We start from the raw sequence: 113213 nt of genomic DNA, 5'->3' as shown, positions 1-113213 counted from the left end.
TCGAGCCGCTGCGTCTCCAGCGAGATCTCGACCCCGGCGTGATCGCTGCTGAAACGCGCGACCACCTGCGGCAGGAGCGATTCCGACAGTTCGGAGGTGGCGACGATCCGCATCCGCCCCTTGCGGCCGGCGCGCAGATGCGCGGCCGTCTGGCTGATCAGATCCTGCATCAGGAACAGCGGCTCGGCCTCCGCGAGCAGGATCTGCGCCTCCTGCGTCGGTACCATGCGCTTGTTGACGCGGTCGAACAGCAGGAAGCCGAGCGTGGTCTCCGCATGCTTGATGGCGTTGCTGACGGCGGGCTGCGACATGCCGAGATCCTTCGCCGCCGCGACCGTGGATCGCGTGCGCATCACGGCGCGCAGGATTTCAAGCTGTCTAAGATTCATCTCGCATGGTCCGGTCATGAGTGAGCGATGACAGTGTGCATCATAGATTTCGGTTATCAACCTTGCTCGGAAAATAATTGATGGCGATGTTGTCGGTCGTTCAGGTGTCAGCTTACGCTTCATGCGAAGACATCGCGCGATGGACGAAGCATTCTCAAATGCGAAAGCCTGAGCGCCAGCATGGTGTGAACGCATGAACCTGCTCGACGGCGTCAAGATCCTCAGTTTCAATCACTATCTCGCGGGTCCACTTGCCGCGCAGACGCTCGCCGATCTCGGCGCCGACGTCATCGCGATCGAGCCGATCGAGGGTGCGTTTCAGCGCAACTGGGCGGTCGCCAACCATTTTGTCGCAGGCGACAGCGTCAATCATCTGGCTACGGGGCGCAACAAGCGCAGCCTCGCCGTCGATCTCAAGCATCCCGACGGCGTCGCCGCGGTGAAGAGGCTGGTCGCGACCGCCGATGTCGTAATGGAGAATTTCCGGCCGGGCACCATGGCCAAGCTCGGTCTCGGCTACGACACGCTGAAGGCAGTCAACCCCGCCCTGATCTATGCGGCGGCGACCGGGTTCGGATCGGAGGGGCCGTACAAGGATCGCCCCGGCCAGGATCTGCTGCTCCAGGCGATGTCCGGCCTTGCGATGCGGACCGGGCGGGCGGACGGCGAGCCGACGGCGGTCGGCGCTGTCATCGTCGATCAGCACGCCGCCTCACTCTATGCCATGAGCATTCTGGCGGCATTGTTCGCACGAACGAAGAGCGGCAAGGGGCAGCTCGTCGAGGTCAATCTCTATCAGGCCGCGCTGGATCTCCAGGTCGAGCCGCTGACGGCATGGCTGAATGGCGCGCCATCGCCGACCTCGCGCGGTCCGGCCGGTATCGCGGCGTGGTTCAGCCCCGGGCCTTACGGCGTCCACGCCACGGCGGACGGTCATATGGCGATCTCCATGGCTACGCCGAGCGCGCTCGCGGTCGCGCTTGACAGCGAAGAGCTGCAGCAATTCGCCGACACCGACAGCTTCTCGAAGCGCGAGGAGATCACGCGGATCGTTGCTATCAGGCTGAAGCAGAAGTCGACGTCCGACTGGCTGCCTTCGCTTGAAGCCGCGCGGGTCTGGCATGCGCCGGTGCAGGATTATCGCGATCTCGAGTCCGATCCTCAGCTTAGGCATCTCGGCGTGTTCAAGAGCGCCGAAAGCGCAGGCGGCGCGCCAATCCGGATGGTCGCCCATCCCGCGCGCTATGACGGGCAGACGCCGGAGGTACGGCTGGTGCCGCAGCGGCTGGGTGCGCAGACGTGCGAGGTGCTCGGCGAGATCGGCTATGGCGCTGCCGACATTGACGCGATGATCGCCGGCAAGGCCGTGGGAGTGGCGCGATGATCGATTTTTCTCTCCCCGAGGAGACGCGCCTGCTGGTCGATACCGTTCGCCGTTTCGTCGAGACGGAGGTGCAGCCGCTCGAAGACGTCGTCGAGCAGACGGCTAAGGTGCCGGCCGATGCGCTGGCGGTCACCAAGGCCAAGGCGCAAAAGCTCGGCCTTTACGCCATGAACATGCCGGCGGATGTCGGCGGCGGCGGGTTAACTTGCGTCGAGCATTGCCTTGTCGAGGAGGAGTTCGGCAAGACCTCGGATGCGCTGATCCGCCGCGTGTTCGGCCAGGTCTATCCGATGCTGATGGCCTGCAAGGGCGACCAGGTCGAGCGTTACCTGCTGCCGACCGTGAAGGGGGACAAGATCTGCGCCATGGCGATCACCGAGCCCGGCGCCGGCTCCGACGCCGCGTCGATCAGCACGACCGCGCATCTCGACGGCGACGAATGGGTGCTCAACGGCACCAAACACTTCATCAGCGACGGCGACATCGCCGACTACATCATCCTGATGGCGCTGACCGATAAGGACAAGCGCGCCCGCGGCGGCATTACCCTGTTCCTGGTCGACCGAGCTACGGCCGGCTTCAAGGTCGCGCGTACCCAGCCGATGATGGGCCATCGCGGCTATGGCCACGCTGAGTTGAGCTTCGAGGACTGCCGCATCCCGAAGACGGCCGTGCTCGGCGAGGTCGGTGGCGGCTTCAAGCTGATCATGCAGAGCGTGCTTCAGATCCGGCTTGCCCATATCGGCGCGCGCGCCGTCGGCATGGCGCAGCGCGCGCTGGAGATGACGCGCAGGCACGCCGGCGAGCGGCGCCAGTTCGGCCAGCTGATCGGCGATTTCCAGATGGTGCAGAAGCTGATCGCCGATTCCGCCACCGAGATCTTCGGCGTGAAGATGATGGTGATGAACGCCGCCTGGGACATCGACCAGGGCAAGGATGCGCGCGACAAGGTCTCGATGATCAAGGTCGCGGCGTCCGAGATGCAGGGCCGCGTGGTCGACCGTGCCATCCAGGTGTTCGGCGGCATGGGCTTCAGCAAAGACCTGCCGCTGGAGCGGATGTATCGCGACGCCCGCGTCACCCGCATCTATGACGGCACCTCCGAAATCCACCGCATGCTGGTCGCGCGCAGCACCATCAAGAACGGCTTGCAGCTCTAGGAAGCGATCGATGTCCCATACACCTCTCAACCCCGGCGCCGCCTTCGCTTTCCGCAAGACCATGACTGTGGCCGAGCAGGCGATGTTCACCGGCATCAGCGGCAATCTCGGCGGCCTCTATGTCGATGCCGTGCGCGCCAAAAAGGCCGGCGCGTCGAACATGGTCGCCTTCGAGCTTGCCGTTGGCGGTCTCGCCACCACCTGCCTGAGCCAGCTCGGTGGTCCCACGCGGCGGATCGGTAGCATTGCGCTGAATTTTGCGGCGCCCGTGATCGTTGGCGAGTCCGTCGAGGCCAGGGCCGAGATCGTTTCGGTCACAGGTGACGACGCAGTCTGCCGGGTCACCTGCACGCTGTCGCCCTCAGGCGCCACCGTGGTGGACGGCACCGCGACGCTGGTTCCCTTCGCGAAGGCCTGAGCCATGTACGAGCCGAAATCGTTCGACGATCTCAAGGTCAATGACAGGGTCAGCCTGAGCAAGACCATCACCGAGGCTGATGGCGCGCTCTACATCGCCGCCACCGGCGATTTCGGCCCGGTCCATGTCGACGAGATCTATGCCGGCGCGACCCGCTTCGGCCGTAGGCTGGCGCCGGGGATCATGGTCGCCGGCCTCTGCACGAGCATCCTCACCTCTGAGCTCGTCGGCACGATCGGCGTCTCCGTGGAGGACCGGTTCTGGTTCACGGGTCCGGTTTTCTACGGCGACACGCTCACCTTCGATGTCTGGCTCGCCGAGCAGCACCATGAGACCCGCACCATCATCTGGGAGGCGAGCGCGCGCAACGAGGGCGGCCTCGAAGTGCTGAAGGCACGCGCAAGCCTGAAATTTCCACGGCGGAAACCGTCATGAGCAAGCCGATGAAGAAACTTGATCTGCGTGGCGTCACGGTGGCGACCGTGCTGCCCTTCAAGGACGACATCTCGATCGACTGGGACGGCTATGCCCGCGTGCTGGACTATTGCGCCTGCCCTGATGGCATCGCGGCGGTGTTCGTCAATGGTCACGCGGGCGAGGGCGGATCGCTTTCGGATGACGAGCGTCAGGCCGTGATCGAGCGGACGCGCCGGCAGATCGGCGCCAAGCCGCTGCTTTCAGGCATCATCGCGCATTCGACGGCGGAAGCGATCCACCAGGCCCAGCTCGCGGAAGCGGCCGGCGCCGATTGCGCCGTGTTGTTCCCGCCTGCGCCGCTAGGCGGCGGCGCCTCGACGACCTCACGCGCGCCACTGGCTTTCGTGCAGGCGGTCAGCTCCGCGATCGGAATTCCCGTGTCGATCTTCCAGTACCCGCTTGCGTCCGGGTTTGGCTATTCGTCGGAGACTCTCGCGAAAATCGCCGCGCTCGACAGCGTCATCGCCATCAAGGAGGGCAGCGACACCATGCTGGCCTATGACGAGAACCGGCGAGCGGTGAAGCAGGCCGATCGCTCTGTCGCGATCCTGCTGTCGAACTTCAACTGGTTCTTGCCGCAGCTCGCCGTCGGCGGTGACGGCATTCTCTCCGGCCTTGTCAGCCTCGCGCCGCATCTGTTCGCAGCGCTCTGGCAGGCCTCGCTCGCCGACGACCTCAAGACGATGCGCGCCGTCAACGAGCGACTCTATCCGATCGTCCGCGCCATCTACGGGCCTGCCCCGATCATGGACATGCACACCCGCATGAAGGTCGGGCTGAAGGCGCTCGGCCTGATCCGCAACGCCGATCCGCGGCCGCCGCTGCTGCCGGTTATGCCAGCGCTGTGCGATGCCATTGCAACCACCGTCGGCGCGGCGCGCGCGGCCGGCGACATCCGCACTTAGCATGAGGGGCGAGCCGATGCCGGACGACGCCTTCATCCACATCGTGCGGGTCGACATCGATCCCGAGCACGAGGCTGCGTTCAACGCCTGGTACGAGCAGAAGCATTTTCCTGATCTGCTCGCTTGTCCCGGCTGGCTCTCGGCAAAGCGCTTCGTCACCGTCGGCGACGGGCCGAAATACGCCGCCATGTACGAGGTCGCGGGCAGGTGGGCGTTCGAGACGCCGGAGTTCCTGAAGGTGAAGGGCTTTGGTCCGTTCGAATCCCTGGTGAAGAATTTCATGCGCATTCAGCTCAGGCCGATGTCGGGACCGGCTTGAGCAGATCGAAGCCGGTGCTGCCTGCCGTGTCGCGAGATCCGGCCGGCCGCATCCAAGAGATGTCGAGGGGAATCCCGGGCGAGGAACTGCATCGGTCATTGGCGTCTTACTGGAGGTATCCATGGTCTCGACACTGTTTCGCTTGAGTGCGGCCGCCGCACTCGTTCTTGCATCCACGGCGGTGCATGCCGCCTGTACGCCCGCAATCACCGATGACAAACTGATTGCGCCCGGCAAATTGCAGCTCTCCATCAACCCGACCAATCCGCCGCAGCAATTCGTCGACAAGGACGGCCAGTTGCAGGGCCTCAACGTCGAGCTCGCCGCCGAGCTCGGCAAACGGTTGTGTCTTCCGGTCGAACTCGTTCGGATGGATTTTCCAGCGATGATTCCTGCTTTGGGCGCAGCGCGCATCGATGGCGTGAATACCGGCATGTTCTGGACCGAGGAGCGCTCCAAGCTGATGTACATGGTGCCTTACGCTATTCAGGCCATTTCGGTCGTGGTGGCTCCCGACAGCGGCACAAAAATTGCTACCGAAAACGATCTGATCGGAAAATCATCCGCCGTCGAGGTCAGCAGCTACCAGATGAACTGGCTCAAGAAGCTCAGCGATGCCAGCGTAGCGAAAGGCGGAGCGGCCGTCGAGATGCGGACGTTCCCGACTGCGACCAACGTCATCAGCGCCCTGCTTGCGGGCCAGGTCGACAATGCGCTGCTGGTCGACAGCGTGGCACGCGATCTGGTCGGCCGTGGTCGTGTGAAGGAAGTCCTGAGCGGGCTCGGCACGGCCAGGACCACGCTTGGTTTCCGCAACAAGACGGTCGCCGATACCGTCGTCAAGGCGCTCAACGCGATGCGCGCCGACGGCAGCTACCAGGCCCTGTTCGACAAGTTCGGCCTGACCAGTATGCCGGCCGATCAGCCGCTTGCGATCGCCGGCCCCGGTCCGGCCTGATACCCACGGAGAAGAGCCGATGAGCCATTTCAGTCCGACGGCCGCCGTCAGCTACTTTTTCAATTACTTCCTGATGAAGGGAGTCCTCGTCACCATCGGCTTGACGGTGGCGGCGGTCGTCGGCGGATTGATCCTCGGCATGGGCATCGCGTTGCTGCGCATGTCGTCCAATCCGGTGCTCGCGGGAGCGGCGCGCTTTTACATCTGGTTCTTTCGCGGCACGCCGCTTCTGATCCAGCTGGTGGTGATCTACAGCGGCTTGCCGCAGCTGGGCATCAAGTTCAGCGTGATCATCTGCGCGCTCGTCGGCCTGATCCTCAACGAGGCGGCCTATCTCGCCGAGATCGTACGCAGCGGCTTCATGGCGGTGTCGGCGGGGCAGCGTGAGGCCGCCTGGGCGCTCAGCCTGTCGCCCTGGGTGACGTTCCGCCGCGTGACCCTGCCGCAGGCGTTTCGGCTGATGATCCCGCCGCTTGGCAATTCCATCAACTCGCTCTTGAAAGCGACCTCGCTCGCCTCCGTGATCTCGGTCGAGGAGCTCATGCGCCGCAGCGACATGCTGATGCAGGAGCATTTCCAGATCCTCGAGGTCTATGCGGCGGCAACGGCCTATTACCTGATCCTCACATCGGTCTGGGATGCGGTCCAGCGCCGCCTGGAAAAACATTTCGGTCGATCGAGCGTTGCGAAATCCAGGAAGGTCGCGACGAGGGCGCCGGTCGCACAGGCGAGCGTGGAGGCCCGGGCATGAGTGAAGCGTCGATGACGACGACGGAAGGTGCAACAGTGCAACCGCAGCTCCGCCAGGTGCCCGCGGTCCGGATGGAGGCGGTCTACAAGCACTATGGCGACTTCACCGCGTTGAACGAGGTCGATCTCAAGGTCGCCAAGGGCGAGAAGATCGTGGTCTGCGGTCCCTCCGGCTCGGGCAAGTCAACGCTCATTCGCTGTATCAACCACATCGAGAAGCATGATGAAGGGCTGATCTACGTCAACGGCGTCGAGCTCGACCATCAGCGCAAGAACATCGACGCGGTCAGGCGCGACACCGGCATGGTGTTCCAGAGTTTCAATCTGTTCCCGCACATGACGGTGCTGGAGAACTGCACTCTGGCACCGATGACCGCGAATGGCATGAGTGAGGCCGAGGCCAAGGATCTCGCCATGCATTTCCTCACAAAAGTTAGGATTCCGGACCAGGCGGAGAAATTTCCCGGGCAGCTCTCGGGTGGCCAGCAGCAGCGCGTTGCGATAGCGCGGGCGCTGTGCATGCGCCCCAAGATCATGCTGTTCGACGAGCCGACTTCGGCGCTTGACCCGGAAATGGTCAAGGAGGTGCTGGAGACCATGAAGAAGCTCGCCGAAGAGGGCATGACCATGCTGTGTGTGACCCACGAGATGGGCTTTGCCCGCGAGGTCGCCGACCGCATCGTGTTCATGAACGAGGGCAAGGTGGTCGAGCAGGCCGCGCCGGAGGAATTCTTCATGCATCCGAAGTCGGAGCGGGCGCGAACGTTCCTCGACCAGATCATTCGCTAGCTGGCGATGTCGGCCACGATGCGGACATTCAGCGATCGCCTGCGCGGCATTCACGCCGCCACCATCCTGCCGATGACACCCGATTTCGAGGTCGACGAGGCGCAACTCGCAGCCCATGTCATCTCGGTTTCGTCCACGCCAGGCATCAATGGGCTCCTCGTCAACGGCCACGCCGGCGAGAATTTCATGCTGTCGCTGTCGGAGAAGCGGCGCGTGGTGGAGCTGACGCGTCAGCACGCGAAGGAATGCCTGATCGTCTCCGGGGTCAATCATGAATCCAGCCTGGAGGCCGCGCGCGAGGCGGCCGCGCTGGAACAGGCCGGTGCGGACGGGCTGCTGGTGTTTCCTCCCAACAGCTGGGCGCTCGGCCATGCCGATGATTGCGTGATCGAACATCACCGCCACATCCGCGATGCCACGACGGTACCCTTGATGCTTTACGCCGCGCCCGTCGGCGCGGGCGCGATGGCCTATGCGCCGCCGCTGCTGACGCGGCTTGCCGCCGATCCTCGCTTCGTTGCGGTGAAGGAGGGCAGCTGGGAGGTCGCAGCCTACGAACAGAATCTCAGGCTGATCCGGAAACTGCGACCGGACTTCGTCGTGCTCGGCTCGGGCGATGAGCATCTGATGACGAGCTATATCGTGGGCTCGGCCGGCAGCCAGGTCAGTCTCGCCTGCGTCGTGCCGGAGCTTGTGGTCGGCCTCTGGACTGCCGCCGAGGCCGGCGATTGGGAGCGGGCGCGCGCCGCGCATGAGAAGCTGTATCCTCTGGCGGTCGCGATCTATCGTGAGGCGCCCGGGGGGCGGGCGACCGTGCGGCTCAAGGCGTGCCTGAAATTGCTCGGACGCCTGTCATGCGATGCGGCGCGGCCGCCGCAGCCGCCAGCGACACGCGGCGAGTTGCAGGCACTCGAGCAGGCACTGCGAACTGCCGGCGTGCTCTAAGCCGCGAAGAACGGATTGGCCGGCCGCGCGAGGCCGAGATGATTGCGCAATGTCGTTCCCTCGTAGTCCGCACGGAACAGCCCGCGCTCCTGCAGGATCGGCACGACGAGCTGGACGAAATCTTCGAACCCTTCGTGGAAATAGGGCGGCATGACGTTGAAGCCGTCGGCGGCATGCTCCTCGAACCAGAGCTGGAGCGTGTCCGCGATGCGCTCGGCCGAACCGCACAGCACCCAATGGCCGCGGGCGGCGGCGGTGAGATTGTAGAGGTCGCGCAGCGTCATGTTCTCGCGACGGCCCTTGGCGAGCATGACGCTGGCGAAGCTGTGATAGCTGTCCGACGGCGCGATATCGGGGATAGGTCCATCGAGATCGTAGGCCGACATGTCGCGGCCGAAGCGGTCGGACAGGATGGCGAGCGCATTGCTGCCGCTGACAAAGCTCTGGAGTGTATTGAGCTTCTCGAACGCCTCCTTGTCGGTGCGGCCGACCACGGGCATCACGCCCGGGAGCACGGTGACGTCCTCGGCCTTGCGGCCGAACGCAGGCAGTCGCATCTTCAGCGAGGTGTAACCGGCCTTGGCTTCGTCGATATCCTGCACCACCGAAAACACGATGTCCGCGGTGCGCGCGGCAAGTGCCTGTCCGGCCTCGGAGCCGCCGGCCTGGAGCACGACCGGGTGGCCCTGCGGGGTGCGGCCGATGTTGAGCGGGCCCTTCACTTTGAAGAACGCGCCGTTATGGTCGATCGGGCGAAGTCTTGCCGAATCGATGTAGACGCCACTGCTGCGGTCGGCGACGATGGCGTCATCCGCCCAGCCGTCCCACAGACCCTTGACGACGTCGAGGAACTCGCCGGCCATCTCGTAGCGGCGGGCGTGGTCGGGATGGGTGGTGCCGAAATTCGCAGCCGTGGCCGGATTGGCCGTCGTCACCGCGTTCCACGCCGCGCGCCCGTTCGAGATGTGATCGAGCGAGGCGAAGACGCGTGCGACCGAGAACGGGTCGCTGTAGGTGGTGGAGACGGTGGCGCCGAGCCCGATATGACTGGTCGAGGTCGCGAGCGCGGCGAGCATCGTCAATGGCTCGAGCCGCAGCGTGTAGGAGGGATGGGCGGCAGCGTCGGCATAGAGGTTGTCGCCCATGAAGATCAGGTCGAACTTGCCGCGCTCGGCGGTGCGGCCGATCTCCTGGATTGCCGCAAAATCCTGGAAGCTGTCGACCGCGCCGGGATAGCGCCAGCCCGCGACATGGCTGCCGGTGCCCAGGATGAACAGGCCGAGATGCATCTGTCGTTTCATGGTGTGTTTCCAGGCGTCACGTCCAGAACAGGATCTTGCGTTCGAGGAAACCGATCAGGCCGAAGAAGGCGAGGCTCGCCGCGGATGCGACGAAGATCGCCGCCCAGACCTGGACGAAGTCGATCTGGAGCACGGCCTGATAGATCACCCAGCCGAGTCCGCCATGCGCGCCGAGCATTTCGGTGACGATCGCCACGATCACGCTGCGCACCGTGGAGACGCGCATGCCGGCGAGCAGCAGCGGCAGGGCGGTCGGCAGGCGCAGGCGCCACAGCACGCCGAAACGGCTTGCCCCGAAGCTGCGCATGAGGTCGACGGCGCGACGATCGACACGGTCGAGCCCGGCCAGCATCGACAGCAGGATGGCGAAGCTCACCGCCATGGCCACCATGACGATCTTGGAGCTGACCCCGATGCCGAACCAGAGCAGGATCAGCGGGGAATAGCCGACCACGGGCACCGAATTGATCGCGGTGGCGAGCGGCAGGATCGCGCTGCGCAATGCCGGGACCAATGCGATGGCGACGGCGAGGCCGATCCCGATCAGGCAGCCGAGCCCATAGCCGACCAGCGCTTCGAGCAGGGTGTAGCCGGCAGCGTCAATGAGCGTCGCGCGCTTGGACCAGAGGCCTGCGAGGATGTCGCTGACGGCGGGCAGGACATAGGCCGGCAGATGCAGTCCGCGTGCCGCGCCCTCCCAGCATGCGACCAGGAGGACGGCGCCCAGGATGCCGCGCTGGACGGCGAGCGAAGGTGAGGTGAGCGCGCGGCTCATTGCTCGGCGGTCCAGAACACCAGCCGTCGTTCGACCGCGGCGACGACTGCGTAGAAGCCCGTGCCGAGCAGGGCTGCGGCGAGCAGGGCGCCCCAGATCGCGACGACATTCTCGGTGAACATGGCCTGGAGCAGCAGCACGCCGAGCCCGGTGGTGTCGCCGAACCATTCGCCGACGATGGCACCGACGAGGCTCAGCGATGCGGCGAGCCGCAGCGCGACGAAGATCTGCGGCAGCGCGGTTGGCAGCTGCAGGCGCAGTAGCAGCTGGCGATTGGAGGCGCCGAAGCTGCGCATCAGGGCGACCTGCTTGGGATCGACGGTCTCGAGACCGAGCAGCGTATTAACGGTCACTGGGAAGAAGGTCAGGTAGAATGCGATGATCGCCTTGGCGAGCAGCGTGTTGCCGAACCACAGCACCACCAGCGCGCCGAAGGCGATGACCGGAATGGTCTGCGACACCACGAAGATCGGAAAGATCATTTCGCGCAGCGCGCGGACGCGGAAGAACACGATGCCCATGAGCACGCCGAAGGCGCCGCCGGACGCAAAGCCGATCAGCGTCTCTGCCAACGTGCGCAGGAAACCGTCGACATAGGCCCGAGGCGTTGCCGCCATCGCCATCAGGATCGTGCTGAGGCGCGGCAGATAATAGGGTCGGATGCCGAACAGTATCACCGCGCCTTCCCAGATCACCGCCGCGATGGCGAGGCCGAGCAGGAGCCGGATCAGCTTGCGCAGGAAATCCGGCATTGCGATCCGCCGTGCGGTCGCGCGGCTGCTACTAGTCGATGACGCGGCAGGGCTGCTCACGGCAGGCGGTCCGCCGCCGGAACGCTCTGGATGAAGCTTGCGTCATAGGCGGCGGCAAGATCGAGCGGCTTGGAGATCACGCCATACTTCAGGAAGAAGTCGTGGGCGGTCTTGACCGCGTCGGCGTCAATCCAGAACATGCCGTTCTTGGCGGCCGCGCCTGCGGTCATCAGGCGCTTAACCTCGGTGAGCATGAACTCCTGCTGCGTCCGATCGAGCGTCGGGGCTGCAGCCATCACGGTGTCGACGGCGCCCTTGGGATCGGAGAAGGCGTCCTTCCAGCCCTTCAGCGAAGCGCGCAGGAACGCCTTGACCAGCTCCGGCTTCTCCTTGGCGGTCGCCTCGGCCACGATCAGCGTGTCGCGGGGGAAGGTGATACCGTAGTCCTCGGCGACGAAGGTCTTCAGGCTGTCCTTCGGCATGCGCGATTGGATGGTGTAGAACTCGTTGTAGTAGGTCGCCGTGATGACGTCGACGTTGCCATCGACGAACGGCGTCACCGAAACCTGCTGCGGCTGGATCTTCAGCTCGTCCGGCTTGATGCCTTCCTTGGCCAGCATGCCGTTGAGCACATGGTTGGCGCCGGTGAACCAGGTGGTGACGGTCTTGCCCTTGAAATCCTGGATCGTCTTCACCGGCCCGTCCTTGCGGGTGACGAAGATGAAGGGCGTGATCTGGTGCGACACGCCGATGCAGACGATCGGCAGTCCCTTGTCGCGGGAAGCGAACACGCTGTCGGTGCCGCCGGACAGGCCGAATGTGTCGGCGCCGGTCGCGACCAGGTTTTCGGTCAGCAGGTTGGGCCCGCCGGGATTGATGGTGAGGTCGATGCCCTCGGCCTTGTAGTAGCCCTTGGCGGCCGCGACGTAGAAGCCGGCGAATTGCGCCTGCGGCAGCCATTTCAGCCGCAGGCTTGCCTTCTGCAACTCTGCGGCGGGCGCAGCCGTGACAAGCGAGCCGGTCGCCAGTGCGATGGCGGAGAGGACGGAGAGGGCGTGGCGACGGCTCAACATGGTCATACTCCAGACGGTGAAAATCAATTGCGATAGGATGGATCGGTGCGGTCAAGCTGGCGCATCAGCGCCGGCCATTCGCGTTCGCCGGGCACGAGGATGTCGCCCTGCAACTCCCAGAACTGGCGGGCGGCCTTCTCGCAAACCTCGTGCGGCGGCATCACCAGCTTGGCGCCGGCTGCTGCGGCGGCCTGCATCTGGAGCTGGATCCGCGCGGCCCGCTCGAAATAATAGAGCAGCATGAAGGCCTCGCCCGGCGTGCGGCCGACGGTCAGGATGCCGTGGTTGCGCATCAGCATCACCTTGTGCGGACCGAGATCGCGAACCAGGCGGATCTGCTCGTCGAGGTCGATGGCGACGCCTTCGTAGTCGTGGAAGGCTTGGCGGTCGTAGAAGCGCATCGCGAACTGGCTGAGCGGCAGCAGGCCTTTCTCCTGTCCGGAGACCGCGACGCTCGCGTCGGAATGGGTGTGCAGCACGCAGGATGCATCGTGGTTCGAGGTGTGGATCGCAGCATGGATGACAAAGGCCGCGACGTTGACGGCCTGCGGCGTGTCGTCGAGCTTGTTTCCCTTGGTGTCGATCTTCACCAGGCTCGACGCCGTGATCTCGTCGAACAACAGGCCATAGGGATTGATCAGGAACTGATCGTCATGGCCAGGCACACGCATGGAGATGTGATTGTAGATCAAATCGTCCATGCCGAGCTTGGCGACCATGCGATAACAGGCCGCGAGCTTGATCCGGGCATCCCATTCGGCCGGATCGATCCCGCGCGGTGCGGCATGCGGTTCTTTCGCTGGCATCGCGTTCACTGCGACTTCTCCTGCGCGATGGAGGATTGAAACGACTTCATGCTTTCCTCCTCGATCGCATCGAGCAGCGTGCGCTTCAGGCGCACGAATTCGGGGGAGGTGACGATCTCGGGCCGGCGCGGGCGGGGCAGGTCGACGATTTGTTCGAGCTTCACCGAGCCGGGACGTGCCGTCATGACCAGCACGCGGTCGCCGAGGAAGATCGCCTCGTCGACGTCATGGGTGATGAAGAGGATGGTGCGGCGGTATTTCTGCCAGACATCGAGCAGCCAGCGCTGCATCATCGCCCGCGTCAGCGCATCGAGCGCGCCGAACGGCTCGTCGAGCAGCATAAGGTCACGCTCGAACAGGAAGGTGCGCATCAGGGCGACGCGCTGGCGCATGCCGCCGGACAGTTGATTGGGGTACTGCTTCTCGAAGCCGGCCAGCCCGAACTCGGGCAGCATCTTCAGCGCCTTGGCGCGCGCCTGGTCGCGCGGCATGCCCTCGACTTCGAGCGCGAGAATGGCGTTGTCCACCACGTTGCGCCAGGGAAACAGCAGGTCGCGCTGCGGCATGAAGGAGACGCGGCCGAGCAGATCGGCGGCATGGCAACTCTTGCCCTCGAAGCGCAGAATGCCGCCGGCATCGGGCTCCTCGAGACCGGCGACGATATTGAAAAGGGTGCTCTTGCCGCAGCCACTCGGTCCGACGACGGTGACGAACTCGCCGGGGACAACGCTTGCCTGAAGTCCCGAGAGTGCCGCGACGGAGCCGAAGGTCTTGTTGATTGCGCGCAGCTCGAGCAGCGGCTCGGGCTTCGGGTGAGCCGGCGGGGCTTCAATGATCGGTCCGGGATCGGGGAGGCGGGCGGCCTGCACCAGCATGTCCTTGTATATTGGCGGCGGTCATTCGCATACGAAATCGGACCGCGTCGAAATCTCTTAGCAACTCGTGTGCCAGTGCCATTTCCGAGCAAATCAGGCATAAGACTTGCGAGATCGACGGTGAAAAGGTCGGAGAGACGTGGGTCTCCGACCGAAAGTAGGTCGTTTCGTTCGGGTGAGAATGCTATTATGTATACGTTTTTTGGCGTCGGAGAAACATAATGGCGGATATTGGTGCACATGCCGGCGGCAGGCGCGTGAAAAATGGGCACGAAACCCTCGCCGCAAGCCCCGGTACGACGCTCGCCGAGAGCTTGCGCCACAAGCTCGAAGGGGCGATCGCGGCAGGCCACCTCGAACCGGGCAGCCGGCTCGACGAGCAGGAGATCGCCCAGCGTTTTGGCGTCTCGCGCACGCCGGTGCGGGAGGCGTTCCGCCTGATGGCTGCGAATAATCTGGTCGAGCTGCGCGGCCGGCAGGGGGCGACTGTCCGCAGCATCAAGGCGCAGGCGCTGATCGAGATGTTTCAGGTCATGGCGGAGCTCGAAGGGCTCTGCGCGCGGCTTGCCGCAAGGCGCGTGTCCCAGGCCTGGGGTTCTGAAATTGGCAAGCTACATCAGAGGCTTGTCGTCGCAGGCGAGACCGGCGACATCGACGTCTTCTACGACATCAACCAGGAATTCCACGAAGCGATCTACGAGGCTTCGCGCAATACCTTCCTCGCGGATCAAACCCGCAAGCTGCGCAATCAAGTCGCGGCCTATCGCCGCCGGGTGACGCGGATGCCGAACCGGATCGCCGATACCGTCCGCGAGCACGAGGCGATCATGCAGGCGATCCTGGCCCACGATCCCGAGCGGGCGCACAGCGCGATGCGCGACCACGTCAACCTGCTCGGCGACAACCTCCTGGACTTTCTGGCCGCCTTCGAGTGACCTTCCGGTCTCTTGGTATGCAAATTGCTAGACTTTGTATATCTAGCTTGCATCCTGGAGACCCGGAGTGGACCTGAAGCTGACGAACAAGACCGCCCTCATCACCGGCGCGTCGAAAGGGATTGGACTGGCGGTGGCCGAGCTTTTCGCCGCGGAGGGGTGTCATTTGCATCTCGCCGCCCGTAACGGCGAGGCGATGCTCAAGGCCAAGAAGCAGCTCGAAGCCAGTCATGGCGTGAAGATCACGATCCATGCACTCGACCTGTCGAGCACATCCGCGATGGAGAAGCTCGCTGCCGAGGTCGGCGATATCGACATCCTCATCAACAATGCCGGCGACATCCCGGCCGGCTCGCTTGAAATCCTCGACGATGCCGCCTGGCGGCGCGGCTTCGATCTCAAGGTGTTCGGCTACATCACGCTGTCGCGTCTCTATTACCCGCGCATGAAGGGCAAGGACGGCGTCATCATCAACATCATCGGCAATTCCGGTGAGAACTGGGACGCGAGCTATATCGCAGGCTCGACCGGCAATGCGGCGCTGATGTCCTTCACCAAGGCGCTCGGCGGCCGCAGCCTTGATCACGGCGTGCGCGTCGTCGCCATCAATCCGGGGCCGGTTGCCACCGACCGCATGCTCAAGATCATGAAGCGCAAGGCGATCGACATGCTCGGCGACGAAGGCCGCTGGGAGGAGCTGTTCGACAAATATCCGGGCAAACGGCCTGCGACCTCGGAAGAGGTCGCCGATCTCGTCGCCTTCCTGTCCTCGCCGCGGTCCGGCTATATCACCGGCACCGTTGTGACGATCGACGGCGGCATTGCCGCGCGCGGCTCGGTGATCTGAGGCATAGATGCCGAAGCCTCAATCCGCCGCGCTGGTCCGCAACCGTTATTTCGACGAGCTCTCGGCGACGCCGGGACTCTATTGGCTCGGCCAGAATACCAACCACATCGAGAGCCATCCCGCTGTGCGCGAGGCGATGCTGCGCTCGATCGAGGCGGGCGAGTTCAATGCCTATGCGCCGCCGCTCGGCTTCGAGGCGCTGCGCGCGGCGATCGTCGCCGATCTTGGCGCGCCCGGCGCAGAAGCGCTGGTGACCGAGGGCGGAGTCAACGCGCTGGCGATGATCTGCCGCGCTCGCTGCAAGCCCGGCACCACGCTGGTCACGACCGACCCGACCTGGAAATGGCCGTGCCTGTTCGCGCGCCAGCAAGGCGCCGAGGTGATCGAGATTCCGATCTACGATCCCGCTTGCAGCTACCGCCTGACGCCCGAGGCCTTGAAGGCGAATGTCGATGAGCGCACCGCGATCATCTACCTCGTCGATCCCAACAATCCGCTCGGCATCCGCTACACCCGCGAGGAGATCGAGAGCTTTGCAGCGATCGCGCGCGATTGCGGCGCGCTGCTGGTGCACGACTGCACTTATCGCGATTTTGCCGACGGCCATACCCCGGCACTGCATGTTGCCCCGAAAGGCTCGGTGGTCTCGACCAGCTTTTCGAAATGGCTAGGGCTCGCGGGCCTCCGCATCGGAGCCCTCGTCGCCGCGTCCGACCTGTTCGAGGAACTGGCGCAGACCTCCACCAGCGTGCTCGGCGCCAGCGTCATCGCCCAGCGCGCGGCGCAGGCGGGGTTGTCGGTCAAGGCCGAATGGATGAAGAAGGTCCGCAGCACCGACCGGGCCAACAAGGCCATGATCCAGGAGGCCGCCGCCGCGATCGACGGGCTTGGGCTGCCGATCATGCCCTCGCACGGTAACTTCCTCGTGCTCGAAACTATCGCGGCGGGCATCCGCCCGGAGGCGCTGGTCGAATGCTATCGCCGCCAGGGCATCATGATCCGGCAGGGCACCTATCACACCCAGCGCTTCGGCGACCGCTTCGTCAAGATCAGCACTTCGGTGCCGCAAGCCTGGGTCGAGAAGTTCTGTACGCTGCTGCCGGAGATGGTCGCGCAGGCGCGCACGCTCAACGACCTGCCGCCGCAATTCTAGGGACGATGCCGATGACGACGATCACAGCAAAAGATGGCGTGAAGCTGCACGTGGAAGAAGCGGGCGAGGGAACGCCGATCCTCTTCATCCACGAGTTCGGCGGCAATCACCAAAGCTGGGAGCCGCAGCTGCGTTATTTCAGCCGGCGCCACCGCTGCATCAGCTACGCCGCACGCGGCTATCCGCCGTCAGACGTGCCCGACAGCGTGGAGGCCTATTCGCAGGTGATCGCCGCCGACGATGCGGTCGCCGTGCTCGATGCACTCAAGATCGAGAAGGCGCACATCGTCGGCCTCTCCATGGGCGGGTTCTGCACGGTGCATTTCGGCTTGCGTACGCCGGAGCGCGCGTTGTCTCTCACGGTGGCCGGCGCCGGCTATGGCTGCGAGAAGGAGTTCGAGGAATATTTTCGCGGCGTTTCGCTCGAAGTCGCCGACAATTTCGAGAAGCAGGGCGCCAGGGAATTCTCGAAGATCTATGCACTCGGTGCGAGCCGGGTGCAGTTCCAGAACAAGGATCCGCGCGGCTGGCAGGAATTCGCCGATCGCCTCGCCACCCATTCCGATCGCGGCGCCGCCAACACCATGCGCGGCGTCCAGGCGCGGCGGCCGTCCTTCTACGATCTCGAAGACGGGCTGAAAAAGATGATGGTGCCGACGCTGGTCGTCGTCGGCGACGAGGACGATCACTGTCTCCAGCCCGGCATCTTCCTGAAGAAGACGATTCCGGCTTGCGGCCTCTCGGTCTTCCCCAAGACCGGCCACACGCTCAATCTAGAAGAGCCGGCGGCGTTCAACGCATTGCTCGCCGAGTTCATCGCCCAGGTCGAGGCCGGACACTGGCTGCCGCGCGATCCCCGCGCGCTGCCGGGCCAGATCATGCGCACGAAGTAGTCGATGACGAGCCAGCCCCTGATCAACGCCGACCGGCTCTGGAGCCGCCTGATGGCACTCGCCGAGATCGGCGCGACGCCGGCCGGCGGGGTCAACCGCCAGGCGTTGAGCGACGGCGAGATCGCCGCTTGGCGACGCGTCATCAGCTGGACCCGCGAGGCGGGATTGACGCCGTCGACCGATGCTGCCGGAAACCTGTTCCTGACGCTGGCCGGCTGCGATCGCTCGACGCCGCCGCTCCTGCTCGGCAGTCATCTCGACAGCCAACCGACCGGCGGTAAGTTCGACGGTGCGGCCGGTGTGATGGCGGCGTTGGAGGCGGTCGTCTCGCTGGCCGAGCAGGGTGGCAGGCCCGCACGCGATGTCATCGTCGTCGCCTGGATGAACGAGGAAGGCTCGCGCTTCGCCCCGGGCATGATGGGCTCGGAGGCCTTTACCGGCGAACGCGATATGGATGCGATCCGCGCCGCGCGCGATGCCGACGGCATCAGCGTTGGTGAGGCGCTCGATCGCCTCCACCAGGCGTTTCCTGATATGCCGCGCCGGCCGCTCGGCTTTGCCACCGGGGCCTATCTCGAACTGCACATCGAGCAGGGACCGCTGCTGGAAGCGGCCGCCTGCACGATCGGCGTCGTCACCGGCATCCAGGGCAAGAAGACGTTTCAGGTCGTGGTCGAGGGTGCCGAGGGCCATGCGGGCACGCTGGCGCAACAGGAGAGGCGAGACGCGCTCGCGGCTTTTGCGCGGATGGCGACCGCACTCCATGCCGAGATCGGCGGAATCGATGCCGACATCAAGTTCACCATCGGCCGGGTCGCCGTCGTGCCGAACGCACCGTCAGTGGTGCCTTCGCGCGTCAGCTTTAGCATCGATCTGCGCCATCCCGACAATGCGGTGCTGGATGCCGCGGGCGCGCACATCGGAGCTCTTTGCCAGGAGAAGGCACCGCCGTGCTCGGTTACGGTGACGCCGCTCGTCGACGCGCCGTCGAACGCATTCGATCCGCGCCTGCGCGCGCGCCTTGCGGCGGCCGCGCGTGAGCAGGGGTATTCCGCTATGGCGATCCTCTCCGCCGCCGGTCACGATGCCCGTCATCTCGCCAAGGTCTGCCCGACCGCGATGATCTTCATCCCGTGCCGCGACGGGGTGAGCCACGTCGAGCACGAATGGACCGAGCCCGATCATGTCGCCGCAGGAGCATCCGTGCTGGCACAGGTGCTGCGCGAACTCGCATTCGCGCCTGTTATCGAGGCATGAGGACGTCAATGCAAGATGTGACCCCTCGGGACTATCGTGACGCGATGGCCTGTCTCGGCGACTACGCGGCTGCGGCGAAGCGTTCCTCGGCCGGGAGCACGTTGACGCAGACGACTTTATTGCGCGTCACGCTGGCATAGGCGAAGGAGCCGCGGTTGATGCAAAGAGTTGGCGGATCGTCGGTGACGCTGCAGATCGCGGATGCGGTAAGTCCGGCGCGGCCGGCGACACCGTCGGTCGTAACGATGTTGACGGCAGCGACACTCGCAACCGGGGCGCCGGTGCTCGCTGACTGTTCCGTTGCGTTCGATTGCCGGATTGCCGACATGGTCAATGTCGGGACGCATGACGTGCTGTTTTGCCGCGTGGTAGCCGTGCAAAGATCCGGCTGCACGGACAATCTGATCAATTTCGGTCGAGCCTACCACACGGTCGGGGTGACCAGTCCGGCTGGGGCTGGAGCCGAAACCGCTCTTCGCCGATCCTAATGGGGAGCGCGTGTGTATCGCCAACCGTTTCAACAGCCTCTACGCCATGGGCAGAGATCATCGCCCGAGCAAGCCTATCCCTTGCGGGGGATGTCGGCGGTCGCAGCTGGCTATCGTCGCTTCAGAAATAGCCATCGACGTGCAAAGGTCGGCACATTATCTCGTGGGCCACACGGCGACTGTCTCTTGAAGCGTGCTCTATTTGGCGATCTTTGGCTGGAGGGCGGTTAGAAGGCGATGTGTGCACGACGTGTGCACCGGGGGATCAAGAAAAATCTTGCGGCAGCCAACGTGATTGCTGGCCAATAGCGAACCTGATGTGTTCAACGCGGATTATCGTCACTTGTGTTTTATCCGAAAGCCTCTCTTCGATCCCTTGATGGTGAAATCTACTGTGGCTCGATCCCCGCGGCCTTGATGATCCGTCCCCACTTGCCGATCTCGGCTTTCAGGAAAGATTCGAGAGCTTCCGGCGTTGCGCGCGCGGGCTCGACCGGCGCCATGCTGAGCTCGGCAAAGCGGCCGATCAAGGCCGGATCCTTGAGCGCGGTCTGGAGCGCGCCGACCAGATGGTCGACCACCGGCTTAGGCGTGCCGCGCGGCGCGTAGAGGCCGTACCAGGTCGTGACGTTGAACTCGGGAACGCCGGCCTCTGCCGAGGTTGGCACGTCAGGCAGCGTTGCGACACGTGTCTTGCTGGTGATGGCATACCCCTTGATCGTCTTCGACTGGATGTATGGCGTCGGCCCTGTCGCGGGATCGCAATAGACGTCGATATGGCCGGCGATGACGTCGTTCAGCGCCGGTCCGCCACCCTTGTAATAGATCTGCGAGAGCTTCGTGTCGGTGGCGCTCATGAACATCAGGCCGCATAGCTGTGAGGCCGAGCCGAGCCCGACATTGCCGAAAGTCATCTTGTCACCCTCGCTTCGGATCCGAGTGATCATCTCGCTCAAATCCTTGGCCGGAAAATCCGGCCGCGCCACCAGGATCATCGGCACGTCGGTGACGAGACCGATCGGGGCGAAGTCACCGACGGGATCAAACGGCAGTTTGGCGTAGAGGGCAGGGGCCGTGGCCTGGCCGACATGCATCAGCAGCAGCGTGTAGCCATCAGGAGCCGCCTTGGCGACGCGGTTGGTGCCGAGCGTGCCGCCGGCGCCGACGACATTCTCGATGACGATGGACTGTTTCAGCGTTGCGCTCATGGCGCTGCCGAGGATGCGCGCGATGACGTCGCCGGGACCGCCGGCGGAGAAGGGCACGATCATCGTGACCGGGCGATTGGGATAGTCATCCGCGATCGCGGCGCCACAGGGGTAGAGCAGGAAAAACAGGATCAGCGATCGCACGAGATACGTCATCGAACACTCCCTGGCGGCATTGTTCTAGTCGTCGGAAGGCGCCGCCTCCTTGGCCGCCGACGATTTTTCGATCATGTCGAGCGCGGCCACGGCGGCCGCATTGATGTGGTCGACGCAGCAGCGCTCGGCGAGATCCGGATCGCCGCTCTGGATCGCGCGCCAGATCGCGGTGACCTCGCGCAGGCTCTTGTTGATCCGTTTAGGCTGCGACATTGATGTAATCCGCAGCAGTTGAATTCGGTCGTGCAGCGGCTTGAGCATGCGCTCGATGAAGGCATTGCGGCAGCCGCCGATCAGCGCCGCGTAGAAATCGGTCTTGGCTTCGAGGCATCCGACGAGGTCTTGCTTGGCCGCCGCCGCCTTCAGCCGTGTCAGGGCATCCCCGATCCGGCGCGCGACGTCCGGGTCGTGAAGCCTGGCGCATTCGCGGCCGGCGAATCCTTCGAGCACCGCGCGTGCGGCGTAGAGCTGCCGCGCCTCTTCGAGGCTGATCGTGGACACCACGGGGCCGCGGTGCGGCACCATCCTGACCAGCCCGTCGGCTTCGAGCGCACGCAGCGCTTCGCGGATCGAGGGACGGCTGACGCCCATCATCTCGCAGAGCTCGCGCTCGACCAAGCGCTGGCCCGGCTTCAGCGTTCCCGACATGATCGCCGCACGCAGCTTCTGCGCCACCATCGCCCGGACGGTCGGGACGTCGTCAATGCGGAGTGTCGACTGCAATTCGCGGCGTCTTTCCATGTTCTGGTCCTGTTCGGGAAAAATCAGTACCGGTTTACAGGCAGAATCATCATTTCGGCAATTTGAACGTGGGCGGGCTGGTCGAGGGCGAACACGATCGAACGGGCGATATCGGCCGGATCGAGCGCCATCCTGAACTGGTCGAAATAGTCCCTTTCCTTCTGCTGATCGCCGCGGTAGCGGGTCAGGATGATGTTGGTCCGGGTCAGGCCGGGCTGAAGCTCGGTGACCCGGATCGCGGTTTCCGCGAGTTCGCCCCGGAGGGTCTCGGTGAACATGTGCACGCCCGCCTTGCTGGTGCTGTAGGCGGCCATGTCGGGCACGATCCGCACCGCGTTGATGGAGCTGATGTTGACGATATGGCCGGCGTTGCGCTGGACCATCTCAGGCAGGATCGCGCGGGTGACGCGCATCAGGCCGATCAGATTGGTCTGGATGATGTTGGACCAGTCGTCCGCGGAGCCGATGTCGAAGCGGGTCCGCCCGCCGATATCGTGGCCGGCATTGTTGATGAGGACGTCCAACGGTTTGAAATGATCGGGAATGGCGTCTGGCAGGCCATCCACAGCCTTCGCGTCGCTGATGTCGAGCTGGATCGGAAACACCGCGTCTCCGCCCGTCGCCGCCAGTTCCTGCAGCGCCTTGGCGTCACGATCGACCAGCACGACGCGGCGGCCGCTGTCCAGCAGCGCCCTGGTGATGGCGCGTCCCATGCCGCCGGCGGCGCCCGTCAGCACGACGGTCTGGCCCGATTGTTCAGTCATCGCAGCACTCCCATTCCAGTGTCCTCATGCGACCGACCAGCCGCCGTCGATCGGCAGGCTGGCGCCGGTGATGTCGTTTGCGGCGGGACCGCAGAGAAAGACGACCATGGCGGCGACGGCATCCATTTCGACGAAGCGCTGCGTCGGCTGGCGCTCGCCGAGATAGTCGCGGGTCACGTCCTCGACGGGACGGCCGTTGTTTGCAGCAATGCCGGCGATCTTGTTAATGATCGCAGGGGTCGGCAGCGTGCCCGGGCAGAGCGTGTTGCTGGTGACGCCGCTGCGCGCTGTCTCGATGGCGACGGCGCGGGTCATGCCCAGGATGGCCGTCTTGGTGGTGACGTAGTCGATGCGGTCCTCGACCGCGCGGCTCGAATAGATCGAGCCCAGATTGATGATCCGCCCAAAGCCACGCCGCTTCATCGCTGGCAGCGCCAGGCGGATCAGATGGAATGGCGCCGACAGGTTAACGGCCAGCGCTTGCTCCCACCTCTCGGGCGGAAACAGCTCGATGGCGGAGAAATGCCTGACAACGGCGTTGTTGACCAGAATATCGATAGCGCCGCAGCGATCGAGCAGATCGGCCATCATGGCCTCGATTGCCTCGCGTTGGGATAGATCGGCACCGGCCGCGATAACCTCCACGCCGAAGCGGGCGCGCAGGTCATCTGCGGCCTGTTTCGGCTGAGCGAGGTCGTGCAGGACAATGTTGGCGCCCGCTCCGGCAAGGCCTTCCGCGATGGCGAAGCCGAGGCCCGCGGTCGCGCCGGTCACGAGTGCCCATTTGCCCTTCATCGCGATCACGCTCGATTACTTCTTGTCGAGCTCGGCGAAGACTTCCTTCGCGTTGCGGAACGCATCCACACCGGCCGGCACGCCGCAATAGATCGCGACCTGCATGAAGACCTCGCGGATCTCCTCCTTGGTGGCGCCATTGGCGAGCGCGCCGCGGACATGCGTCTTCAGCTCGTGCGGACGGTTGAGCGCGCAGAGCATCGCCAGGTTGAGGAAACTGCGGGTCTTTCGCGTCAGGCCCTCGCGTCCCCAGACGTAGCCCCAGCAATACTCCGTGGTGAGGTCCTGCATCGGCCGGTTGAACTCGTCGGCGGATGCGATCGCCTTTTCGACGAACTCGTTGCCGAGCACGCTCTTGCGGATTTCGAGGCCGCGGTCGTACGTCGCCTTGTCCATTGTGGTCTCCGTTTCTCTTTCGGCGTTGTCAGCTGTTAGGTCAGCTCTTGGGCCAGAACGGCTTTGCCAGCGCGAGTTCCGGCGGGAACACAGTCACCGGCACCCCGGATTGCCACTGCACGATGGTCATGCCGGCGCCGACGCGGCGGCCCTTCTCGTCGAACTTGATCTCGCCGAGCGGGTAATATTTCGAGGGCCCGCCATCCATGGTGCGCAGCGCTTCGCCGACGGCGACGCGATCGGCCTTGCCGGCCTTTTCCAGCGCGTCCTTGATCACCCACATGTCGCCATAGGTGGAGATCGCGTTCTGCGTCATCCACGGCTCCTTGTAGCGGGTCTTCAGTTCGGCGATCAGCGCCTCGTGGCCCTTGGCGCCCCAGCTGGCGACGCAGGTCAGGACGCCCTGGAGCAGTTCGGGGCTGACGGTCTGCAGCATGTCCGGCTCGGCGATCGCGATGCCGAACGAGATCGTCGGCACCTTGCCCTGGCCGAGGCCGAATTCGTTCATCTTCTCGAGCAGCAGTTTTGCGTCCGAGATCACTGTCGGCAGGAAGAAAAGCAGGTCGGGCTTGGCCGAACGGATCTTCTGCACCAGCGAGGTTGCATCGGCCAGCGGCGGCGTAAACGTCTCGTCGACGATCAGCTGCAACTGGTTTTCCGCCAGCAGACCCTCGCGCATCGCCTTGGCGGAGGCGATCGAGGCCCCCGTGTTGTCGGTGAGGATCGCGACCGTCTTCGGTCGCTTGCCCGCGGCCGTTTCCGCCAGCTTGATGATCTGCGGCAATGCCTGCTTGGCCTGCGATCCCGCGGTGGCCGCGGTCTGGAACACGTATTTGAATCCGCGCTCGGTGATCAGGTCGGAGTAGGAGAGGGTGAGCATGGGCAGGTTGGCGCGCTCCGTCACCTCGGTCACCGCGAGCGTGAAAGAGGAGAGATAGGCGCCGCTGGCCGCGACCAGATCGGTCTCCTGCGCCACCATGCGCTGCGCCGCGTTCTTGGCCTTCTCGGTGGTGTCGCCGGAATCGAGCACCACGAGCTTCAGCTTGGCGCCGCCGAGCGCTTTGACGCCGCCTTGCGCGTTGATGTGGTCGATCGCCATCTCGGCGCCCTCGCGCATCACCGTTCCCGGGCGGGCGTAGAGCCCGGAGATCGGCACAAGCAGGCCGACCTTCACCTCGGCAGGCTGCTGCGCCCAGGCAACACGGGATGCGATCAGCGTGCCGGAGGCGCCGGCCAGCAGCATTCGGCGAGAGATCGTGGTCTTGCTCTTTGCAGTCATGACGTTTCCCCTCCCTGAAAAATCGCGCGACGCTTTAGGATTTCTTCGGCCAGAACGGCTGCGCCTGCGCGAGCTCGGGCGGATAAACGGTGACTGGCACGCCCGATTGCCATTGCACGATGACGACGCCGGCGCCGACGCGGCGACCCTTCTCATCGAACCTGAGCTGGCCGCCCGGGTAATATTTCGACGGGCCGGCATCCATGGTGCGGAAAGCCTGTGCGACCGCATTGCGATCGGCCTTGCCGGCCTTCTCCAGCGCCTCCTTCATCAACCACATGTCGCCATAGGTCGAGATGACGTTCTGCGTCATCCAGGGCTCCTTGTATTTGGCCTTGAGCTCGGCGATCAGCGCCTCGTGGCCCTTCGAGCCCCAATTGGCGACGATGGTCATGATGCCTTGCACCGTCTCCGGGCTGACGCTCTGCAGCATGTCGGGCTCGGCGATGGTGATGCTGAAGGACACGGTCGGGATCTTGCCCTGGCCGAGCCCAAACTCGCTGATCTTCTCCAGGCCGAGCTTGGCGTCCGACACCGCATTCGGCATGAATAGCAGCAGATCGGGCTTGGCCGAGCGCACCTTCTGGATCAGCGGCGTCGCATCCGACAAAGGCGGGGTCCAGACCTCCTCGACCACGAGCTGGAGGCCTTCCTGCGCGAACAGCTTCTCCTTGAGCGCCTTGGCGGTGGCGACCGAGGTCGCGGTATTGTCCATCAACATCGCAACTGTCTTCGGCTTCTTGCCGGAGGCATTCTCGGCGAGCTTCATCAAGGTCGGCAGGCCGAGCTCGGACTGGCGGCTCGCGGTCGCGGCGGTCTGGAAGATGTATTTGAAGCCGCGGTCGGTCAAAAGGTCCGAATAGGACAGCGTCAGCACCGGCAGCTCGGCGCGCTCGGTGACCTCGGTGACCGCCAGCGTGAACGAGGAGAGATAGGCGCCGGTTGCGGCGACCAGATCGGGCTCCTGAGCCACCATGCGCTGCGCCGCGTTCTTGGCCTTCTCGGTGGTGTCGCCGCAGTCGATCACGACCAGCTTCAGCTTGGCGCCGCCGAGCGCCTTGATGCCGCCTTGCGCGTTGATGTGCTCGATGCCCATCTCGGCGCCCATCTTCATCACCTGGCCGGGGCGGGTGTAGATGCCCGACAGCGGCACGATCAGGCCGACCTTGATCTCTACCGGTCCTTGCGCACGTGCCACGCCGGCGAGGCCGACGGCGGCGGCACCGGACAGCACGGTCCGGCGCGTCAGGCCCGTCGATTTGCTCTTCGATATCCTGTTCATGTTGTTTGCTCCCTGATCCCTGTTTTTATGGTTGTCACATGCCGAGATAGGCCTTGCGCACGCGATCGTCGGCGCGCAGCGTGGCGTTGTTGCCCTGGAGCACGACGTGGCCGGCTTCGAGGACATAGCCGTGATCGGCGGATTCCAGCGCCTCCGCGACGCGCTGCTCGACCAGCAGCATGGTCAGCCCGGACTGGCGCCGGATCTCGATCAGCCGCTCGAAGATGAAGTCCGCGGTCGAGGGAGCGAGCCCCATCGAGGGCTCGTCCAGCATCAACAGCTTCGGCGAGGAGGCGAGGCCGCGGCCGATCGCGAGCATCTGCTGCTGGCCGCCGGACATCGTGCCGGCGAACTGGTTGCGGCGTTCCTTCAGCACGGGCAGCCATTCGAAGATGCGCTCGATATTGGCCTGCCAGTCGCGCCGGCCGCTTTCGGTCATCGCGCCCATTTCCAGGTTTTCCATCACGGTCAGGGACGGAAAGACCTGGCGTCCCTCGGGGACATGGGCGATGCCGAGATGGGCGCGCTGCGGCGGCGGCACCGCGAGCAGGTCGACGCCGTCGAAAGTGATCGACCCGCCGCTGGGCTTGACGATGCCGGAGATGGTCTTGAACAGCGTGGTCTTGCCGGCGCCGTTGGGGCCGACGATGGCGACGAACTGGCCGGCACCGACGTCGATCGAGACGTCGTTCAGGACGGGCTTGGCCGAATAACCCGCGCTCAGTCCCTCAATTCGCAGCATGGCCCACCCATTTCTTGCCGAGATAGGCCTCGATCACCCGACTGTCGCGCGTCACCACCTCGGGCAGGCCCTCGGTGATGACGGCACCGTGGTCGAGCACGAGGAAGCTGTCGACCAGGCGGACCATGGCCTGCATGGTGTGCTCGATGATTGCGATGGTCATGCCGTCGCGCGCGAGCTGCTGGATCACGGCGACGACCTCGTCTGCCTCGCCATGGCCGAGGCCCGCGAGCGTCTCGTCGAGCAGCAGGATGCGCGGCTGACCGGCAATCGCGCGGGCCAGCTCCATCAGCCGCAACTCCTTGGTGGAGAGCTCGCCGGCGACACGGTCGGCGACGGCGGAGAGCCCGACGCGGGCGACCGCATCGGCGGCAAGCTTGCGGGCTTCGTCGTCGGTGCGTGCGCGGACATAGGCGCCGACCACGACATTGTCGAGGATCGACATGCGCAGGAACGGTCGCATCACCTGGAAGGTGCGGCCGATGCCGGCCTCGCAAATCACATGCGGCCGCTGGCCCGACATGTTGCGGCCGTCGATCAGCACCTCGCCCTGGCTCGGCTTCAGGAAGCCGTTGAGGAGATTGAACAGCGTGGTCTTGCCGGCGCCGTTCGGGCCGATGATGCCGAGGATCTCGTTCTTGTGCAGCTTGAAGCTAACGTCCTGCACGGCCTTGAGGCCGCCAAAGGAGCGCGACAGGTTCTTGACCTCGAGCATCACTTCACCCTTGGCGGCGCGCTGACGCGCAGCCGGCTTCAGCGTCGTGACGTTGGCGACAGCTTCCGCTGTATCGCTGACCGATGCCTTGGGTGCAGTGCGCTTGCGCAGGAGATCGCGCAGCTTCCAGAACAGGCCTTCCGGTGCCATCAGGATGACGCAGACGATGGCGAGGCCGAAGATCACGCCCTGGATGCCGGGGAAGCGCGCGCCGGCTTCGGCGTGCAGGATCTCGGCGAGCGGGATCAGAATCACCGAGCCGATCACCGGTCCCCAGACCGTGCCGACGCCGCCGAACATCGCAACCGTCAGCGCCTGCGCCGACACCAGCATGCCGAACACCGATTGCGGGGTCACGACCAAGAGCACCTGGGCGTAGAAGCCGCCGATGGCGGCCGCGATCGCGCCGCTCAGCGTGATCGCGCGCAGCTTCCAGGTCAGCGTGTCGATGCCGGCGGCCTCGGCCGCGGCCTCGTTTTGCTTGATCGCAAGCAGCGCCATCCCGAACCGGGAGCGCTCGATCAATTGCGTCAGCACAATGGTGCCGAGCATGATGGCGAGCCCCAGCAGCGTGTAGATGTGGGGATCGGTGAATTGCATGAAGGCGATCGGCGCGTCGCGCTTGATCGGGAGCGTCACCTCCTGGAAGCCGAGCCATTCGAACACGTAGAGAATGGCGAGCGGATAGGCGAGCATCGCCAGCGCGAAGTAGTGGCCCTGCAGGCGGAAGGTCGGAAAGCCGATCAGGAGCCCGGCGATGCCGCCGAGCATGGCGGCGACCGGAATCAGCAGCCAGGGCGAGATGCCAAAATAGATCTGGCCGAGCGCGGTCACATAGGCGCCGATGCCGAAGAAGGCGGCGTGGCCGAACGAGATCAGCCCGGTATAGCCGCTGAGCAGATTCCACGACAGGCCGAATACCGCCCACACCGGCACCAGCGTCAGGATCAGCTGATAGTAGGAGTTGGTGACGCCGAGCGACACGACCGCATAAGCGAGCGTGAAGAGCAGGGGAGGCAGAAAGGATCGCATCCGGAGCATGGTCACGTCCTCTCCACCATCCGCCCGAAGAAGCCTTGCGGACGGAAGAAGATGATGAGGAGGAAGACGGCGAAGATCGCGGCGTTCTGCAGCTGTGTCGGCAGGATCAGCGTCGACATCTGCTGGACGAGGCCGATGGTCATGCCGCCCCAGAAAGCGCCGATGATGCTGCCCATGCCGCCGAGCACGACGCCGGCATACATGACAATGACGTATTCGAGGCCGACGAAGGGATGGAACGGATAGTTGGTGGCGAGCAGACCGCCGGCAATCGCGGTGATGCCGCAGCCGAGCGCGAAGGCGGTGCGGTGCGCGCGGTCGACGTCGATGCCCATATAGGTCGCGGCCGTCGGATTGTCGGCGGCGGCGCGCAGCGATTTTCCGATCCGGGTGCGCGTGATCAGCAGCGAGAGCAGGATCATGATCGCCAGCGACACGATCATATCGATGCTGCGCGCCTTGTTGAGGAAGATGCTCATGTCGAAGAAAGGGCCGAGCTCCCAGGCCGAGCTCGACAGCGGCGTACGGATCGAGGCCAGAACCGAGCCGAACACAATGAGGCCGCCGTTCTGCAGGATCAGCGCGATGCCGAGGGTGAGGATGAGTTGGGCATAATGGCCTTCGCCTTCGAGCGAGGCGGTACGCGTCCCCGACACGTGCGAGATCAGCGTCCGGTGCACGAAATAGCCGAACACGGCGAGCACGGGCCCGGCCATGAGGATGGCGACGAACGGCCCCACGGTATTGCCGAACATCGCCTGAACGCCGGCGGCGGTGAAGAGATAGAAGGCAGTGTACATGCCGAGCATCATAAAATCGCCATGGGCGAAGTTGATGACGCGCATGACGCCGAAGATCAGGCCAAGCCCGACGCACATCAGGCCGTAGACGGCGCCGATCAGAAGGCCCGCCGCGAGCGCTTGAAAGAATCCTTCCATCAGCCCCGCCTCCGCGCAGGCGACGATCCTAGGCTGGTCTCCAGGCCGACCATGTCTCCCCCGTACTCTCCGGCATTTCTCATGATGCCGATCGTAAAGTCCGTTCCGTTGTGTTCAGGCGGCACTGCGCGGCGATGACGCCGGCATCGCCGAGCTGCTCGCAATCGTCGATGAGTTGCTCGAGCCGGTGCGCGCGGTCCTCGCCAAGCACACGGCTAGCGGCGGCGCGGAAGCGCGCGCGAATATCCGATGGCGTTGCAGCGACGACGTCGGGCAAACCGTGCCGGATGGTCCGGCCGTCGCGCAACTGCACGGTCACCTCCGCGCCCTGCTTGCCGGGGAAGGCGGCGGTGAAAACGGCGTCTGCCTTCAGCTCCGTGACCGCAACCAGGCGGACGATGTCGGCATCATCGAGCCCGGCGTAGTTCTCTTCCTCGATCTCGCCCCGCGCCAGCGTCGCCGCCACGCTGAACGGGATGCTCATCTTGGCCTGAAGCGCGTTGCGATAGGGTCCCATGGAATCACAGCCGGGATAGCGAACGGCGGCGTCCGGCGCGCGGATGACGATCCGGTCGATCTCCTCCGTGCTGGCGAGCTCGTGCGCAACGCGAAGCGCCGCCTGCGCAGCAGTCTGCGCGAAATTGCAGGCGGGGACCGGCTTGTTGTAGACCGCCATGATCTCGCACGCGCCGTTGGGGAACAGCACGATGCTGTCGGGCGCGGCCTGGCGGCGATAGGCGGCGAACAGACCGGCTTCACCCTCGATGATCGTTTCCGAGCCGAACGCGCCGGCCGCGGCAAGGCCGATCGCCCTGATCGCGTTGCCCGTGGCAAACCCCGGATGGAAATACATGTCCGAGCCGCCGGCGTGCGGCCATTCGTTGAGCCCGCCCGATGTGTTGGCCGCGATCGCAATGGCGCTGACTGCCTGATCCTCGGACAGGCCCAGCGCAAAGCTTCCCGCGAGCGCGGCGCCCAGAGGGGCCACGAGGCCGGTCGGGCGATAGAGACGCGCGAGGTCGGAGGTCAGCAGCGCGCGGCCGATCCGCGCGCCGGTCTCGTAGCCGATGATGGCAGCTGCGAGCAGCTTGGCGCCGTGCAGCGGCACCTGCTCGGACAGTGCAAGCAGGGTCGGCCAGATCACGACGCCGTGGTGTGCGATGCTGGCGGCATGCATGTCTTCGCGGACCAGGCCGTGCCCCATCACGGCATTGGCGAAGGCTGCGTCGGCCGGCGAGGAGAGCTGCGAGGTGCCGATGATGGTCGCGCCGCCGCAGCCATGCGCGATCGCAACGGCCTGACGGCTCCAGGGATGCTGGCCGGCTTCGAAGACACATGACAGGAAATCGAGCAGGCAGAGCTTTGCCTTGGCGACGACGTCCGATCCAAAATCACCGAGATCGATGGCAAGCGTGCTCCGCGCCATCTGGCGCGCGAGCGGTACTTTGCGTGATCCCGTCGGGCCGATCGTCATCGCGGGCTTCTCTCCCTGACAGCTTGCGCGATCAGCCGCGCATTTCTACCCCGGCCCACTCCTCGAGCACTTTTGCGATCGAGGTGAAATCGGATGACGCGCCGTATTTGGCATTGGTGATGGCGAGCATCTGCCGCACCACTGCGCCGCAGACCATCGGGACGCCCATTGCCTCGGCCTCGTCCACGCAGAGGCGGACGTCCTTGTAGGAGAGGCCGGTGGTGAAGCCGAAATCGAACGTGCCGGGCAGCACCGCGCGGGGGAATTTGTCTTCCGAGGCGCTGTTGCGGCCGCTGCTGGCGTTGATGATGTCGATCAGGACCTTGGCGTTGACGCCGCCCTTGACGCCCATCGCGACGGCTTCCGAGGTGATCACCAGCGCTGCGGCCGCCATCAGATTGTTGGCGAGCTTGGCGGTCTGCGCCACGCCCGGCTTGTCGCCGGTGTAGAACAGCTTGCCGAAGTTCTTCAGGATCGGCTGCACCGTCTCGTAGGTCGCCTGCGGGCAGGACACCATCACGGCCAGCGTGCCGTTGACGGCGCCCTTGATGCCGCCGCTCACGGGCGCATCGACCAGGGTCATGCCCTTGGCCTTCAGGCCTTCCGCGACCAGCTTGGCCGCGCCGGGGCCGGAGGTCGAGAGATCAATGACGATCTTGGCCCGGTTGCCGCTGCTGATGCCGTCCCGGCCGAGCGTCACCGCCTTGACGATGTCGGGCGTCGGCAGGCTGGCGAGCACGATATCGGCGCGTGAGGCGACGTCGGCCGGCGAACTGGCGAGCAGTGCGCCGCGCTTGATTAGTGGCTGGGTGGCCTCGGCCTGCGTGTCATAGACGACGAGCGAATAGCCCGCGTCCATCAATCGTCCCGCCATGGGACCACCCATGCGGCCCGTGCCGATCACGCCGAGCGTCTCTCCCGCCATCGTTCACTCCCTGTCGCGCGGTCCCGTGACGGGCGCGCCTTCTTGACTTTCTGGTCGATCGTGTTCGGCGGCTGGCCATGCCGACCGCCGTCGTTGCGGCGAGGGGATCCCGCGCCACCGATGAGGATTGTTATGATTGTCAGACAAGCTGTCAAGCATAACATTTGGGGTCGACAGTTTGCCGCGGATCGGCTTAAGGTCGAAAGAAAGCGAGGAAAGACGTCCCGCGTGCCGCAAGATCCGATTCCGAGTGTGAGCAAGACGCTCGCCGATTTCGTCGCCGCTTCGTCATGGGCGGACGTGGAGGCGCAGAGTCACGAGGCGCGACGGTCGATTCTCAATTTCTTCGCGACGGCGCTGGGCTCTGCCCGCGACCCGGTGGTCGAGGCCGCGATGCGGACGTTGTCCCCATTCAGCGGCGTGGCGACTTCGACGGTCATCGGCCATACCGAGCGAATGGATGCGTTGTGCGCGTCGTTTCTCAACGCCATCTCGGCGAATCTGCTCGACTTCGACGACACCCATCCCGACACGATCATTCATCCGGCAGCGCCGGTCGCGGCGCCGGTGCTGGCGCTGGCGGAGGCGCGCAGGATGTCCGGGCGCGAGGTGCTGACGGCCTTCATCCTCGGTGTCGACGTCGAGTGCCGAATCGGCAATGCGGTGTCGCCGCACCACTACGCGCGCGGCTGGCACATCACCTCGACCTGCGGGATTTTCGGTGCCGCCGCGGCATGCGCGAAGCTGCTGGGCCTTTCGGCGGAAGGAGTTGCGAACGCCATCGGAATTGCGGCGAGCCAGTCGGCCGGCAATGTCGAGAACCTGCCGAGTGCCGCCAAGAATGTCAGCGTCGGCAACGCCGCGCGGAACGGATTGTTTGCCGCGCTGCTGGTGCAGCAGGGCTTTGAGGCCGCGCCCCGCGCCATCGAGGGGCCGCTCGGTTGGGCGCGCACCATGGGGGATGAGCCCGATCTCGCGCGGCTTCTCGACGGTCTCGGCAAGACCTGGGAGATCGCCGAGAATACCTACAAGCCGTATCCGGCCGGCATCGTCTTTCACGCGGTAATCGACGCCTGTCTGCTATTGCGCGAGCGGATTGGTCGGCGCGCCGACCAGATCGAATCGGTGATCGTACAGGGCTCGGCGCTGCTGCTTGCCCGTGGCGACCGTCCCGTCAACAACGCGCGCGATGCGCGCGTCAGCATCCACCATTGCGTGGCGTGCGGCCTGTTGCTCGGCAGGGCCGGCGTCACCGAGTTCGAGCAGGAGACCGTGGTCCGGCCCGATATCGCGCAATTGCGGGGGAAGGTCAGGGCAGAGCTCGACCGCGAGATGCCGGATGGCGCCGCACGCGTCACCTTGCGCCTGTCGTCCGGCGATGTGCTCACGGAGGCCGTCATTTCGCCGCGCGGCAGCCAGGCTGCGCCGCTCTCGGACAGCGACATCGAAGAGAAGTTGCGCGACGGCGTGCGCACCGGTCGGAGCGACTGGGATGCGGACCGCGTCATCGACGCAATCTGGCGGCTCGATGCGGCCGATGACGTCGGGAATCTCATGCAATCGCTATGGCCGCCGGCGGCATTGCACCACAAAACCTCCAACTGAATTCTCTCAAGACCTGAAAGGACGATCATGAGCAAGACCGAACTGTTCGAAAAGGGCCTCAAGGTTCGTAAAGAGGTGCTCGGCGAGGACTACGTCAACAAGTCAATCGCGGGTGCCGATGAGTTCACACGCACCATGGCGGAGTGGTCGACCGAGTTCTGCTGGGGGGCCTTGTGGACGCGGCCCGGCGTCGACCGGCGCACGCGCTCGATCGTCAATCTCGCGATGCTCGGCGCGCTAAACCGCCCGCACGAATTGAAGCTGCACGTCAAGGGCGCCTTGAAGAACGGGCTCACCAAGGAGGAGATCAAGGAAATCCTGCTCCAGGTCGCGGTCTATTGCGGCGTGCCCGCCGGCATCGACGCCTTCCGCAACGCGCGCGAGGCCTTCAACGAGGTCGACGCGGCCGGCTCCTGAGTACCTGTCCGCTCGATTGGAAGTCTCATGGCCGACCCGGACTACGAGCTCTTCGCCATCCGCTACGCCACGCGCGAGGCGCAGCGCAGCGAGCACTTCATCGGCGGCGACCCGCATGACGGGCCGATGCCGATGGACTATTTCATGTGGCTGGCGCGGGGAGGCGGGCGCACCTTCGTCATCGACACCGGCTTCAACGCGGACGTCGCCAGGCAGCGCAGGCGGACTTACCTGCGCTGTCCGGTGGAGACGCTGCGCGCCTTCGAAATCGATCCTGCCGACGTCAAGGACGTGATTCTCACCCATCTTCATTACGACCATGCCGGCAATTTCGATCGTTTTCCGAACGCGCGGTTTCATCTCCAGGAGCGCGAGCTGGCCTACGCCACCGGGCGCTACATGCAATATCCGCGTCTGTCGCATTCCTTCGAGGTGGAGGACGTCTGTGGGATCGTACGGCTGAACTACGCGCGCCGGGTGTTGTTCTACGACGGCGATGCCGAGATTGCGCCGGGATTGACGGTCCATGCGGCCGGTGGACACTCCGCCGGCCTTCAGTTCGTGCGCGTCAACACGCGGCGCGGCCCCGTCGTGCTCGCCTCCGACGTCAGTCACTTCTACGAGAATATGACGAGCGAGCGTCCGTTCACGACGGCGTTTCATGTCGGAGACATGCTCGTGGGGTTTGACAAGCTGCGAGCCGCAGCGCCGGACGAAGATCACATCGTTCCCGGCCATGATCCGCTGGTGATGAAACGTTATCCGGCGCCAAGCCCGGACCTGGATGGCGTTGCCGTTCGCCTCGACTTGGCGCCGTTCGGCGCTGCTCATTCGTAGGACGCTGGTAAGGATGCGGCGTAGAGGCCGTCCGTGCAATCAAGCAGCTCGAGGGCAACAGCGTTCCGGAGGAACTAGCCGCTATATGGGGCAAGAAGGAAAGCCCGACACGCGCATCGCCATCCTTTACCAGAATGATGACGCCGGAAAGGACTATCTGAAAGCAACAAAAGAAGCGCTCGGGGCTGCCGCAGACAAAGTCATTGCAGGCGCGGTGTCATTCGAGGTGTTGGATCCTACGGTCGATTCCCAGATTCTTACGTTGCGAGCGACCGGCGCGGACGCACTCATAATCTACGGGGTAACTCCCAAAGCCTGTTCGCAGGCTCTGCGAAAGCTGCACAAAATCAGCTGGCAGCCGAGTTGTTCAACTGCATTGGCCAACTGTATCGGCGCAAGTCAGCATCCGACATGGCGTTCGCCTTTCAGCTATCGCCAATAGAGACCTTCCCAACTTGAACTTGTTGGCCAGTCAGATAGGCGACGATCGGACCATGAGACGCTGGTCCAGATGCGTACTGGCAACTCATGATCCGCACGATCTGGAGTAGACCCGCTTCAACCCACCGTACAACTTGATGCGGTCAGAACGCTTCAAGATCCTCTCCCGGACATCCCGAGCGGGCGCCCGAGATGCATCCGTTGAAGCGCGGGCGATCTACGGCTGCCACATCGACACGCGGCTTGTCGCCCGTTGAAACCGTCGTTTGCGCTGCAATAATAGATCCGCTGGCACGAAAAATGCTGAGGCGCCTCGGCGATGGCGAGCACGAAGTTCGCTGGGCAGACGGAGGACAACATGAGAGCCCAAGTATTGAGAGCGTATGACGAAGAGCTGTCCAACGACCAGTGGGTCAGCGAGGAGAAAGTGCCGGATCCCAAGCTGACCAAATCGACGGACGTCATCGTCCGTATCGGCGGCGCGGGCGTATGCAGGACCGATCTTCATATCATCGAAGGCGTCTGGAAGCCGCACATGGATCCGACCGGCGATAAACTGCTGCCCATCATCATGGGCCACGAAAATGCGGGCTGGATCGAAGAAGTTGGCAAGGAAGTTGATGGCCTGAAGAAAGGTGACCCGGTCATTGTTCACCCGAAGATCACCGGCGGCACGTGTCTCGCCTGTCGCCGTGGCTTCGACATGCACGGTCCCGGCACTTTTCCGGGTCTCGACTGCAACGGTGGCTACGCAGAATTCCTTTGCACCTCGGAACGCAACATCGTGCCGCTGCCGCGGACGCTTGCTCCGAAGGACGTGGCGCCCTACGCGGATGCGGGCCTTACGGCCTATCGCGCAATTAAGAAGGCCACGCGACACCTTCTGCCAGGCGAATCCTGCGTCGTTATCGGAGCGGGTGGGTTGGGCCACATCGGAATCCAGTGTCTCAAGGCGATGTGCGCGGCCGACGTTATCGTGGTCGACAAGTCCGAAGAGTCGCTGAAATTGGCCGAAAAGTCCGGCGCCGATCATCTTGTGAAAGCGGACGGCAACGAAGTGGCAGCAGTGCTGGCTCTGACTGCCGGAAACGGTGCGGAAGCGGTGATCGATTTCGTCGGGGAGAAGGGCACGACATCCAAAGGCCTAGCGATGACCCGTCCGATGGGCAGCTATTACGTTGTCGGCTATGGTGAGGACATCCGTGTTCCGACCGTCGATATGGTGATTACCGAGAAGAACATCATCGGAAATTTGGTCGGCACATGGGCCGAGCTAACGGAGTTGATGGCGCTCGCGGATCGAGGCTTGGTCGAACTCGCCACCGCCGAATATCGCCTCGCGGATGCAAACAAGGCGTTGCACGATCTCAACGCCGGCAAGATCCACGGACGTGCTGTTTTGATTCCTTGATTCAGAACCGGGTCATCCATCGCGAGAATGCGCTCCTCGCGATGGATTTGACGTCCTCTGTCTGTCCAAGCATTCGCGCAGACCGCTCATGTTGCGGCGCAAACGCTACGGGTCGGAACGAATACTCGCGCGGGTCGCACAGAGTCTCAGTTTGCGTCGTCGTCGCAATTTGCAACGCGACCGGTCTCAGGGCGATATCGCCATCCCCCAATGTTGCCCAGCTCCGTCTTCCGCTGCTCGGAAGACCATCCAAAAGAGGCCATCGAACGATCTGGCACGGCCGTTGCACACCTCCTGTGCAGGGACTCGCCGGCGAGGCGCACCGATACGGCCAAGAACGAGCCGCTTCGCCTTCAGGCGCACATCAGAGACAAACTCTTGCGCCTGGCGTCCGTATCCGCCGCGAGACATGGCAAGCCAGCACCATCGCCGACGCCGCACTTCGCGTGTGACCGCGGTGCTGTGTGAAAGCTCGGAGAACTATTCACGCGATATCAACAGGAGGCCGGAATGGGCAAGAGCTCCAAGAATCCACACCACGGTTCAGCGAGTTGCTGCGCCGTCTGCGGCGGAACGTGTGACCTTATCCGTTACTGCTGCTGGCCAACGGCCCTTTGCTCCGGCAAGTGCGTCGACCGGTTCAGAGTACGTAGGGAGGCCGACCATAGATGGCTCCGCTGTTTGCGAGTCGCCTAGGTGTTCAACGATGACATGGTGGCATCGTCATGCTTCGCATTGGGAGGCGCCACGTGAGGTTCATTCTGGTAAACGGCAGGGCGCCATGTCAAAAAACGTTTTGCATGTTTTGCTGTGAGCCAATTCACGCAAGCTATCTGAGAGAATTCAGCACCGGACTGCCCTTTTGCGATCATGATTGTTACGCCCTCTATTCCGGCCGCTGGATGTCTCGAGCTGGGCAATCAAGGAATTCAACCGTTGTGGAAGACTATCGCTAGTTCGAGCGGGCGAACAAGGAGCCAGCTCACAAGAACGCTGATCGCCAAGTGCGAAGCTGCACCGGTTGCCAGTCCCGACTAACGGCGAACAAAACAATTTCAGCATCCAAGAGAGCCGACAGATCGATATTGCGACGCAAACGTTGCGGTGCAAAATCGCTGGCTATGTGCGCGCTGAGAGTCTCATTCTGCAATTCGTGTCGCAAATTGCATCTCAGCCAGTTGCGACCCAAGCATGCGATGCCTCTGCCTTCGCCCATTCTTCCACTTACCCAATCAGAAATCACTTGGCCGGGCCCCAGGACGTGCTGGCACGCCCATTGCAAAGCTCCTGGGCACAACAACGCAGACTGCTCCGTCTGGGGCGAGCCGCGAAAAGAACGAGGGAAGGGGATGCTCAGCTGAAGGCGCGCTTCATGCGGGATGGGACAATTGCGGTCGGCGGGCCGCTGGGTCCGACGATCGTCCCTGATCATCCCCGGAGGGCTCCGCAGTCATCCTAGACCCTTGCCGATATCAAACGTCCGGTCGCGCGAGCGGCCGCGAGGTGGCCCGTAACGCACGGGTAAGCACTGCCCGGCTCGACGAGGTCCTCGGCAGGCGGAATATCGAAGTGGTCTCTGACCCAATCAGGAGGATAGGCTAGATGTCTGGAACTTTGACACTCAACAAGATCACCGCTCAGCGCGGCATTTCCGTCGGTGAGGCTGCAAAGAAGATTGCAGACCTCGGGTGGAATCCTTCCTACGTCCAGGAAGCGATGACCTTCCCCACGGACTACAAGATCGCGAAGGCGCCGAAGGATCCGATGAAGCAGGTCCTTCGCTCTTACTTCCCGATGCAGGAAGAAAAGGACAACCGCGTCTATGGCGCGCTCGATGCTGCCCTGCGCGGCGACATGTTCCGCAACGTCGAGCCTCGATGGGTCGAGTGGATGAAGCTGTTCCTGGCGATCATCCCGTTCCCGGAAATCTCCGCTGCCCGGTCGATGGCCATGGTCGGACGCCTTGCGCCCGGCGAAGATCTCCGCACCGGCTTCACCATGCAGATGGTCGACGAGTTTCGTCACTCGACGATCCAGATGAACCTGAAGAAATGGTATATGGAGAACTACATCGACCCGGCGGGGTTCGACATCACCGAAGAAGCGTTCGGCAAGTGCTACGCCACCACCATCGGCCGTCAGTTCGGTGAAGGCTTCATCACTGGTGACGCGATCACGTCCGCGAACGTTTACCTGACCGTGGTTGCCGAGACCGCGTTCACCAATACGCTGTTCGTCGCGATGCCGTCGGAAGCCGCCCGCAACGGCGACTATGCGCTGCCGACCGTCTTCCTCTCGGTTCAGTCGGACGAGAGCCGCCATATCGGCAACGGCCACTCGATGCTGATGTCGATGCTGAAGGAGCCGGAGAACCATCTGCTGCTCGAGCGCGACATGCGCTATGCGTTCTGGCAGAATCACGCCATCGTCGATGCCGCGATCGGAACCTTCATCGAGTATGGGACCACCAACCGCGACAAGACCAAAGAGTCTTACGCGGAGATGTGGCACCGCTGGATCTTCGAGGATTATTATCGGACCTACATGCTGCCGCTCGAAAAGTACGGCATCAAGATCCATCATGACGACGTGCAGACCGCCTGGAAACGGCTGACCGAGAAGCACTACGTCCACAAAGTCGCGCAGTTCTTCGCGGTCGGCTGGTCGGCGAACTTCTGGCGCATCGAGGCTCAGACCGACAAGGACTTCGAATGGTTCGAGCACAAGTACCCGGGCTGGTATGCTCAGTTCGGCGAATTCTGGAAGTGGTACGATAAGCTGTCGTACCGCGGCCAGACCAACATTCTGTTCAACAGCGATGTCGGCTATGTCTATCCGCATCGTTGCTGGTCGTGCCTGGTGCCTTGTCTGATCCGAGAGGACATCGTCACAGATGAGATCGACGGCCAGCTCTACACCTTCGCCCATGAGATCGATCGCTGGACGGCGGTGGAAGCTTTCGCCGGCGAGTATCAGGGGCGTCCGACCCCGGCGATGGGACGGTTTAGCGGCCGTCGCGAGTGGGAAAGCGTCTATCACAATGTGGACATCGCCGATGCCATCAAGGATCTCGGCTTCGTGCGTACGGACGGCAAGACCCTGGTCGCCCAGCCGCACCTGCGCTTCGACGAGAAGGAGATGTGGACGCTCGACGATGTCCGCGGCCACATTCTCAAGAGCCCGCTGCTCACCCTGCGGGAGATGAGCCCGGCCGACCGAGAGGCGCACCTCGCCGACTATCGCAAGGGATTCACGATCAATCCTTGCAACTAAGCGAAGCGGAAGGAGCCGGCTCTGGCTGGCTCCTTCCCGCCCCCCCTGAGCAAATCTGCTAGCCTTGGTTTGAGGAGGCCCCTATGGGCGCGCCTGCTAATGTCGTTCGCCTGCAACCGGTAGGAATAGAGTTCGAGGTCGAGGAGAACGAAACCGTTCTCGACGCCGCGTTTCGCCAGGGCATCGCGCTGCCGCACGGTTGCAAGGAGGGACAATGCTCGGCGTGCAAATGCGTGCTCACCGGCGGTGATGTAGAGCTGAAGAAATACTCGACCTTTGCCCTTAACGAAATTGAGCGCGGTCAGGATTATATCCTGTTGTGCCGAACATTGGCCTACTCGGATCTTGAGGTGGAACTCCTCAACTACGACGAGGAGGTGCTGTCCAAATCAATTCCGGTAAAGGATTTCACCGGCACGGTGACGGGCGTCTCCGCGCTGACCCACGATATCAGGTACCTCGAGATATCGCTGGAGCAATCTCTGAAGTTCTGGGCGGGTCAATATGTCGACATCACGCTCTCGGGGACAGAGACGATTACGCGCTCGTTTTCCATGGCAAATTCGCCGGGCGAAAGCCAAAAACTCTCATTTATCATCAAGAAGTACCCGAACGGACGCTTCTCCTCCCGGCTCGACGGAAACCTCGCCGTCGGAACCAAGGTCGGAATCAAGGGACCGTACGGCACCTGCTTCAGACGAGAAAACAAAACCGGAGCCATGATCCTGGTTGGCGGCGGCTCCGGAATGTCGCCGCTGTGGTCGATCCTGCATGATCACCTCAACTCCGGTGAGGTGCGTCCCGTACATTTCTTCTACGGGGCTCGCACGCAAAACGACTTATTCTATCTCGATCGTTTCGCCGGACTGTCCGAGAAGCATCCGGAGTTCAAGTTCGTGCCGATACTTTCTCATTCGGCCGACGACGCGACTTGGCACGGCGAAAGAGGCTTCGTGCATGAGGCCGTCGGGGCACACCTGCGCAGCTCAGGCTATGGCGAAGACGTCGACGTCTATGCTTGCGGGCCATCGCCGATGATCGAGGCGCTGACGCCAGTGTTGCAGATGAATGATGTCGAATCGGAGCGTGTCTTCTTCGACAAGTTCACACCGGCCACCAACTGAGACGTTCTGCGTGTCGACCTAACGAATGTAGAGCCACCAATGGGAGGAGAGAGACTATGACTGCCGTTCCAAGTGTTTCAGTCGGATCCGGCGCAGCCGGCGCTGCAATATTTCCTGACTCCGACAGCCGCAAGTACCGCTATTTCGAGCCACGCAGCAAGCGGGCCACGCACTACGAGGACGTGACCGTTGACGTGCAGCCTGATCCGGAGCGCTATCTGCTGCAGGACTGGATCATATCTTTCCCGAACGGAAAGGGCGCCTATACCAAGGACAACACGGCGGCGCTGAGCTCAAACTGGCATGCCTTCCGTGCTCCGGACCAGGAATGGGAGCGCACGCACTATCAGCGGCAGTCCAAGATCGAGGCGATGGTTCAAGCGGTGATCGCCAACGGCCGGAAGTCAGGTGCGCCGAAGTCGTTCGACAAGGCATGGATCAAGATCCTGCAGCATCACCTCGGCGCGTGGAAGCACGTCGAGTTCGGGCTCGGCACTTCGCTGATGCAGGCTCAGCGCTACGGCTACACCCAGATGATCAACAACGCGACGCTGACCAATTCGTCCTACAAGCTCCGCCTTGCCCAAGATATCACGCTCTACTTGGCCGAGATCGGAATGGATATTCCGGGCTTCGACGACGCAGCTGGCAAGCGCGCCTGGCTCGAAGACAAGGGCTGGCAGGGTACCCGGGAAGCGATCGAGTCGATCATGGGCTCGGCCGATTATCTTGAGCAGTACTTTGCCACCAACATCGTGTTCGAGCCGCTCGTCGGCGAGCTGTTCCGCAGCGGCTTCCTCATGCAGGCGGCCTCGTCGAACGGTGACTTCATCACGCCGCCCGTCATCTCGGTGGCGGAGGCTGACTATGAGCGCAATCTCGCGAATACGATCGACTTGATGCATCTGCTGGTCACCGATAATCAGCACGCAGCTCACAACAAGAAGCTGTTCCAGGGCTGGGTGAACAAGCATGTGGCGCTTGCGAACAAGGCGGCAGCAGGTCTGCAGCCGATCTGGTCGCAGCCGCATTCGAAGCCGGTGCAGTACGCCGATGCCCGCGCGCAGTCGGTCGAGCGCATCAAGAAGATTCTCGGCGAACTCGGCCTCACCCTTCCCAAGGAGTAAATTGCAATGTCCGTTGCTTCCAGATCTGCCACCAACCAGAACATCTTCCAGAAGATGGGAGACCTTCGTTTCGAACAGACGATCTCCCATCAGTGCGGGGTCACCATGAACGACAGCGTTGAGGCGCGCGCCATCGCCGAATTCATGGGGAAGAAGCCGAACGTAACCGTGACCTATCAGCCGGCCCTGATCCGCATCGACGGCGAGGGCAAGCTGATCTTCAAGATGGATGAAATCAGCGAAATTCTCGGCAAGGATATGACGGCCGAGATATTCGAAGTGAACACCTCTACCCACTACGGCCGAATGGTGCGCATCGACGACAACACGGTGACGCTGTTCGGCAACATGGACGAGGTCTTCGAATACATCGAGTGAACCTGTCTCCCGAGACTAGGTGGGCTGCGTCTGTCCGGATTGCAGCTCCACCATCTTCTCGCGCGGACGGTCGTTCCCCGACATCGATGGAAAAGCACCTATAAACGTTGGAGACTTTCATGTTCATAACTCCCACTGGCGAGGAAGTGTTCGTCATCGACGGTCACACCCATTTTTGGGACGGTAGCCCGGCGAATCAGCTCAACATCCACGGCAAGCAGTTCATTGATTGCTTTTACGCCTACCACACGTCGCTCAGTCCGAAGGACAAGCTTTGGCCCAAGGAGCAGTTCGAAAAGTACAGCGCCGAGCAGATGTATCGCGATCTGTTCGTCGATGGCCCGGACGACATGGCCATCGTGCAGTCGACCTACCTGACGGATTTCTACAAGAACGGCTTCAACACGATCGATCGCAACGCTGAGATGGCGAAGAAGTACAAGGATCGCTTCATCGTCAATGGCGCGTTCGATCCGCGCGATGGCGAGCGGGCGCTTGAATACATCCACTACATGAAGGAGACGTTCGGTATCAAGGGCGTCAAGCTCTATACGGCGGAGTGGAAGGGTGATTCGCGCGGCTGGAAGCTAACGGATCCCAACGCCTATCGCTGCTTAGAGCTCTGCGAGAAGCTCGGAATCAGGAACATTCATGTCCACAAGGGACCGACCATTATTCCGCTCGACAAGGATGCATTCGATGTTCACGACGTGGATCATGCGGCGACCGACTTCCAGGGCCTCAATTTCATCATCGAGCATTGTGGGCTGCCTCGACTGGATGACTTCTGCTGGATCGCAGTGCAGGAGACCAACGTCTATGGCGGCCTGGCGGTAGCGCTGCCGTTCATCCATGGGCGGCCCCGTTATTTCGCCGAAGTGATCAGCGAGCTCCTGTTCTGGGTTGGCGAAGACAAGCTTCTTTTCGGCAGCGACTACGCGATCTGGACGCCCCGCTGGCTGGTCGAAAAGTTCTGGAATTTCGAGCTGCCGGAGGATCTGAAGCAGGAGCATGGTGTCGATCTCACTCCGCAGGCGAAAAAGAAGATCCTCGGACTCAACGCCGCGCGCCTCTATGGCGTCGACGTCGAGGCGCAGAAGGCGAAGCTCGGGAATACAGCTCACGCGATCGCGGCGGAATGACGGGGATGGACGAGGTCATCCCACATCGCGACCGAAGAACCGGCGAGGTGTGGACGCGCCTCGCAACGGTCACGGATCCTGAATTAGACGAGTCCGTGACCGACCTCGGGTTCGTCGAGCTCGTCACTGTCCATGACGATGGCGGGGTCGATATCGTCTTTCGCCTGCCGACCTACTGGTGTTCGGCGAGCTTCGCCTTCCTCATGGCCGACGACATGCGTCAGTCTGTGTCAGCGCTACCGTGGGTGCGGGAAGCGCGACCGGAACTCCGGGATCACATGGTCGCCCACGAGATCAATCGTGGCGTCAGCGAGGGGAAGTCATTCGCTGAGGCACTCAAGGACTTCGCGCCTGGAGGATCTCTTGACGACCTCCGCGAGAAATTCCGCCGGAAGGCGTTCGAGCGGCGCCAGGAGTGCATGATGCTGGCGTTGCGCGGACTGGGTTATGAGGATTCGGCTATCTGCCGAATGACTCTAGGCGCTTACGACGAAGTCGACTTTGGACCGGGAGAAGTCGCGCGCCAGAAGCTGCGCTACCGCGAGCTCCTGGTTGAACGGCATCTGGCCCAACTCCCCGACGATCGCGCCTTCGTCACTTGCGAGGGCTTCGCGATCATTCCTCAGGAGCTCGTTTCGTATCTGCAGCGGCTGCGAGGAGTGCGGATAAACATGGAGTTCAACAGCTCGCTGTGCAGGGGCCTTCTAGCTGCCCGCGATCGCGAATTCGATGGTGGTAGTCCGGAACGGGCATCCACCTGCGGTGCGTGTGGCAATGGTTGTGCCGGCTCGACCATCGGACTGGCGGCAACTGCCGAGAAACATGTCGTCGCGCCCGCGTGAGGCGCGTCTGGGACTGCCGACAACGGAGCGGTCAGCAAGTCCGCCCGATCTGACAAACACGAGACCACGTGGGGAGTGAACGCAATGCCAAAAGTTCTGCTGCATGACATAGAGGCCCGTCGCGCCCTTGCGCGTGGAGTCCAGAAGCTCGCCGCTGCCGTCGAATCGACCCTTGGTCCCAAGGGCATGAACGCGATGGTCGACAGGCCAATCGGTACACCGATCGTGTCACGCGATGGCGTCACCATCGCGTCTGAAATCGAACTGCCCGATCGCTTCGAGAACATGGGCGCCCTGGTGGTGCGCGAGGCCTCGATGCAGACCAACGAAGTCGCCGGGGACGGTACGACGACGGCGATGGTGCTCGCAAATGGTCTCATTCAAGGAGGGGTTGCTGCCCTTGAGCGCGGCGCCAAGGCCGTGGATCTCTGCAAAGGTATTGACCGGGCCGTCGAAGTCGTCGTCGAGAGCCTGAAGAGCTCGGCAATTGCCGTCTCGGACCGCAAGACGCTCCAGGCGGTAGCGACGATTGCGTCGACCGATGCACATCTCGGCGGGCTGATTGCGGAGGCCGTGGAGCGCGTCGGCAAGGATGGCGTCATCAGTTCCGATTACGGGCTGACGACGAACACGACGCTCGAGGTCGTCGAAGGCATGTCGTTCGACCGTGGTTACATTTCACACCATATGGTGACCGATGTCGAGAAGATGGAGGTGGTGCTCGATCAGCCCTACATTCTTCTGACGGATCTGAAGATTAGGACGCCGGGCGAGCTGTCGGCGGTGCGCGCAGCGGTCGCTTCGACCGGGCGGCCGCTTGTCATCGTCGCGGAAGAGATAGCGCCAGAAGTCGTGCCGACGCTGCTTGGCGACGGCAACCGCGGCAGGGTGCTGGTAGTCAATCCGCCCGACTATGGTCATTGGCGCAAGTCCATGATGGACGACCTCGCCATCATAACGGGAGGACGAGTGATCGCTCGCGAGCTTGGCGGCAGACTGGAAGAGGCCGGCCTTGCCGATCTCGGCACCGCCCGCCAGGTTCGGGCCAGTGCCCGCGAAACGGTGATCATTCGCGGCGCCGGCGACAATGCGGCGATCGCCGCGCGGCGCCAGCAGGTCGCCAAGCAATACGATCTGGCACCGCCGAATATCGAACAGGACAAGCTCAAGGAGCGGCTGGCGAAGCTCTCAGGTGGCACTGCCGTGATCTTCGCGGGGGGCGTCACTCCTGTCGAGCAAAAGCGTACGATCCAGTTGATCGACGATGCACTCAGTGCAGCGCGTGCTGCAGCCGAGGAGGGCATTGTGCCGGGTGGTGGCACCGCATTGGCACAATGCGCGCCGGTGGTCGCCCGCACGCTCGGCAACATCAATGGCGACCTGGGCGAGGGCATCAAACTGGTACGCGAGACACTGTCCCGGCCCGCCGCGTTCATTGCCCGGAACGCGGGGCACGATGCGGCAAAGGTCGTGGCCGACTTGCAGGGCGCGCCGGCGGGTGTCGGCTTCGACGCCGCCAACGGCAAGTTCCTCGACATGGTCTCGGCCGGCATCGTCGACCCGGTCCGAGTGACATATACGGCGCTTCGGAACGCGGCTTCCGTCGCCACCCTGGTCCTGACTACAAACACGCTGGTTGCAGACGTGCCGGAGTACATCGATCCGACACAGGGACCAGCATTGGGCGGCGGGGCAGAGAAGCTTGGGCGCGCATGAGGCACGTGTATGCGGTCCGTATTCCGCCGCGCTGGATACCGTGGCCGGATACTCGGATCAATCGCAAACCAGACCGGACAGAGACGGGCGGATCAACGGCCTCGACATCGAAATATGGTGTCGACAGCTTGAGCTCCGCGATCGCGTGATTGGACGGTGACAACGACCTAGAACGGGCTACAATCTTGGAAGCTCCGGCATGGCCGAAGGAGGCGGTCCAACAAGCCTTCATGGCCATCCGACTGACCGGGGAAGGAGGAGACCATGGTCCACATCATCTCGAAGCGCGACGGTCCGCACCGCGAGGAGGCTGCGGCGAAGGATTTCATTCAGAAGAACCGCACGAAGATCGACGCGGTCGCCAATCATCTGACCGGCGGGCGCTGGCAGGAGTTGCGCGATCCCACGCCTCCTGCTCAGCCCCAGCCATCAGGCAAGCTGTGGTACACGCCGCCGGGCCGTCCGAGAGAGGCGGAACCCTATGTGCGGATCAGCCTCAACGGCCGGGTCGTGATCGCAGATCTCGGGTCGGGGCGACAACTCCATTTTGTCGGCGAAGTGCGTGGAAAGGGCCAATCGCGATACTTCACCCTGGCGACGCGGGAGAACGGGATGTTCGATCCGCTGGATGAGGAAATCCGGAAAGTCCTCGCCGATCTTGAGGGCGTGAGCGTGCCCGACGAGACGTCCGAGCAGAGTCTGGAAGAAGTCATCGCAGGCCGTCTCGGCTTGGATGCCGTCGCCAAAAGCGCCGAATGATCTCCGTGAGCCGGGCCTTGTGGGGATGACGATCCCGATCAGGTCCGGTTCAGGTCGTTTCTGCCGATCGGGTTGTTTGCCAACTTACGTATGGTGCTCCAATGCTGACGGAAACGCTCATGGCTAAGCCGCCGTTTTCGCTGGAAGGCTACAAGGTTCCGGGCGTCACGGATGTCGAGCAGGGACAGCCATACGATGAGCGAGAGACCAACAGAGCGTGGGAAAATTTTCTGACGTCCGGCGACCTCAGGCGCGAGAATGCGCTGGTGCGCGGTGTCATTGAGGAATCATGGAAGCGCAGCGTCAAGTCCGGAGTCAATGCCCATTGTAAGGGCAGCAATCTCGTGGCCTCGCCGGACCATCTCTATGAGCTTCGTCTGAAGAACGATGACTTGCTGGGTTCGAGCGCTCAGACGTTCCGCCGCGTCGCCGAAGTGCTTGGTGACGCCGCGACCATGCTGGTTATCACCGATAGGAACGGCGTCGTGCTCGATGTGGGCGGTGATCAGCGGACGATTGATGCAGGGCACGATATTCGCCTCGAGGTTGGCGCCGCCTGGGGTGAGACGGTGACAGGCACTAACGGCATCGGCACTGCGCTCATCACGGGAAAACCGGTCCACGTCCATGCAGCCGAGCATTTTTCCGAAGGCATCAAAGCCTGGACTTGCGTCGGTAGCCCCATTCGCAGCCCCATCGACGGCAGTATCATCGGCATCATTGATTTTTCCGGACCTCAGGCGATCTTTCACCGGCACAACGTCGCACTGGCGGTGATTGCGGCCAACCACATCGAGCTTGCGCTCTCGGAAAAGATACGCCTTGAAAGAATACGGCTGCTCGAGGCCAGCATTTCGCGGATGCCGGGGATGGGCAGCGGCGACGGAGTGGTGATTCTCGACCGCTTCGGCAGGGTCGTTCATCACAATGACATGGCGTCGGTTCGTTGGCGACGGATCGCGCAGTCCGGCGACTTGAGCGTCGGAAATCGGATTCTTCCAAGCAGCGATGGTCGTTTGGCTCAAGACCTGGCCAATGCGCTGCCGGAGGAATTGCAGGAACAGCGGATTGAGCCACTGCTCGTCGACGGTGTTGTGAAGGGGGCAATGCTCGTGCTCGCATCGAGGCCGCGGATAAATTCCGCCGCGTCCCAAGTTTCGCCGATAGCGCGCGCAGCTCTCATGTCAGCAAAGGACGCGATTGTCGGATGCAGCGAAGCATTGATGCAAGCGGTCGAAAAGGTTGAACGGGCGGCACTCGGCCGAACGGCTATTCTGCTCGAGGGCGAGACGGGGGTTGGCAAGGAGCTGTTTGCTCGTCTCGTTCACGCCGCCAGCCAGAAGACCGGCAAGGAGCCTTTCGTCGCCTTCAATTGCGGTGCGGTCTCGAAAGAGCTTCTTGGCGGTGAATTGTTCGGACATGCCCCAGGTGCCTATACCGGCGCGACGCGAGAAGGAAAGTCAGGCCGCTTTGAATTTGCCAATGGCGGCGTGCTCAGCCTCGACGAGATCGGCGAGATGCCGCTGGATCTGCAGCCGTATCTGCTCCGCGTGCTGGAAGAGCGTGCGGTGTACCGCCTCGGCGACAACAAGCCGCGTCCGGTGGACGTCCGGCTCGTGGCGTCGACCAACCGGAATTTGAAGCAGGAAGTGGCGGAAGGACGTTTCCGCAAGGATCTGTATTTCCGGATCAGCGTTGTCAAGATCACTATCCCGCCGCTCCGCGCGCGCTTGGGTGATGTCGAGATTCTGATCGATCATTTCAATCGACAATTCGCGGAGACCTATAGCACCGAACCGGTACGTTTCGAGGCAGCCGCAATGGAATTGTTGCGGCGCTATAGCTGGCCGGGCAACGTTCGGGAACTGCGCAATCTGATCGAAAACCTGGTGCTGATGACGCTCACCGGCGTGGTGACGCCCAGGGAGTTGCCCGAGGATTTCCTGGAAGCAGCATCGGTCCTGCCAAGTCCGGGCGCCTTGCAGACAAGGCATGGCACCACGGGACCAGAAGCCGAAGAGATCGCACGCTTCGACGATATAGAGCGTCGTGCCATCGAAAGAGCCGTCGCAAACGCAGGTGGCAACATTGCAGCCGCCGCCGAGAAGCTCGGCCTTTCGCGCGCCACGCTGTATCGCAAATTGCATCAATATCGTTCGCGGATATGAGGACAGGATCACGCATGGCGACGGCCTGGGGCGGAAAAATGGGGGCAGAGGAGCCTGCCGCTGCGGCGCTCGCGTCGCAGATCCTTTCGCGTGCGGACCGCGACGTAACCTTCATGGTGCACCTGGTGGGCGAAAGCCAAGATATGCTGGTTAGGCATTTCGTAGTGTTCATTGAGACTGAACTCGTGAATCGCGGCATCAGCTATGGCGCGCATCCGCTATTGCGTCCTTTCATCGAAACGCATGCGCGTGAATTGACGGATTTTGTTTTGCAAGGCATTGGTTTGCGGCATCAGTTCGGTCTGCAGGCGCTAGAGAACATGGCTGGTGATCCGTCGCGGTTGCTGAGGATCGATCTATGGGACTCGCTGGGATCTCACATCAATGATGCGCAGCGTCACTTTGTATCGGGCGTGGGTGGCCTGCGGCGGATCCTGGTCCAGATCGAGACTGGTGCATGAGGGCCGGCCCGCCGACCGTTGTCGAAATGCTGACCCAGCGGCTGCAGGTCGTTCAGGAGATATCGGCGGCCCAATCGCGCAATTTGCTCAACCGTCAGCTTGGGGGCGGCGCCGAATTCGAGATTCAGTGCATCGAGCAAGAGATTGCGGCCTCCGGCTGTTCGCGTGAACTCGCCAGAACCCTCGCGGATGCGCGCGAGCGCTTACGAAAGGCAAATGCCGAGATGGCAGAATGCGACGCTCATTGCGCCGTGCTGGAGCAGCGCCTTGAAGAACTAGACAGGCGGATTGCCGCTAGTCGTTGAGACGATCCGAACGTGAGGCGACCCGATGGATACGATGGAAGCAGAGATCGCGACGCTCTATGAATTGCTTGGGCGGCATTGGACGGTGGGTGCGGCCGTTACAAATACGGCCTTCGATCCAGCGGGACAGGTAGTTGCGTTCGCGCTCGCCGATGGCGCGTTGGCGATAGCTCCGCTAACTGACGTCGAGCCGGCGCAAGATCGCTGTCGCGTGGCGCTCGACGAAGGTCGGACGACGATTTCACCGCGACGGAGACCGGTGCCTCCATTGACGAAAGTGATAATCAGCGATGCCCCGCTTCATCTCGCTCCGCTCGGGACCTCGGATTTCGTGGTCAGTGATCACGGCCGCTTGCTTCGTGTGTCGGCGTCCGGTGTCACACGGGTGGTCTCGAGCAACGGGGCGCCTATCGATGTCATTGCCCCGGTATCGGCGGGGGACATCCTGACAGCATCCGGCGGGTCAATCATATTTTACGATTCCAATGGTGAAGTCGCCTGGCTCCAAGAGCGGGTCGGAGGGCATGCGTCGGCAATGGCTGTATCGCCAGATGGCCGGCGCTTTGCGATTGGAACCGACGGTTGTCTGCTCGTCCGCAGCTTTGGACCAGGACCCGAACCCTCCGCCTCATTTGAGTTGGGCTCAGTCTCAGCCCTGTCCTGGAGCCCCGATGGGAACTGGTTGGCGGTGTCAGTCGGGAAAGCAGGCATTGTTTTGGTGCGTCTTGCCGATGCGCGGATCGTCCGTATTCCGACCTATCCCGCAACCGTTGCATCCCTTTCGTGGAGCACGGATTCCCGCGTCCTTGTTACGAGCGGAGCCTATCGGATGATCGCATGGGACGTTTCCAGCCTTGACGACGAAAGCGAGCAGCCGACGAACCTCGCTACGGGGCGCGCCCGGTTCGTCCTTGTCGAGACGGTAGATATTCACCCAGAGCGTCGCCTGGTTGCGGCGGGTTACGCCGACGGCATGGTCGCGGTCGCGAGGATCGGACAATCCGACGAATTGGTCGTCAGGCCGCCTGGTCGAGGCGCCGCCCACATCCTGCGTTGGTCCAGCGACGGCGAGCATCTTGCAATCGGAACAAGCGACGGGGAAGCGGCGATCGTGACGTTTCCTCCGTACATTTTCAAGTAGTTAACCCGGTGCCAAGCGGGAGAGCTCTGCCAGCATCATCAGGAGACAAGTTATGACAGCCACCCGATCGCTCAACGAAGCCGAAAGCAAGGATCAATTCTTTCAGGAACTGGCGGAACTCTCGGAGCGCATGATCGCTGCGCATGGAAAGGAATTTTCGATGGGCGCTTTGGTGCTGGCCGCGAGGTTCATCGCTGAAAATAAGCCATTCGAGCGAAGCGCAGCAACGCAGTGATCCGCGCTTCTGCTAAAGGCGAAATTCGTGGTGGGCGATTGAGGGGGACGATATGTTAGAGAGACTTTTTGGGGACGATGGACTTCTCCTGCGGGCATTCTGCGCTTCAATTTCCTGTTTGGCGGCTTCCGGTCGGCTCGACCTGAAGGTTTGTCCAATTTGATCGGGTCGTTCACACTCTGTTGACAGTTGGACCATCCGCGCCAACGCTAGATCCAGATCCATCTCGTTAGGGCATTCGTGCTCGGCATTGAGCTTCCTGGCTCGCCACCACCTTTATTGTAGTTGAATGGCAGGCGTATTCGGGCGAATGATACTTGGCGAGCAGGTTCAAGAGGGCAGCAAGCATTGATACGCTGACATGGCTTTTTCGATCGCGATGCAGGATTAAGTTGTTGGGATATCAAGACTATCGCTTTTCCGTGGCCCCCATGATGGATTGGAACGAGAGGTCAGTATTATCAATTAGTTAGAAGGCGGCGTGTGCACGACGTGTGCACCGGGAGATCAAGAAAAATCCTGTTACAGTCGACATGATCAAGCTGGCCGAACGGATTGGAACAGACTTGCGTTGCCGACAGCACGCGGGGATATCTCCCACCGCGAAGATCTCATCAGGTGTGGATGTGGAGAACGTCACGTGGAACATCGCGAGTGGGCCTTGCGGCGGTTAGCGCTCTACTGGTGGGACTGAACTCAAATTCGCCTGGGCAAAGTGACCAAGTTCGACGCGAAGCGATAGAACCACACGCCTGTCACGAGGGACAGTATGGCAGTAGTTTAGCGCTTCGCCTTGCGGCCGCCAACAGACTCGGCCAATAGCCTGAGCAGGTGATCGCGCCAGCTGCGCCGCCAACGTGCTCCGGTGCTCGACGCGATCGGAGTGGCGCAGTGTGAAGCCGAAGAGGCGGCTTCGAACCCAAAGCGGCGTAGGTGAATGAATTACGTCGGAGAGTGCCTTCCTCTTCAAGCGGTCAACGTTGGCTTCGCTCCCAACTATCAGCATCCGCTGGCTCACAGCCATTTGACCGATCGTGTCGTGAATCATCATCTTTTTTGCAGCATGATTCCAGACATCACGTTTGGCACGTTATGAAATTCGGCGAAGTCCAATGGGCGCAGCGCGACGGTGCGCCGACCATACTGACGACTGCAGTGCCGCGCGGTGAAAGGGGCGTGTCGCTGCTGCGAGCGCGCTTCGCTCAGGCCGCCTGGTTCAAGGGAACGGCGCGGCAGCATTTGGTCTTCCTCCAGATGTTGCCGTGCCATCGGCTGAATTGCCGGATAGGAGAGCGGCGCCTCGTGCACGAGCCGAGCGCCGGCGCACTGGCGATCTGCCCCGCTGGTGTTGACTGCTCGGCGGAATCCGAAGCGGACATGGACACCGTGCTGCTAGCGGTTGAACCCAGCCAGCTCACCTTGGTTGCTGCGGAAGCAGATGCCCCGCAAGATCGGTTGAAGGAACGCTTATCGGGTTATGATACGCAGCTGCTTGCAATTGTTGTGCGGTTGATCGCGGAGGCGCGGGCTGGCTATCCCAACGGCCCGCTGTTCTGGAGTGAGACCAGCGACGACTTCATGGGCCGCCTTGTCGAGAGTCACACGTCGTCGCCCGTTCGTTCGTTGCGCGGCGTTATCGGGGCGCCGACCCTGCGACGGATCAGGGAATATATCAGCGAACATTTGGCCGAGCCGATCGAGGTCGCCGAACTTGCCAGTGTCTCTGGCCGAAGCCCGTTCCACTTCACGCGCGCATTTGCACGCAGCGTCGGCATGACCCCATATCGCTATGTCGTTCACCTTCGACTGCGGGCGGCGGTTGCACGAATCCGTGAGGGGCGGACCCGGCTCGCCGATGTCGCCGCCGAGACCGGCTTTTCCGACCAAAGCCATCTGTCGCGTTGGATCCGGCGCGTTCACGGCGTCGCCCCGTCCGATATTGGGCCCTGATCGGCTCCTCAAACAGCAGGATTGTTCACGATCGCTCGCCACATCACTCGATAGATGAGGCACGCGCCCACATCACCGCGCGAGTACCGATGGGAGATCACCTGTGAGCAAACTGTCCGAACAAGCGGCGCTGAAACTGGCGCCCGATCTAGCCGATCGAATTTTCTGGCCCGGCAGCGGCGGCTATGCCGCGGCCCTGCGGATCTGGGCAAAGCCCAGCCTCGAAACCCGGCCCCGTGCTGTCATCCGTTGCCAGACGGCCAACGATGTCCAGGCCGCAATCCGCATCGCGCGCGAGCACGACCTGCCGGTCTCTGTTCGCTGCGGTGGGCACGACTGGGCCGGCCGCGCACTCTGCAATGGCATCGTGATCGATCTCGGCGGTATGCGGCAGGTCACGATCATGCCCGGCAATCATCGTGTGGCGATGGGAGGCGGCGCATTGGCTGCCGATATCGCCGCCGTCACCGATCGGCAGCACAGCGCAGTCGCCGCTGGTTCCTTTGGCTGCGTTGGCATGGCGGGCCTGACGCTCGGCGGCGGTTATGGACCTTTCATTGGGCGCTGTGGCCTAGCGCTCGACAACCTGCTCGCCGCAGAGGTCGTGCTTGCGGACGGACGGATCGTAACCGCCGATGGTGAGAACCATCCAGAACTGTTTTGGGCCCTGCGTGGAGGTGGCGGCAATTTCGGTGTCGTCACCAGAATGCAGCACGCGCTGCATAAATGTCAGGCCTTGTGGTCCGGTACGCTGGTCTATCCTGCCGCAGAGGCAGCAACTGTGCTGACAGGCACGGCGGCGCTTGCTGCAGAAGCGCCCGACGAGTTGTCCGTACAAGTCGTGCTAATGGCCGATCCATCTGGTATGGCGGTGGTACTGGTAATGCCGACTTGGTGCGGCGATCCAGCCAAAGGCGAAGCACGTCTCGCTCCCTATAGAAAACTTGGCACTCTCATCGCAGGTGGGATCGAACAACAATCCAACGGAGCACTGCTCGCAGCGTTTGATGCGCAGATCGTCAATGGTCGACGGACTACCATGGAAACCTGCTCCGTGCCGGCGCTCGATCGTGCAAGCATCGACGCGTTGGTCGGCGCCTCAGCAAGCGCGCCTTCGCCGGGGTGCGTGCTGGTGACGCATGAATTCAAAGGAGCAGCCTCTCGAATTGCGCCAGACAAAACCGCATTCACGCTGCGCCGCGATCATGTGCTGATCGAGATCATCGCCGCCGTTACTGACGAAAAAGATTTGGATGACGTGGTCAAGCATCAGCAATGGGCACGGCGTAGCCGGGAGGGCTTCACCACCGCGCTCCCTGGCGGTTATCCCAATCTACTGGCACGATCCGCGATCTCGCGCGCCACCGCAAGCTATGGCGACAACAGGGAGCGATTGCTGCGCGCAAAGGAAACCTATGATGCCGATAACGTCTTCGCGTCAGCGATCCCGCTGCCATCGCGGCTATCAGGTCCGGTCTGAAGCGTTTGAGTGCTTCGCTGGCCGCTGAAGGTCGCGATCTCCGCTTCCGTATCGCAGAGATCCGCAACTGTTCGCTCACGATCGGCTGTTGGAGGATGCCCGAACACGCTTTGCCAGGCGTCGAAATCCCGGAATGGAACGGCCAGCACACCGATGCGGAGATCGGTGGCGCGGATGACCGCAGCTGCGAACCATCGCTTCCTTAACGATGATTTCATCGTCGGCCTACCCGCCGTGGCAGGCTGATCGGGTTCGCTTAAGCCCAAACTCGCGCGGTGACCTACCACGGCTGCTACACCACTCGATGGAACACGAGCCTCGCCCTCCTTGATCGTATAGCGCGCATCGGCGAAGACCGCAGGCCGGCATTGTGTCGGTTCGCATCTCTACCTCCCTTCGTCTGGGGGGATCTTTGAGTCGCAATGCCGGATCTTAACGTTCTCACGATCTCGTCAGGATCGTTCCATTCGAATAGAAAATTCGGCTGTGCGGGATATTCTCAGCCTGCAAACTTCGTGCTGAAGAATTAGTCTGGACGATCGGAGACGATTAAGTGCGGAAGCGCCTGCTCGTCATCGCTCGATTGCTTTGGTGCTGGTTAACAAATGTGAGTGAGGGGTATGACACAACTCGCTATCGATGCGCTTTGGTCAGAGCGACAACAACAAGATGGCGGACGTCGGCCGTTCGGGGGGGCACCGGTTGTATGCGGGCGCGAGGACGACATTGCCCTCATCGACGGGGTGATTGACCGCGTTCGTGACGGTGGCGCCGCGCTGGTCCTCAGTGGCGAACCGGGCATCGGAAAATCCACGTTGCTCGAGCTTGCGCAGGATCGAGCTGTGGCGCATGGAATGCACGTAATCCACCTCTGTGGGGTGCCATCCGAGGCGCACCTGCCCTTTGGTGCGCTCCACCAGGCGATTAGACCGATGCTGAAGCAGCTCAAATCGCTGCCGCCACGCCAGCGGTCGGCGTTGCAAGCTGCCTTCGGCCTGTGCGATGGCACAGCCACACCGGATATATTCCTTATCGGCCTAGCGACGCTCAATCTTCTCACGGCGAGTGCAGCGCGCAGGCCCATCCTGCTGCTTGCGGATGATGTGCAATGGATCGACCAACCCAGTCGCGATGTGCTGGCGTTCATCTCCCGTCGATTGAGCTCTGATCCAATCGTGCTCCTAATGGCCGTGCGCGAAGGATTGGGCGTGTCGTTTCCGTATTCGGGCGTGTTGCGGCATCGGCTGTCAGGGCTCAGCGCGGCGGCTGCCGAACGCCTACTCGATGCCGCGGCGCCCGGCCTCTCGCCGGATTTGCGTCGTCGTTTTCTGAGCGAGGCTGCGGGTAATCCTCTGGCACTCGTCGAATTGCCGCGCGGCGAGCGCACGACGGAGACCATCGAGGCGCCATGGCTGCCGCTCACGGATCGCTTGGAGCGCGCGTTCCTCAGCAGGGTTGCCGTTCTACCGACAGCCACCCGCGTGCTTTTACTGGTGATGGCGGAGAATGACAGCAGATCGCTCCGCGAGGTGTTCGACGCGGGCGAAATACTGCTTGGCGAAAGCACCGGGCTTGACACCCTCGCGCCGGCGGCCTCCGCGATGCTGATCGAGATTCACAGGGGTGAGGTGCGGTTTCGCCACCCACTCGTCCGCTCGGCGGTTCATCAGTCAGCTAGCCCCGTGATGCGCCACGATGTCCACGCGGCATTGGGGCGGCTCATGAGGGATCAAGCGGACCGAGCCATTTGGCATCGTTTGGCATCGACCTTTGGGCCCGACGATACTCTTGCTGAGGAGCTCGACGACGCTGCCACTCGATCGCACCATCGCGGCGCCCTGGCAATGGCAATACCCGCGCTGGAGAATGCAGCGCGACTGAGCGGTACGGTGATGGCAAGAAGCGAACGGCTCCTGCGTGCGGCTGGGCTCGCCGCCGATCTGGGCCAGCCTGCGACCGTGGAGCGCTTGCTCCGTGCGGCGGGTCCGGATCAGCCGCAACCGCGCCTGCGGGCACAAGTCGCGTTGATCCGCGAGCTGAGCCAGCCTCTCACAGCGATTGATCCCGGCCGGATTCCCGTGTTGGTCCACTTTGCCGCTGATGCGCGAACTGACGGCGCAAACGACGTCGCACAGAACCTGCTGTGGCGCGCGGCTCAGCGCTGCTGGTGGGGCAACGCGAGCGATAAGGTGCGGGAGGGCGTTCTCGCCTCCGCGAAGCAGTCGGGATTGCCCGCGAGCGACGCGCGACTGATCGCCATCGCGGCCTATGTCGAACCGCTCCGACACGGACACGCCGTGCATCAACGGCTCGCGGCACATGCGGATGCTGGTGTGGCAGACCCGGTGGCGGCATGGACCTTGGGGCTTGCGGCCAATACCGTCGGCGCATTCGACTTCGGCCTCAACTATTTGAATCAGGCGAGTACGGAGTTTCGCGAGCAGGGGCGGCTTGGTGATTTAGCGCGGGTGCTCTTCGCCAGAGGTTGGGCCGAGATGGAAACGGGTAACTTAATGGGCGCGCTTCGTTCGGCCGAGGAGTCGATCCGATTTGCGGAGGAAACTGGGGCGACGGTCTGGATTGCGGCCGGGACGATCGTGCTGGCGACTGTCGCCGCGCTTCGGGGCAAATTCGATGCATGCGAGGCTCACGCGTTGCGCGCAGAGCGGTTGATTCTTTCACCAAGTGTGAATTTCCTGTTGGCTCTGCTTCAGAGTGCGCGAGGCGCCGCCGCGCTCGGTGCCGGTCGATCCGCGGAGGCCTACGAACACCTCAGACGGCTCCACATACCGGGTGATCCGGCGTTCAACACCAGCCCTTCAGTTTTTCAGCCTCGTGGATTTCGTCGAGGCGGCGATTTCCTGCGGACAAGAGGCCGTGGCTTCCTCGTTCATCGCGGAGGTCGAGCGACGTTCGGGCCCTGTGGCGGTGCCGTGGGTCCAGATGATGCTCTCCCACAGCAGGGCGCTGCTTGCCGCACCGGACCGCGTAGAGGCGTTCTTTCAGGAGGGGCTCGGCACTATCGCGCAGAACTGGCCATTCCTACGCGGACGATCGCTCCTGGCCTACGGCGAATGGCTGCGGCGTCAGCGACGAGTCATGGACGCGCGCGCGCCTCTGCGAACGGCGCGCGACATCCTCGATGCCCTGGGAGCCCTGCCGTGGAGCGAGCGGGCACGACGAGAATTGCGCGCTGCAGGTGAAACCAGCCGTCCGCAGGAGGGGCTCGCGCTCGACGCGCTGACGTCCCAAGAGCTGCAGATTGCGGAACTCGCGGCCGGCGGACTTTCGAACAAGGAAATCGGCGCACGTCTTTATCTGTCTCACCGGACCGTCGGCTCTCACCTTTACCGGATCTTTCCGAAACTTGGAGTCGCGACGCGAGCCGGTCTGCAAGAAGCATTAAACCGGTCGCCCCAATCCGCGGTGTGATCGGACCCGACCGGGGGCAGTCACCTGGTCAGTCATTTGACTGAAGCGGTACCACCCAAGCTCCTGCTATCCCTCGAGGACAGAGAAGCAATGTGGACAACGCTCATGAACGGCAGCAGAGCTCTCAAGGCATCCTGCAGCGGCAGTGTGAACCTGTCTTGGCCCTCTAGGCCCTCACTGCGGCTCGGACCAAAGCTGTTCGCGCACCAATCCGTATTCCCCGGCATGATCCAGATTGCGCCCCCGGGCTTCTGGCGCGTTCCGTCTATTCACAGCCGGCGGCAGGTCCAATGCTTGCGATGACATCGCTTGTCGGACGTTAGGAGACCATCCTTGGACCCTCAGAGACCTAGGTGCCTTTTGCTCCAGGACGTCAAATAATACTTGGAAGGCCAGGACCACTTCGTGCCGAATGACAAAGCGCAACATAGCCAACCCAAGTGCAGCTCCCCGGCCGAGTTTCGGGCACATCAGCGTGGCCCGATCCGCACAGGTGAAACGTTCATGGCGGATAATTTGGTTATGAGGGCGGAGGAATTCTTGTCCTTTGGACCGTTCCGACTCTCGTCCGCCGGACGTATCCTATACCGAGACGATAAACCTGTAGCGCTTGGCAGTCGCGCGCTCGATATCCTGATTGCACTCGTCGAGCGGGCCGGGGAAACCGTTTCCCGGCGAGACCTGATGAATCAGGTCTGGCCCGACTTATTGGTGGAAGATGCGAACCTTCGCGTTCACGTCACGAATCTTCGCAAGGCGCTGCTCGATGGCCGTGATGGCGCTCGTTACGTGACGAACGTTCCTGGCAGAGGCTATTGCTTCGTAGCACCTGTTAGGCGAATCCCGGCGGCGCAACCGCAAGCCAATCCCGTTCTGCGCCATTCCTCGGTTCCCACTTGCCATTTGCCACCGCGTTTGGAGCGCATGGTCGGGCGCGACGAGACCGTCCTGGAGCTCTCAAGGCTCCTTCTTGAGCACCGCTTCGTCAGCGTGGTGGGGGCAGGAGGCCTGGGTAAGACAACGGTTGCAACGGCTGTATGCCACTCGCTCCTCCATAAATTCGACGGAGCGGTCTACTTCGTCGACCTCAGCGCGATTTCTGATGGCTCCCTCGTCGGAAACGCGGTGGAGTCTGTGCTTGGTTTGTCCACGGGTTCGCAGGACTGTTTCGAAAGCCTCGTTTCTGTTCTTGCCGGCAAGCAGACGATGCTGGTCTTGGACAATTGCGAGCACGTGATCGACAGGGTCGCACCGCTCGCCGAGAAAATCTTCGCCAGTGTTTCCGACGTGTTCATCCTTGCGACCAGCCGCGAAACGCTTCGTGTTGAGGACGAGCACGTTTACCTGTTGCATCCGCTTGATGCGCCTCCCGCCGGCGCCGACCTGACGGCGGATTGCGTAGTCGGCTGGCCTGCCGCCCAGCTTTTCATGGAGCGGGCGGCCGCCGGAGGATATCGCTTGCAACTCAGCGACGACGAAGCGTCGGCCGTGGCGAGCATTTGTAGGCAGCTCGACGGGTTGGCGCTCGCGATCGAGCTGGTGGCCAGCCGGGTCGGTGCATACGGGATTCAGGGGACTGCCGACCTCCTGGAAAACCGATTCAAGTTGCTCTGGGAAGGCAGGCGCAGTGCTTTGCCGCGGCACCAGACCATGCGGGCTCTGTTGGACTGGAGCTACCATCTCTTGTCCGAACACGAGCAGCACGTTCTCTGCAGATTGTCGGTCTTTGCCGGGTTCTTTCCGCCCGATGCAGCACAGGTAGTTGTGGCCGACGAGGCGGTATTGGAGCAGGACGCCGCCGAGGCGCTGGCAGGCTTGATCGACAAGTCCCTGATCGGGATTTCGACGGTCGGCGGCAAGAGCTACTATCGTCTGCTGAATACCACGCGGTCTTACGCGATGTTCAAGATTGAGGAGACGGGGGAGTACGATATCGTCGCCCGTCGGCATGCCCTATACTATTGCGACATGCTTCGATCGCGGTCGATCGCCGACTTCGATCGACCGGGACCGGATTCGTACAGGCTCCATATGGGCAACATTCGAGCGGCGCTCGAGTGGTGTTTTTCCCCTGGCGGAGACAGCAAGATTGGAGGCGAACTCGCGGTCGGTGCTGCACCGCTATTTCTGCGCATGTCGCTGCTCGGCGAGTGTCGGCATTGGTGTGAACACGCGCTGGCCGCGCTGGAGACCTCCGATCGAGGAGGCGTGCCTGAACTCGTGCTCTGGCGATATCTGACAGTCTCGATCATGTTCACCAGAGGAGGGCGGGAGGATATTCGTCATGCCTTCCAAAGAGGGCTTGACCTTGCCGAAACGGTCGGGACGCCTGAGGACCAATTGTATTTCCATGCCGGGCTGCATCTCTTTCTGATCCGCGTTGCCGAGTTTTCCGGCGCCGCAGAAGCGGCCGAACGGAGCGCCGTCCTGGCGGCGAACCTCGACCGATTAGACGCCATGGTGGCTGCCGAATGGATGCGCGGTACCGCCTACCATTTGATCGGCGATCAGCGGAGAGCGCAGCACCACTGCGAGATCGGATTCAGACGGGCGGCCTCGCTGGGGCAGCTCGAGATCAATGTTTTTGGCTACGATCATCGTGTTCGCAGCCTCGCGGTCTTGGCTCGTGTCCTATGGCTGCGTGGCTTCCCGGAACAAGCTGAACGGACAGCGCGTCAGGGAATCGAAGAGGCGGAGCGCTGCGGGCATCCCGTAAGCCTATGCGCGACCTTGTTCTATACAATATCGGTTGCGTTATGGGATGCGGACTACGAGCTTGCCAATAGGCGTGTGGAGCGCCTTGTCGCTCATGCGGCGAAGCATTCGCTTGTTTCCTACCATGCCATTGGGTGTGGATTCAGGGGCGAATTGGCGGTGTGCCGGGGAGGCGCAGCATCCGGCGTCGCCATGCTGCGTGATGCCCTAGCCGCTCTCCATCAGGAACAGCACCATATGTTCATGACCGCGTTTCAACGTGCGCTAGCCGAGGGCTTGGCCGTCAGCGGCCAGGAAGAGGAGGCGGCAAATATCATTGACGGCGCTATCGTCAGGGCAACCGAGCGGGGCGAGACCTATGAGCTTCCGGATCTCTTGCGCGCGCAAGGAGAGATACTCTTGGCTCAGCCGCGTCCCGATGCGGCCCTTGCCGAGGAGTCGCTGTTACGCTCGTTGGCGATGGCCCGTGAGCAATGCGCCAGGGGCTGGGAGATGAGGACAGCCGTTCCGTTGGCGCGACTTTGGCTCGCCCAGGGACGCAACCGCGAAGCAGACGAACTGCTCGCCAGCACGCTGCAACAGTTCAGCGAGGGATTGCGAGGCGCGAGCCTTGTGGAAGTGGCAAGGTTGCGGCGAGAGGTTCAACACTCAATCGGTCGCAGCTAGGCATGACAGGCACAATGCAAGCCGCCATCTTCGAGAAATAAGGCCGTCCATTCCGCGTGACGACCATAAGTCGCGCGCCGGGGCCAGGTGACGTGCTGGTGCGAATACGAGCCCATGGCATCAGTTCGCTCGACCTCAGGATTCAAGACGGCGGAGCCGCCCATGCGCGTCACCTCCCGACCGGAATGGTGGGCAGCGTCGGGACGGCGGCATTTGGCCGTCCCGATCGTTGCGCCCGATCGTTGCTCGTCCGCTACTTGAGGAGCACCGGACCCGCGTCGATTTTCACGCGAAACAGGGAGTAGGGCTTCTCGCGCAGGTCCCTCCCTTCGTGGAATTGGGGCTGCCGATGCAATTGATTGGCTGTGAAATAGAGATACCCGTCGCTGGCCACAGAAAGTGTGTCCGGCCATAGAATGCGCGGATCATGGGCGATGGTCTTCCATTCGCCGTCGGTCTGACGCTGCCGGATGCTGTTACGTTCGTAGTCGCCGGCATAGATGCGGCCCTTGTCGTCCGCTTCGAGGCCGTCTGAGGCGCCTTTCTCGCCGAGGTCGATGACGGCCTTCGCCACGTCGGCCTCGGAGACCGCTCGGTCGAGCAGCAGGGCGGTCGGGACTGAGTACAGATGCCGGCTCGACAGCGGGCAATAATATAGCGTCGCGCCATCCGCCGAGAGAGCAATACCATCGGATGCCACGGTGAAGGGAACAGGCGCCTTTCCCGTTTCGCGAATTGCAAGGGTCTCGCCCTCGACCACGGGAACAAACGCGGGGTCGGCCGACGTTGAAGCGTGGCCGCTCAGCTTACGCCAGCTTTCACCGCTGTCGAGGTCGACGACGATGATCGCGCCCGGACCCGAGACCGAGGAATCGGTGATGTACGCGAAGCCCGCTTTGCCTTTCCGCAGATCGAAGCGCACGTCGTTGATGTAGGTGGTCTTCAGCACGGACGTCGGCGCCAGCACGATGGTCTTGACCACTTTGTCCGTCGCGAGATCGACGGCGACGAGCTTGGCGCCATCGGGCACGGGCGTGCTGAAGGAGGGAGCCGCGGTGTCGAGGATCCAGAGCCGGTTCGCCGCGTCGACGACGACGCTCTGCACGCTGCCAAGCGTCTCGCCCGGACGCTTTGGATCGAACTTATTTATCTTCGCGTCGGGATAGGGAACGATCTTTCGGCCGCGGATCTCGGCGACCGTAAAGGGAACCTCACCTCCCCATCGTGGAAAGTTGACGAAGATGCGACCGTTGCGGGCGACGGTAACCCCGGTGGGCATGTCGTCCCGAAATTCGAAAACCGGCTCGATGTCGCCGATCGGACGATCTGTTGGCGCGCGAGCTAACGTATTCATGATCTCTCCATGGGTTTGGGCGCATACGGCGACAGGCAACGCTAGAAGGAGAGCGAAGCATGCCGCAGTTGGGCGTGGAAGACGGCTCATCATCGGCTCCGGAATGGGTGGGCCGCCTGTCAATCGGTTTGGGCCGAGAGAGCGGCGAGCACGGCATCGCGCCCGGCTTCGGCCACCGTTACGTCCTGCTCGGTGGTGCCAGACCCGACGCCGATGGCGCCGAGGACGCGGCCGTTGAAGATGATGGGAAAGCCGCCGCCGAGATTAGCGATACCGCCTTGGCTCGCGAGGCCGAGATTAGCACCAAATTCGAACGGTATGCCACCTGTCGGCATCGCCAGGGAAGCCGCCGTGGCAGCCTTGGCGACAGCGGGCTCGCGGGCGAGCACTGCGGCCCCCTCGACCCTTGCGAAGGCCAGAAGGTTGCCGCCGGCATCGACAACAGCGATGCATTCGGGCGCCGCGATTTTCTTCGACCTTGCGACTGCGGCCGCGATGGCGATCGCAGCGCCGGCATAAGTCAATTGTTGTGTGTCCTGGAGAAGCTTGGAATGGGTCATGTGTCGGTTCCTGACTGAGGTGAGCGAGAAACTACTTTCGTTGGGAGAGATAGTGTCATCGTCCTCGCTTGGGTGGCGGGGAATCCAAGCCGGTGGTGCGGCGCAGCGCATCGTCGAGCGCGCTCATGCGCGCGTTGCCGATCGTCAGGCGCGATAATTCGGCGAGCGCGGGCGCGCCGATCCGTACCTCGGCATCGTGACGCACGATCAGGGTCGCCTTGTCGGTTCCGCCGAGCAGCCCCTTTGGCTCCTCAAGCGCGCGAATCTTATGACGATGATGCAGCGCCTGCGGATGCCAAAGCGGAATGACGACCCAGCGGCGTTCGGCCACCGCGCGCTCGAACCGGCCGAAGCTATCCTGCTCTGTCCCGGCCTCGAAGTGATAGCCCGCGGCCGCCAGGCCGTATTGCTCAATGATGGCCTTCGAGAAGCGGCTTATGCCGGCCCCCGGATTGATACCCTGAATCAACTTCTCCATTCGGGCCGAAACCTCTGGTCTTAGGAGGTCCGCAACACCGGCAACTTCCGCTGGGATGTAGTCCGGTACGCCCCAGATGCAGTAGGGTTCATACAGGACGGTGACCTTTCGCACCTCCTGCTCGAATCGTCTGAGATAGTCGCCGTGACTTGCCGGAAGCCACGCCGAAACAAGCATATCGATCTCGCCGCGGCGCATCCGCTGGAATATCTCCTCATGCGGTGCCGCCGAGCGATCGACGTGGTGGCCGTGAGACTTCAAGATCGCCTCGACTTCCCGCGCACCGGCGTCGTGGAAAGACAGATCGATGTGACCGACTCGGACTACGCTGCTTGTATTGTCCGTCATTTCACGTCCTTGCCGCTATTGTTGGCTCGTGCCCGGCGGGGGAGATGGGGCGGGTCATTTTCCCGCAGCGACGGAAGGCGCGCCATCGAGCCAGTCCTGGCGCTGCGGCGCGAAGAAATCGATATCGATTGTGTCTTCGGTGCAAACGAACTCGTGCGGCGTATTCGGCGGGATGACCAGAACGGTGCCAGCCGTCATCACGAACTTTCTGCCCTGGGAGTAAACCTCGCACCGCCCTTCGGTGATCCACGTGATCTGCTCGCTGGCATGATGATGCAGCGGAAATACGCCACCTTTCTTCACTGTCCATTTGACAAAGGTCGACTGCGTGCCGCTCAAATACTGGCGCTGGACAAGCGGCGAGATCTGCTCAATTGGCTGTGCGTCGAGTTGGTAGAGCGTGGGCACGATGGCGGTATGGCCGCTCACGGTCGGCAAGGTGCCACGATCAGGTGCGTCCGTGACGACCGGAGGTCCCGACTGGGCTGGGGCAGGCATCTTCTGGGCAGATGCGGGCGAGCATGCGGCCAGGACCAGAATGGCGGCGGCGAAGACAGCCGTTGGAGAGTTTTTCATTTCGATGAAGCTTCTTTGATGTGAGATATGCATTTCGGTTGGTCGTGGCCGGTCGCCTCAAAAGCCGGAAAGCACTGTCTTTCCGATCGCGCGACCGCTCTCGACCAGCGCGTGCACGCGCTTCAGATTCGCGACGTTGATGGCGCCCGCATCTACCGTCATCGTGGAGCGGAGTACACCATCGTCGACGAGAGCGGCGACTTCATTCAAGAGTCGGTGCTGCGCAATCATGTCCGGGGTCTGGTAGAGTGATCTGGTAAACATCAACTCCCAATGCACTGATATGGACTTGCGCTTGAGACTGACGATGTCCAGCGCATCGGGATCGTCGATCAGCGCCAGGCGCCCCTGTGGCGCCATCACTGCCTCTATGGAATGAAGATGCTTTCCGGTTGCGGTCAGACCGCAGACATACTCGACCTGCGCAATCCCGAAGCCCAGTAACTGTTCGCGAAAAGGCTGACGATGGTCGATCACGTGATGTGCGCCCATTTTTCTGCACCACGAGATCGTCTCCGGTCGGGATGCCGTTGCTATGATGGTAAGTCCGGTCAGACGCCGCGCAATCTGGGTCAGAATCGATCCGACTCCGCCGGCCCCGTTGATGATCAGCAGCGTGCCGCGTTGCGTCTTGACGCCATAGGGAACGCCCAGACGGTCGAACAGCAACTCCCACGCGGTGATCGAGGTGAGCGGCAACGCGGCGGCCTCGGCAAAACTCAGTGTCTTGGGTTTATTGCCGACGAGGCGCTCGTCGACCAGATGCAGTTCGGCATTCGTGCCGAACCGATCGATGGCGCCTGCATAGAACACCTCGTCGCCTGGCCGGAACATCGTCACGTCGGAGCCAATAGCCTCGACGACGCCCGCCGCATCGTAACCCAGGATGCAGGCCTCTCCCTTGGGCGGCGGGCTGCTGGCACGACGCTTGACGTCGGCCGGATTGACCGAGATCGCCTTCACTGCCACGCGCAGATCGCGTGGCTTCGGTGCTGGGATGGGCAACTCGAGCTCGACGAGAGCATCCGTTGCCGTGATGGGCTGCGGAACAAGATAGCCGATTGCCTTCATGTTGACCTCCTGATGGACTTCGCGGGTTGGGAAGTCAGATGAGGGGCGGGACGACCGGATCGATCTCCACTTCGATCAGGTGCGGAGTTTGGCTCGCCATGCCACAGCGGAGAGCGCTTGCCAGCAACGCCGGATCGGAAACCCGCTCCGCGATGACACCGTAGCCGGCAGCGAGTGAGACAAAATCAAGACCCGGCAGATCGAGGCCGGGAACACCGGGAGTTTCGAGCAGGTGCGCGAACGACTTCAGAATATTGTAGGCGCCGTTGCGAGGGATGACGAACAGGATCGGCAACTTGTGCTGTGCAGCCGTCCAGAGGGCCTGGATGACATAGTTGGCGGCCCCGTCGCCGACGATACAGACGATCTTGCGGTCGCCGCCCTTGTCGCGCTCGGCAAGCGCGACGCCGACGGCGGCGGGCAGGCCGTAGCCAAGAACGCCGCTCGACATCGAGAAGAACGAGCGTGACCGGCTAGTCGGCAGGCGTTGGCGCAGCATCTTCAGTGTCGAAAGCGATTCCTGGACCACAACGCTGTCCTGCGGTCGCGCCTCGTTGATCGAATGATACAGGAAGTCGGCCGTGATCTTCGTCGCGCTCTCCGGTCGCGGCAGCGGGCTCCGTGCCGGTGGTAGTGCCCGATCTGGCGGCGAGACATGATCCGCCAACACCGCGCAGGCCCGTCCGGGGTCGGCAAGGACGCTATCTCCCACCGGTGCACGGCCAGCCTCGGCTGGGTCGTCGGTAATGTGAAAGAGGCGAGATCCCGCAGGAATGTAGTCGCCGGGAACGTGAGGATAGTAGCGAAAGACCGGCGCGCCGATCACGACGATCACATCACGCCCTGACAGTTGTTTGCCGAGCGGGCCGATCGCGCTGGTCAGCATGCCCTGATAGAGCCGATGGGTCTCGGGAAAGCCTGGCCGGCCCTCAGCGGGCGCGGCCCACACCTCGCAACGCAGCTTTTCGGCAAGCCGGACGGCGTCATCCCAACCGCCGCTCTGGTCGACGGCGCCGCCGATCACAAGCGCGGGCGACTTGGCGGAGGAAAGCGCTTCGATGACAGAGGCGAGGTTTTGTTGATCCGCCCCCAGGCGACGGCTGAGCGTCCGGATTTGCGGTGGGTGCGGACAGGGCTTGTCGACATCGTCCATCGGGATCGACAGGAAGACCGGCCCGGCTGGCGGCTGCACCGCCATCGCATAGGCACGCATCAGCGCGGCCGGCACGTCCTCCGCACGGGCAGGCTCATAGGCCCATTTGACGAACGGCTTGGGGATTTCCAGCGGCTGCACGTTGGTGAGATATGGCTCGATCAGCAACATCTCGCGGGTCTGTTGACCGGCTGTGATGATCAGCGGCGCGCGGTTGTACCAGGCGCTCTCGATATTGCCCAACGCATTCCCCATGCCGGCCGCGGTGTGCAGATTGACCAGCACGGCCTCGCCCGTGGCCTGGGCATAGGCATCCGCCATCGCAACGGCGGGCGCTTCCTGCAGCGCGAGCACGTAGCGGAAATCGGAAGGAAAGTTCTTCAGCAGAGTTTCTTCGGTCGAACCGGGGTTGCCGAAGATCGTGGTCAGCTTCAGCTTGCGAGCGACATCGAAGAATGCTTCTTGGACTGTCTTCATCTTGGGATCTCCTGGTTGATGCGCTGTGGTTAGCCGCCCTGGTTGACGCCGGGCGGTGGCGATCCGACGGGCGAAATACTGATGAGCCGCCGGTTGAGGAATTCGCCGAAGCCCAGCTCCGAGAGTTCACGGCCGTACCCGGAGTTCTTGATGCCGCCGAAGGGAAGTTCGGGTGCGGTCCAGGTCGGATGATTGACAAAAACCATGCCGCTCTCGATCCGGCCCGCTACCTGTCGGCCGCGCCTCAGGTCCGCCGTGAAGACGGAGCCGCCGAGGCCATACGGGGTCGCATTGGCCAGCGTGATCGCCTCTTCCTCGCTATCGACGACGTAGAAACTTGACACCGGGCCGAACAATTCCTGCCGGAAGATCGGATTGTCTCTGCTGATATTGGTCAGGATCGTCGCCTCGACATAGAAGCCGGGCCGCTTCACGCGGCCGCCTCCGAGAACGACTTCGGCGCCGCCCTTCCTGGCGGCCTCGATCTGCTCGAGCAGCCGGTGCATGGCCTGCTCCGAGCAGACGGGGCCGAGCGTCGTGTTCGGATCGACGGGATCGCCGGGCTTGAGCGCGCCCATGCGTGCCTTGAAACCCTCGAGGAATGCGGCGCCCCGCTGTCTTCCGACCACGATGATCCGTTTGGCGGCGACGCAGCTCTGTCCAGTGTTGTTCATACGGCCCCAAAGCGCATTGTCGAGCGTCGCCTCGAAAGGAGCATCCTCGAGCACAATGAGCGGATCGCTACCGCCGAGCTCCATGACGGATTTCTTGAGATTGCGGCCGGCGCGCTCTGCGACGATCGCGCCGGCACGTTCGCTGCCGGTGAGGGTGACGCCGCGAATGCGCGGATCGTCGATGAGGCGTCCGACTTGCTCGAAATTGGCGAAGAGGTTGGTATAGAGCCCCTTGGGCGCTCCGGCCTCTTCAAACAAGCGAGCGAATGCAAGTGCCGATTGCGGGACATTGCTCGCGTGTTTGATCATCACGACGTTGCCGACCATCAATTGTGGCCCAGCGACCCGAGCGAGCTGATAGTATGGAAAGTTCCAGGGCTCGACACCGAAGATGATGCCAATGGGCAGTGCTTCGACGATGGCGCCCGGCGCCTCTGGTAGGGATTGCGGCCTCAGATATGCCTCCGCACGCGTCGCATAGTAATCGATGATGGCTGCGGAGAGAGCGACCTCGCCACGGGCCTCGGCAATGAGCTTTCCCATCTCGAGGGTCAGGTATCGTGCATATTCTTCGGAATTCTCGCGTAGCTTGGCCGCGACGGCGGTGAGAATTTTTGCCCGATGCTTGACAGGTTGCCGGTGCCAGGTCTCAAAAGCGGCTTGGGCGTCGGCCACGGCCACCTCGAGGTCAGCATCCGAGATTTCCGCGAAGCGCTTCACGACTTCGCCGGTGGATGGATTGATCGTCTGATAGGCCATTTATTCGTCTCCGTGCGCCGGAAGGGTGGTGGATCGGGAATATCTCGCTCGATCTGTGAGAGGCGCCATCAAACCTTGACGGCATATTTCGCGACGCCCTTCTCGTTCCAGCTGATGCCGACGCCGGGCCGGTCGGAGGCATGAACGCGGCCTCCACGCGGCTGAAGCGGCTCCTCGAGAATCGGGTTCGCCCAATCGACCCACTCCAGCCAATGCGCGGTCGGCGTCACACGGAGCAAGTGAGCGGAAATCTCGGGGTACAGATGATTGGAGAGCTGGACGCCCGTCGCTGCTGCGACGCTCGTCGCGCGCAGCCAGCCGGTGACGCCGCCGATACGCATTAGATCGGCCATGGCGTAATGGATCGCACCGGCGCTCAGATTGGCGAAGAAATCGCGAGGACCGTAGAAGTTCTCGCCCATTTGCAACGGCGTGCGTACTTTGGCAGCGAGCTGTGCATATCCGCGGGTGTTGTCATACGCGATCGGCTCCTCGAACCAGTAGAGGCCTGCCTCATCAAGCTCGTGACAGCGTCGAATGGCGTCGCCGAGGCCGAGGGCCTGATTGAAGTCGACCATCAAATCGATGTCGCTGCCGACGCCCTCGCGGACTGCGTTGATCGCGGCGACGTCGTCTTTCAGGTGCTCGTTACCGAGCCGCAGCTTCATAGCGGTGAAGCCACCTTCTTGTTGAAGCTCGCGCGCCTCGCCGGCCAGCGTGCTTACTTCGTGCCGCCATAGGCCGTTGCTGTCGTAGCTGCGAACGGGACCGGGAGTGCCGCCGAGAAATCTGACCAACGGCTGGTTGGCGGCCTTCGCCAGCGCGTCCCAGATCGCCATGTCCACCGCAGATACCGCGATCATCGACATGCCGGCCGAACCGACAACGTTCAGAGCCTTGGCAGCTGACTCGAATGCATCAAACGGCGCCACAGGCGTGCCTTTCAGCATGTCGTGCAGATCGCCCAGGGCGGCAACAACGACCGGGATGGCCGCCGCGCGGTACGGCGCCACATAACTGTGCCCAACGATGCCGGACGTGGTCTCGAGATCGACGAGCACCAGCGGCCACAACTCGAACCGGCCGATGCCGGCAATCACCGGACGCCGCAATGGCACGAGTACAGCGCGCGTCCGGATATTCTTGATCAATGGCGCAGATTTCATCACGCAAGCTCCTGCATGGTATCTTTTGGAGAGCCTGTTCCGCCCGAAGGGTGCGTCCAAGCTCTTCGCCTGCAATGTCGCAGAGCGTGGCGTCGAATGCTCGCTAAGCAGCGCAAAGAGGCGCTAAGCGCTGTCAGTCTGGCGTGATCTTCGTGTCGGCAGGGGAGCGGCTTGGTGGGTGCGTTCCGGTGCCGGAGCCGCGCGATGCTCAGCCGAATGGCCGGTGTCGATGCGCGCCTTTACAATGATTTGCACCGATCAGCACGACCGTGGGCCTCCCACTTGTCATAATGAGAGGGCGCAAGCCTGGTGGCGCGGGATCTGATGGTGCGGGCATGTCTGGTTGGAGTCTTCCCTCCCGAGTCGACAAATGTCTTCGTGCCGCTCAGGTCAACGACGTTGGTCGACTGGTCTCGGCGATGGAGAACGATTCCGTTCTTGTGGATGCGGGACGAGAACTTCGAGGCGACGAGAGAGCCGCCTGGCTGCGCGCCTTTTTAGGGCGAGAGGCTGTCCAGCTTCACCCCATCAGCTGTTGGCGGGAAAAAGGAATCGTTGTCTTGACCGTGCTGGTCAGACGCGGCGCACTCGGAGAAAGCACGCCTTTCGACTGGATATTTCATCTGGATGATGAACGGATCGAACGGATTTTGATCGAACGCCATCAGCTTTCGGAACTTCCGCGCCCAGTAGATGCATTCGTGCGTGCGACGAATTCCAGAGACCTGGAGGTTCTGCTGGACACATTCGTCGATGACGCGTTGGTCAATGACCAGCTCTGCGATCACTGGGGAAAGGAGGCAATTCGCGAATGGGTAATTCGCGACATTGTCGGCGAACAGCTTGCCATCCAGGTCGTCAGTAACGTTGACCACTACGGACATTGCATTCTGACGGCGCATGTCCAAGGAAATTTTGACAGGCGCGGTCTTCCGGAGCCTCTTGTTCTCGTATTTTACTTCTCAATGCATCGCGACAAGATCGTCCAGTTGATCATCTTGCGCAATCTGTCGGGAACCTAGCGACCGACCATCACGGGGGTGCCGGAAATTGACCACTACAGCGAAAATGAATCGTCGTTTGGCTCCGACAGCGGCGGCCTTGCACCGTCCGCTCGCGAAAGCGTGAGTTTCTGTCCAGCACGAAGTTCGCTGGGCGAGTAGCCGAAGACTTGCTTGAAAGCATGACTGCACGAGGTACGCGAGGCATAGCCATTTCGATAGGCGACGGTTGCAAAGGGCAAGCTCGTTTGCAGCAGTTCCCTCCGTACCCTGTGCATCCGCCAGCGCGTGACGTAGTCGAGAGGTGAGAGTCCCACACGGCGGCGAAATCGCTCGGCGAAGGAGGAGCGCGACATTCCCGCCGCCTTTGCCAGCGACGCCACTGTCCAATCAGCCGCGGGATCGGCGTGAAATCTCCGTATGGCGCGACCGAGCTGCCGGTCGGTAAGTGCCGCAAGCCAGTTGGTTGCGTCGGGATTGTTGGCGAGATGAGCGCGGATCGTTTGAACGAGGAGCACATCCGCCAGACGGCTCGTGATCAGGCGCCTGCCTGGAGCATCAGCCTCGCTTTCAGACCTCAGGAGTTCGATGATCAGACCGGTCGGCCTCGCTGCCGCAACTTCGGCAGCGAGGCGAATAAGCGGCGGCAACGCCACCCTGAGCCAGGCGGCGCCCTGCTTGTCGAGAGTGAGACGCCCGACGACGACAACGTCATTCATCGATCCGGTGCGCATGACGGCGCCCGAACCGCCACTATGGTCCGCGCGGTGAATCTCTCGACCGCCTTCGATGTTGAAGGCGCGGCCAGCGCGTGCGCCGGTCAGCAAAAAACAGTCGCCTGCTGTCAGGCGAACCGGCAACGTTTCTCCGTCCAGCCATATGCTGTGGCAGCCCGCAATTACGAAGCCGAAGGTGAAGCGTTCGTCCGCATCGAAGCGTGTTTCAAAGGGGACGTCGCTGTCAAGACGCACAACCTCGGTGCGAACGACCGTGAACGCGCTTAGGATATCCGCAAGCGGGTCGGTCGGGATCGAATCGATGCGCAAATCATCAAAGGGGTGTCTGGTCATTGTTATGAAAAGTTGTCGCAGCCGCGCCAAAATGTGGGACTTGCGGGAGCAAGACAAACGCATAGTTATGATTGCATCTATTTGATAATCAAATGGGCAGTCTATGCGCTATCCAGACCTGGAAATTGAACTTCTCCGTGCCTTCGTCGCTGTGGCCGAATCCGGCGGTTTCACAGCAGCCTCTGGTGTCGTTGGCCGATCGCAATCCGCGGTAAGTCAGAAGGTCAGCAGGCTGGAGGAACTTGTCGGGTGCAAGCTCTTCGAACGGACGAGCCGCTCGCTGAGCCTGACACGGGACGGAGAGCGGCTGCTGGTGACGGCGCGGCAGATGCTCGAACTGAACGATCTCACCGTCCGAAGCATGCGCGAGCCGGCCACGGTCGGCTCACTTCGCCTTGGTATCTCCGAGGATTTTATTCCACGCCAGTTGGCGGCGTTGCTTGCACGGTTTCGGCGTCTCTATCCTGAAGTGCAGCTTGAACTCATGACGGGGCTGAGCTGCGATCTCCTGGATGTGTACGATGCAGGGGGGCTCGACGTGGTCATCGCGAAGAAGGATGGTACAGCCCAGCGCGGTCGCGTGATCTGGAGAGAGCCGCTCGTTTGGCTCGCTGCGGCGGACTATCAACCAGACTTTAGCAAGCCAGCGGAGTTGGTCCTTTTGAAGCCGCCCTGCACTTATCGAGAGTTGATGGCACGCACCTTGGACTCGGTTCGACAGCCCTGGGTAGCATCCTGCACTGCACGCAGTTTGATGGGGGTGCAGGCGGCCGCCGCCGGCGGCCTTGGCATTACAATACTTGGGCGGTCATTCGTTCGGGATGGTTTGCAGGTTGTGCCGACGCCGGACTCGTGGCCGGCATTGCCAATGACTGAAATCGTGCTGCTTGGGGAGGAGACAGCGGAGGCCGATCTGGTGCGACCGCTGATTTCCTTCCTTACCGAGACTCTCGCCGGGATGGGTACGTTAGCGCTTGTGGCTTAGGTTTACTTCGCCTGAACGTCCAGCCTGTAGCGGTACAGGCGGATCGGCCATTCGATCCGGGAGGTCCCGTTGTTGAAGAGCGACACACGGTCGATCTGCGGCACGGGCAGCCAGATGAAGCCATCTGCGAGAGCAGGTGCGTCACCCCAGTGCAGGCGTGAATCCCGGATGATGGTTGTGATCGTGCCGTCAGGCGAGCGCTTCTTCAGCGCATCACTCGCCAAGTCGGTGAAATAGAGCGTACCGTCCGATGCCATTGTCGTTCCCCCGACTGGCGGAAGATCCGCCCAGGCTTCCACCTTGCCAGCAAGTTCGGGTCCGGGAACATCGGGATCGTCGAGCAGTCGTGTCTCGATCCGAGACCAGGGCCCATGCAGACTACCAAAATAGAGATAGCGTCCGTCGGGGCTGACCTCTAGCGGATCGCTGTTGACCCGCAGCGGGGAACCATCCGGCGCGCGCACGATCTTGCCGTCAACTACAATCGGTCGGTTGGTCGGCGCCGTGACAGAGGGGGCACCGTCGAGCGCCCGGCGTGTTTCTCCGCCGCGCAAGTCGAGCACGATCAGCCCGGCGTGTCCGGCGTCCGTGAGGTAGGCATGGTCGCCATGGAAGCGGATGTCGTCGATATAGCTGCCGGGAAGAGCGGCTTGAGGTCCGAAGGGATAAATCCGCTCGACGTGACTGGTGGCGAGATCGATGCGCACCGCCTTGGCGGCACCGGGCAATGGATCGCCGCCGAAGCTTGGCGAGCCTGTGTCGATGATCCATAGACCACCGCGGTCGTCGCGCCGGATCGCATTCACGTTAACAAAGGCGTTGCTCACGTCGGCGCCGGGCTGCCACGCGTTCCATGACGCGTCGGGATAGGGGATCAAAGCGTCCTTGCCATCAATCAGTGCGACGGCCGGTCCGCTGGCGCCGGCCCAGCGCGGGCCGGCGACAAAGATGCGATCGCCATCAACCGCGACCGCATTCCAGATCATGCGCCTAGTCTCGGCGGCAACAGTGAGTCCGTCTGCTTGTTGCATGTCATCGGAAGCCTGCGCCTGCAATCCTGTCACGAGTGAAGCTCCCGTTAATGCCGCGGTGGTGGATGCCTGAAGCATTTGCCTGCGGTTCATAGGTCCCATGGCGCATCCTTGGGGCTGTTGGTGGTATTAACCACGACTTACAGCGGTTCGTGGCCGAGGGGCTGTGGCGCTGCACGTCGGGAGCTTCAAGCGTGGCGTCTGGTCGACGAAGCTCGACACTAGATCGCTCGATAGGACTCAAGGCAGTTAAGGGACGCAATTGAGCGCAAATCGATGCTAAAGCGTATGTCCGGTAATCCGTTCGCGAGTGCACTACATTCAATGACGACCGGCCAGCCGGCAATCTGGGAGCAGATGTCAGTGTGAGCGGCTAGTCCTCGTTGGGGGTGTCGAAATCCGGTCCGTTGCAAACCGACACTGCCTTTTGGGTAGTGGTTCCACCATAATGGCGCCAATGCGCAGCGAATGACCCGGCGTGGAGGCATCTCATTTTCTCGGATGGATTAGGGAGAACGCGATACCAGTATCGCTAGTCATAGGCAGTATGGTGATCGCCGGTGGCTATACTATTTTCGCGGAAGTAGTATAACCGGGCCACTGCGAAGAGGATGATAGTTGAAATCGCAAGACTATCTCTTTTCTGTTGCACCCATGATGGATTGGAGCGAGAGTTTAGGTTTTTCAATTGGTTAGAAGGCGGTGTGTGCACGACGTGTGCACCGGGAGATCAAGAAAAATCCAGTACCAGCCAGCATCTGCAGTCCTTGTCGGGTGTCGCGTGACGTCTGCGTGAGAGCGGGCGATGCGCACAAAAAGAGAAGCCACGACATCTCATCTTGCTGATCTCTCGTCTAATATGTCGCCCGTCCTCCGGACAGGTCGAACACGGCCCCGGTTGAGAACGAGCACTCGTCGGAGGCGAGCCAGGCGACCATGGCGGCCACTTCTTCGGGGCGACCGGCGCGGCCGAGTGGGATCTTGGCCAGCACGTTGCGGTAAGTCTCCTCCGACATCTGCTTGACGAGGTCGGTGGCTATCACCGCCGGCGCGATAGCGTTGACGCGGATGTTGGTGCTCGCGAGCTCCTTGCCGAGGGATTTCGTCAGCGCGATCACGGCGGCCTTGGCTGCGGAGTAGCCGGTCATGCCGGCATTGCCTTCCTTGCCGGCGATCGATGCCAGGTTGACGATGTGTCCGGCGTTCTGCCGGCGCATCGGCGCGATGGCCGCCTTGCAGCACAGAAAGGTGCTGGTGAGATTGACGTCGAGCACGCGTTTCCAATCGGCGAGGCTGTAGTGCTCGATGTTGACCGTGGGGCCTGTGATGCCCGCGGCATTGACCAGTACCTCGATCCTGCCGAAACGATCGAGCAGGCGCGCCATTGCGCCACCGACCGCGGCCTCGTCGGTGAGGTCGATGCGTTCGTCGGCCCGGTCAGCCAGATCCCAGACGACCACGGTTGCGCCGGCGGCAGCCAGCCGCGCGCGAACCGCCTGACCGATGCCGCCGCAGCCGCCCGCGATGACGGCGACACGTGATAAGAAATCGAGGCTGGTCATGCTGTGGCTTGTCCTTCCGCGGTCTCGGCCACGATCCGGCGGGCCGCAGCAAGCGCACGCCGGCTCCATTCTTCCGCACCGAGCTTGGGCAGCCATTCGTCATTCGGGATTTCAATGCTCAGCGGCAGATCGCCGGGCAATGCACGCACCATTCCGCGCAGGTCGATGCCGCCGTCTCCCGGCAGCAGCCGGGCGCATCGCGCGGTGTAGATGAGCTGCTCATTGGTTGCGGGAATGCCGGCCGGTGCGTCGCAGAGCTGGGCGTAGCTGAGGAGCTGCCGCGGCATGCTTGCGATGTCGTCAAGCGTGGTCGCCGAGCGGCCGGCGTGCAGCGAGTCGACCAGGATGCGGCCGTTCGGCTCACCGGCATTGGTCACGATGCGGAGCGCCGCCTTTGCGTTCTTCACCGCGGTCCACGGCATGAATTCAAGGTCGGCGGTCAAGCCATAAGGCGCCGCGGCGCGGCAGAAGGTGGCGAACGACTCCGTCAGGCGCGCTTCGTCCGGATCATCACCCGCGACCAGGATGGCGCGAGCCTTCAGCCTGCCGGCGGTCTCGAGGAACGAAGCGAAGTGGTCGGCCTTGAAGTCCGCATTTAGCCGCGCGATCTCGACGTCGAAGATGGGCACGCCGGTGTCGTCGATCCGGCGAATGGTCTCGCGCAGCATCGCGGCGTCGGTCGGAAGCGGCGAGAAGTCGCCGCCGGGCGCCGCGGGTGCGATGCGAACACCGATCGCCTGGTAGCCGAGCTTGTTGGCCAGCACGACGGCCTCGGGCGGCGCCAGCGGTGTCGAGGTGAGATAGGCGAGCGAATAGATGTGTGTCATGGCGATCGCCTTAAGCCAGCGGCGAAATCGCGGTCGGCAGCGCGATAACCGAGCGCATGTCGCCGGTCAGCCAATCGGGCCCGCCCTTCGGCGGCCAGACACCCTTGGCGACGGACTCGGCGCGCACCGCGGCGCGGGCATCGAGGCTCGCGAACGGCCAGATATGGGTGAAGCGCGGCGGTCCGTCGAGCGAGTACATGGCGATCGAGAGCGGCGACAGCTTGACGCGCTCGGGTATCGCGGCTTCCCACGCCGCGATCGTCGGAGCTACACCGCCATGCTTGAGCCGATAGGTGCGGATTTCATACACGCTGCCATACTTGCCCGGCACGACCGGCGGCAAAAACGGGAAGGGCGCATAGGTGTCGAAGTTCATCTGCGTGATGGCTTCGCCGGCGCCAAAGGGATTGGATGTGCGCAGCGCCCCCTCGCGCTCGCTGCGCCAGGCTTCGTGATCGGCAAAGGAGCGCAGCACCAGGAGCTGATTGAGGTCACTGAACTCGCTGGCCCAGCAGCCGAGCAGCGTGCCCTTGGCTTCCGATGCCCCGACATATTCGCCAATACCGGCTACAGCCTTTGCCGCGGTTCCGAGCTTCACTGTCAGCGTTGCTATTTCGTAGAGCATGTTGTTTCTCCTTGCGGTCATGCGGCTGCCGACCTGTTGTTCTTGAGCGGAATTCCACTGGCGTGATGAGCGGCGACGTACCCGAACGTCATGGCCGGACCGAGCGTGATGCCGCCGGAGGGGTAACGGCCGGCCATGATGCTCGCCATGTCGTTGCCGACGGCATAGAGGCCGTCGATCGGGCTGTGTTCGGCATCGAGCACCCGGGCGTGCTCGTCCGTGTCGAGGCCGGCGAAGGTGCCGAGGCTGCCGGCAACGATCTTCACGGCGTAGAACGGGCCGGCTTCGATCGGCGCGACGCATGGGTTTGGTTGATGCGTCATCTCGCCCTGCACGCGATTATAGGGCGTGTCGCCGCGGCCGAAGTCAGGATCCTCGCCACGTGCGGCAAAGCCGTTGTAGCGCTCGATCGTCGCGCGCAAGCCGGGAGCCGAGATGCCGCAGGCACTGGCAAGCGCCTCGATGCTCGCGCCTCGCTTCAGATAGCCGTTGCGAAGCCAGGGCGTGATCGCGAACGGGATCGGGCGAACGCGGCCGAGCCCATAGCGCCTGAGGAATCTTGCGTCGCAGATCGCCCAGGCCTCGGCCGGCTGGCCCGCAGGCGTGGCGGCAAACAGCGCCTTCATCACGTCGTGATAGGAATCGGCCTCGTTGGCAAAGCGAGTTCCGTCGTCTCGCACCATGATCAGGCCCGGCTTGGCACGCTCGATCAGATGCGGGAAGCGGCCGACCGAACCGTCGCGATGCGGCACCAGTGACACCGGCGCCCAGGCGCCATTGTCGGACAGGTCGGTTCGCGTTCGTCCGCCGGCGGTCTCGCCGAGATTGATGCCATCGCCGGTGTTGCTCTCCGGTGCGGCCGACCAGTGTTCGCGGCCGGTCGGCGCATGCGGAAACATGGCCGCCTTGCGCGCGGTGTCGTGCGGGAAGCCGCCGCAGGCGAGGACGACGCCACGCCGGGCGCGGATGTCGAGCGGTGTACCGTCATGGATGATACGTGCGCCGGCGATGCGGGATCCTTCCGACAGCAGTGTCTGTGCCGGAGCCGACGTCATGATACTGACGCCGAGATCGTCGGCGGATTTCACCAGCCGCGCGATCAGCGCATTGCCGTTGACCAGATGCATGCCGCGGCCGAAGCGCAGGACGTCGAGCAGGTGACGGGCAAGGCGGCGCGCGACGTGGAGGAACGAGGTCAGCGACGAATGCGCGTTGAGGAAGTGCCGCAGATCCGCGCCTGAGGCGATCCCCATGCCAAAGGGCGAAGTCTCAGCGAGCGGCGGTTTGAGATCGCGGATGCGCGGGCCGAGCGCGCGGCCGTTGAACGGCGCGGCACAGACGGAGCGCCCGCCGGTGGCGGCGCCCGGTGTCTTGCCGTGAAAGTCCGGGATGGCGTTGCCGTCGATGAAGGCGAGCTGCGTCTCGCTACTGAAGAAATCGACCATGCGCGGACCCTGATCGAGAAACATCTCGATCCGGCTCTGGTCATATCCCTCGGCCAGCTCGTTGCTCAGATAGCGCTTCGGCTGGTCATGCGGTTCGACGATGCCAGCGGCCAGCGCGAGCGGGTTGCGCGGAATCCACATCCAGCCGCCGGACCAGGCGGTGGTGCCGCCGAGCTGCGCCTCTTTCTCGACCACCACGACGTCGAGGCCGAGCACGGCGGCGGTGACCGCCGTGGACAGGCCTCCGGCGCCCGAGCCGATGACGAGCAGGTCGCAGTCGAGGCGTTGACTGTTGTCCATGAAAGTCTGTCTCTCGGCCCGCTTAAGCGGCGTTGCGCGCTTGTGCACCGCCGAGGGCATGGCGCACGGCGCGGTAGGCGAAGGTGATGGCCGGGCCAATGGTGATACCCGGTCCAGGATAGGTCCCGCCCATGATGGAGTTTGCCTCGTTGCCGCACGCATAGAGCCCCGTGATCGGCCGGCCGTCAGCTCGCATCACTTGCGCCCATTCGTCGATGACAAGCCCGGTCGCAGCGCCGATATCGCCGGGATAAAGCCGCACGGCGTAGTAGGGCGCGGCCGCGATCGGGCCGAGCGTCGGATTGGGACCGACCGAGGCATCGCCGTTGACCCGGTGATAGGGCGTGGTGCCGCGGCCGAATTCGTCATCCTTGCCGCTTGCGGCATAGCGGTTCATCGCGGCGATGGTGACTTCGAGGTTGGCCGCGGGCACGCCGATCTTGCCGGCGAGTTCCGCAACCGTCGCTCCCTCGGTCAGGTAACCGTCGGCGAGATAGGGAGCGAGGTTGCCCGTCCCCATGCGCACCATGCCGAGGCCGTATTTCTTCAGGCCGACCGCATCGGTGATGATGAAGCAGGGGATGCAAGGCACGGTCTTGTTGTGCTCGAACATCGCGCGCCCGAACAGGTGATAGGAGACGGATTCGTTGACGAAGCGTCGTCCGGTCTGGTCGACACAGACGGTGCCGGGCTTGCTTCGGTCCATGACGAAATGCGGAAAGCTCGCGGTGCTGCCGTCGGGGCGGCGCCGGATCGAGACCGGAGCCCAGAACGCGCTGTCGAGATTGCCTTCGCCGAGGCGCGCGCCAAGTCGCAACGCGATGTCCTGCATGGCGCCGGTGTGCCCCGGTGCCGCTGGGCTGTGGCTCTCGCCCTGCGGCAGCAATTCGCCGCGTCGCTGCGGATGTCTGTTGAACCCGCCGGCGGCCAGCACGACGCCGTGTGTCGCCGTGACCTGTCGCGTTGTGGTACCCGAGCTGAGCTTCACGCCAGTGACGGCGCTGTTCTCGGTGACGATGTCCTGCACTTCGGTCCGGAGCAAAATGTCGACGCCACGGGCGTTCAGCGATGCGAGGAAACGGCCGATCAGCGCGTTTCCCATCACCAGCCGCGATCCGCGCCGACCCTTCAGCCTGTCACCAGCATAGTGCGCGAGAATCTTCGCCGCGTGGGCAAAGGAGCGCGCCGACTTCTTGATAGCGAGAAGGTGGCCGATATCAGTGCGATCGACCATCATGCCGCCGAAAATGGTGAACTCCGGAATCGGCGGGCGAATCTTATCGAGATCGGCGCCGAGGCCGCGGCCGTCATACGGGACCGGTTCCAATGCGCGGCCGCGCATGGTTGCGCCCTCGAACTGCTGCTCGTAATCGGGATGGGTCGCATAGGGACGGAACTTGACCTCGCTGTTGGCCTCGAGCGTTGCGACCGCCGCAGGTGCACTGTCCAGGAACGCCTCGCGCATCGCCGCGGGCGAATGGTTGCCGACCACGCCGTCGAGGAACTTGCGCACCTTCTCCCGGCTGTCGTCGGGATTGACGGTTTTGGAGTGATGCGAGTTCGGCATCCAGGTGGTCGCGGCCGAGATCGCGCTGGTGCCGCCGACATATTCGGTACGCTCCACCATGAGGACCTTGCGTCCTTCGATCGCCGCGAACAGCGCGGCGGCCATGCCGGCGGCGCCGGAGCCGATCACGATGAGGTCGTAGCGCGCATTTTGTGAGATTGCGTCAATGGTTTTGAACATGGCGCTTACCTCGATCCGTCGCGCACAAGCAGGAAGTCGATCATCGAGCTTTGCAGCGCATTGTACATGTCGGTGCCGGTCGAGGTCGGACACCCCAGACCTCGCGCCGCCGCGACAAGCGGGGAGACCGCGGGGCTGGTGATGACGCAGCCGACGAACGTGCCGGGCTTGAGCTTCGAGACGTCGACCGGAAGCGGATCGCCGGCTTTCATGCCAAGCGGAGTTGCGTTGGCGACGAGATCAAAAGCGGACGGATCGGCAGAGCCGGCATGGATCTCAGCCCGGCGCAGGGTCGTCAGCTTCGCAATCAGCTGGTCGCGGCGGGTGACGTCGTTGTCGTGAATGGCGAGCGAGCGAACGCCGGCTTCGACCAGCGCCATGGCGATGGCCGAACCGGCGCCGCCGGCGCCGACCAGCAGCGCGCGCTTGCCGGAGGGATCGCCGCCATTGGCGCGCACAGCGCCGACAAAGCCGAGCCCGTCGACGATGTCGCCGTGCCAGCCGCCTTCGGGCCGCCGGCGCATGATGTTGACGGAGCCGAGCAGGCGGGATCGTTCGGTAGAGCTGGCGCAGAACTCGAAGCAGGCAAATTTGTGCGGCACCGTCACGATGATGCCGTCGAGATTGCGGATCTCCGTTGCTGCCGTCAGGAGGCCCTTCAGATGGGCCCCGTCGACCTGAACGGGGACGAGAATTCCGTCATAGCCGCGATCGACGAAAGCCTTGGTGACGCCGCCGGGCGACTTCACCTGTGCGATGGGGTCACCGACAATGATGTTGAGGCGGGTTGCCCCGGTCAGGTTCAGGCTGATCATCTTTTTTTTCTCTTGTTGTTAAGCCGCTCCGCGGGCCTGAGCTGCTTCGGTCTGTACGACGCCGAGCAGCCGGGCCTGCAATTCGTGATCGCGTTCGAGGATCGTCGCGTCGCCGCTGAAGGCGATCTGGCCGTTCACCAGGACATAGACGCGATCGACGATGGGAAGGACGAGCTCGGCATGATGCTCGACAATGACCATGGCGACCTTGCCGCGCAGCTTGATGAGGGCGTCCATGACCTCCTTGACCACGGCTGGTGCAAGGCCCTCGAAGGGCTCGTCGAGCAGGATCAGCTTGCTCGGAACCATCAGCGCACGCGCGATCGCGACCATCTGGCGTTCGCCGCCCGACAGGCTTTCGGCCTTGGCGGAACGACGCTCGCGCAGACGTGGGAACAGCTCGAACACCGCCTCCAGTCCGAGGCCGCCCGCGCGCGCCGCGAGCTGCAGGTTTTCGGTGACGGTGAGGTTGGGGAACAGCCTGCGTCCCTCCGGCACCAGCGAAATGCCGAGCCGGTTGATCTCATAGGGTTTGAGGCGTGCAAGCGGCCTGCCTTCGAAGACGATGTCGCCGTTGCTGATGGTCAGCGTCCCGCAGAGGCTGCGGAGCAGAGTCGTCTTGCCGACGCCATTGCGGCCGAGCAGGGCGACGGCCTCGCCGACGTGCACGGTGAGGTCGACCGCTTCGAGCACCGTGCTACCGCCGTAGCCCGCGGAAACGCTGGTGGCTTCGAGCAGGACCGCGGCGCGGGCATGGGCGATGCGCTCGATCGCCGGAGGCGCGGCCTGCGCGCCGTCCTTGGCGGCTCCGAGATAGGCCGCGATCACGTCGGGATTGGCGGCAACTTCCGAGGGCTTGCCGTCGGCGATCATGCGTCCCTGGTGCAGCACCGAGATGCGGTCGGAGATCGCGAGCACGCGGTCGATGTCATGCTCGATCAGCAACACGCCGTGGGTCTGCGCGAGTTTCTTGATCAGGTCGGCGACGATGACACGGTCGGCTTCCGCGAGCCCTGCCAGCGGCTCGTCGAGCAGCAGCAGCTTGGAATCGATCGCAAGCGTGATCCCGATCTCGAGCAGCCGCTTGGCGCCGTGCGGAAGATTGACGCATTGCTCGGCCGCGACGTCGGCGAGACCGACGGCGTCTAGGATGGACCATGTCCGGGCGTTGGTCGCATCCAGGGCATAGGCATCGGTGAGTAACTGGCTCGATCCCTTGCGCTGGGCCTGCACCGCGACGCGGACATTCTCGAAGACGGTCAGGTTCGGGAAGATCGACAGGATCTGGAACGAGCGGCCGATACCGAGGCGGGCCCGCGCATGCATCGGCAGTTGCGTCACCTCGGTGCCGTCGAACACGATCCGCCCGCCGCTGGGCTTCAGCGCGCCGGATAGCATGTTGAAGAACGTGGTCTTGCCGGCGCCGTTCGGTCCGATGATGCTGTGAAGCACACCAGAACGGACCTCTAGGTCGATGCTCTTGGCCGTGACGAGGCTGCCGAAATTCTTGCTCAGCCCGAGCGTCTGGAGCAACAGCTTGCCACGCTCGAACCCGGCCGCGCTGCTCGCAAACGGGACGATCGCGGCAGGACGCGGCGGGATATCTGGGCGCACGAGCGTCCAGCGCTGGCGGCCGAACAGCCGCTGCCAGAGACCCTGGATGCCCTCGGGTGAGGTCAGGGCGAACAGCATCAGTATCGGTGCGAACACCAGCCACCAGTTCTCGGTGATGGCGGACAGGCGGTCTTCCAACAGAATGAAGGCAACGGCGCCCCATAGCGGCCCAAGGACGTGATGAACGCCGCCGAGCACGGTCATCAGCAGGGAATCGCCGGCATGCTGCCAGCTCAGATTGTTGGCGTAGACGCCCTCCAGCATCAGGGTCAGCAATGCGCCGCCGAAGCCGACGAAGGTCCCGGTCAGGATCAATGCGCCGTGACGGAAGCGGTGGACGTCGTAACCGAGACTGCTCGCGCGCTGTTCATTGTCCCGGATCGCCTGCAAGACGCGGCCGAAGGGGGAATGCGCGATCCGCCACAGCAGCCAGATGCAGCCTACCGTGACCGCCACCACGAAGACGTGGAACGACCATGCGCTGGTGAAGGTGGTGCGCTGAACGCTTTGCAGTCCGTTCTCGCCGCCGGTCACGGCCGTCCATTTGAACGCGATCTCGAACGCAATCTGGGAGAAGGCGAGGGTGAGCAGCGAGAAATACAGGCCTTTGCGGCGCAGGATGATCGCCCCAATCGCGAGCGCGAGCAGGGCCGAGAATATCGTTGCGAACAGCAGCGACACGAGGTCGTTGCCGTAGCGCCCGAGGATGAAGAAGGCCGCCGCATAGCTCGCACAGCCGAAGAACACCGACGCGCCGAACGGCACGAGGCCGGTGTAGCCCACGAGCAGGTTCACGCCGGCGCCATAGAGCGTGTAGATCGCGATCTGCGTGATCAGCGAGATCGGCGAGCCGAGCAGCGACCAGAGCGCGGTCAGTGCGGCAAGGACGAGGGCGGCGACGAACGCCGGATGACGTAGCGCAGACAGATGTGTCACTCGAACCTCTCCCAGCGTTCACCGAACAGCCCGCGCGGGCGGATCAAGAGGATGGCAGCCATCAGAATGTACATGGCGGCTCCCGACCATTCCGGCTGGAACTGAATGGTCATGGCCGTGGTGATGCCGACGAGAAGGCCGGCGACAATGGCGCCGAGGAAGGAGCCGAGACCGCCGATGGTCACGATGACAAAGGCCGGCATGATGGCGCCGGCGGCCATCGACGGCGTGATGGTCCAGAGCGGTGCCGCCAGCAATCCGCCGAGGCCGGCGAGCAGGCAGCCGATGCTGAACACCCCGGTGAATACGATCGGCAGGTTGATGCCGAGCAGCCCGACCATTTCAGGGTCACGCGATCCGGCGCGGATGATCCGGCCATAGGGTGTATAGGCGAGAAACGCCCAGAACAGCACGAGCACGAGGACCGTCGTCGCGAGCACGAACATCCGGTATTTCGTGATCAGGATCGGGCCATATTCGACGAAGCCTGCGAGGAACTTTGGCGCGGCGAACGGAACCGGCGCGCCACCGAACACCAGCCGCAGCGCGGCCTCGGCCAGCAGCGCGAGCGCGAAGGTCAGGATCAATCCGAGCAGCGGCTCCTTGCCATAGAGATGCCGGATCAGGACCATCTCGACGACCACGCCGATCAGGCCGGTCAGGATGGGAGCGGCGAGCGCGGCCCACCAGCCGAATTCCTTGTTCAGGGCATAGGCAAGATAGGCTCCGATCGCGAAGAAGGCGCCATGGGCAAAATTGACGATGCCGAGCATCCCGAAGATGATCGACAGGCCGATCGCGATCAGCACGTAGAGAAAGCCCAGCACCAGGCCATTGACGGCCTGCGACAGGATCATATCGAGCATGGCGTCATCCGTTGTTGGTTTGCCCCGCACGATGCCGCGGCCGTCGGCCGCGACACAGCGCGAGGCTTTGAAACGACGTCAGAGCGTGTCCATCTTGCAGGCGCTGTCGGCCTTTGTACCGAAGGCCTTGGCGATATCGTCCGGCGTCTTCGGCAGTTCGGCCTTGACGTCGAAATAGTCCCACTTGTCGGTGATCTTCGGATGAATGCCAGCAACCAGGAGGCGGCTGATCATCTGGTGATCAAAATCCCGGTAAGCGAGGTCGATGTCGCCGCGGTGGTACTTCCAGTTCTCGAGTGCCTGGACGATGGCGCCCGGCTCGGTCGATTTCGCCATCTCGATGGAATCGAGCAGGCTCTTCATGCCGAGCCAGCCCATCCAGGCTTTGTCGGCGGCCGGCCTGTTGTGCTTCTTCTCGTAGGCTGCGGCCATCGCCTGTTCTTCGGGCGTATTGCTGGGGTTTTTGTACCACCAGCTAAGGGTGAACAGGCCGTCAGCAGCTTCGGGTCCCACGCCCCACAAGTCGGTATTGCCGACCGCGATCTCAGCAAAAGGGATCTTGCCCTTCATGCCGAGTTCGTTCCACTGCTTGAGGAACGTCGTGAGGTCGCTGGCAGCAATGCCGCCGATCACGACGTCGGGCTTCGCAGCGCGGATCTTCAGGATGAACGACGAATAATCCGGTGTACCGACCGGGACTTCGTCGGCGCCGACCACAGTGCCGCCATTGGCGGTGATGTAGTCGGTGAAGGAGCGCTTGATGTCCTGGCCGAAGGCGTAGGACGCGGTCAGCAGGTACCACTTCTTGCCGATCGACGCGCAATAGGGCGCGAGGACGCGGGCATGTACGTCAACGGGCGGCTGCAGGCGGAACGTATACTTGTTGCACGACTTGCCCGTGAGATCGCCGGTGGCGGCATTCGCGGCGACGTAGGGAATCTTGGCTTTCTTGGCGACCGACGAGATCGCTAGCGCGAACGAGGACAGCGCACCGCCGACCATGCCGACGACCTTCTGCTCGCCGACCAGGCGTTCCGCGCTCTGCTGGGCGCCTTGCGGATTGGGTTCGTCCAGCCAGACGATCTCCGCGGGCCGCCCCAGCAGCGTGTTGTTGCGCTGTTCCAGCGCGAGCATGCCGCCCTGGGCGAGATATTCCGCCTGATCGACGATCGAGCCGGTCTTGGCCCAGATCATCCCGATCTTGATCGGTTCGGCGGCCTCGGCATTGCCGATATAGGGCATGCCGAGGCGTGATGCGGCGAGCGATGTGGCGCCCAGCAGCAACCCGCGCCGGCCGATCCGTAACCCTGTCGTTGCGATCGTCTTCTTCTGTTCGGTCATTTTCGATCCTCCCCTTTCCCAAAAACCAGTCATTGCCGGTTGGCCGTACATGCGGCTCTTGCCGGAGGCCCTAACACGACTGGAATTGAATTCCAATATCCAAAATTGAAAATTGGAATCCAATTCCAATTTTAGAAGGCGCGTGCTAGAAGCCGTCCCGAAGCAATGCTGATGATGGGAGAGCGTCGAATGTCTGAGGTCGCGGTGGCAGTGTTCGGCGCTGGCGCGATCGGGCGGGCGCATGTCGAAACCCTGCGTCGTCTGGACTCCTGCGCGCTTGCGGCAATCGCCGAACCTTCAGCTGCGGGAAGGGCTTATGCGGAGGGGCTCGGTGTTCCCTGCTATGCGGATCCGCTCGATCTGCTGCGCGAGGTGAAGCCACAGGCGGCCGTCATCGCCACGCCGAACGCGACGCATCGCGAACTCGCCATCGCCTGCATCGAGCGCGGCATCGTGCCGCTGGTCGAGAAGCCGATCGCGAGCACGCTTGACGATGCGGCCGCAATTGCGGTCGCCTCCGAGCGCGCGAACCTGCCGGTCCTGGTCGGGCATCACCGGCGGCACAATCCGATCATCCGCCGGGCGCGCGCGATGATCGCCGAGGGCGCGCTCGGCCGCCTGACCAACGCGACCGTGCTCTATACTTTCTACAAGCCCGCCGACTATTTCGAAATGGCGTGGCGGCGCGAGCCCGGCGGCGGGCCGGTGCTGATCAACCTCATTCACGAGATCGACCTGATCCGCCATCTCTGCGGCGAGATCGTCTCGGTTCAGGCGATCGCGTCGAACGCGGTCCGCGGTTTCGACGTCGAGGACAGTGCCGCGGTTCTCTTGCGCCTCGCCAATGGCGCGCTGGTGACGCTGAACCTCAGCGACACCGCGGCCGCGCCCTGGAGCTGGGACCTTGCAAGCGGCGAGAGTCCGAATTATCCGCCCCAGCCCGTTGCGGTGCAGACTCATTTCCTGAGTGGCACCGAAGGCTCGCTCGCGCTGCCGACGCTCGACCATTGGCACTACGCCTCGGGCAAAAGCTGGTTCGCCCCGATCACGCGTGACAGCGTGAGGTTCGAACGCGGCGATCCTTACCGCGCGCAGCTCGACCATTTGGCGCGGGTGGTTCGCGGCGAGGAGCGGCCGCTGATTACCGCGCGCGATGGCGCGCTGACGTTGCGGGCCACAATGGCAGTTCACAAAGCCGCCAAAACCGGCCAGATAGTGCGCCCTGATCAGGAGATCGAATTGTGAATCAGGAAGCCCTGATGCTGAAAAACCCGGAAACCGGCGAGGCGCCGAGCGGCCTTCTGGAGCGCACGCTCGGCGTGCTCGAGCTGCTCGCGACCAACGCCCATGGCATGCTGCTGTTTGAGATCGCCGATTCCCTGCACATCCCGCGCAGCGCCACGCACCGCGTGCTGACCAGCCTGATCGAGCACGGCTACGTCAAGCAGGAGCGCGAGCAGGGCGCCTATCAGCTCACTGCCAAGATCGCGTCGCTTGCCTTCACCTTCCTCGCCGGCAGCGGCATCACCGATTTTGCCCAGCCGCTGCTCGATCGCCTGGCGCGGGAAAGCGGCGAGCTGGTGCGCCTTGCCATGATCGACGGGCGCGAGCTGGTCTGGGTCGCCAAGGCGCAAGGCTCGCCCGCCGGCCTGCGCTACGACCCTGACATGGGACAGGTCGGACGGCTGTCCTGCTCGGCGAGCGGTCACGCCTGGCTATCCTGTCTCTCCGACGACGACGCACGCGCGCTTGTCGAGAAGCAGGGGTATGGATTGCGCAAGGACTATGGACCGCGCGCTCCGGAAAGCTGGCCGGCTTTGCAAAAATATCTACGCCAAACCCGCAAGCGCGGGGTCAGCCTCTGCCTGCAGACCTATACGCCCTGGATGAACGCGTCCGCCGCACCGATCCGCCATCCCAAGACCAAGGAGGTGACCGGTGCCGTCGTCATCGCCGGCCCGCATATCCGCCTCACTGAAGAGCGGATGCTCGAGCTGGCGCCGGCGCTGATCCAGACCGCGCAGGAGCTTTCGATGGCGACGCTGGCCTCGCCCGGCCTCCAGGGCGGGCGGCCGCACGGCAGTTTTTTCGACACGAACGCTTCCTGAACAATGTGAGTCCCGAGTACGATGCGAATTCTGATTACGGGCGGTGGTGGCTTCATTGGTGCGTGGCTGGCGCGCCGTCTTGTCGATGGCGGGCATCAGCTTCGAATCTTCGAGCCGGTCGATCGTACGGCGCTGTTCAGCGCGATCGTGGGAGGCGCCGCGGCGGCGGTGGAGTGGCGCCTCGGTGATATCGCCGATGCGCATGCGGTGCGCGCGGCTGCCGAGGGATGCGATGGCATCATTCATCTGGCCGGCGTCCTGACGCCGGCATGCAAGGCCGATCCCGTTCGCGGCGCGATGATCAATCTGGTTGGAACGCTGAACGTCTTCAATGCGGCGCAGGGGCTGGGCATCCGGCGCATCGTGTTCACGAGCAGCGCCGGCGTGTACGGTCCCGACGACGCCACGACGCCGCGTCCAATCACCCATTACGGCACCTTCAAGCTGGCCTGCGAGGGCAGTGCGCGGGCCTATTGGGCGGATCACGGCATCGCCAGCGTCGGCTTCCGGCCCTACATCGTCTATGGCTTCGGCCGCGAGACCGGCTCGACCGCGGGGCCATCGCTGGCCTGTCGCGCAGCCGCGCGGGGAGAGAGCTACGTGATCCCTTATGCCAGCACCGCAGGTCTCGTGTTTGTCGACGACGTGGTCGCTGCCTACGAGGCCGCATTGTTGCGCGAGCCTGACGGCGCGCACGTCTTCAACCTGCCTGGCGAGGTGGTATCGAACGACGACGTCGTGGCCGCCGTGAGGGCCGTGGTCCCGGATGCGAAGATCGGCATCGACGGACCCGAGCTTCCTTTCGCCGAGGATATCGGAGAGGGCGACCTCAGGCGCGTATTTCCGAACCTGCCTGCGACTTCGCTGCGGGACGGCATTCGCCGTACCATCGAACTTTATCGGACGACGTCATGACGATCCCGGTTCTTGGTGCTCACACGTTCGGCTTCGCCTGGGATTGCGTCGCGGAGGAAGCCGTGGCGCAACTCGCCAATGCTGGCTATCGCACCGTTCAATTGATGGCGACGCCACCGCATTTCGATCCCTGGCGACAGGACGCCGGGCGCACGCAGCGGATCGGCGCGCTCATCGAGCGCCACGGTCTGTTCTTGCTGGCACTCGATCTCGCCAGCAGCGACATCAATCTGGCGAGCCCGTCGGCCGACGTGGTCGATTTCGCCGTCGAGGCCTACATGTCCGCGATCGATCGTGCCGCCGAACTTGGCGCGCACTGGATCTGCGTCGGCTCCGGACGGCGGCATGCGCTGCTGGCCAAGGCGAACGATCGCCTCATGACGAGCTTTCGCGCGGCCTTCGCCCGCATCCATGACAAGGCTCAGCGCACTGGAATCCCGATCATTCTCGAAAATCATCCGCAGGGGCTTCTGGCCAGCGCGAGCGATATCGTCCGCTTCCTCGATGCCGAAGGCTATGGCGACATGCCTGTTATCTACGACGTCGCCAACGCGCTTGCGATCGGCGAAGATCCGGTCGAGGGTCTTAACAGCTTGTGGCCGCGCCTCGGTATCGTTCATCTCTCCGATAGCCCGAAGGGGCAGTGGCGGCACGATCCGATCGGCACAGGCGACATCGACTTCGCGGCCATTGCCGCACTGTTGAAGCAGCGGAGCTACGGAGGCAAGATCGTCCTCGAGATCCTGTCCGACCGGCCGCTCGCAGATCTCGAAACGGGCACTGCCAGGTTGAAAGAGCAGGGGTTGGCCTTCACGCTCGGCTCTTGATCGCTCCGACGGGCGGTGTAGACCCGCCATTGCGGGCGGCGCGGGACGCGTCTGGTAACAGGCTCTCCCGAAAACGGCCGGGCGGCATGCCGACATTGCGTGAGAAGAACCGGTTGAAATAGGCCGGGTCCTCATAGCCGAGGATGGCGCCGATTTCGTTCACGCTCATGTCCGAATAGAGCAGATTGCGCTTGGCCTCGGTGAGCAGGCGATCGTGGATGAGCTCGAGCGATGACCGGCCGGTCGTGACCCGGCAGCAAGCATTGAGGCGCGCCGTCGTCACGCCGAGCTTGCGGGCGTAGAGGTCGAGCGGGGTGTGATCGCGATATTGCTGCTCGACCAGCTCGCGAAAGCGCATCACCGTGTCGGCATCGCGTGCGAGGGCAACGGGCCGCTCGCGTTCCTGCTCGCGCAGGCGGCGCACCGCCACCGCGAGCAATTGCAGATAGGCCTGGATGGCCGCCCGCCGGCCCGGCGCGGACCAGACGAATTCATGTTCGAGCGAGGCGGCCATGCCGACAAGGTCGATATCGTCACCGATCTGGTGCGAAAGAAACCGGGCCGGGAGGTGAAAGCCGTCGACGAGTTCAGGATCGTCGTCGAGCGCGGACTGCAGGAAGGGCGGGGCCACGGTGGTGACGTAGCCGTCGGTGCCGGGCTTGAAGCGGATGGCGTGGATCGTGAGCGCAGGGATGATCACAAGGGCCGGGGGCTTCAAGTCCCAGCGCTCGCCCTCAACCTCGATCGCCCCACCGCCCTTGCTGATGACCAGGATCTGGTGGTGGTCCGGGTGCGTATGCGTTCGGATTGTCCAATCGTGGCGGCCGCTCCGCACCGGGATAGGCTCGATATGCAGGAACGAGGGTTCGACCTTGGGAGCGGCCTCCTCATAGAGAAAATAGTGCGGGATCATGCCGGTGGTTCCCTCTGCGGCATCGGGCGCGCGTGCCGTTCGCTGCGCCGCGCTTACGAAAAGTACAATACGAAACAAGTTTCGTCCATTGGCGTCGCGGTTGAGCGCGCCTATCCAGAACGTGCGCATCCGCAAAGCCTGCAGCAAGCAGCGCTCCGGGATGTCGCGGGAGGGACTGCCAATGCCGGGACAGGAGCGTGATCTGTCGTGCGACGTGCTGGTCGTGGGCTCCGGTGCCGGCGGATTGTCCACCGTGATCACCGCGCGCAAGGCCGGGCTCGATGTGATCATCATCGAGAAGGATGAGTATTTCGGCGGCACCACTGCGTTCTCCGGTGGCGTGCTCTGGATCCCCGGCAATCGGCACGCGCGCGATGCCGGTGTATCCGATAGCCGTGAGGCGGCGCGGACCTACCTCAAGCACGAGGCCGGCAACCATTTCGACGATGCGGCGATCGATGCGTTCCTCGACGCCGGCCCGCGCATGCTCGATTTCTTCGAGCGGGAGAGCGAGGCGAAATTCATCCTCTCGGGCTATCCCGATTATCATCCTGACGTCGAGGGCGGCGCGCAGCAAGGCCGTTCGGTGACGGCGGCTCCCTACGACGCCCGGGCGCTGGGAGAGGACATCAAGCGGTTGCGGCCGCCGCTCGAGACCATCACCTTCATCGGCATGATGTTCAACTCGTCCAACGACGAGCTGAAGCATTTCTTCCGCGTAACGCGCTCGCTGACCTCTGCGGTCTATGTCGCCAAGCGGCTCGCGAGCCACCTCTGGGATCTCCTGCTGTATCGTCGCGGCGTCAAGATCACGAGCGGCAATGCGCTCGCGGCGCGCCTGGCGAAGACGGCATTGGATCTCCGGATTCCCTTGCTCACGGCAACGCCGGCACAACGGCTGATCAACGAGGGCGGCACCGTGACCGGTGCGGTCGTGCGCGATGCAAAGGGAGAGTACCGGATCACGGCGCGCCGTGCGGTGGTGCTGGCGAGCGGCGGTTTCCCACACGACGCCGCGCGTATCGCCCGTGCCTATCCTCACCTGGCAAGGGGCGGCGAGCATCTGTCGCCGACGCCCGCGGCCAACACCGGCGATGGCATTCGCATGGCAGAGCAGGCCGGAGGCACCTGCGACATCCGCTTCAGCAATGCCTCGGCCTGGATGCCGGTGTCGCGCGTTCCGCTGGGCGAGCGCACTGGCGTCTTCCCCCATCTCGTCGATCGCTACAAGCCTGGGGTCATCGCGGTCAATCGGCAGGGACGCCGCTTCACCAACGAATCCGAGTCCTATCACGATGTCGGCGCGGCCATGATTGCCGATGGCGCCGGCGGAAAGGAGACCGCGGCCTGGCTGATCTGCGATCACGCCACCATTCGGAAATACGGCCTCGGCTACGCCAAGCCGGCGCCGGTGCCGGTCGGGATCTTCGTGCGCAACGGCTATCTGAAGCGCGCCGCGACCCTGCGCGCGCTGGCGGAGGCAGTGGGCATCGATGCCGATGGTCTGGAACAGACCGTGCGCGCCTATAATGAGAGCGCGGTCCAGGGGATCGACCGCGCTTTCAAGCGCGGCAGCACCGCCTTCAACCGCTATCTCGGCGACGCCGAGCACAAGCCGAACCCGAATGTCGCTCCGATCGGTGCCGGGCCCTATTACGCGCTCAAGATCATCATGGGCGATCTCGGAACATTCGATGGATTGACCACCGACGTGGTCGGCCGAGTACTGCTCCGCGACGGCGCCGCCATACCGGGCCTCTACGCCGTCGGCAACGACCGCGCCTCGATCATGGGCGGCAACTATCCCGGCGCCGGCATCACGCTCGGGCCGATCATGACATTCGGTTACATCACCGGCCGCCATCTGGCCGGCCAGCAAGCCTGAAGGACATCCGATGACCGAACCTGCGATCGTCGATTTGCGCGTCTACACCATTCGCCTGCGCAAGATGGCGGAGTTCATCGATGTGTTCGACCGGCTCGCAATGCCGGTCCAGCTTCGTTATCTCGGTCGGCCGCTCGGAATGTTCACGAGCGCGGTCGGGCCGTTGAACCAGATCGTGCACCTCTGGGGCTTTCCCGACATGGGCGAGTTCGAGCGCCGGCACGCTGCGCGCGACAAGGACTCGGATTGGCCGGCTTACCTGAAGGCGTCAGAGCATCTCATCACGGCGCAGGAGAACCGGCTGATCCGCAGGATCGAACTGCCGTCGCTGGCTGGCTTGACGACCTGACGCGCCGGCGTCCTCAACTCCCGGAGATTTGCATGACATGGATCGACCTCACCGCAAAAATTGCGATCGTCACCGGCGGCGGTGCCGGCATCGGGCGAGGCATCGCGCATGGTCTTGCCGCGGTCGGAGCGAATGTGGTGGTGCTCGATCGCGATGAGGCGGGGGCATCCGTCGCGGCAGAGATTCGCCAAGGGGGAGGGCAGGCAGAGTTCTTCGTCTGTGATGTCACTGGCGATGACGATGTCGCGCGCATCGCCGAGCATGTCGGGACGAAGGTCGGTTCTCCCGATATTCTGGTGAACAATGCAGGCACTATGCTGCCTGGCGGTCTCGACGCCGTCAGTATGGCGGATTGGGACAAGATTCTTGCGCTCAACCTGACCGGCTATCTGCGTTGTGCGCGGGCGTTCGGCGCGCCGATGCTGGCGCGGATGGCGGGCGCGATCGTCCACGTCGCCTCGATCGCGGCCTCTTTTCCGCAAGGACATAGTGGTGCCTATAGCGTGAGCAAGGCGGGCGTCGTCATGCTCTCCCGTCAGCTCGCGACCGAGTGGGGACCATGCTGCGTGCGCAGCAACGTCGTCAGTCCAGGCATGATCCGCACCCCGATGACCGAAGCCATCTACCGGGCGCAAGGTGTTGAGGCCGCGCGGCAAAAGCTCGTGCCGTTGCGCAGGATCGGCCGGTCCGGAGATATCGCCGATGCGGTGGTGTTTCTGGCAAGCGAACGTGCGAGCTACATCAGCGGCGAAGAGATCGTCGTCGATGGCGGCTTCACCAGGACAATGATGGGCATCGTTCCGCGACCGGGGTTCGAGGACAATTGATAGGGAGCGCAGCGATGCTGCTGGAGGGAAAGATCGCGGTCGTCACCGGCGGCGGTTCCGGGATCGGTGCGGCGATCGCACGGCTGTTCGTTGCCGAGGGCGCGAAAATCGTGATTGGCGATCTCGCCGAAAGCGGTGCGGGCCTCGCGGCGGAGCTTACCGACGACGGATTTTCCGTTACGTTCCAGCGCCTCGACGTGACCGATGAGGCTGATGTTGCTGCGCTGATGCAATTCGCGACATCCCGCTTTGGCCGGCTAGACATTCTTGTCGCCAATGCCGGCATTCCCGAGCGCAAGTCGCCGATCCATGAGCTCGATCTTGCCGATTGGCGTCGCGTGATCGACGTCGATCTCACCGGCGTCGCACTCTGCAACAAGTTCGCGGCCGGCGCCATGCTGGCGGCAGGCGGCGGTGCGATCGTCAACATGGCGTCGATCCTTGCCCATGTCGGCCAGGAGAACAGCAACGCCTATTCCGCCGCAAAGGCCGCCGTCGTCAATCTAACCCGCTCCGTCGCCCTGACCTATGCAAAGTGCGGCATTCGGGTCAATTGCGTCTCGCCGGGCTATGTCGATACGCCGCTTCTTGCCAAGCTTCCCGAAGCGACCCGGCAGGCGATGCTGGTGCGCCAGCCGATCGGCCGTCTGGCCCGTCCCAAGGAGATCGCGGAGGTTGTTGCCTTTCTCGCCAGCGACAAGGCATCGATCATCACCGGCGCCTGCATCAACGCCGACGGGGGCTACACGGCGATCTAGTCTGTTCATTTGCGCCACAGAATGGATGACGTGTGCTCCCTCTGGTGTTCGCTGGACCAAATTGGCTCAAATTGGCCCATGATGGATTGGAGCGAGAGTTTAGTAATTCCAGCCAGTTAGAAGGCCGCGTGTGCACGACGTGTGCACCGGTAGATCAAGAAAAATCCATCATTAGCCAGCTTTGGCAAGCGGCCTTGGAGCGATGATGGGGCTCGGGAGGTAGTTTCGTGCGATAGGATTGACGTGCGTATGTCTTCGCCGGGGCCCTGCCGATGTGGCAGCCTCAATGAGCGTCTGATGAATTGCTCAAACCAGAGCGGGCCGACGACCACAAACTTAGAAGCGCCGAGGGAGGGCCGACGGTCAGTCAGTCGATCCGTTCTGTCCCCTCGAGAATGTCCATCTCTTCCACGGTCAAAGACGCGAGAATGGGCGAAAGTATTCGCTCAACGGTTCCATTTCGACGAGCCCGGCCCAACGCCCGAGAGTGGCAAACGCATTTGATCAATTCTACAATTTTTAGTTGAGTTGTGCCCCCGACGCAGAGAGCGTATGTCCGGCTACATCTGCTACCAAGAGCTCTCGAGCGCGAAAAGAACAACCATGAAGGCCCTGAACGAGCAGCGAGTTCACGTGGCCGCACTTCGAGCGCGGCGTTCCGGATGCTCGGCACGGCGATCCGCCAAACCAGCAGCCGCGTTCAGTTGAAGCGAGCCGGTCGCGGACTACCAACTTGTTCAGGCGATGATCGCCGACTGCCCGACCGAGATTTCAAGTCGATGATCCTCGATACTGCGCGCAAGCGCGACCGCGCCTCCGGAGGGGATTCTGCTGGAGTCGCGCGACAACAGCGTAAGCTATCCGGCCTGTGTCTTCGCTGATGAAAGATGGAACGGCAGCGGGCCGGCAACTCAGCCTTCGAGTTTCGGTTGCCGCTGACACGGCAACCCGAACCTTTGCGCGCCGAACGGCTCTCCGCGAGGGCTTCTGCTCCGGCTGCCGGCAGCGGCGTTTGAACCCCGGCGCTGGCCGACCGGCCTTGGCAGTTGCACCCTATCGCCGGGGGCAATGGCGTCAGACCGTGCATTCGAACTTGCCTGACGGCGGTAGCTCTGCTAATAGTTAAACGGTCAGTCGGATTATTATTCGCTCGAGGGCCGGACGATGAACGTTGTGCGACGGATGGCGCAATGGAACGAGCTGATCCACCCCGATCGGGTCCATGGCTCGCTCTACACCGATCGTTCCATCTTCGAGGCGGAGCTGCAGAACATCTGGTACCGGACCTGGGTCTACGTCGGCCACGAGAGCGAGGTCCCGAAGACCAACGACTACGTAATCAAGTCGATCGGCCCGCAATCCGTGATCATGACGCGCGACGAGCAGGGCAAGGTCAACCTGCTGCTCAACCGCTGTTCCCATCGCGGCAATCAGGTCTGCTCCTATGAGCGCGGCAATGCGCGGTCCTTCACCTGTCCGTTCCACTCATGGACCTTCGCCAATGACGGCCGCCTGGTTGGCTATGCCTTCCCCGATGGTTACGAGGGACAGGACAGGGCCGAGCTCGCGCTCGGTCGGGTGACGCGCGTCGAATCCTACCGCGGGTTTGTGTTCGGCTCCTTCGCCGCCGATGGGCCAACGCTGAAGGAGCATCTCGGGGGCGCCACGGAGACCATCGACCGGCTGGCGCGCACGTCGCCGGAGGGCGAGGTCGAGATCACGGCGGGCTTCCTCAAGCATCGCGTGAAGGCGAACTGGAAGTTCATCCTTGAGAACGAGTGCGACGGCTATCATCCGGCCTTCGTTCACACCTCGATCTTCGGCGTCGCCGACAGCATGATCGGCAAGCTCTATGGCGGGACCTCGACCGCACTGACCCGCGACTACGGCAACGGCCACACGGAGATCGACCTGCGGCCGGAGTTCCGCAAGCGCGACCTGCCGATGAGCTGGTTCGGCACCAGTGAAGAGCGCTTGCCCGCCTACGCGGCGCGCATGAAGGCGGCTTATGGCGATACGTCCGCGCGCGAGATCATGATCGACGGCACGCCGCATGTGATGATCTTCCCGAACCTGTTCATTGCCGAAATCCAGATGTTCGTCATTCAGCCGCTCGGTGTCGACGACAGTGTGCAGCACGTCACTGCGCTCCAGTTCAAGGGGGCGCCCGACCTCAACCGCCGCCTGCGCCAGCAGACCATGGGCTCCGTCGGCCCGGCCGGCTTCCTGCTCGCCGACGATTCCGAGATGTACGAGCGCTGCCATCGCGGCGTGCTGGCGCGCAATCCGGAATGGGTCTTTCTCGGCCGCGGCGAAAAGCGCGAGCGCCGGGACGAGCTCGGCTTCAAGGTCGGCCACGTCACCGACGAAGTGCCGTCGCGCGGCATCTGGGCCCACTATCGCAAGCTGATGGAGGCCGCCTGATGCTGTCGCGCGAGAGCAGCGCCACGCTGATGAGCGCGGTGACCGCCTTCCTGAATCGCGAGGCGCGCCTGCAGGACGAGCATCAATACGAAGCCTGGGAAAGGCTCTGGACCGATGACGGCGTCTACTGGGTGCCGGCCAACGGCGCCAATATCGATCCGGAGCGGGAGATGTCCATCATCTACGACAACCGCTCGCGGATAGCCCTGCGCGTGCGCCAGCTCATGACAGGCAAGCATTTCACCCAGACTCCGCAATCGAACCTGCGCCGGCTCGTCTCCAACATCGAGCTGATGGACGAGCGACCGGGCGGCGACATTGCGGTGGCCAGCAACAGCCTGATCTTCGAATCGAGCTTGCGCGACGACACGCTGTGGGCCGCCCGCAACGAGTATCGACTGCGCCATGTCGATGGCGACCTGCGCATGGCTTACAAGAAGGTGGTGCTCGTCAACAACGACAAGGCGATCTACACGCTGTCATTCCTGGTCTAGGAAAGCTCTCGCGCCATGATCGACAAGGGACCCGTTCTGCTCGACATCGACGACGGCATCGCGCGCCTGCGTCTCAACCGGCCCGATGCCGCGAACGGGATGAGCGTCGAGCTTCTCGGCGCGCTCTGCGATGCCATCATGGCGTGTCACGGCCACCCCGATCTGCGCGTGGTGCTGCTGAGCGGCGAGGGCGCGAACTTCTGCGCCGGTGGCGACGTGCGTGCCTTTGCATCCAAGGGCGAGAAATTGCCGGACTATATCCGCCAGGCGACGGCCTATCTGCAGAATGCGGTCAGCGGTTTGCTGCGGCTCGAAGCGCCCGTCATCGCCTCGGTGCACGGCTTTGCGGCGGGCGGCGGCGGCTTCGGCCTCGTCTGCGCCTCCGACATCGTCATCGCGGCCGAGTCGGCCAGGTTCCTTGCGGGGGCGACGCGGGTGGCGATGGCGCCGGATGCGGGCGTATCCGTCACGCTGTCCCGCCTGGTGGGCCTGCGGCGCGCGATGTCGATCCTCCTCACCAATCCCGTGATTACGGCGGCCGAGGCGCTACACATGGGAATCGTCACCAAGGTCGTTCCTGACGACGAACTCACTGAGGCCTCGCTGGCGCTGGCGCGCGAGCTCGCCGCCGGCGCGCCGAAGGCGCTTGCCGCGACCAAGCGCCTGGTCTGGGCCGGCACCGGGACGAGTATCGAGCAATGCCTATCCGAAGAGGCGCGCACGGTCTCGGAGCTGTCGGGCATGGCCGACGCGCGCGAGGGCCTTGCCGCCGTCATCGAGCGGCGCAAGCCCGTCTTCGCGGGACGCTGAGCGTGGCCGATACGCTTCCATTCGGACGTCTGGACGGCCGGCGCGCCTTCGTGTCGGGCGGCGCGCGCGGCATTGGCGCCGCGATTGCAAAGAACTTCGTCGGCGCGGGCGCCAATGTCGTGATTGCCGATCTCGACATGGCTCAGGCTTCCGAAACAGCGCGGCAGATGGGCGCCGTGGCGGTTCGTCTCGACGTCAGCGATGCGGGCGCGGTGCAGGCGGCGATGGCGCAGCACGGGCCGTTCGACATCCTGGTCAACAATGCCGGGATCGACCAGCACGCCTTTTTCACGGAAACAACGCCGCAGGACTGGGCGAAGCTGATCGCGGTCAATCTCACGTCCGTTCTGGCCTGCACCCACGCCGTCCTGCCGGCGATGCAGGCTGCAAGGTACGGCCGCATCATCAACATCACTTCCGAAGCCGCCCGGCTCGGCTCCAGGGGCGGGGCGGTTTACTCCGCCGCCAAGGGCGGGGTCATCGCCTTCACCAAGAGCATGGCGCGAGAGAACGCGCGCTACGGCATCACGGCGAACGCGATTGCGCCCGGCCCGATCCGCACGCCAATGCTGGATCAGGCGGTCGCCCGCGGTGGCGACAGGATTCTTCGCGCGATGACCGACGCAACCTTGCTGGGCCGACTCGGCGAGCCCGATGAGGTGGCAGCGGCCGCGCTGTTCCTCGCTTCCGACCAGGCCGCTTACATCACGGGTGAGACGCTCGGCGTGTCCGGCGGCATGGGGATCGGCGGTTGAGATGAAGGATGCGGCCAGCGATATTGCGGTGACCCCCGTGGATCGTGCGGTCGAGCGGCTGCAGTCGATTTACCGCAAATGGACGCGCGATACGGGCGTCGAGCAGATGCGTCGCGATTGGGATGAAGCGTTCGCGGGCTGCTCCGTGCCGGTGACCTGCCGTCAGGTCTCCGCCGGCGGTGTCGAGGGCGAGTGGATCGTGCCGGCCGCCGCGCTGCAGGAGAGAGCCATCCTCTATCTGCACGGCGGTGGCTTCCGTGTCGGCTCGATCGCCTCGCACCGCGATCTGATCGCGCGCATCGTTCACGCCTGCGGCTGCCGCCTCCTGGCGATCAACTACCGCCTGGCGCCGGAGCATCGCTTTCCAGCCGCGCTGGACGATGCCTTGAGCGCCTATCGATACCTGCTCGACCAAGGCTTGCGGCCGGCCGACATCGCGCTCGCGGGAGATTCGGCCGGCGGCAATCTCGTACTGGGCGCCATGCTGGCGTTGCGTGATGGCGGCGAGCCCCTGCCGGCTGCCGCCGTGCTGATGTCGCCCTGGACCGACCTCGCCGCGACAGGTGCGAGCTACGAAAGCCGCGCGAAGGCCGACCCGATCCATCAGCGTGCGATGATCCTCGCGCTTGCGAAGAACTATCTGGGCCGGGATGGCGATCCGCGTCATCCGCTGGGCTCACCGCTCTACGCCGATCTGTCCGGCTTGCCGCCGCTTCTGATCCAGGTCGGCGACCGCGAGACGGTGCGCGACGATTCGACCGAGCTCGCTGCAAGAGCCAGGGCTGCCGCCGTCAACGTCGAGCTGCAGATCTTCGATGGCATGATCCACGTGTTCCAGATGTTCCCGGAAATCCCGCAGGCTGGAGAAGCGATCGCCGCGCTTGCAAATTTCCTGCGCGGACATCTGCACATTGAAGATGGGAGGGCGGCACAATGAACGTCATGACTTCAGGTTCCCGCCAGCCGGTTGACGCCGAATTCCAATTTTCGGAGCAGCCCAATCTGCCCGAAGAGCTTCGTATGCTGCGCGAGCAGGTACGCCGCTTCGTCGAGAAGGAGGTCGTGCCGCAGGGCGACGCCTGGGAGCGCGACGGCAAGATCCCGCGCGAGATCTTTCGCCGCATGGGGGCGCTCGGATTCCTCGGCATGCGCCACGCGCCGGAGTATGGCGGCACCGACATGGGCCCGCTGGCCTCGATGGTGTTCGCCGAGGAATTGGGGCGCTCGAGTTTCGGCGGTTTCACGTCGTCGATCCTGGTGCACACCGACATGTCGGCGGTGCACATCTCGCTGCGCGGCACGCCGGAGCAGAAGCAGAAATACCTCCCGGCAATCATCCGCGGCGAGACCATCTGCTCGATCGCAGTGACCGAGCCGGACGCCGGCTCCGACGTCGCCGGTCTGAAGACCCGCGCGACCCGCGATGGCGACGGCTGGGTGATCAACGGCTCCAAGATGTTCATCACCAATGCGGTCTACGGCGACATCCTGATCGTCGCGGCCCGTACCGATCCGCATGCCAAAGGCAGCCGCGGTCTTTCGCTATTCATCGTCGATCGCAATTTGCCCGGCATCGCCGTGACCGAGCTCGACAAGCATGGCTGGCTCTGCTCGGACACCGCCGAGATCGCCTTCCAGGACGTCCGTGTACCGGCGAATGCCCTGCTCGGGGAGGAGAACAAGGGCTTCTACGGCATCATGGAGACGTTCCAGAACGAGCGCATCTGCATCGGCGGCATCTGTGCCGGCGAATCCGCCAAGGCGATCGAGCTGACGGCAAGCTACGTGAAGACGCGGCAGGCGTTCGGCGGACCGCTCTGGAATCAGCAGGCCGTGCGGCTGAAGCTCGCGCAGCTCGCGGCCAAGGCCGCCGCCGCGCGCCAGCTTGCCTATCACGCCGCCGAGCTCGCCGCGGCCGGGCAGCCGTGCTTGCGCGCGGTGTCGATGGTTAAGGCGCTGTCGCCCGAGGTGCTGCACGAAGTCGTGCACGGCTGTCTGCAGTTGCACGGCGGCAGTGGCTTTATGCGCGGCACGCCGATCGAGCGTATGGTTCGGGACGCGCGGGTCCTGACCATCGGCGGCGGCGCCACCGAAGTCATGCTGGAAGAAGTCGCGAAACGGATATAGCCGGACCCTTGCTGACGGGGAGCACGAGAATGCAGAACACGCGTTCCGACACCGCGCGGGCGCTCTACGCGGCGCTGGCGGCCGGAAACAGGGAGCAGCTCGAGATGCTGCTCCATCCGGATTTCGTCGGCGAGATCGCCGAGGGAATGCCCTTCGGCATTGGCGGCCGGCACGAGGGCTCCTCTGCGATGCGCCGCAATGGGTGGGGCGCGATCGCCCGGCATTTTGCGGCACGTGCGGAGCCGGAGCGCTTTCTCGAGGTCGGAAAGGCGTGCCTGCTCGTGACCGGCCGGTATCGTGGCGAGGGCAGGCATGGAGGAGCCTCTCTCGACGCCTCCTTCGCGCACCTCATCACGTTCGAGGGCGAGCGCATCACGCGTCTCGAGCAATATACCGATACGGCTCGCTGGCATGATGCCGCGAGCCCGTTCAAGACCGTCCTCCTCGATATCGCGGATGGTGTTGCAACGCTTAGGCTCAATCGTCCCGACAAGGGCAATGCCATCAACGAAGAGATGGCCGCGGATCTTGAGGAAGTTTCAGTGCGAATTGCCGAAGCCCCGGGCTTGCGCGCCGTGCTGATTGCAGGAAACGGTTCGAACTTCACCGTGGGAGGCGATGTCACTCTCTTCGCCGGCACGCCGTCCGCCGAGTTGCCGGGCAAGCTTCGTCGCATGATCGATGGCTACCATCGCGCCATCGATCGCTTGACCAGCATCGATGCACCGGTCGTGGCGGCGGTGCGCGGCGCGGCGGCCGGAGGCGGATTGGGCCTCCTCTACATTGCGGACATCGTGGTCGCATCCACCGACGCGCGGTTTGCGCTCGGATATGGCGCGCTGGGCCTGACCTCCGACGGCGGTAACACCTGGTTCCTGCCACGGATGGTCGGCATGCGGCGGGTGCAGGAACTGTTCCTGCTCAATCGCCGCCTGTCGGCGCAGGAGGCCCTAGAATTCGGCTTGGTCTCCCGCCTGGTGCCGGACGATGCGGTGGAAGCGGAAGCACTTGCCATCGCCCGCGAGCTGGCGGTGGGGCCGACGCGGGCCTTTGGCGCCATGCGGCGCATGCTACGGCAGTCCTTTGAAACGAGCCTCGGCAATCAACTCGAAGCCGAAATGCAATCCATCGTCGGCGCGAGCCAGTCCGACGATGCGCGCGAGGGCATCGCCGCCTTCGCGGCCAGGCGTCGGCCCGTCTTCAAAGGCGGATGACCGGGCGCTGCACGGCCATCCGCCGGTGGTGATCACTTCACCGGCTTAAAGCTGACCGTAGCCGTGTCGGCCTGCATGATCTGCAGCTTCTGGTTTGAGAAGCGGACGCCGGGTCCGAAGCTGATCGGAGCCATCACGCCGGTCTCGACATTCTTGGTCTTCTCCAGCTCGCTGATCGTACAGGCCCAGGTCGGCTGCTTGCCGCAACGCTCGATCGCCGCGATCAGGACCTTGGCCGCGGCATAGCCGCTCATCGTGTAGCGATTGATCCCCTTGAACTCGGCTTCCGACAAGAGCGGCTTTGCCTTCTCGAGGAACGCCTTGCCGGCTTCGCCGGCAAAAGGCTCGACATAGTCCACCGCGAAGATGCCATCGCCGGCCGGTCCCATCAGCTTGAGCACCGGCTCGACGCGGCCGGGCCAGAAGATGCCGGTCACCGGCTTGACGTTGAGCTTCTCGAGCTCCTTCATCATCGCGATATTCTCCGCGATTATGCCGCCGGCCAAGAATACTTCGGCGCCGGAATCCTTCAGTTGGAGCATGTCGGACGAGAAATCCTGCTGGCCCTTCTTGTAATTGCCGCTGTAGACGACGTTCAGCTTCTTCGACTTGACCACGGAATCGAAGCCATCGCGCACCGTGATGCCGTAGTCGTCGTCCTGCGTGATGAGGCCCCATTTCTTGCCAGGGTTCTTTTCCGCGAGGTAGTTGACGAGATGAATGATTCCTTCTTCGTAGGATTGACCGACCACGAACACGTTCTTGCGCGGCGGCTCCCACAGCAGCTTGACCGGCGCGACGTCAATCACCGTCGGGATGCCTGCCTTCTCGAGCACGGGCATCACGGCGATCGACTGGCCGGAGCCGGACATGCCGAGCATGGCAAAGACCTTGTCGACCTCGATCAGCTTCTTGGCGCCCTGGATGGTGCGCGCAGTGACGTAGCCGTCATCCTCCAGCACGTACTTGATCTTGCGGCCGTTGATGCCACCGGCGTTGTTGGCTTCCGCGATCGCGATCTTGTGGCCGATCGAAGCGGCGACGCCGAGGAGCGCCGGCGGACCGGTGAGCGGTTCGACGTCGCCGATCAGGATCTCCGTGTCGGTGATACCAGGGTCGGCAGCCAACGCGCTGCCGCCGGCGAGCAGGGCCGCTGCGAGCAGCAGGGACGCAGTCATTGGATGATTTCTCATGTCTCTGTCCTCCCTCAAAAATTGATCTTTGTATTCAGTATCGCAGTGGCCAGTTCACCCAGGCGCGGCGGATGTCGTGCCAGGCACCGACCAGGCCGCGCGGCTGAAAGCGAAGGAACAGGATGATGACGAGGCCGTAGAGCATGCTCTTCAGCTCCTGCGCCCCGGTCGTGAACACCGCGTCGAGCTGCGCGCTGAAGACGCTGAAGACGAGGCGCGTCGCCTCGGGAAGCAGCACGATCAGAACGGTCCCGAGCACGGCGCCGAGCGCCGAGCCGAGGCCGCCGACGATCAGGATCGCGAGCGCCTCGATCGATAGCAGGAACGGAAAGCCTTCGACGCTGACGAAGGAGAGGTAGATGCCGTAAAGGGCGCCGGCGAGGCCGGTAATGAAGGCCGACGTGACGAAGGCGAGCAGCTTGTAGGCATGCAGGTTGATGCCCATGACGCGGGCCGCGGTGTCGTTGTCGCGGATCGCGACAAAAGCCCGACCGACCCGGCTGCGGCGAATGTTGAGCGTGGCGAACAGGGTCAGCGTGGCAATCCCGAGGCAAAGGTAGGTGAAGGCCGCGTCGCCGTCAAAGCTGATGCCGAGAATCTCCGGCCGCTGCACGGAGATGCCGCGGGCGCCGTTGGTGAGCCAGCGCATCTCCAGGATCACCGTGTTGATGATGAACGAAAAGGCAAGCGTCGTGATCGCGAGGTAGAGGCCCTTCAGGCGCAGCGACGGCGCACCGACGATCAGGCTGGCCAGCGCCGGGACGAGCCCCGCGCCGAGGAAGCCGACCAGGGGCGGCATGTGATATTTCGACACCAGGATGGCGTAAGCATAGGCGCCGGTGACGAGGAAGCCGACGTGGCCAAGCGAGATCAATCCGGTGTAGCCGGTCAGGATGTTGAGGCCGAGCGCGCCGGTCACGGTGATCAGGATGATCATCAGGAACGACAGCGCGTAGGCGTTCAGCACGTGGGGCGCGGCGATCAGCGCCAGCATCAGCACCGCCGACCACAGCCAGACCGGGGGTGAATCGATCAGGGCGACGAGTTCGCCATAGGTCTGCTTGTAGTCGCCGGTGCGCATCGTCCTAGACCCTCTCGATGTCGCGTTCGCCGAACATGCCGAACGGGCGGATCATCAGCACGACGATGATCATCGCGAAGCCCGCGATCTCCTTCATGCCGGAGCCGAGATAGCCGCCGGCGAGATTTTCGGTGATGCCGATCAAAAGGCCGCCGAGGCCGGAGCCGAGCACGGCATCGAGCCCGCCCAAAATGGTGGCTGGAAAGGCCTTGAGCCCGAGCTGGAACATGGCCGGCGACAGATCGTAGGAAAGCGCGAAGAACACCCCGCCGATCCCGGCGATGACCGAAGAGGCCGCCCAGGCCAGTGCATGGACGCGGGTGGCGCTGATGCCCATCAGCAACGCGGTCCGGTCGTCGGCCGCAACCGCTCGCATCGCGACCCCCATCTTGCTGTAGCGGAAGAACGCCCAGATCGCCGCGAGCAGCGCCAGCAGCGTCGCGATGACGGCGATCTGGCCGGTGCGGACGCCAATTCCACCCAGGCGGACGATGTCGCGCCCCATGCCGACGTCGAGGCCATGCGGATAGGCGTCCCAGACGAAGTTGATCGTCGAGCGCAGGATCACCGCGAGCCCAATGGTCACCATCACGGTCGCGAACACCGGCTCGCCCAGCATCGGCCGCATCACGACGCGCTCGATGATCAGGCCGAGCAGGACCGCGGCGAGAATGGCGCCGAACGCGACCATGACGACGTTTCCGCTGACGGTGGTCGAGATGGTCCAGGCGATATAGGCCGTGATCATGGTCATCTCGCCCTGCGCGAAATTGACCAGCCCGGTCGATTTGTAGATGACCGCAAAGCCCATCGCGATCAGGCCGTATATCGCGCCGATCGCAAGGCCCGAGATCAGGAGCTGCAGGAGATACTGCATTCAGTCCTCCGCGGGATAGATGATGGCGAGCTCGCGCGCGAACTTCTTCTCGATCATGGCGCGGCGTACCTTCTGCGTGGCGGTCAGCTCGCCGTCATCGTGGTCGAGCTCCTTCTCCAGGATCGCGAACCGTCTGACGTTCTCGACCCGGGCAAAGCGTTTGTTGGTCTCGCCAACGATGCGCTCGACCAGCTCGTGCACCTCGGGAAGCTGCGACAGCGACTTGTAATTGGTGTAGGTCAGCGCCCGGTCGCGCGCCCAGCGGCCCACATTGTCGTAGTCGACCTGGATGATGGCGCCGAGATACTTCTTGGCCTCGCCGACCACGATCGCTTCCTTGACGAACTCGGAATCCTTCAGCGCGTTCTCGATCTCGGAGGGCGCGATGTTCTTGCCGCCGGCGGTGATGATGATGGCCTTCTTGCGGTCGACCACGGCGATCTCGCCATCGTCGAGCACCTCGACGATGTCGCCGCTGCGCAGCCAGCCGCCGGCCTCGAGGGAGGCCGTCGAGGCCTTTTCGTCGAGGAAGTAGCCCTTGAAGACACCGGGACTGCGCAGCAGGATCTCGCCGTCGTCGTCGAGTTTCCATTCCGTCCCGGGAAGGGGCAGGCCGCAGCCGCCGATCCGGTGGTGGCCTGCCGACTGGACGAAGGCGACGCCGCCGCTTTCGGTGAGCCCATAGCCCTGCGAGACCGGGCGGCCGATGATGTCGAAGAAGCGCAGGGTCTCGGGTGAGATCGACGCGCCTGCGCAGAGCCGATGGCGGCTATAGGCGAAGCCGAGGTGACGCTGCAGATTCCGGAACATCAGGAGATAGAGGAGGCCGTAAGCGGCACGATCGATGAGACTTTCCTTGCCCGCCTGCCGGCGGTCGGAAAGTGTGCGGCCCCAGGCGAGGCAGGCCCTGGTCAGGCCTTGCCGCAGCCTGCCGCTTTCGCCGAGCCGGAACAGAAAGCCGTGCTGCAGCTTCTCGTAGATGCGTGGCACGCCGACGAAGAAGGTCGGCGCGATCTCGCGGATATTGGTGGCGACGGTGTCGATCGATTCGGCAAAGCTCACCGTGCCCCCGAGCACCAGATGCGTCACCATACCGTAGCAACGCTCCGCGACGTGGCACAGCGGCAGGTAGCTGACGGCCTCGAACGGCTTGTCGGCGATGCCGACGGCTTCTGCGTAGGTGAAGGCGGCGTAGACGAGATTGCGATGCGTCAGCATCGCGCCCTTGGGCGGGCCCGTCGTGCCGGAGGTGTAGACCAGGATGCAGACGTCGTCGGGCGCGCCTTGCGAGATTAGGCGGTCGAGCGTCGCGTTCGCGTCCGGAGTCTCACGCGCATGGGCAAGGCCGCGCTGGCACAGCGCGTCGAACGACATCAGCGCCGGCTGGCGGTAGTGCCGCAGGCCCTTCATGTCGATGCAGACGATGGCCTCGACACCGGGAAGCCCGCCATTGTTGGCCATGGCGTCCAGCACCTTGTCGGTCTGCTCCTGGTCGCCGGTGACGACGACACGCGCGCCGGAATGCTTGACGATGTATTGCAGCTCGACCCAGGGGTTGGTTGGATAGATGCCGACGGTCACGGCCCCGATCATCTGCGCGCCGAGATCGGCGTAAAACCATTCCGGCGTATTCTCGCCGGCGATGGCGACGCGGTCTCCCGCCTTGATGCCGAGCGACAGCAGGCCCAGCGCCACCGCACGCGCCGTCTCGTGATAGTGGCGCCAGGAGTGGGGATTCCAGATGCCGTAGTCCTTTTCGCGCAAGGCCCGCGCTTCGCCATGCATGGCGGCACGCTGGCGCAAGAGTTGCGGAATGGTGATGGCGCCGTCCCGGAGCGAGGCGCGGAAGGGCGCCGCGTCGCTCGCTGGCGCGCTGCGGGGGGCTGTGGCCTGGAGCGGCGGAAGTGTGGAGCGGAGGCTGTCGAGCGTCGACATCACGATCCCGCCTGTGCAATGGCGCCGCCGGGGCGCTTGCCGCCGAGATAGGCTTCGGCGACGGCCGGGTGGTGCCTGATCTCGTGGGGCGTGCCTTCGGCAATCTTGCGGCCAAAATTGAGCACGTGGACGCGATCGGAGATGTCCATGACGATCCGCATCTCATGCTCGATCATCAATACGGTGATGCCGAGCTCGTCTCTGATGTCGAGGACGAAACGGGCGATGTCCTCCGTCTCCTCCTGGTTCATGCCCGAGACCATCTCGTCGAGCAGCAGTATCTTGGGCTCCGAGGCGAGCGCGCGTGCAAGCTCGACGCGCTTCTGCTGGCCATAGGACAGTGTCCCGACGACGGCGTCCCTGACATGCTCGATCTCGAGGAACTTGATGATGTGCTCGACCCGTTGCCGCGCCGCAATCTCCTCGCGGCGGGTGCGGCCGAAGAAGACCACGGCATCGATCACGTTGGAACGCAGGTGGGTGTGGCGGCCGGTCAGGATGTTCTCGACCACCGTGCCGTGTTTGAACAGTGCGAGGTTCTGGAAGGTGCGGCCGATCCCGGCGGCGGCAAACCTCCAGGGCGAGATGGTCGAAACATCGACGCCTTCGAATACGATGCGCCCGCCGCTCGGCCGCAGCACGCCGGAGATCATGTTGAACAGGGTGGTCTTGCCGGCGCCGTTCGGGCCGATCACGCTGCAGATCTCACCGGGCGCGACCGTGAGGCTGACGTCGGCAATGGCCTGGAGGCCGCCGAAACGCTTGCTGAGGTTTTCGACGGTGAGGAGCGCGGTCACGATAGCCACCGCTTGCGCCGCTTGTAGTGCTTGACCTCGCGCAGGCTCTTGCGGCCGGCCGAGGAGACGCCGAGGTAGAATTCCTGGACATCCTCGTTGGCTGTGAGCTTGCTGGCAGTGCCGTCGAGCACGACGCGCCCCGTTTCGAGGATGTAGCCGCAGTCGGCGAGGTCGAGCGCTCGCTGCGCGTTCTGCTCGACCAGAAGCACCGTCATCTTCAATTCGTCGCGCAGGCGGGCGATCACCTCGTAGATGCGGTCGATGATCAAAGGTGCGAGCCCCAGCGACGGCTCGTCGAGCGCGAGCAGGACCGGATCGGTCATGAGCGCGCGGCCGATCGCCAGCATCTGCTGTTCCCCGCCGGACATGTAGCCGGCGATCTGGTCGCGCCGTTCGTGGAGTCGCGGGAACAGCGAGAATACCTTGTCGCGACGCTCGCGCGCTTCCGCAGCGGTCCTCGTGTAGCCTCCCATCTGGAGATTTTCGTCGATCGTCAACGCAGCGAAGACGCGACGGCCCTCGGGTACCTGCACGATTCCGCGGCGTACGAGCTCGTCGGGGGCGAGCTGATGCACGTCCTCGCCGTGGAAGCGGATGCTGCCGTTCTCGATCACGCCTTCCTCGGTGTAGAGGATGCCGGACATCGCCTTCAGCAGCGTCGACTTGCCGGCGCCGTTGGAGCCGAGCAGGGCGACGATGCGACCCTCGGGCACCGCAATCGAGACGTCGCGAATGGCCTCGATCGCGTTGTCGTAGACGATGCGGATGTTGCGGAATTCGAGCAGGCCATCCGGCGCGGGCATCGCTTGCGTCGCAGGGCAGGAGGTCGGTGTCCGGATCGTGGTCGGCATCGATCAGATCCGGCTCGCCTGGGCCGCAGGCGGCCGCGTGGCGAGGATGGCGTCGGTGACGATCTTCGCCGTCTCGGCGCAGGCCTGCGTGCCGCCATTGCCGTATTGCTTGACCGCATCGCCGACGCACCACAGGCCCTCGATGCCGGTCTCGCGCGGCAGGTCGTAGCCGGCGCAGCTCCGTTGCGCCGGCCAGTCGCCGCGCATCACGCGGATGGAGAGGATCTTGGCCTGATCGAAATTGCTGAACTGCTCGCGCAGATCGGCCAGTGCGAGCGCAATTTCGGCATCGGAGTCGAACACGCCGAGCGCGGGAACCGGCACGGCATAGGCAACATAGAGATGCCAGCCGGGCGGCGCGAGCTCGGGGCAGGTGGCGGAGAGGTTCGCCATGTTGCACAGCCGGCGCGTCTTGCCGAACGTCACGATACCGGGATGGTTCAGCAGCGGCTCGCGGCTCGCGACATTGATGACGATGTTGGCGGCCGGACGAAGATCGTTCCTGACTCTCGTGACATAATCAGCGGGGAAGGCGGTTTCGCCGGCAAGCGCGACGGTTGTCTTCGGGCCGGCATTGCTGATGACGAGATCGGTGTCGATCCGCGTCGGCTTGCCGTCCCGGAGCAGAGTCACGCCGCTCACCTGTCCGTTCGTCGTGTGGATTTGGGTGGCCGGTGTGCCAAGCCAGACCTCGCCATTGCGCCCGACCGCCGTCGCAAGGCTGTTCCAGACGCCGACTGTCCCTTCCGGGCAGAAGCCGAACTTCTTGAAGGCGCCCTTGCTGGTGAAATAGGTGAGGAAGGCGCGAGCCGGCAGCTCGGCCGCATTGCAGGCGAAGATCGCCGCACAGAGATTGCGGAAGAGCGCATGTACGGTGGCGTTGCTGGTGTAGCCCTTCAGCCAGTCTTCGGTCGATTGCCGGCCGTCGGGCAGATTGCCGGAGCGGGCGTCGGCGAATTTCTCGAGGATGCGGGAGGCCTGCTTGGTCAGTTGCCCGAGCAGGAGCGACCAGCCGCCGCGGCCGACGTCGATCAGCTTGCCGTCGATGAAGAAGGAGCTTGCCGGCTCCGGCGCGCGAATGTCGAGCGGGACGCCGACGGTGCGAAACGTCTCCTCGAACACGCCGCCGAACTCGATCGCGATCGCGCCGATATTGACCTTGAAGCCGTCGATTTCCTCGGTGGAGGCGCGGCCGCCCAGCTTGTCGTGATCGTCGACCAGGACGGTGTAGAGCCCGGCATGCGCCAGCCGCGCCGCAGCGCACAGGCCGCCAGCGCCGGCACCGATCACGACAGCATCGACCTTCCGACTGTCCACGCACAACCTCCCTGATGCCGCCGGGTTGGTCCCGCGTGCCTGAATTGCTTGCCTGACGAGATCGGACGATATTATAATCCGACCGGCCGTTCAAATTATTTTTTGATCTGGATCAAATTTTTGGACGCCGTGGCTACGGTTCTGGTGGACTTGTGTCCGCGGGTTGAGCGCGATGGCCGAAGCGGTTGTATAGAGGAGCGGGTCGCCGGATTCGGCGGCGTTCGTTTGAGCGAGAGAGGCCGATGGCGCGGACGCGCTCCGAGAACTACGACGACATCCACCGCGGAATCATCGTGGCGGCCCGCGGCCTGTTCGCCGAATACGGCTATATGCGCGCCTCGATCGCCGATCTTGCCGAGGCGTGCAAGCTGTCCCGCGGGGCGCTGTATCACTACTTCGAGTCCAAGGAGGCGATCCTGTTCGCAATCCTGGACGAGCACGTGCGCCAGATGATCGCGGACGTCGAGAACGCGATCGCGAAACATGCCGAGACGCCTGATCAGTTTCGCGCGGCGATCCGTGCCATCGTCGATCTCAACGCGCGTTCGCCGCAAGAACAGCGCCTGATCCTCAACGATCTCACGTTCCTCGCCGAAGACGACCAACAGACGATCAAATCTCTGGAGCGCCGGATTGTCGATCTGGTTTCCGGCCTGCTGCTCCAGCTCGATAATCAGGGCAAGATCGTCAAGCGGACGCGGAAGGTCTACGCCATGATGCTCTTTGGCACACTGAACTTCAGCCACACTTGGTACGATCCCAAGGGAGGGATCGGGCCGGCAGAGTTCGCGGACATGATCGTGGATCAATTCCTGTATGGGATCGCAAGTCCCGTTGTGTCACGGCATCCCGCGATATCCGCGCGCTCTGCCAAGTCCTAGCTGACCCGCCAACGCCACAATGGTCAAGGCTGAGCAAGCGAGGTGATCTTCAGGTACTTCACCTTTCTCTGCTTCTCCAGCTGAGATATCGATTGTTGGAGCTAGCTCAACTTGCGCACGATGGATTGGAGCGAGAGTTCAGTCTTTTTAATTAGGGCCCCGCACCACATCCTTGTTGAGCTTCGCTCCCTAGGTAATGGACAAAGGTTTCGCTACTTGGCTGCAATTGGATATCGATTGCTGGAGCTAGCCCAAGCTTGCCCATGATGGACTGGAGCGCGAGTTCAAGGTTGTCAATTTCTTAGAAGGCGGTGTGTGCACAACGTGTGCAATGGAGATCAAGAAAAATCTCATGATGGCCAATGTCACACGGCTTCCCGACGGGCGTCATTGGTCGGCGGACGCCCGTATGCCGATTTAGGAGTTTTGGCCAGACCACGGAAACGACGCTTCCCGGCTTGCCTGCAAGACGAAAGGAGCGGCAGGCAGCGAGCCAAACAGGGACAATCTGATTCAAGCGAACATTTGTTAGCGCCATGCCTGCGCGCCTGATCTGACGATACTTAGTCGTCATTCGGCAAGAGCGGAAAGTCTGCGCGACGTTCGATGGAGGCAGGCGACAAGCCCGTACGCGAAATGCTGCGCAGTGACGTGCGAAAAGCACTTGGGACGATGTATCGGGCAGGTAGATAGGTGAGTTCGCAAGAGGCCGTCCCAGTGCTGGGTCGCGCCACAAGCTCTATCTTGAGCGCGGCAAACCAATTGGGGCCAGGCGCGCCCTTGCCATAGAATCCGATATAGCAGCAGACCGCAGTCGTGCTTCCCCCACGAGCGAGCGTAAATCTATTTTCTGCCGTCGGCGGAAGCAAAAAATTCTAGCGCAAGTTCAAAAACGCAGCGGACTTAGCAGATGCACAAATCTTGGCAGTAAGGGGCGGTGAGATGACGAATGATATGAGCCGGCGGGGATTTTGCATCGGAACCCCCGGATTGGGCTTCAGCCATTTCCTCACGTGCGCTGGCCCGAGCCGTTGACGGCACGGTCAAGCTCGCCTCTTTGCGCCGATGAGCGTTCCCAACGCGCGATACGGCGCGTTTTCGCTACGCGGCGCTGAGATGGCGGCGAAAGAAATCAATGTTGCGGGCGGCGCGTCCACTCACCAGCTGCGCTTGGAACCCCACATGCAAAGGCTCGACGGCTCGAAACCGAACTGGCGCGGCCGGTGCGTGTCCTCGTCCTCGATCTCGTCCACGCCGATCGAATATTCGAACACCATGCCATCCGGGCCACGGAAATAGAGGAAGCGCGCGCCTGATGTCGGATGACGGCCGGGGCCGAACACGATCGGCACACGCTGCTCCGA

At 63.3% G+C, this 113213-nt stretch carries 104 protein-coding genes and 1 pseudogene (2 of these 105 only partly in view); 57 read left to right on the top strand and 48 right to left on the bottom strand.

Annotated features, from left to right (window positions below; all coding sequences use genetic code 11):
- On the bottom strand, nucleotides 1–389 hold the 5' end (the start) of the coding sequence (locus tag AC1RQP_RS18305) for a LysR family transcriptional regulator (protein WP_492937983.1). The gene continues 514 nt to the left of window position 1, outside the view; the window shows 389 of its 903 coding nt (coding positions 1–389); its start codon is at nucleotides 387–389; its stop codon lies off the left edge, out of view.
- Nucleotides 390–582: 193 nt separating this feature from the next.
- Here AC1RQP_RS18305 and AC1RQP_RS18300 point away from each other — a divergent pair, with 193 nt between their 5' ends.
- From AC1RQP_RS18300 to AC1RQP_RS18255, 10 genes are all read left to right on the top strand, one after another.
- Entirely contained in the window at nucleotides 583–1773 is a 1191-nt protein-coding gene (locus AC1RQP_RS18300) for a CaiB/BaiF CoA transferase family protein (protein WP_492937982.1), read from the top strand.
- Nucleotides 1770–2933 (top strand): acyl-CoA dehydrogenase family protein, encoded by a 1164-nt coding sequence (locus AC1RQP_RS18295; RefSeq protein ID WP_492937981.1) that lies wholly within the window; start codon nucleotides 1770–1772, stop codon nucleotides 2931–2933. The genes AC1RQP_RS18300 and AC1RQP_RS18295 overlap by 4 nt, the downstream gene beginning before the upstream one ends.
- Before the next feature lie 10 nt (nucleotides 2934–2943).
- Nucleotides 2944–3351, top strand: a complete 408-nt coding sequence (locus AC1RQP_RS18290) for a MaoC/PaaZ C-terminal domain-containing protein (RefSeq protein ID WP_239622920.1) — start codon at nucleotides 2944–2946, stop codon at nucleotides 3349–3351.
- A 3-nt stretch (nucleotides 3352–3354) separates the two neighbouring features.
- Entirely contained in the window at nucleotides 3355–3786 is a 432-nt protein-coding gene (locus tag AC1RQP_RS18285; RefSeq protein ID WP_492937980.1) for a MaoC family dehydratase, read from the top strand.
- Complete coding sequence (locus tag AC1RQP_RS18280; protein WP_492937979.1) at nucleotides 3783–4733, top strand: dihydrodipicolinate synthase family protein; 951 nt, start codon at nucleotides 3783–3785, stop codon at nucleotides 4731–4733. The genes AC1RQP_RS18285 and AC1RQP_RS18280 overlap by 4 nt, the downstream gene beginning before the upstream one ends.
- A 16-nt stretch (nucleotides 4734–4749) precedes the next feature.
- On the top strand, nucleotides 4750–5052 hold the full coding sequence (locus AC1RQP_RS18275; protein WP_492937978.1) for a hypothetical protein: 303 nt from the start codon (nucleotides 4750–4752) through the stop codon (nucleotides 5050–5052).
- A 121-nt stretch (nucleotides 5053–5173) separates the two neighbouring features.
- Nucleotides 5174–6010: an ABC transporter substrate-binding protein gene (locus tag AC1RQP_RS18270; protein ID WP_492937977.1), complete on the top strand. Its 837-nt coding sequence runs from the start codon at nucleotides 5174–5176 to the stop codon at nucleotides 6008–6010.
- Between the two features lie 19 nt (nucleotides 6011–6029).
- Nucleotides 6030–6761: an amino acid ABC transporter permease gene (locus tag AC1RQP_RS18265; protein WP_492937976.1), complete on the top strand. Its 732-nt coding sequence runs from the start codon at nucleotides 6030–6032 to the stop codon at nucleotides 6759–6761.
- Nucleotides 6758–7549 carry an amino acid ABC transporter ATP-binding protein gene (locus AC1RQP_RS18260; protein ID WP_492937975.1) on the top strand — a complete coding sequence of 264 codons (792 nt, stop codon included), beginning with the start codon at nucleotides 6758–6760 and terminating at the stop codon, nucleotides 7547–7549. The genes AC1RQP_RS18265 and AC1RQP_RS18260 overlap by 4 nt, the downstream gene beginning before the upstream one ends.
- A gap of 18 nt (nucleotides 7550–7567) precedes the next feature.
- Nucleotides 7568–8494, top strand: a complete 927-nt coding sequence (locus AC1RQP_RS18255; protein ID WP_492937974.1) for a dihydrodipicolinate synthase family protein — start codon at nucleotides 7568–7570, stop codon at nucleotides 8492–8494.
- On the opposite strand, the gene AC1RQP_RS18250 is transcribed toward AC1RQP_RS18255, so the two are convergent.
- Genes AC1RQP_RS18250 through AC1RQP_RS18225 form a run of 6 tightly spaced genes read right to left on the bottom strand, consistent with a single transcriptional unit; the run spans nucleotide 8491 to nucleotide 14070 of the window.
- Nucleotides 8491–9795 carry an LLM class flavin-dependent oxidoreductase gene (locus AC1RQP_RS18250; protein ID WP_492937973.1) on the bottom strand — a complete coding sequence of 435 codons (1305 nt, stop codon included), beginning with the start codon at nucleotides 9793–9795 and terminating at the stop codon, nucleotides 8491–8493. The two genes, AC1RQP_RS18255 and AC1RQP_RS18250, sit on opposite strands and share 4 nt — an antisense overlap.
- Nucleotides 9796–9811: 16 nt before the next feature.
- Nucleotides 9812–10570, bottom strand: coding sequence for an ABC transporter permease (locus AC1RQP_RS18245; RefSeq protein ID WP_492937972.1), 759 nt, complete (start codon nucleotides 10568–10570; stop codon nucleotides 9812–9814).
- The gene (locus AC1RQP_RS18240) at nucleotides 10567–11322 is read right to left on the bottom strand and encodes an ABC transporter permease (protein ID WP_492937971.1); all 756 of its coding nucleotides are present in this window, start codon (nucleotides 11320–11322) and stop codon (nucleotides 10567–10569) included. Before AC1RQP_RS18240 ends, AC1RQP_RS18245 begins: the two co-directional genes overlap by 4 nt.
- A 56-nt stretch (nucleotides 11323–11378) precedes the next feature.
- Nucleotides 11379–12395 (bottom strand): ABC transporter substrate-binding protein, encoded by a 1017-nt coding sequence (locus tag AC1RQP_RS18235; RefSeq protein ID WP_492937970.1) that lies wholly within the window; start codon nucleotides 12393–12395, stop codon nucleotides 11379–11381.
- 23 nt (nucleotides 12396–12418) lie between these two features.
- Nucleotides 12419–13210, bottom strand: a complete 792-nt coding sequence (locus tag AC1RQP_RS18230; protein ID WP_492937969.1) for a class II aldolase/adducin family protein — start codon at nucleotides 13208–13210, stop codon at nucleotides 12419–12421.
- Nucleotides 13207–14070: an ABC transporter ATP-binding protein gene (locus AC1RQP_RS18225; protein ID WP_492937968.1), complete on the bottom strand. Its 864-nt coding sequence runs from the start codon at nucleotides 14068–14070 to the stop codon at nucleotides 13207–13209. Before AC1RQP_RS18225 ends, AC1RQP_RS18230 begins: the two co-directional genes overlap by 4 nt.
- A 227-nt stretch (nucleotides 14071–14297) precedes the next feature.
- Between AC1RQP_RS18225 and AC1RQP_RS18220 the strand changes: the two genes are divergently transcribed.
- From AC1RQP_RS18220 to AC1RQP_RS18200, 5 genes are all read left to right on the top strand, one after another.
- Complete coding sequence (locus tag AC1RQP_RS18220; protein WP_492937967.1) at nucleotides 14298–15011, top strand: GntR family transcriptional regulator; 714 nt, start codon at nucleotides 14298–14300, stop codon at nucleotides 15009–15011.
- A 67-nt stretch (nucleotides 15012–15078) separates the two neighbouring features.
- On the top strand, nucleotides 15079–15858 hold the full coding sequence (locus tag AC1RQP_RS18215; protein WP_492937966.1) for an SDR family oxidoreductase: 780 nt from the start codon (nucleotides 15079–15081) through the stop codon (nucleotides 15856–15858).
- A gap of 7 nt (nucleotides 15859–15865) precedes the next feature.
- Complete coding sequence (locus AC1RQP_RS18210) at nucleotides 15866–17011, top strand: pyridoxal phosphate-dependent aminotransferase (RefSeq protein WP_492937965.1); 1146 nt, start codon at nucleotides 15866–15868, stop codon at nucleotides 17009–17011.
- Nucleotides 17012–17022: 11 nt separating this feature from the next.
- On the top strand, nucleotides 17023–17904 hold the full coding sequence (locus AC1RQP_RS18205; protein ID WP_492937964.1) for an alpha/beta fold hydrolase: 882 nt from the start codon (nucleotides 17023–17025) through the stop codon (nucleotides 17902–17904).
- Nucleotides 17905–17907: 3 nt separating this feature from the next.
- Nucleotides 17908–19161: a Zn-dependent hydrolase gene (locus AC1RQP_RS18200; RefSeq protein WP_492937963.1), complete on the top strand. Its 1254-nt coding sequence runs from the start codon at nucleotides 17908–17910 to the stop codon at nucleotides 19159–19161.
- A 64-nt stretch (nucleotides 19162–19225) separates the two neighbouring features.
- Here AC1RQP_RS18200 and AC1RQP_RS18195 read toward each other — a convergent pair.
- Nucleotides 19226–19480: pseudogene (locus AC1RQP_RS18195) on the bottom strand (flavin reductase); the annotation flags it as partial.
- Between AC1RQP_RS18195 and AC1RQP_RS18190 the strand changes: the two are divergent.
- Nucleotides 19407–19649 (top strand): flavin reductase, encoded by a 243-nt coding sequence (locus AC1RQP_RS18190; RefSeq protein ID WP_239622938.1) that lies wholly within the window; start codon nucleotides 19407–19409, stop codon nucleotides 19647–19649. The pseudogene AC1RQP_RS18195 and the gene AC1RQP_RS18190 overlap by 74 nt on opposite strands.
- Nucleotides 19650–20038: 389 nt before the next feature.
- Here AC1RQP_RS18190 and AC1RQP_RS18185 read toward each other — a convergent pair whose 3' ends face one another.
- The 12 genes from AC1RQP_RS18185 to AC1RQP_RS18130 form a co-directional block, all read right to left on the bottom strand.
- Nucleotides 20039–21013, bottom strand: a complete 975-nt coding sequence (locus AC1RQP_RS18185) for a tripartite tricarboxylate transporter substrate-binding protein (protein ID WP_492937962.1) — start codon at nucleotides 21011–21013, stop codon at nucleotides 20039–20041.
- Between the two features lie 24 nt (nucleotides 21014–21037).
- Nucleotides 21038–21754: a GntR family transcriptional regulator gene (locus AC1RQP_RS18180; RefSeq protein WP_492937961.1), complete on the bottom strand. Its 717-nt coding sequence runs from the start codon at nucleotides 21752–21754 to the stop codon at nucleotides 21038–21040.
- A gap of 23 nt (nucleotides 21755–21777) precedes the next feature.
- Nucleotides 21778–22518: an SDR family oxidoreductase gene (locus tag AC1RQP_RS18175; protein ID WP_492937960.1), complete on the bottom strand. Its 741-nt coding sequence runs from the start codon at nucleotides 22516–22518 to the stop codon at nucleotides 21778–21780.
- Between the two features lie 24 nt (nucleotides 22519–22542).
- On the bottom strand, nucleotides 22543–23313 hold the full coding sequence (locus tag AC1RQP_RS18170; RefSeq protein WP_239629701.1) for an SDR family oxidoreductase: 771 nt from the start codon (nucleotides 23311–23313) through the stop codon (nucleotides 22543–22545).
- A gap of 15 nt (nucleotides 23314–23328) precedes the next feature.
- Complete coding sequence (locus tag AC1RQP_RS18165) at nucleotides 23329–23709, bottom strand: carboxymuconolactone decarboxylase family protein (RefSeq protein ID WP_239622942.1); 381 nt, start codon at nucleotides 23707–23709, stop codon at nucleotides 23329–23331.
- A 40-nt stretch (nucleotides 23710–23749) separates the two neighbouring features.
- Nucleotides 23750–24988, bottom strand: a complete 1239-nt coding sequence (locus AC1RQP_RS18160) for an ABC transporter substrate-binding protein (protein WP_239622943.1) — start codon at nucleotides 24986–24988, stop codon at nucleotides 23750–23752.
- A gap of 34 nt (nucleotides 24989–25022) precedes the next feature.
- Nucleotides 25023–26270, bottom strand: a complete 1248-nt coding sequence (locus AC1RQP_RS18155) for an ABC transporter substrate-binding protein (protein ID WP_492937959.1) — start codon at nucleotides 26268–26270, stop codon at nucleotides 25023–25025.
- 34 nt (nucleotides 26271–26304) lie between these two features.
- Nucleotides 26305–27012 (bottom strand): ABC transporter ATP-binding protein, encoded by a 708-nt coding sequence (locus tag AC1RQP_RS18150; protein ID WP_492937958.1) that lies wholly within the window; start codon nucleotides 27010–27012, stop codon nucleotides 26305–26307.
- Nucleotides 26999–28768 carry a branched-chain amino acid ABC transporter ATP-binding protein/permease gene (locus AC1RQP_RS18145; protein ID WP_492938418.1) on the bottom strand — a complete coding sequence of 590 codons (1770 nt, stop codon included), beginning with the start codon at nucleotides 28766–28768 and terminating at the stop codon, nucleotides 26999–27001. The genes AC1RQP_RS18150 and AC1RQP_RS18145 overlap by 14 nt, the downstream gene beginning before the upstream one ends.
- A gap of 2 nt (nucleotides 28769–28770) precedes the next feature.
- Complete coding sequence (locus AC1RQP_RS18140) at nucleotides 28771–29706, bottom strand: branched-chain amino acid ABC transporter permease (RefSeq protein ID WP_492937957.1); 936 nt, start codon at nucleotides 29704–29706, stop codon at nucleotides 28771–28773.
- A 79-nt stretch (nucleotides 29707–29785) separates the two neighbouring features.
- Nucleotides 29786–31180 carry an MmgE/PrpD family protein gene (locus tag AC1RQP_RS18135; RefSeq protein ID WP_492937956.1) on the bottom strand — a complete coding sequence of 465 codons (1395 nt, stop codon included), beginning with the start codon at nucleotides 31178–31180 and terminating at the stop codon, nucleotides 29786–29788.
- A 31-nt stretch (nucleotides 31181–31211) separates the two neighbouring features.
- Nucleotides 31212–32105 carry an NAD(P)-dependent oxidoreductase gene (locus tag AC1RQP_RS18130; protein ID WP_492937955.1) on the bottom strand — a complete coding sequence of 298 codons (894 nt, stop codon included), beginning with the start codon at nucleotides 32103–32105 and terminating at the stop codon, nucleotides 31212–31214.
- Nucleotides 32106–32357: 252 nt separating this feature from the next.
- Between AC1RQP_RS18130 and AC1RQP_RS18125 the strand changes: the two genes are divergently transcribed.
- From AC1RQP_RS18125 to AC1RQP_RS18015, 23 genes are all read left to right on the top strand, one after another.
- On the top strand, nucleotides 32358–33710 hold the full coding sequence (locus AC1RQP_RS18125; protein ID WP_492937954.1) for an MmgE/PrpD family protein: 1353 nt from the start codon (nucleotides 32358–32360) through the stop codon (nucleotides 33708–33710).
- Between the two features lie 27 nt (nucleotides 33711–33737).
- The gene (locus AC1RQP_RS18120; protein WP_008557256.1) at nucleotides 33738–34127 is read left to right on the top strand and encodes a carboxymuconolactone decarboxylase family protein; all 390 of its coding nucleotides are present in this window, start codon (nucleotides 33738–33740) and stop codon (nucleotides 34125–34127) included.
- 27 nt (nucleotides 34128–34154) lie between these two features.
- A complete protein-coding gene (locus AC1RQP_RS18115) occupies nucleotides 34155–34964 on the top strand; it encodes an N-acyl homoserine lactonase family protein (RefSeq protein ID WP_492937953.1) in 810 nt (269 codons plus the stop codon).
- Nucleotides 34965–35049: 85 nt separating this feature from the next.
- The gene (locus AC1RQP_RS18110) at nucleotides 35050–35406 is read left to right on the top strand and encodes a hypothetical protein (RefSeq protein WP_492937952.1); all 357 of its coding nucleotides are present in this window, start codon (nucleotides 35050–35052) and stop codon (nucleotides 35404–35406) included.
- A gap of 357 nt (nucleotides 35407–35763) precedes the next feature.
- The gene (locus AC1RQP_RS18105; protein ID WP_345946209.1) at nucleotides 35764–36816 is read left to right on the top strand and encodes an NAD(P)-dependent alcohol dehydrogenase; all 1053 of its coding nucleotides are present in this window, start codon (nucleotides 35764–35766) and stop codon (nucleotides 36814–36816) included.
- A gap of 1602 nt (nucleotides 36817–38418) precedes the next feature.
- Nucleotides 38419–40089: an aromatic/alkene/methane monooxygenase hydroxylase/oxygenase subunit alpha gene (locus AC1RQP_RS18100; RefSeq protein WP_492937951.1), complete on the top strand. Its 1671-nt coding sequence runs from the start codon at nucleotides 38419–38421 to the stop codon at nucleotides 40087–40089.
- 83 nt (nucleotides 40090–40172) lie between these two features.
- Nucleotides 40173–41213 (top strand): 2Fe-2S iron-sulfur cluster-binding protein, encoded by a 1041-nt coding sequence (locus AC1RQP_RS18095; protein ID WP_492937950.1) that lies wholly within the window; start codon nucleotides 40173–40175, stop codon nucleotides 41211–41213.
- 56 nt (nucleotides 41214–41269) lie between these two features.
- Nucleotides 41270–42340, top strand: coding sequence for an aromatic/alkene monooxygenase hydroxylase subunit beta (locus AC1RQP_RS18090; RefSeq protein ID WP_492937949.1), 1071 nt, complete (start codon nucleotides 41270–41272; stop codon nucleotides 42338–42340).
- 6 nt (nucleotides 42341–42346) lie between these two features.
- Complete coding sequence (locus tag AC1RQP_RS18085) at nucleotides 42347–42718, top strand: MmoB/DmpM family protein (protein WP_212433623.1); 372 nt, start codon at nucleotides 42347–42349, stop codon at nucleotides 42716–42718.
- A gap of 119 nt (nucleotides 42719–42837) precedes the next feature.
- Entirely contained in the window at nucleotides 42838–43860 is a 1023-nt protein-coding gene (locus AC1RQP_RS18080) for an amidohydrolase family protein (RefSeq protein ID WP_492937948.1), read from the top strand.
- Nucleotides 43861–43865: 5 nt separating this feature from the next.
- Nucleotides 43866–44702, top strand: coding sequence for a metal-sulfur cluster assembly factor (locus AC1RQP_RS18075; RefSeq protein ID WP_492937947.1), 837 nt, complete (start codon nucleotides 43866–43868; stop codon nucleotides 44700–44702).
- 84 nt (nucleotides 44703–44786) lie between these two features.
- A complete protein-coding gene (locus AC1RQP_RS18070; protein ID WP_492937946.1) occupies nucleotides 44787–46418 on the top strand; it encodes a molecular chaperone GroEL in 1632 nt (543 codons plus the stop codon).
- 264 nt (nucleotides 46419–46682) lie between these two features.
- Nucleotides 46683–47177 (top strand): hypothetical protein, encoded by a 495-nt coding sequence (locus tag AC1RQP_RS18065; protein ID WP_239622959.1) that lies wholly within the window; start codon nucleotides 46683–46685, stop codon nucleotides 47175–47177.
- A gap of 119 nt (nucleotides 47178–47296) precedes the next feature.
- Nucleotides 47297–49345, top strand: coding sequence for a sigma-54-dependent Fis family transcriptional regulator (locus AC1RQP_RS18060; RefSeq protein ID WP_492937945.1), 2049 nt, complete (start codon nucleotides 47297–47299; stop codon nucleotides 49343–49345).
- 14 nt (nucleotides 49346–49359) lie between these two features.
- Nucleotides 49360–49806, top strand: a complete 447-nt coding sequence (locus tag AC1RQP_RS18055; protein WP_492937943.1) for a hypothetical protein — start codon at nucleotides 49360–49362, stop codon at nucleotides 49804–49806.
- On the top strand, nucleotides 49803–50111 hold the full coding sequence (locus tag AC1RQP_RS18050; protein WP_492937942.1) for a hypothetical protein: 309 nt from the start codon (nucleotides 49803–49805) through the stop codon (nucleotides 50109–50111). Before AC1RQP_RS18055 ends, AC1RQP_RS18050 begins: the two co-directional genes overlap by 4 nt.
- A 25-nt stretch (nucleotides 50112–50136) precedes the next feature.
- Entirely contained in the window at nucleotides 50137–51252 is a 1116-nt protein-coding gene (locus tag AC1RQP_RS18045; RefSeq protein WP_239622963.1) for a WD40 repeat domain-containing protein, read from the top strand.
- A 52-nt stretch (nucleotides 51253–51304) separates the two neighbouring features.
- Nucleotides 51305–51487: a hypothetical protein gene (locus tag AC1RQP_RS18040; protein ID WP_492937941.1), complete on the top strand. Its 183-nt coding sequence runs from the start codon at nucleotides 51305–51307 to the stop codon at nucleotides 51485–51487.
- A 1092-nt stretch (nucleotides 51488–52579) separates the two neighbouring features.
- Nucleotides 52580–53437 carry a helix-turn-helix domain-containing protein gene (locus AC1RQP_RS18035; protein WP_492937940.1) on the top strand — a complete coding sequence of 286 codons (858 nt, stop codon included), beginning with the start codon at nucleotides 52580–52582 and terminating at the stop codon, nucleotides 53435–53437.
- 103 nt (nucleotides 53438–53540) lie between these two features.
- Nucleotides 53541–54917 carry an FAD-binding oxidoreductase gene (locus AC1RQP_RS18030; protein ID WP_239622989.1) on the top strand — a complete coding sequence of 459 codons (1377 nt, stop codon included), beginning with the start codon at nucleotides 53541–53543 and terminating at the stop codon, nucleotides 54915–54917.
- Between the two features lie 620 nt (nucleotides 54918–55537).
- The gene (locus tag AC1RQP_RS18025; protein WP_492937939.1) at nucleotides 55538–58120 is read left to right on the top strand and encodes an ATP-binding protein; all 2583 of its coding nucleotides are present in this window, start codon (nucleotides 55538–55540) and stop codon (nucleotides 58118–58120) included.
- Nucleotides 58017–58349, top strand: a complete 333-nt coding sequence (locus AC1RQP_RS18020; protein WP_492937938.1) for a helix-turn-helix transcriptional regulator — start codon at nucleotides 58017–58019, stop codon at nucleotides 58347–58349. The genes AC1RQP_RS18025 and AC1RQP_RS18020 overlap by 104 nt, the downstream gene beginning before the upstream one ends.
- Nucleotides 58350–58853: 504 nt before the next feature.
- Nucleotides 58854–61730, top strand: a complete 2877-nt coding sequence (locus AC1RQP_RS18015; RefSeq protein WP_492937937.1) for an ATP-binding protein — start codon at nucleotides 58854–58856, stop codon at nucleotides 61728–61730.
- A 253-nt stretch (nucleotides 61731–61983) separates the two neighbouring features.
- On the opposite strand, the gene AC1RQP_RS18010 is transcribed toward AC1RQP_RS18015, so the two are convergent.
- The 8 genes from AC1RQP_RS18010 to AC1RQP_RS17975 all read right to left on the bottom strand — a co-directional run bounded on the left by AC1RQP_RS18010 (nucleotide 61984) and on the right by AC1RQP_RS17975 (nucleotide 70346).
- Nucleotides 61984–63174, bottom strand: coding sequence for an L-dopachrome tautomerase-related protein (locus AC1RQP_RS18010; protein ID WP_492937936.1), 1191 nt, complete (start codon nucleotides 63172–63174; stop codon nucleotides 61984–61986).
- Between the two features lie 29 nt (nucleotides 63175–63203).
- Complete coding sequence (locus AC1RQP_RS18005) at nucleotides 63204–63644, bottom strand: GlcG/HbpS family heme-binding protein (protein ID WP_239622993.1); 441 nt, start codon at nucleotides 63642–63644, stop codon at nucleotides 63204–63206.
- 55 nt (nucleotides 63645–63699) lie between these two features.
- A complete protein-coding gene (locus AC1RQP_RS18000; RefSeq protein ID WP_492937935.1) occupies nucleotides 63700–64470 on the bottom strand; it encodes a glycine betaine ABC transporter substrate-binding protein in 771 nt (256 codons plus the stop codon).
- A 54-nt stretch (nucleotides 64471–64524) separates the two neighbouring features.
- The gene (locus AC1RQP_RS17995) at nucleotides 64525–65079 is read right to left on the bottom strand and encodes a cupin domain-containing protein (protein WP_239622995.1); all 555 of its coding nucleotides are present in this window, start codon (nucleotides 65077–65079) and stop codon (nucleotides 64525–64527) included.
- Between the two features lie 24 nt (nucleotides 65080–65103).
- Nucleotides 65104–66117 carry a zinc-binding alcohol dehydrogenase family protein gene (locus AC1RQP_RS17990; protein ID WP_239622996.1) on the bottom strand — a complete coding sequence of 338 codons (1014 nt, stop codon included), beginning with the start codon at nucleotides 66115–66117 and terminating at the stop codon, nucleotides 65104–65106.
- Nucleotides 66118–66151: 34 nt separating this feature from the next.
- On the bottom strand, nucleotides 66152–67747 hold the full coding sequence (mdlC, locus tag AC1RQP_RS17985; protein WP_239622997.1) for a benzoylformate decarboxylase: 1596 nt from the start codon (nucleotides 67745–67747) through the stop codon (nucleotides 66152–66154).
- Nucleotides 67748–67776: 29 nt separating this feature from the next.
- Entirely contained in the window at nucleotides 67777–69180 is a 1404-nt protein-coding gene (locus AC1RQP_RS17980; protein ID WP_492937933.1) for an NAD-dependent succinate-semialdehyde dehydrogenase, read from the bottom strand.
- A 68-nt stretch (nucleotides 69181–69248) separates the two neighbouring features.
- Nucleotides 69249–70346, bottom strand: a complete 1098-nt coding sequence (locus tag AC1RQP_RS17975; protein WP_239622999.1) for an enolase C-terminal domain-like protein — start codon at nucleotides 70344–70346, stop codon at nucleotides 69249–69251.
- Nucleotides 70347–70765: 419 nt separating this feature from the next.
- On the opposite strand from AC1RQP_RS17975, the gene AC1RQP_RS17970 reads away from it, so the two are divergent.
- Entirely contained in the window at nucleotides 70766–71368 is a 603-nt protein-coding gene (locus AC1RQP_RS17970) for a hypothetical protein (protein WP_239623000.1), read from the top strand.
- A gap of 35 nt (nucleotides 71369–71403) precedes the next feature.
- On the opposite strand, the gene AC1RQP_RS17965 is transcribed toward AC1RQP_RS17970, so the two are convergent.
- A complete protein-coding gene (locus AC1RQP_RS17965; protein WP_239623001.1) occupies nucleotides 71404–72417 on the bottom strand; it encodes an AraC family transcriptional regulator in 1014 nt (337 codons plus the stop codon).
- 103 nt (nucleotides 72418–72520) lie between these two features.
- Here AC1RQP_RS17965 and AC1RQP_RS17960 point away from each other — a divergent pair, with 103 nt between their 5' ends.
- Nucleotides 72521–73402, top strand: coding sequence for a LysR substrate-binding domain-containing protein (locus tag AC1RQP_RS17960; RefSeq protein ID WP_239623002.1), 882 nt, complete (start codon nucleotides 72521–72523; stop codon nucleotides 73400–73402).
- Between the two features lie 2 nt (nucleotides 73403–73404).
- Here the strand turns inward: AC1RQP_RS17960 and AC1RQP_RS17955 are convergent, their stop codons facing one another.
- From AC1RQP_RS17955 to AC1RQP_RS17910, 10 genes are all read right to left on the bottom strand, one after another.
- Entirely contained in the window at nucleotides 73405–74466 is a 1062-nt protein-coding gene (locus tag AC1RQP_RS17955; RefSeq protein WP_492937932.1) for an L-dopachrome tautomerase-related protein, read from the bottom strand.
- 821 nt (nucleotides 74467–75287) lie between these two features.
- Nucleotides 75288–75995 (bottom strand): SDR family oxidoreductase, encoded by a 708-nt coding sequence (locus tag AC1RQP_RS17950; protein WP_239622965.1) that lies wholly within the window; start codon nucleotides 75993–75995, stop codon nucleotides 75288–75290.
- A complete protein-coding gene (locus AC1RQP_RS17945) occupies nucleotides 75992–76822 on the bottom strand; it encodes a sugar phosphate isomerase/epimerase family protein (protein WP_061879164.1) in 831 nt (276 codons plus the stop codon). The genes AC1RQP_RS17950 and AC1RQP_RS17945 overlap by 4 nt, the downstream gene beginning before the upstream one ends.
- A 10-nt stretch (nucleotides 76823–76832) precedes the next feature.
- Nucleotides 76833–77447, bottom strand: coding sequence for an NIPSNAP family protein (locus AC1RQP_RS17940; RefSeq protein WP_061879176.1), 615 nt, complete (start codon nucleotides 77445–77447; stop codon nucleotides 76833–76835).
- Nucleotides 77448–77464: 17 nt separating this feature from the next.
- Nucleotides 77465–79192 (bottom strand): FAD-dependent oxidoreductase, encoded by a 1728-nt coding sequence (locus tag AC1RQP_RS17935; protein ID WP_239622966.1) that lies wholly within the window; start codon nucleotides 79190–79192, stop codon nucleotides 77465–77467.
- A gap of 22 nt (nucleotides 79193–79214) precedes the next feature.
- Entirely contained in the window at nucleotides 79215–80939 is a 1725-nt protein-coding gene (locus AC1RQP_RS17930) for an FAD-dependent oxidoreductase (protein ID WP_239622967.1), read from the bottom strand.
- Nucleotides 80940–80944: 5 nt separating this feature from the next.
- A complete protein-coding gene (locus AC1RQP_RS17925) occupies nucleotides 80945–81754 on the bottom strand; it encodes a shikimate dehydrogenase family protein (RefSeq protein ID WP_239622968.1) in 810 nt (269 codons plus the stop codon).
- Between the two features lie 18 nt (nucleotides 81755–81772).
- Entirely contained in the window at nucleotides 81773–84304 is a 2532-nt protein-coding gene (locus AC1RQP_RS17920; RefSeq protein WP_239622969.1) for a branched-chain amino acid ABC transporter ATP-binding protein/permease, read from the bottom strand.
- On the bottom strand, nucleotides 84301–85170 hold the full coding sequence (locus AC1RQP_RS17915; RefSeq protein ID WP_061879160.1) for a branched-chain amino acid ABC transporter permease: 870 nt from the start codon (nucleotides 85168–85170) through the stop codon (nucleotides 84301–84303). Before AC1RQP_RS17915 ends, AC1RQP_RS17920 begins: the two co-directional genes overlap by 4 nt.
- A 78-nt stretch (nucleotides 85171–85248) precedes the next feature.
- Nucleotides 85249–86511, bottom strand: a complete 1263-nt coding sequence (locus tag AC1RQP_RS17910; protein ID WP_239622970.1) for an ABC transporter substrate-binding protein — start codon at nucleotides 86509–86511, stop codon at nucleotides 85249–85251.
- A gap of 189 nt (nucleotides 86512–86700) precedes the next feature.
- On the opposite strand from AC1RQP_RS17910, the gene AC1RQP_RS17905 reads away from it, so the two are divergent.
- The 4 genes from AC1RQP_RS17905 to AC1RQP_RS17890 are packed head-to-tail and all read left to right on the top strand — an operon-like array spanning nucleotide 86701 to nucleotide 90361.
- Complete coding sequence (locus AC1RQP_RS17905) at nucleotides 86701–87756, top strand: Gfo/Idh/MocA family protein (RefSeq protein ID WP_239622971.1); 1056 nt, start codon at nucleotides 86701–86703, stop codon at nucleotides 87754–87756.
- On the top strand, nucleotides 87753–88619 hold the full coding sequence (locus tag AC1RQP_RS17900; protein ID WP_156504988.1) for an IclR family transcriptional regulator: 867 nt from the start codon (nucleotides 87753–87755) through the stop codon (nucleotides 88617–88619). The genes AC1RQP_RS17905 and AC1RQP_RS17900 overlap by 4 nt, the downstream gene beginning before the upstream one ends.
- Nucleotides 88620–88640: 21 nt before the next feature.
- Nucleotides 88641–89534 carry an NAD-dependent epimerase/dehydratase family protein gene (locus AC1RQP_RS17895; RefSeq protein ID WP_492937931.1) on the top strand — a complete coding sequence of 298 codons (894 nt, stop codon included), beginning with the start codon at nucleotides 88641–88643 and terminating at the stop codon, nucleotides 89532–89534.
- Complete coding sequence (locus AC1RQP_RS17890) at nucleotides 89531–90361, top strand: sugar phosphate isomerase/epimerase family protein (protein WP_239622973.1); 831 nt, start codon at nucleotides 89531–89533, stop codon at nucleotides 90359–90361. Before AC1RQP_RS17895 ends, AC1RQP_RS17890 begins: the two co-directional genes overlap by 4 nt.
- Here AC1RQP_RS17890 and AC1RQP_RS17885 read toward each other — a convergent pair.
- Entirely contained in the window at nucleotides 90345–91274 is a 930-nt protein-coding gene (locus tag AC1RQP_RS17885) for a helix-turn-helix domain-containing protein (protein WP_492937930.1), read from the bottom strand. The two genes, AC1RQP_RS17890 and AC1RQP_RS17885, sit on opposite strands and share 17 nt — an antisense overlap.
- A gap of 181 nt (nucleotides 91275–91455) precedes the next feature.
- On the opposite strand from AC1RQP_RS17885, the gene AC1RQP_RS17880 reads away from it, so the two are divergent.
- The 11 genes from AC1RQP_RS17880 (at nucleotide 91456) to AC1RQP_RS17830 (ending at nucleotide 102917) form a co-directional block, all read left to right on the top strand.
- Nucleotides 91456–93159 carry an FAD-dependent oxidoreductase gene (locus AC1RQP_RS17880; protein ID WP_492937929.1) on the top strand — a complete coding sequence of 568 codons (1704 nt, stop codon included), beginning with the start codon at nucleotides 91456–91458 and terminating at the stop codon, nucleotides 93157–93159.
- A gap of 10 nt (nucleotides 93160–93169) precedes the next feature.
- Nucleotides 93170–93508, top strand: a complete 339-nt coding sequence (locus tag AC1RQP_RS17875) for an NIPSNAP family protein (RefSeq protein WP_061879154.1) — start codon at nucleotides 93170–93172, stop codon at nucleotides 93506–93508.
- A 32-nt stretch (nucleotides 93509–93540) separates the two neighbouring features.
- Complete coding sequence (locus AC1RQP_RS17870) at nucleotides 93541–94335, top strand: SDR family NAD(P)-dependent oxidoreductase (RefSeq protein WP_061879153.1); 795 nt, start codon at nucleotides 93541–93543, stop codon at nucleotides 94333–94335.
- Between the two features lie 14 nt (nucleotides 94336–94349).
- A complete protein-coding gene (gene chcB2 / locus AC1RQP_RS17865; protein WP_061879152.1) occupies nucleotides 94350–95093 on the top strand; it encodes a cis-4-hydroxycyclohexanecarboxylate dehydrogenase in 744 nt (247 codons plus the stop codon).
- A gap of 1164 nt (nucleotides 95094–96257) precedes the next feature.
- Nucleotides 96258–97517: an aromatic ring-hydroxylating oxygenase subunit alpha gene (locus tag AC1RQP_RS17860; protein ID WP_239622974.1), complete on the top strand. Its 1260-nt coding sequence runs from the start codon at nucleotides 96258–96260 to the stop codon at nucleotides 97515–97517.
- Entirely contained in the window at nucleotides 97517–98011 is a 495-nt protein-coding gene (locus tag AC1RQP_RS17855) for an aromatic-ring-hydroxylating dioxygenase subunit beta (protein WP_239622975.1), read from the top strand. The genes AC1RQP_RS17860 and AC1RQP_RS17855 overlap by 1 nt, the downstream gene beginning before the upstream one ends.
- A gap of 15 nt (nucleotides 98012–98026) precedes the next feature.
- Nucleotides 98027–98821, top strand: coding sequence for an enoyl-CoA hydratase/isomerase family protein (locus AC1RQP_RS17850; protein WP_239622976.1), 795 nt, complete (start codon nucleotides 98027–98029; stop codon nucleotides 98819–98821).
- Between the two features lie 2 nt (nucleotides 98822–98823).
- Entirely contained in the window at nucleotides 98824–99576 is a 753-nt protein-coding gene (locus AC1RQP_RS17845; protein ID WP_239622977.1) for an SDR family NAD(P)-dependent oxidoreductase, read from the top strand.
- 1 nt (nucleotide 99577) lies between these two features.
- Nucleotides 99578–100513, top strand: coding sequence for an alpha/beta hydrolase (locus AC1RQP_RS17840; protein WP_239622978.1), 936 nt, complete (start codon nucleotides 99578–99580; stop codon nucleotides 100511–100513).
- Nucleotides 100510–101703 (top strand): acyl-CoA dehydrogenase family protein, encoded by a 1194-nt coding sequence (locus AC1RQP_RS17835; RefSeq protein WP_239622979.1) that lies wholly within the window; start codon nucleotides 100510–100512, stop codon nucleotides 101701–101703. Before AC1RQP_RS17840 ends, AC1RQP_RS17835 begins: the two co-directional genes overlap by 4 nt.
- Nucleotides 101704–101732: 29 nt before the next feature.
- A complete protein-coding gene (locus AC1RQP_RS17830; protein ID WP_459606340.1) occupies nucleotides 101733–102917 on the top strand; it encodes an enoyl-CoA hydratase-related protein in 1185 nt (394 codons plus the stop codon).
- A gap of 32 nt (nucleotides 102918–102949) precedes the next feature.
- Here AC1RQP_RS17830 and AC1RQP_RS17825 read toward each other — a convergent pair whose 3' ends face one another.
- The 7 genes from AC1RQP_RS17825 to AC1RQP_RS17795 are packed head-to-tail and all read right to left on the bottom strand — an operon-like array spanning nucleotide 102950 to nucleotide 110968.
- Entirely contained in the window at nucleotides 102950–104110 is a 1161-nt protein-coding gene (locus AC1RQP_RS17825; protein WP_492937928.1) for an ABC transporter substrate-binding protein, read from the bottom strand.
- Nucleotides 104111–104144: 34 nt separating this feature from the next.
- Complete coding sequence (locus tag AC1RQP_RS17820; protein WP_239622982.1) at nucleotides 104145–105191, bottom strand: branched-chain amino acid ABC transporter permease; 1047 nt, start codon at nucleotides 105189–105191, stop codon at nucleotides 104145–104147.
- A 4-nt stretch (nucleotides 105192–105195) separates the two neighbouring features.
- Nucleotides 105196–106068: a branched-chain amino acid ABC transporter permease gene (locus AC1RQP_RS17815; RefSeq protein WP_239622983.1), complete on the bottom strand. Its 873-nt coding sequence runs from the start codon at nucleotides 106066–106068 to the stop codon at nucleotides 105196–105198.
- Nucleotides 106069–108003, bottom strand: coding sequence for an AMP-dependent synthetase/ligase (locus tag AC1RQP_RS17810; RefSeq protein ID WP_239622984.1), 1935 nt, complete (start codon nucleotides 108001–108003; stop codon nucleotides 106069–106071). It lies immediately after the preceding gene.
- Nucleotides 108003–108800: an ABC transporter ATP-binding protein gene (locus AC1RQP_RS17805; RefSeq protein ID WP_492937927.1), complete on the bottom strand. Its 798-nt coding sequence runs from the start codon at nucleotides 108798–108800 to the stop codon at nucleotides 108003–108005. The genes AC1RQP_RS17810 and AC1RQP_RS17805 overlap by 1 nt, the downstream gene beginning before the upstream one ends.
- Nucleotides 108797–109651 carry an ABC transporter ATP-binding protein gene (locus AC1RQP_RS17800; protein WP_459606343.1) on the bottom strand — a complete coding sequence of 285 codons (855 nt, stop codon included), beginning with the start codon at nucleotides 109649–109651 and terminating at the stop codon, nucleotides 108797–108799. The genes AC1RQP_RS17805 and AC1RQP_RS17800 overlap by 4 nt, the downstream gene beginning before the upstream one ends.
- 3 nt (nucleotides 109652–109654) lie before the next feature.
- Entirely contained in the window at nucleotides 109655–110968 is a 1314-nt protein-coding gene (locus AC1RQP_RS17795) for a phytoene desaturase family protein (protein WP_239622986.1), read from the bottom strand.
- Nucleotides 110969–111210: 242 nt separating this feature from the next.
- Between AC1RQP_RS17795 and AC1RQP_RS17790 the strand changes: the two genes are divergently transcribed.
- The gene (locus tag AC1RQP_RS17790) at nucleotides 111211–111849 is read left to right on the top strand and encodes a TetR/AcrR family transcriptional regulator (protein WP_239622987.1); all 639 of its coding nucleotides are present in this window, start codon (nucleotides 111211–111213) and stop codon (nucleotides 111847–111849) included.
- 1157 nt (nucleotides 111850–113006) lie between these two features.
- On the opposite strand, the gene AC1RQP_RS17785 is transcribed toward AC1RQP_RS17790, so the two are convergent.
- On the bottom strand, nucleotides 113007–113213 hold the final stretch of the coding sequence (locus AC1RQP_RS17785) for a VOC family protein (RefSeq protein ID WP_459606344.1). 636 nt of this gene lie beyond the right edge of the window; 207 of the gene's 843 nt are visible here — the last part of the coding sequence; its start codon lies off the right edge, out of view; the stop codon is at nucleotides 113007–113009.

It is taken from the genome of Bradyrhizobium sp. GW821-FHT13H06 (genome assembly GCF_058803975.1).
Note: the sequence above shows the minus strand (reverse complement) of the source record. Positions and strands in the feature narration are given on the sequence as shown.

Excerpts from the sequence above, each read along its gene's own strand:
- AC1RQP_RS18300 (WP_492937982.1), top strand. The coding sequence starts at position 583 with ATGAACCTGCTCGACGGCGTCAAGATCCTCAGTTTCAATCACTATCTC.
- AC1RQP_RS18295 (WP_492937981.1), top strand. The coding sequence starts at position 1,770 with ATGATCGATTTTTCTCTCCCCGAGGAGACGCGCCTGCTGGTCGATACC.
- AC1RQP_RS18290 (WP_239622920.1), top strand. The coding sequence starts at position 2,944 with ATGTCCCATACACCTCTCAACCCCGGCGCCGCCTTCGCTTTCCGCAAG.
- AC1RQP_RS18285 (WP_492937980.1), top strand. The coding sequence starts at position 3,355 with ATGTACGAGCCGAAATCGTTCGACGATCTCAAGGTCAATGACAGGGTC.
- AC1RQP_RS18280 (WP_492937979.1), top strand. The coding sequence starts at position 3,783 with ATGAGCAAGCCGATGAAGAAACTTGATCTGCGTGGCGTCACGGTGGCG.
- AC1RQP_RS18275 (WP_492937978.1), top strand. The coding sequence starts at position 4,750 with ATGCCGGACGACGCCTTCATCCACATCGTGCGGGTCGACATCGATCCC.
- AC1RQP_RS18270 (WP_492937977.1), top strand. The coding sequence starts at position 5,174 with ATGGTCTCGACACTGTTTCGCTTGAGTGCGGCCGCCGCACTCGTTCTT.
- AC1RQP_RS18265 (WP_492937976.1), top strand. The coding sequence starts at position 6,030 with ATGAGCCATTTCAGTCCGACGGCCGCCGTCAGCTACTTTTTCAATTAC.
- AC1RQP_RS18260 (WP_492937975.1), top strand. The coding sequence starts at position 6,758 with ATGAGTGAAGCGTCGATGACGACGACGGAAGGTGCAACAGTGCAACCG.
- AC1RQP_RS18255 (WP_492937974.1), top strand. The coding sequence starts at position 7,568 with ATGCGGACATTCAGCGATCGCCTGCGCGGCATTCACGCCGCCACCATC.
- AC1RQP_RS18250 (WP_492937973.1), bottom strand. The coding sequence starts at position 9,795 with ATGAAACGACAGATGCATCTCGGCCTGTTCATCCTGGGCACCGGCAGC.
- AC1RQP_RS18245 (WP_492937972.1), bottom strand. The coding sequence starts at position 10,570 with ATGAGCCGCGCGCTCACCTCACCTTCGCTCGCCGTCCAGCGCGGCATC.
- AC1RQP_RS18240 (WP_492937971.1), bottom strand. The coding sequence starts at position 11,322 with ATGCCGGATTTCCTGCGCAAGCTGATCCGGCTCCTGCTCGGCCTCGCC.
- AC1RQP_RS18235 (WP_492937970.1), bottom strand. The coding sequence starts at position 12,395 with ATGTTGAGCCGTCGCCACGCCCTCTCCGTCCTCTCCGCCATCGCACTG.
- AC1RQP_RS18220 (WP_492937967.1), top strand. The coding sequence starts at position 14,298 with ATGGCGGATATTGGTGCACATGCCGGCGGCAGGCGCGTGAAAAATGGG.
- AC1RQP_RS18210 (WP_492937965.1), top strand. The coding sequence starts at position 15,866 with ATGCCGAAGCCTCAATCCGCCGCGCTGGTCCGCAACCGTTATTTCGAC.
- AC1RQP_RS18205 (WP_492937964.1), top strand. The coding sequence starts at position 17,023 with ATGACGACGATCACAGCAAAAGATGGCGTGAAGCTGCACGTGGAAGAA.
- AC1RQP_RS18200 (WP_492937963.1), top strand. The coding sequence starts at position 17,908 with ATGACGAGCCAGCCCCTGATCAACGCCGACCGGCTCTGGAGCCGCCTG.
- AC1RQP_RS18190 (WP_239622938.1), top strand. The coding sequence starts at position 19,407 with ATGTTGACGGCAGCGACACTCGCAACCGGGGCGCCGGTGCTCGCTGAC.
- AC1RQP_RS18185 (WP_492937962.1), bottom strand. The coding sequence starts at position 21,013 with ATGACGTATCTCGTGCGATCGCTGATCCTGTTTTTCCTGCTCTACCCC.
- AC1RQP_RS18180 (WP_492937961.1), bottom strand. The coding sequence starts at position 21,754 with ATGGAAAGACGCCGCGAATTGCAGTCGACACTCCGCATTGACGACGTC.
- AC1RQP_RS18175 (WP_492937960.1), bottom strand. The coding sequence starts at position 22,518 with ATGACTGAACAATCGGGCCAGACCGTCGTGCTGACGGGCGCCGCCGGC.
- AC1RQP_RS18170 (WP_239629701.1), bottom strand. The coding sequence starts at position 23,313 with ATGAAGGGCAAATGGGCACTCGTGACCGGCGCGACCGCGGGCCTCGGC.
- AC1RQP_RS18165 (WP_239622942.1), bottom strand. The coding sequence starts at position 23,709 with ATGGACAAGGCGACGTACGACCGCGGCCTCGAAATCCGCAAGAGCGTG.
- AC1RQP_RS18160 (WP_239622943.1), bottom strand. The coding sequence starts at position 24,988 with ATGACTGCAAAGAGCAAGACCACGATCTCTCGCCGAATGCTGCTGGCC.
- AC1RQP_RS18155 (WP_492937959.1), bottom strand. The coding sequence starts at position 26,270 with ATGAACAGGATATCGAAGAGCAAATCGACGGGCCTGACGCGCCGGACC.
- AC1RQP_RS18150 (WP_492937958.1), bottom strand. The coding sequence starts at position 27,012 with ATGCTGCGAATTGAGGGACTGAGCGCGGGTTATTCGGCCAAGCCCGTC.
- AC1RQP_RS18145 (WP_492938418.1), bottom strand. The coding sequence starts at position 28,768 with ATGCTCCGGATGCGATCCTTTCTGCCTCCCCTGCTCTTCACGCTCGCT.
- AC1RQP_RS18140 (WP_492937957.1), bottom strand. The coding sequence starts at position 29,706 with ATGGAAGGATTCTTTCAAGCGCTCGCGGCGGGCCTTCTGATCGGCGCC.
- AC1RQP_RS18135 (WP_492937956.1), bottom strand. The coding sequence starts at position 31,180 with ATGACGATCGGCCCGACGGGATCACGCAAAGTACCGCTCGCGCGCCAG.
- AC1RQP_RS18130 (WP_492937955.1), bottom strand. The coding sequence starts at position 32,105 with ATGGCGGGAGAGACGCTCGGCGTGATCGGCACGGGCCGCATGGGTGGT.
- AC1RQP_RS18120 (WP_008557256.1), top strand. The coding sequence starts at position 33,738 with ATGAGCAAGACCGAACTGTTCGAAAAGGGCCTCAAGGTTCGTAAAGAG.
- AC1RQP_RS18115 (WP_492937953.1), top strand. The coding sequence starts at position 34,155 with ATGGCCGACCCGGACTACGAGCTCTTCGCCATCCGCTACGCCACGCGC.
- AC1RQP_RS18110 (WP_492937952.1), top strand. The coding sequence starts at position 35,050 with ATGGGGCAAGAAGGAAAGCCCGACACGCGCATCGCCATCCTTTACCAG.
- AC1RQP_RS18105 (WP_345946209.1), top strand. The coding sequence starts at position 35,764 with ATGAGAGCCCAAGTATTGAGAGCGTATGACGAAGAGCTGTCCAACGAC.
- AC1RQP_RS18100 (WP_492937951.1), top strand. The coding sequence starts at position 38,419 with ATGTCTGGAACTTTGACACTCAACAAGATCACCGCTCAGCGCGGCATT.
- AC1RQP_RS18095 (WP_492937950.1), top strand. The coding sequence starts at position 40,173 with ATGGGCGCGCCTGCTAATGTCGTTCGCCTGCAACCGGTAGGAATAGAG.
- AC1RQP_RS18090 (WP_492937949.1), top strand. The coding sequence starts at position 41,270 with ATGACTGCCGTTCCAAGTGTTTCAGTCGGATCCGGCGCAGCCGGCGCT.
- AC1RQP_RS18085 (WP_212433623.1), top strand. The coding sequence starts at position 42,347 with ATGTCCGTTGCTTCCAGATCTGCCACCAACCAGAACATCTTCCAGAAG.
- AC1RQP_RS18080 (WP_492937948.1), top strand. The coding sequence starts at position 42,838 with ATGTTCATAACTCCCACTGGCGAGGAAGTGTTCGTCATCGACGGTCAC.
- AC1RQP_RS18075 (WP_492937947.1), top strand. The coding sequence starts at position 43,866 with ATGGACGAGGTCATCCCACATCGCGACCGAAGAACCGGCGAGGTGTGG.
- AC1RQP_RS18070 (WP_492937946.1), top strand. The coding sequence starts at position 44,787 with ATGCCAAAAGTTCTGCTGCATGACATAGAGGCCCGTCGCGCCCTTGCG.
- AC1RQP_RS18065 (WP_239622959.1), top strand. The coding sequence starts at position 46,683 with ATGGTCCACATCATCTCGAAGCGCGACGGTCCGCACCGCGAGGAGGCT.
- AC1RQP_RS18060 (WP_492937945.1), top strand. The coding sequence starts at position 47,297 with ATGGCTAAGCCGCCGTTTTCGCTGGAAGGCTACAAGGTTCCGGGCGTC.
- AC1RQP_RS18055 (WP_492937943.1), top strand. The coding sequence starts at position 49,360 with ATGGCGACGGCCTGGGGCGGAAAAATGGGGGCAGAGGAGCCTGCCGCT.
- AC1RQP_RS18050 (WP_492937942.1), top strand. The coding sequence starts at position 49,803 with ATGAGGGCCGGCCCGCCGACCGTTGTCGAAATGCTGACCCAGCGGCTG.
- AC1RQP_RS18045 (WP_239622963.1), top strand. The coding sequence starts at position 50,137 with ATGGATACGATGGAAGCAGAGATCGCGACGCTCTATGAATTGCTTGGG.
- AC1RQP_RS18040 (WP_492937941.1), top strand. The coding sequence starts at position 51,305 with ATGACAGCCACCCGATCGCTCAACGAAGCCGAAAGCAAGGATCAATTC.
- AC1RQP_RS18035 (WP_492937940.1), top strand. The coding sequence starts at position 52,580 with ATGAAATTCGGCGAAGTCCAATGGGCGCAGCGCGACGGTGCGCCGACC.
- AC1RQP_RS18025 (WP_492937939.1), top strand. The coding sequence starts at position 55,538 with ATGACACAACTCGCTATCGATGCGCTTTGGTCAGAGCGACAACAACAA.
- AC1RQP_RS18020 (WP_492937938.1), top strand. The coding sequence starts at position 58,017 with ATGGACGCGCGCGCGCCTCTGCGAACGGCGCGCGACATCCTCGATGCC.
- AC1RQP_RS18015 (WP_492937937.1), top strand. The coding sequence starts at position 58,854 with ATGGCGGATAATTTGGTTATGAGGGCGGAGGAATTCTTGTCCTTTGGA.
- AC1RQP_RS18010 (WP_492937936.1), bottom strand. The coding sequence starts at position 63,174 with ATGAGCCGTCTTCCACGCCCAACTGCGGCATGCTTCGCTCTCCTTCTA.
- AC1RQP_RS18005 (WP_239622993.1), bottom strand. The coding sequence starts at position 63,644 with ATGACCCATTCCAAGCTTCTCCAGGACACACAACAATTGACTTATGCC.
- AC1RQP_RS18000 (WP_492937935.1), bottom strand. The coding sequence starts at position 64,470 with ATGACGGACAATACAAGCAGCGTAGTCCGAGTCGGTCACATCGATCTG.
- AC1RQP_RS17995 (WP_239622995.1), bottom strand. The coding sequence starts at position 65,079 with ATGCATATCTCACATCAAAGAAGCTTCATCGAAATGAAAAACTCTCCA.
- AC1RQP_RS17990 (WP_239622996.1), bottom strand. The coding sequence starts at position 66,117 with ATGAAGGCAATCGGCTATCTTGTTCCGCAGCCCATCACGGCAACGGAT.
- mdlC (WP_239622997.1), bottom strand. The coding sequence starts at position 67,747 with ATGAAGACAGTCCAAGAAGCATTCTTCGATGTCGCTCGCAAGCTGAAG.
- AC1RQP_RS17980 (WP_492937933.1), bottom strand. The coding sequence starts at position 69,180 with ATGGCCTATCAGACGATCAATCCATCCACCGGCGAAGTCGTGAAGCGC.
- AC1RQP_RS17975 (WP_239622999.1), bottom strand. The coding sequence starts at position 70,346 with ATGAAATCTGCGCCATTGATCAAGAATATCCGGACGCGCGCTGTACTC.
- AC1RQP_RS17970 (WP_239623000.1), top strand. The coding sequence starts at position 70,766 with ATGGAGAACGATTCCGTTCTTGTGGATGCGGGACGAGAACTTCGAGGC.
- AC1RQP_RS17965 (WP_239623001.1), bottom strand. The coding sequence starts at position 72,417 with ATGACCAGACACCCCTTTGATGATTTGCGCATCGATTCGATCCCGACC.
- AC1RQP_RS17960 (WP_239623002.1), top strand. The coding sequence starts at position 72,521 with ATGCGCTATCCAGACCTGGAAATTGAACTTCTCCGTGCCTTCGTCGCT.
- AC1RQP_RS17950 (WP_239622965.1), bottom strand. The coding sequence starts at position 75,995 with ATGACCAGCCTCGATTTCTTATCACGTGTCGCCGTCATCGCGGGCGGC.
- AC1RQP_RS17945 (WP_061879164.1), bottom strand. The coding sequence starts at position 76,822 with ATGACACACATCTATTCGCTCGCCTATCTCACCTCGACACCGCTGGCG.
- AC1RQP_RS17940 (WP_061879176.1), bottom strand. The coding sequence starts at position 77,447 with ATGCTCTACGAAATAGCAACGCTGACAGTGAAGCTCGGAACCGCGGCA.
- AC1RQP_RS17935 (WP_239622966.1), bottom strand. The coding sequence starts at position 79,192 with ATGGACAACAGTCAACGCCTCGACTGCGACCTGCTCGTCATCGGCTCG.
- AC1RQP_RS17930 (WP_239622967.1), bottom strand. The coding sequence starts at position 80,939 with ATGTTCAAAACCATTGACGCAATCTCACAAAATGCGCGCTACGACCTC.
- AC1RQP_RS17925 (WP_239622968.1), bottom strand. The coding sequence starts at position 81,754 with ATGATCAGCCTGAACCTGACCGGGGCAACCCGCCTCAACATCATTGTC.
- AC1RQP_RS17915 (WP_061879160.1), bottom strand. The coding sequence starts at position 85,170 with ATGCTCGATATGATCCTGTCGCAGGCCGTCAATGGCCTGGTGCTGGGC.
- AC1RQP_RS17910 (WP_239622970.1), bottom strand. The coding sequence starts at position 86,511 with ATGACCGAACAGAAGAAGACGATCGCAACGACAGGGTTACGGATCGGC.
- AC1RQP_RS17905 (WP_239622971.1), top strand. The coding sequence starts at position 86,701 with ATGTCTGAGGTCGCGGTGGCAGTGTTCGGCGCTGGCGCGATCGGGCGG.
- AC1RQP_RS17895 (WP_492937931.1), top strand. The coding sequence starts at position 88,641 with ATGCGAATTCTGATTACGGGCGGTGGTGGCTTCATTGGTGCGTGGCTG.
- AC1RQP_RS17890 (WP_239622973.1), top strand. The coding sequence starts at position 89,531 with ATGACGATCCCGGTTCTTGGTGCTCACACGTTCGGCTTCGCCTGGGAT.
- AC1RQP_RS17885 (WP_492937930.1), bottom strand. The coding sequence starts at position 91,274 with ATGATCCCGCACTATTTTCTCTATGAGGAGGCCGCTCCCAAGGTCGAA.
- AC1RQP_RS17880 (WP_492937929.1), top strand. The coding sequence starts at position 91,456 with ATGCCGGGACAGGAGCGTGATCTGTCGTGCGACGTGCTGGTCGTGGGC.
- AC1RQP_RS17875 (WP_061879154.1), top strand. The coding sequence starts at position 93,170 with ATGACCGAACCTGCGATCGTCGATTTGCGCGTCTACACCATTCGCCTG.
- AC1RQP_RS17870 (WP_061879153.1), top strand. The coding sequence starts at position 93,541 with ATGACATGGATCGACCTCACCGCAAAAATTGCGATCGTCACCGGCGGC.
- chcB2 (WP_061879152.1), top strand. The coding sequence starts at position 94,350 with ATGCTGCTGGAGGGAAAGATCGCGGTCGTCACCGGCGGCGGTTCCGGG.
- AC1RQP_RS17860 (WP_239622974.1), top strand. The coding sequence starts at position 96,258 with ATGAACGTTGTGCGACGGATGGCGCAATGGAACGAGCTGATCCACCCC.
- AC1RQP_RS17855 (WP_239622975.1), top strand. The coding sequence starts at position 97,517 with ATGCTGTCGCGCGAGAGCAGCGCCACGCTGATGAGCGCGGTGACCGCC.
- AC1RQP_RS17850 (WP_239622976.1), top strand. The coding sequence starts at position 98,027 with ATGATCGACAAGGGACCCGTTCTGCTCGACATCGACGACGGCATCGCG.
- AC1RQP_RS17840 (WP_239622978.1), top strand. The coding sequence starts at position 99,578 with ATGAAGGATGCGGCCAGCGATATTGCGGTGACCCCCGTGGATCGTGCG.
- AC1RQP_RS17835 (WP_239622979.1), top strand. The coding sequence starts at position 100,510 with ATGAACGTCATGACTTCAGGTTCCCGCCAGCCGGTTGACGCCGAATTC.
- AC1RQP_RS17830 (WP_459606340.1), top strand. The coding sequence starts at position 101,733 with ATGCAGAACACGCGTTCCGACACCGCGCGGGCGCTCTACGCGGCGCTG.
- AC1RQP_RS17825 (WP_492937928.1), bottom strand. The coding sequence starts at position 104,110 with ATGAGAAATCATCCAATGACTGCGTCCCTGCTGCTCGCAGCGGCCCTG.
- AC1RQP_RS17820 (WP_239622982.1), bottom strand. The coding sequence starts at position 105,191 with ATGCGCACCGGCGACTACAAGCAGACCTATGGCGAACTCGTCGCCCTG.
- AC1RQP_RS17815 (WP_239622983.1), bottom strand. The coding sequence starts at position 106,068 with ATGCAGTATCTCCTGCAGCTCCTGATCTCGGGCCTTGCGATCGGCGCG.
- AC1RQP_RS17810 (WP_239622984.1), bottom strand. The coding sequence starts at position 108,003 with ATGTCGACGCTCGACAGCCTCCGCTCCACACTTCCGCCGCTCCAGGCC.
- AC1RQP_RS17800 (WP_459606343.1), bottom strand. The coding sequence starts at position 109,651 with ATGCCGACCACGATCCGGACACCGACCTCCTGCCCTGCGACGCAAGCG.
- AC1RQP_RS17790 (WP_239622987.1), top strand. The coding sequence starts at position 111,211 with ATGGCGCGGACGCGCTCCGAGAACTACGACGACATCCACCGCGGAATC.